Source organism: Thalassovita litoralis (assembly GCF_900182725.1).
GTDB classification, from domain to species: Bacteria; Pseudomonadota; Alphaproteobacteria; order Rhodobacterales; family Rhodobacteraceae; genus Thalassobius; species Thalassobius litoralis.
Window position 1 is genome coordinate 1 of record NZ_FXTO01000003.1, and the last position, 113,549, is coordinate 113,549.

Annotated in this window: 112 protein-coding genes, 1 tRNA gene and 1 riboswitch (1 of these 114 running past the window's edge); of the genes, 54 read left to right on the plus strand and 59 right to left on the minus strand. The window is 60.0% G+C overall.

Translation table 11 applies throughout. The features are described from left to right. The first annotated feature begins 167 nt into the window (after positions 1–167). A complete protein-coding gene (locus FN828_RS20960; protein ID WP_142492055.1) occupies positions 168–1,904 on the plus strand; it encodes a calcium-binding protein in 1,737 nt (578 codons plus the stop codon). 94 nt (positions 1,905–1,998) lie between these two features. Here FN828_RS20960 and argC read toward each other — a convergent pair whose 3' ends face one another. Then, positions 1,999–2,907, minus strand: a complete 909-nt coding sequence (argC, locus tag FN828_RS03715) for an N-acetyl-gamma-glutamyl-phosphate reductase (protein WP_142492056.1) — start codon at positions 2,905–2,907, stop codon at positions 1,999–2,001. 213 nt (positions 2,908–3,120) lie between these two features. Here argC and FN828_RS03720 point away from each other — a divergent pair, with 213 nt between their 5' ends. The 4 genes from FN828_RS03720 (at position 3,121) to FN828_RS03735 (ending at position 6,795) form a co-directional block, all read left to right on the plus strand. Beyond that, positions 3,121–3,528, plus strand: a complete 408-nt coding sequence (locus tag FN828_RS03720) for a c-type cytochrome (RefSeq protein ID WP_142492057.1) — start codon at positions 3,121–3,123, stop codon at positions 3,526–3,528. Positions 3,529–3,831: 303 nt separating this feature from the next. Beyond that, on the plus strand, positions 3,832–5,505 hold the full coding sequence (locus tag FN828_RS03725; protein WP_142492058.1) for a cytochrome c oxidase subunit I: 1,674 nt from the start codon (positions 3,832–3,834) through the stop codon (positions 5,503–5,505). 108 nt (positions 5,506–5,613) lie between these two features. After that, a complete protein-coding gene (locus FN828_RS03730) occupies positions 5,614–6,279 on the plus strand; it encodes a MarC family protein (RefSeq protein WP_142492059.1) in 666 nt (221 codons plus the stop codon). Between the two features lie 24 nt (positions 6,280–6,303). After that, on the plus strand, positions 6,304–6,795 hold the full coding sequence (locus FN828_RS03735) for a DUF2244 domain-containing protein (RefSeq protein WP_142492060.1): 492 nt from the start codon (positions 6,304–6,306) through the stop codon (positions 6,793–6,795). A gap of 67 nt (positions 6,796–6,862) precedes the next feature. Here the strand turns inward: FN828_RS03735 and FN828_RS03740 are convergent, their stop codons facing one another. Further along, positions 6,863–7,324, minus strand: a complete 462-nt coding sequence (locus FN828_RS03740; RefSeq protein WP_142492061.1) for a GatB/YqeY domain-containing protein — start codon at positions 7,322–7,324, stop codon at positions 6,863–6,865. Positions 7,325–7,525: 201 nt separating this feature from the next. Between FN828_RS03740 and carA the strand changes: the two genes are divergently transcribed. Continuing rightward, a complete protein-coding gene (gene carA, locus FN828_RS03745) occupies positions 7,526–8,683 on the plus strand; it encodes a glutamine-hydrolyzing carbamoyl-phosphate synthase small subunit (RefSeq protein WP_142492062.1) in 1,158 nt (385 codons plus the stop codon). Positions 8,684–8,761: 78 nt separating this feature from the next. Next, on the plus strand, positions 8,762–10,681 hold the full coding sequence (locus FN828_RS03750) for a glycosyltransferase (protein ID WP_235891390.1): 1,920 nt from the start codon (positions 8,762–8,764) through the stop codon (positions 10,679–10,681). Here FN828_RS03750 and FN828_RS03755 read toward each other — a convergent pair. Continuing rightward, complete coding sequence (locus FN828_RS03755) at positions 10,634–11,257, minus strand: GntR family transcriptional regulator (RefSeq protein WP_142492063.1); 624 nt, start codon at positions 11,255–11,257, stop codon at positions 10,634–10,636. The two genes, FN828_RS03750 and FN828_RS03755, sit on opposite strands and share 48 nt — an antisense overlap. A gap of 116 nt (positions 11,258–11,373) precedes the next feature. Here FN828_RS03755 and FN828_RS03760 point away from each other — a divergent pair, with 116 nt between their 5' ends. The 3 genes from FN828_RS03760 to FN828_RS03770 all read left to right on the plus strand — a co-directional run bounded on the left by FN828_RS03760 (position 11,374) and on the right by FN828_RS03770 (position 13,623). After that, positions 11,374–12,018, plus strand: coding sequence for a pyrimidine 5'-nucleotidase (locus FN828_RS03760; protein WP_142492064.1), 645 nt, complete (start codon positions 11,374–11,376; stop codon positions 12,016–12,018). Between the two features lie 133 nt (positions 12,019–12,151). Then, entirely contained in the window at positions 12,152–12,358 is a 207-nt protein-coding gene (locus FN828_RS03765; RefSeq protein WP_142492065.1) for a hypothetical protein, read from the plus strand. A gap of 62 nt (positions 12,359–12,420) precedes the next feature. Next, positions 12,421–13,623 (plus strand): UbiH/UbiF family hydroxylase, encoded by a 1,203-nt coding sequence (locus FN828_RS03770; RefSeq protein ID WP_142492066.1) that lies wholly within the window; start codon positions 12,421–12,423, stop codon positions 13,621–13,623. A gap of 122 nt (positions 13,624–13,745) precedes the next feature. Here FN828_RS03770 and FN828_RS03775 read toward each other — a convergent pair whose 3' ends face one another. The 3 genes from FN828_RS03775 to FN828_RS03785 form a co-directional block, all read right to left on the minus strand. Further along, entirely contained in the window at positions 13,746–14,873 is a 1,128-nt protein-coding gene (locus tag FN828_RS03775; protein ID WP_142492067.1) for an aminotransferase class V-fold PLP-dependent enzyme, read from the minus strand. Positions 14,874–14,946: 73 nt separating this feature from the next. Next, positions 14,947–15,402, minus strand: coding sequence for an Lrp/AsnC family transcriptional regulator (locus tag FN828_RS03780; RefSeq protein ID WP_142492068.1), 456 nt, complete (start codon positions 15,400–15,402; stop codon positions 14,947–14,949). Positions 15,403–15,528: 126 nt separating this feature from the next. Next, positions 15,529–15,984, minus strand: a complete 456-nt coding sequence (locus FN828_RS03785; RefSeq protein WP_142492069.1) for an Lrp/AsnC family transcriptional regulator — start codon at positions 15,982–15,984, stop codon at positions 15,529–15,531. Between the two features lie 134 nt (positions 15,985–16,118). Between FN828_RS03785 and ilvC the strand changes: the two genes are divergently transcribed. From ilvC to FN828_RS03800, 3 genes are all read left to right on the plus strand, one after another. After that, positions 16,119–17,141 (plus strand): ketol-acid reductoisomerase, encoded by a 1,023-nt coding sequence (gene ilvC / locus FN828_RS03790; RefSeq protein WP_142492070.1) that lies wholly within the window; start codon positions 16,119–16,121, stop codon positions 17,139–17,141. Positions 17,142–17,290: 149 nt separating this feature from the next. Continuing rightward, positions 17,291–17,857, plus strand: a complete 567-nt coding sequence (locus FN828_RS03795) for a hemerythrin domain-containing protein (protein WP_142492261.1) — start codon at positions 17,291–17,293, stop codon at positions 17,855–17,857. Positions 17,858–17,940: 83 nt separating this feature from the next. After that, complete coding sequence (locus FN828_RS03800; RefSeq protein WP_235891392.1) at positions 17,941–18,849, plus strand: DMT family transporter; 909 nt, start codon at positions 17,941–17,943, stop codon at positions 18,847–18,849. Here the strand turns inward: FN828_RS03800 and folP are convergent. The 7 genes from folP to FN828_RS03835 form a co-directional block, all read right to left on the minus strand. Next, on the minus strand, positions 18,839–19,852 hold the full coding sequence (folP, locus tag FN828_RS03805) for a dihydropteroate synthase (protein ID WP_142492071.1): 1,014 nt from the start codon (positions 19,850–19,852) through the stop codon (positions 18,839–18,841). The two genes, FN828_RS03800 and folP, sit on opposite strands and share 11 nt — an antisense overlap. Positions 19,853–19,880: 28 nt before the next feature. After that, the gene (locus FN828_RS03810) at positions 19,881–20,801 is read right to left on the minus strand and encodes a dihydroneopterin aldolase (RefSeq protein ID WP_142492072.1); all 921 of its coding nucleotides are present in this window, start codon (positions 20,799–20,801) and stop codon (positions 19,881–19,883) included. Positions 20,802–20,929: 128 nt separating this feature from the next. Beyond that, positions 20,930–21,547, minus strand: coding sequence for a cell wall hydrolase (locus FN828_RS03815; protein ID WP_142492073.1), 618 nt, complete (start codon positions 21,545–21,547; stop codon positions 20,930–20,932). A 172-nt stretch (positions 21,548–21,719) separates the two neighbouring features. Next, positions 21,720–24,287 (minus strand): pyruvate, phosphate dikinase, encoded by a 2,568-nt coding sequence (gene ppdK, locus FN828_RS03820; RefSeq protein ID WP_185958933.1) that lies wholly within the window; start codon positions 24,285–24,287, stop codon positions 21,720–21,722. 137 nt (positions 24,288–24,424) lie between these two features. Continuing rightward, positions 24,425–26,650, minus strand: a complete 2,226-nt coding sequence (gene glyS / locus FN828_RS03825) for a glycine--tRNA ligase subunit beta (protein ID WP_142492074.1) — start codon at positions 26,648–26,650, stop codon at positions 24,425–24,427. Position 26,651: 1 nt separating this feature from the next. After that, the gene (locus FN828_RS03830; protein ID WP_185958920.1) at positions 26,652–27,179 is read right to left on the minus strand and encodes a DUF6446 family protein; all 528 of its coding nucleotides are present in this window, start codon (positions 27,177–27,179) and stop codon (positions 26,652–26,654) included. Beyond that, on the minus strand, positions 27,176–28,108 hold the full coding sequence (locus FN828_RS03835; protein WP_142492075.1) for a glycine--tRNA ligase subunit alpha: 933 nt from the start codon (positions 28,106–28,108) through the stop codon (positions 27,176–27,178). The genes FN828_RS03830 and FN828_RS03835 overlap by 4 nt, the downstream gene beginning before the upstream one ends. A gap of 176 nt (positions 28,109–28,284) precedes the next feature. Here FN828_RS03835 and FN828_RS03840 point away from each other — a divergent pair, with 176 nt between their 5' ends. Further along, complete coding sequence (locus tag FN828_RS03840) at positions 28,285–30,060, plus strand: serine protease (protein ID WP_142492076.1); 1,776 nt, start codon at positions 28,285–28,287, stop codon at positions 30,058–30,060. Between the two features lie 103 nt (positions 30,061–30,163). Here FN828_RS03840 and FN828_RS03845 read toward each other — a convergent pair whose 3' ends face one another. The 5 genes from FN828_RS03845 to metZ all read right to left on the minus strand — a co-directional run bounded on the left by FN828_RS03845 (position 30,164) and on the right by metZ (position 35,078). After that, on the minus strand, positions 30,164–31,612 hold the full coding sequence (locus tag FN828_RS03845) for a TrkH family potassium uptake protein (RefSeq protein ID WP_142492077.1): 1,449 nt from the start codon (positions 31,610–31,612) through the stop codon (positions 30,164–30,166). Positions 31,613–31,739: 127 nt separating this feature from the next. Beyond that, the gene (locus tag FN828_RS03850) at positions 31,740–31,967 is read right to left on the minus strand and encodes a DUF1127 domain-containing protein (RefSeq protein ID WP_142492078.1); all 228 of its coding nucleotides are present in this window, start codon (positions 31,965–31,967) and stop codon (positions 31,740–31,742) included. A gap of 126 nt (positions 31,968–32,093) precedes the next feature. Continuing rightward, positions 32,094–32,435 carry a hypothetical protein gene (locus FN828_RS03855; protein ID WP_142492079.1) on the minus strand — a complete coding sequence of 114 codons (342 nt, stop codon included), beginning with the start codon at positions 32,433–32,435 and terminating at the stop codon, positions 32,094–32,096. Between the two features lie 217 nt (positions 32,436–32,652). Beyond that, positions 32,653–33,756 (minus strand): GTP cyclohydrolase FolE2, encoded by a 1,104-nt coding sequence (gene folE2 / locus FN828_RS03860; protein ID WP_142492080.1) that lies wholly within the window; start codon positions 33,754–33,756, stop codon positions 32,653–32,655. Positions 33,757–33,896: 140 nt separating this feature from the next. After that, the gene (metZ, locus tag FN828_RS03865) at positions 33,897–35,078 is read right to left on the minus strand and encodes an O-succinylhomoserine sulfhydrylase (RefSeq protein WP_142492081.1); all 1,182 of its coding nucleotides are present in this window, start codon (positions 35,076–35,078) and stop codon (positions 33,897–33,899) included. Between the two features lie 60 nt (positions 35,079–35,138). Beyond that, positions 35,139–35,215: riboswitch (SAM riboswitch) on the minus strand. 234 nt (positions 35,216–35,449) lie between these two features. Here metZ and FN828_RS03870 point away from each other — a divergent pair. Both FN828_RS03870 and FN828_RS03875 read left to right on the plus strand, forming a co-directional pair. Continuing rightward, on the plus strand, positions 35,450–36,265 hold the full coding sequence (locus FN828_RS03870) for a DUF726 domain-containing protein (protein ID WP_185958921.1): 816 nt from the start codon (positions 35,450–35,452) through the stop codon (positions 36,263–36,265). 27 nt (positions 36,266–36,292) lie between these two features. After that, positions 36,293–37,000, plus strand: a complete 708-nt coding sequence (locus tag FN828_RS03875) for a glutathione S-transferase family protein (RefSeq protein ID WP_142492083.1) — start codon at positions 36,293–36,295, stop codon at positions 36,998–37,000. 197 nt (positions 37,001–37,197) lie between these two features. Here the strand turns inward: FN828_RS03875 and FN828_RS03880 are convergent, their stop codons facing one another. From FN828_RS03880 to FN828_RS03890, 3 genes are read right to left on the minus strand one after another with little or no spacing between them, the layout of a single operon-like run. Then, on the minus strand, positions 37,198–37,806 hold the full coding sequence (locus FN828_RS03880; protein ID WP_142492084.1) for an inner membrane-spanning protein YciB: 609 nt from the start codon (positions 37,804–37,806) through the stop codon (positions 37,198–37,200). 11 nt (positions 37,807–37,817) lie between these two features. Continuing rightward, on the minus strand, positions 37,818–38,720 hold the full coding sequence (locus FN828_RS03885) for an EamA family transporter (protein WP_142492085.1): 903 nt from the start codon (positions 38,718–38,720) through the stop codon (positions 37,818–37,820). After that, the gene (locus FN828_RS03890; RefSeq protein ID WP_142492086.1) at positions 38,717–39,157 is read right to left on the minus strand and encodes a hypothetical protein; all 441 of its coding nucleotides are present in this window, start codon (positions 39,155–39,157) and stop codon (positions 38,717–38,719) included. The genes FN828_RS03885 and FN828_RS03890 overlap by 4 nt, the downstream gene beginning before the upstream one ends. A 322-nt stretch (positions 39,158–39,479) precedes the next feature. Between FN828_RS03890 and FN828_RS03895 the strand changes: the two genes are divergently transcribed. Continuing rightward, positions 39,480–39,902: a PACE efflux transporter gene (locus FN828_RS03895; RefSeq protein ID WP_142492087.1), complete on the plus strand. Its 423-nt coding sequence runs from the start codon at positions 39,480–39,482 to the stop codon at positions 39,900–39,902. On the opposite strand, the gene ftsY is transcribed toward FN828_RS03895, so the two are convergent. Further along, complete coding sequence (gene ftsY / locus FN828_RS03900; RefSeq protein ID WP_142492088.1) at positions 39,899–41,014, minus strand: signal recognition particle-docking protein FtsY; 1,116 nt, start codon at positions 41,012–41,014, stop codon at positions 39,899–39,901. The genes FN828_RS03895 and ftsY overlap by 4 nt on opposite strands. Positions 41,015–41,072: 58 nt before the next feature. Then, positions 41,073–41,705: a lysoplasmalogenase gene (locus FN828_RS03905; RefSeq protein ID WP_142492089.1), complete on the minus strand. Its 633-nt coding sequence runs from the start codon at positions 41,703–41,705 to the stop codon at positions 41,073–41,075. A 117-nt stretch (positions 41,706–41,822) separates the two neighbouring features. Between FN828_RS03905 and FN828_RS03910 the strand changes: the two genes are divergently transcribed. Further along, positions 41,823–42,215: a hypothetical protein gene (locus tag FN828_RS03910; RefSeq protein ID WP_142492090.1), complete on the plus strand. Its 393-nt coding sequence runs from the start codon at positions 41,823–41,825 to the stop codon at positions 42,213–42,215. 149 nt (positions 42,216–42,364) lie between these two features. Then, positions 42,365–43,426 carry an alkane 1-monooxygenase gene (locus FN828_RS03915; protein WP_142492091.1) on the plus strand — a complete coding sequence of 354 codons (1,062 nt, stop codon included), beginning with the start codon at positions 42,365–42,367 and terminating at the stop codon, positions 43,424–43,426. A 154-nt stretch (positions 43,427–43,580) separates the two neighbouring features. Here FN828_RS03915 and xseA read toward each other — a convergent pair whose 3' ends face one another. Continuing rightward, positions 43,581–45,146, minus strand: coding sequence for an exodeoxyribonuclease VII large subunit (gene xseA / locus FN828_RS03920; protein ID WP_142492092.1), 1,566 nt, complete (start codon positions 45,144–45,146; stop codon positions 43,581–43,583). A 73-nt stretch (positions 45,147–45,219) separates the two neighbouring features. Here xseA and purD point away from each other — a divergent pair, with 73 nt between their 5' ends. The 3 genes from purD to FN828_RS03935 all read left to right on the plus strand — a co-directional run bounded on the left by purD (position 45,220) and on the right by FN828_RS03935 (position 47,860). Then, on the plus strand, positions 45,220–46,482 hold the full coding sequence (gene purD / locus FN828_RS03925; RefSeq protein WP_142492093.1) for a phosphoribosylamine--glycine ligase: 1,263 nt from the start codon (positions 45,220–45,222) through the stop codon (positions 46,480–46,482). Between the two features lie 125 nt (positions 46,483–46,607). After that, the gene (locus FN828_RS03930) at positions 46,608–47,231 is read left to right on the plus strand and encodes a LuxR C-terminal-related transcriptional regulator (protein WP_142492094.1); all 624 of its coding nucleotides are present in this window, start codon (positions 46,608–46,610) and stop codon (positions 47,229–47,231) included. Beyond that, the gene (locus tag FN828_RS03935; protein WP_142492095.1) at positions 47,228–47,860 is read left to right on the plus strand and encodes a hypothetical protein; all 633 of its coding nucleotides are present in this window, start codon (positions 47,228–47,230) and stop codon (positions 47,858–47,860) included. Before FN828_RS03930 ends, FN828_RS03935 begins: the two co-directional genes overlap by 4 nt. Here FN828_RS03935 and FN828_RS03940 read toward each other — a convergent pair. Both FN828_RS03940 and FN828_RS03945 read right to left on the minus strand, forming a co-directional pair. Next, positions 47,793–48,503, minus strand: coding sequence for an FG-GAP repeat domain-containing protein (locus tag FN828_RS03940; RefSeq protein ID WP_142492096.1), 711 nt, complete (start codon positions 48,501–48,503; stop codon positions 47,793–47,795). The two genes, FN828_RS03935 and FN828_RS03940, sit on opposite strands and share 68 nt — an antisense overlap. A 2-nt stretch (positions 48,504–48,505) precedes the next feature. Beyond that, positions 48,506–48,829, minus strand: a complete 324-nt coding sequence (locus tag FN828_RS03945; protein ID WP_142492097.1) for a 2Fe-2S iron-sulfur cluster-binding protein — start codon at positions 48,827–48,829, stop codon at positions 48,506–48,508. Between the two features lie 181 nt (positions 48,830–49,010). On the opposite strand from FN828_RS03945, the gene FN828_RS03950 reads away from it, so the two are divergent. Continuing rightward, on the plus strand, positions 49,011–49,547 hold the full coding sequence (locus tag FN828_RS03950; protein ID WP_142492098.1) for a peptidoglycan-binding domain-containing protein: 537 nt from the start codon (positions 49,011–49,013) through the stop codon (positions 49,545–49,547). Between the two features lie 183 nt (positions 49,548–49,730). Here the strand turns inward: FN828_RS03950 and FN828_RS03955 are convergent, their stop codons facing one another. The 6 genes from FN828_RS03955 to rpiA all read right to left on the minus strand — a co-directional run bounded on the left by FN828_RS03955 (position 49,731) and on the right by rpiA (position 56,033). Beyond that, positions 49,731–51,143 (minus strand): Do family serine endopeptidase, encoded by a 1,413-nt coding sequence (locus tag FN828_RS03955; protein ID WP_408033794.1) that lies wholly within the window; start codon positions 51,141–51,143, stop codon positions 49,731–49,733. Positions 51,144–51,518: 375 nt separating this feature from the next. Further along, on the minus strand, positions 51,519–51,716 hold the full coding sequence (locus tag FN828_RS03960) for a DUF2065 family protein (RefSeq protein ID WP_185958922.1): 198 nt from the start codon (positions 51,714–51,716) through the stop codon (positions 51,519–51,521). Between the two features lie 8 nt (positions 51,717–51,724). Further along, entirely contained in the window at positions 51,725–52,603 is an 879-nt protein-coding gene (gene hflC, locus FN828_RS03965) for a protease modulator HflC (RefSeq protein ID WP_142492100.1), read from the minus strand. Between the two features lie 3 nt (positions 52,604–52,606). Beyond that, complete coding sequence (gene hflK, locus FN828_RS03970) at positions 52,607–53,755, minus strand: FtsH protease activity modulator HflK (protein WP_142492101.1); 1,149 nt, start codon at positions 53,753–53,755, stop codon at positions 52,607–52,609. A gap of 118 nt (positions 53,756–53,873) precedes the next feature. Continuing rightward, entirely contained in the window at positions 53,874–55,235 is a 1,362-nt protein-coding gene (gene gor, locus FN828_RS03975; protein ID WP_142492102.1) for a glutathione-disulfide reductase, read from the minus strand. Positions 55,236–55,244: 9 nt separating this feature from the next. Beyond that, the gene (rpiA, locus tag FN828_RS03980; RefSeq protein WP_142492103.1) at positions 55,245–56,033 is read right to left on the minus strand and encodes a ribose-5-phosphate isomerase RpiA; all 789 of its coding nucleotides are present in this window, start codon (positions 56,031–56,033) and stop codon (positions 55,245–55,247) included. A 191-nt stretch (positions 56,034–56,224) separates the two neighbouring features. On the opposite strand from rpiA, the gene FN828_RS03985 reads away from it, so the two are divergent. Both FN828_RS03985 and FN828_RS03990 read left to right on the plus strand, forming a co-directional pair. After that, positions 56,225–57,598: an L-serine ammonia-lyase gene (locus FN828_RS03985; RefSeq protein WP_142492104.1), complete on the plus strand. Its 1,374-nt coding sequence runs from the start codon at positions 56,225–56,227 to the stop codon at positions 57,596–57,598. Between the two features lie 149 nt (positions 57,599–57,747). After that, positions 57,748–58,686, plus strand: coding sequence for a DMT family transporter (locus tag FN828_RS03990; RefSeq protein WP_142492105.1), 939 nt, complete (start codon positions 57,748–57,750; stop codon positions 58,684–58,686). Here the strand turns inward: FN828_RS03990 and FN828_RS03995 are convergent. Further along, positions 58,613–59,293 (minus strand): thiamine diphosphokinase, encoded by a 681-nt coding sequence (locus FN828_RS03995; RefSeq protein WP_142492106.1) that lies wholly within the window; start codon positions 59,291–59,293, stop codon positions 58,613–58,615. The genes FN828_RS03990 and FN828_RS03995 overlap by 74 nt on opposite strands. 136 nt (positions 59,294–59,429) lie before the next feature. On the opposite strand from FN828_RS03995, the gene FN828_RS04000 reads away from it, so the two are divergent. Further along, positions 59,430–61,280 (plus strand): hypothetical protein, encoded by a 1,851-nt coding sequence (locus FN828_RS04000; protein ID WP_142492107.1) that lies wholly within the window; start codon positions 59,430–59,432, stop codon positions 61,278–61,280. 79 nt (positions 61,281–61,359) lie between these two features. Here FN828_RS04000 and FN828_RS04005 read toward each other — a convergent pair whose 3' ends face one another. The 4 genes from FN828_RS04005 to FN828_RS04020 form a co-directional block, all read right to left on the minus strand. Then, positions 61,360–62,331 carry a diguanylate cyclase domain-containing protein gene (locus FN828_RS04005; protein ID WP_142492108.1) on the minus strand — a complete coding sequence of 324 codons (972 nt, stop codon included), beginning with the start codon at positions 62,329–62,331 and terminating at the stop codon, positions 61,360–61,362. Between the two features lies 1 nt (position 62,332). Continuing rightward, positions 62,333–62,920: a heme NO-binding domain-containing protein gene (locus FN828_RS04010; protein ID WP_142492266.1), complete on the minus strand. Its 588-nt coding sequence runs from the start codon at positions 62,918–62,920 to the stop codon at positions 62,333–62,335. Between the two features lie 68 nt (positions 62,921–62,988). Next, the gene (locus FN828_RS04015) at positions 62,989–64,761 is read right to left on the minus strand and encodes a DUF4153 domain-containing protein (protein ID WP_142492109.1); all 1,773 of its coding nucleotides are present in this window, start codon (positions 64,759–64,761) and stop codon (positions 62,989–62,991) included. A gap of 39 nt (positions 64,762–64,800) precedes the next feature. Then, positions 64,801–65,499 (minus strand): HAD family hydrolase, encoded by a 699-nt coding sequence (locus tag FN828_RS04020; protein ID WP_142492110.1) that lies wholly within the window; start codon positions 65,497–65,499, stop codon positions 64,801–64,803. A 137-nt stretch (positions 65,500–65,636) separates the two neighbouring features. Here FN828_RS04020 and FN828_RS04025 point away from each other — a divergent pair, with 137 nt between their 5' ends. Then, on the plus strand, positions 65,637–66,092 hold the full coding sequence (locus FN828_RS04025) for a MarR family winged helix-turn-helix transcriptional regulator (protein ID WP_142492111.1): 456 nt from the start codon (positions 65,637–65,639) through the stop codon (positions 66,090–66,092). Positions 66,093–66,120: 28 nt separating this feature from the next. Here the strand turns inward: FN828_RS04025 and FN828_RS04030 are convergent, their stop codons facing one another. Next, entirely contained in the window at positions 66,121–66,405 is a 285-nt protein-coding gene (locus FN828_RS04030; protein ID WP_142492112.1) for a DUF3572 domain-containing protein, read from the minus strand. Between the two features lie 120 nt (positions 66,406–66,525). On the opposite strand from FN828_RS04030, the gene FN828_RS04035 reads away from it, so the two are divergent. Continuing rightward, positions 66,526–67,932 carry a diguanylate cyclase domain-containing protein gene (locus tag FN828_RS04035; RefSeq protein WP_142492113.1) on the plus strand — a complete coding sequence of 469 codons (1,407 nt, stop codon included), beginning with the start codon at positions 66,526–66,528 and terminating at the stop codon, positions 67,930–67,932. A 68-nt stretch (positions 67,933–68,000) separates the two neighbouring features. Here the strand turns inward: FN828_RS04035 and FN828_RS04040 are convergent, their stop codons facing one another. From FN828_RS04040 to FN828_RS04055, 4 genes are all read right to left on the minus strand, one after another. Continuing rightward, positions 68,001–68,525 (minus strand): periplasmic heavy metal sensor, encoded by a 525-nt coding sequence (locus FN828_RS04040; RefSeq protein ID WP_185958923.1) that lies wholly within the window; start codon positions 68,523–68,525, stop codon positions 68,001–68,003. A gap of 4 nt (positions 68,526–68,529) precedes the next feature. Continuing rightward, the gene (locus FN828_RS04045) at positions 68,530–68,904 is read right to left on the minus strand and encodes a dihydroorotate dehydrogenase (protein WP_235891393.1); all 375 of its coding nucleotides are present in this window, start codon (positions 68,902–68,904) and stop codon (positions 68,530–68,532) included. Then, on the minus strand, positions 68,897–69,481 hold the full coding sequence (locus FN828_RS04050; RefSeq protein WP_142492115.1) for an RNA polymerase sigma factor: 585 nt from the start codon (positions 69,479–69,481) through the stop codon (positions 68,897–68,899). The genes FN828_RS04045 and FN828_RS04050 overlap by 8 nt, the downstream gene beginning before the upstream one ends. Before the next feature lie 89 nt (positions 69,482–69,570). Continuing rightward, a complete protein-coding gene (locus FN828_RS04055) occupies positions 69,571–70,149 on the minus strand; it encodes an EF-hand domain-containing protein (RefSeq protein ID WP_142492116.1) in 579 nt (192 codons plus the stop codon). Positions 70,150–70,403: 254 nt separating this feature from the next. On the opposite strand from FN828_RS04055, the gene FN828_RS04060 reads away from it, so the two are divergent. Further along, on the plus strand, positions 70,404–70,793 hold the full coding sequence (locus tag FN828_RS04060; protein ID WP_142492117.1) for a DUF983 domain-containing protein: 390 nt from the start codon (positions 70,404–70,406) through the stop codon (positions 70,791–70,793). A gap of 21 nt (positions 70,794–70,814) precedes the next feature. Beyond that, positions 70,815–71,522 carry an NUDIX hydrolase gene (locus tag FN828_RS04065; RefSeq protein WP_142492118.1) on the plus strand — a complete coding sequence of 236 codons (708 nt, stop codon included), beginning with the start codon at positions 70,815–70,817 and terminating at the stop codon, positions 71,520–71,522. On the opposite strand, the gene FN828_RS04070 is transcribed toward FN828_RS04065, so the two are convergent. Together FN828_RS04070 and FN828_RS04075 are read right to left on the minus strand one after the other, a co-directional pair. Then, a complete protein-coding gene (locus FN828_RS04070; protein WP_142492119.1) occupies positions 71,485–72,384 on the minus strand; it encodes an EamA family transporter in 900 nt (299 codons plus the stop codon). The genes FN828_RS04065 and FN828_RS04070 overlap by 38 nt on opposite strands. A 256-nt stretch (positions 72,385–72,640) precedes the next feature. Next, a complete protein-coding gene (locus tag FN828_RS04075; protein WP_142492120.1) occupies positions 72,641–73,687 on the minus strand; it encodes an aldo/keto reductase in 1,047 nt (348 codons plus the stop codon). Between the two features lie 301 nt (positions 73,688–73,988). On the opposite strand from FN828_RS04075, the gene FN828_RS04080 reads away from it, so the two are divergent. The 3 genes from FN828_RS04080 to FN828_RS04090 all read left to right on the plus strand — a co-directional run bounded on the left by FN828_RS04080 (position 73,989) and on the right by FN828_RS04090 (position 78,582). Continuing rightward, positions 73,989–75,206 carry an MFS transporter gene (locus FN828_RS04080; protein WP_142492121.1) on the plus strand — a complete coding sequence of 406 codons (1,218 nt, stop codon included), beginning with the start codon at positions 73,989–73,991 and terminating at the stop codon, positions 75,204–75,206. Between the two features lie 65 nt (positions 75,207–75,271). Continuing rightward, positions 75,272–76,984 carry a methionine--tRNA ligase gene (gene metG / locus FN828_RS04085; RefSeq protein ID WP_142492122.1) on the plus strand — a complete coding sequence of 571 codons (1,713 nt, stop codon included), beginning with the start codon at positions 75,272–75,274 and terminating at the stop codon, positions 76,982–76,984. 62 nt (positions 76,985–77,046) lie between these two features. Beyond that, a complete protein-coding gene (locus tag FN828_RS04090) occupies positions 77,047–78,582 on the plus strand; it encodes an acetolactate synthase large subunit (protein ID WP_142492123.1) in 1,536 nt (511 codons plus the stop codon). 124 nt (positions 78,583–78,706) lie between these two features. On the opposite strand, the gene ribD is transcribed toward FN828_RS04090, so the two are convergent. From ribD to FN828_RS04125, 7 genes are all read right to left on the minus strand, one after another. Beyond that, positions 78,707–79,798, minus strand: a complete 1,092-nt coding sequence (gene ribD, locus FN828_RS04095; protein ID WP_268987196.1) for a bifunctional diaminohydroxyphosphoribosylaminopyrimidine deaminase/5-amino-6-(5-phosphoribosylamino)uracil reductase RibD — start codon at positions 79,796–79,798, stop codon at positions 78,707–78,709. Next, a complete protein-coding gene (gene nrdR / locus FN828_RS04100; RefSeq protein WP_142492124.1) occupies positions 79,795–80,262 on the minus strand; it encodes a transcriptional regulator NrdR in 468 nt (155 codons plus the stop codon). The genes ribD and nrdR overlap by 4 nt, the downstream gene beginning before the upstream one ends. 138 nt (positions 80,263–80,400) lie before the next feature. After that, complete coding sequence (locus tag FN828_RS04105; RefSeq protein ID WP_142492125.1) at positions 80,401–80,817, minus strand: secondary thiamine-phosphate synthase enzyme YjbQ; 417 nt, start codon at positions 80,815–80,817, stop codon at positions 80,401–80,403. Between the two features lie 88 nt (positions 80,818–80,905). Further along, on the minus strand, positions 80,906–81,325 hold the full coding sequence (locus tag FN828_RS04110; protein WP_142492126.1) for a hypothetical protein: 420 nt from the start codon (positions 81,323–81,325) through the stop codon (positions 80,906–80,908). Positions 81,326–81,449: 124 nt separating this feature from the next. Continuing rightward, positions 81,450–83,438 (minus strand): RNA polymerase sigma factor RpoD, encoded by a 1,989-nt coding sequence (gene rpoD, locus FN828_RS04115; protein WP_142492127.1) that lies wholly within the window; start codon positions 83,436–83,438, stop codon positions 81,450–81,452. Positions 83,439–83,575: 137 nt separating this feature from the next. Beyond that, positions 83,576–85,543 carry a DNA primase gene (dnaG, locus tag FN828_RS04120; RefSeq protein WP_142492128.1) on the minus strand — a complete coding sequence of 656 codons (1,968 nt, stop codon included), beginning with the start codon at positions 85,541–85,543 and terminating at the stop codon, positions 83,576–83,578. Between the two features lie 54 nt (positions 85,544–85,597). Beyond that, entirely contained in the window at positions 85,598–85,906 is a 309-nt protein-coding gene (locus tag FN828_RS04125; protein ID WP_142492129.1) for a hypothetical protein, read from the minus strand. 538 nt (positions 85,907–86,444) lie between these two features. Between FN828_RS04125 and FN828_RS04130 the strand changes: the two genes are divergently transcribed. The 3 genes from FN828_RS04130 to FN828_RS04140 are packed head-to-tail and all read left to right on the plus strand — an operon-like array spanning position 86,445 to position 89,130. Next, complete coding sequence (locus tag FN828_RS04130; protein WP_235891394.1) at positions 86,445–88,043, plus strand: TadE/TadG family type IV pilus assembly protein; 1,599 nt, start codon at positions 86,445–86,447, stop codon at positions 88,041–88,043. Next, a complete protein-coding gene (locus FN828_RS04135; protein ID WP_142492131.1) occupies positions 88,040–88,573 on the plus strand; it encodes a TadE/TadG family type IV pilus assembly protein in 534 nt (177 codons plus the stop codon). The genes FN828_RS04130 and FN828_RS04135 overlap by 4 nt, the downstream gene beginning before the upstream one ends. Further along, the gene (locus FN828_RS04140; protein ID WP_142492132.1) at positions 88,573–89,130 is read left to right on the plus strand and encodes a TadE/TadG family type IV pilus assembly protein; all 558 of its coding nucleotides are present in this window, start codon (positions 88,573–88,575) and stop codon (positions 89,128–89,130) included. The genes FN828_RS04135 and FN828_RS04140 overlap by 1 nt, the downstream gene beginning before the upstream one ends. 53 nt (positions 89,131–89,183) lie before the next feature. Here FN828_RS04140 and FN828_RS04145 read toward each other — a convergent pair whose 3' ends face one another. Together FN828_RS04145 and FN828_RS04150 are read right to left on the minus strand one after the other, a co-directional pair. After that, entirely contained in the window at positions 89,184–89,666 is a 483-nt protein-coding gene (locus tag FN828_RS04145; protein ID WP_142492133.1) for a hypothetical protein, read from the minus strand. Between the two features lie 74 nt (positions 89,667–89,740). Further along, positions 89,741–90,328, minus strand: coding sequence for a TetR/AcrR family transcriptional regulator (locus FN828_RS04150; RefSeq protein WP_142492134.1), 588 nt, complete (start codon positions 90,326–90,328; stop codon positions 89,741–89,743). A gap of 91 nt (positions 90,329–90,419) precedes the next feature. On the opposite strand from FN828_RS04150, the gene FN828_RS04155 reads away from it, so the two are divergent. The 5 genes from FN828_RS04155 to FN828_RS04175 all read left to right on the plus strand — a co-directional run bounded on the left by FN828_RS04155 (position 90,420) and on the right by FN828_RS04175 (position 94,723). Further along, entirely contained in the window at positions 90,420–91,010 is a 591-nt protein-coding gene (locus FN828_RS04155) for a LysE family translocator (RefSeq protein WP_142492135.1), read from the plus strand. Between the two features lie 70 nt (positions 91,011–91,080). Further along, positions 91,081–91,338: a hypothetical protein gene (locus FN828_RS04160; protein WP_142492136.1), complete on the plus strand. Its 258-nt coding sequence runs from the start codon at positions 91,081–91,083 to the stop codon at positions 91,336–91,338. 120 nt (positions 91,339–91,458) lie between these two features. Continuing rightward, positions 91,459–92,745, plus strand: coding sequence for a homoserine dehydrogenase (locus FN828_RS04165; RefSeq protein ID WP_142492137.1), 1,287 nt, complete (start codon positions 91,459–91,461; stop codon positions 92,743–92,745). Positions 92,746–92,815: 70 nt separating this feature from the next. Next, positions 92,816–94,564 (plus strand): single-stranded-DNA-specific exonuclease RecJ, encoded by a 1,749-nt coding sequence (gene recJ, locus FN828_RS04170; RefSeq protein WP_142492138.1) that lies wholly within the window; start codon positions 92,816–92,818, stop codon positions 94,562–94,564. A gap of 84 nt (positions 94,565–94,648) precedes the next feature. Then, a tRNA-Glu gene (locus tag FN828_RS04175) sits at positions 94,649–94,723 on the plus strand. Positions 94,724–94,880: 157 nt separating this feature from the next. Here the strand turns inward: FN828_RS04175 and pssA are convergent. The 3 genes from pssA to FN828_RS04190 all read right to left on the minus strand — a co-directional run bounded on the left by pssA (position 94,881) and on the right by FN828_RS04190 (position 97,785). Then, positions 94,881–95,648, minus strand: a complete 768-nt coding sequence (pssA, locus tag FN828_RS04180) for a CDP-diacylglycerol--serine O-phosphatidyltransferase (protein WP_142492139.1) — start codon at positions 95,646–95,648, stop codon at positions 94,881–94,883. After that, positions 95,645–96,343, minus strand: coding sequence for a phosphatidylserine decarboxylase (locus FN828_RS04185; RefSeq protein ID WP_142492140.1), 699 nt, complete (start codon positions 96,341–96,343; stop codon positions 95,645–95,647). The genes pssA and FN828_RS04185 overlap by 4 nt, the downstream gene beginning before the upstream one ends. A gap of 119 nt (positions 96,344–96,462) precedes the next feature. Beyond that, a complete protein-coding gene (locus FN828_RS04190; RefSeq protein WP_142492141.1) occupies positions 96,463–97,785 on the minus strand; it encodes a serine hydroxymethyltransferase in 1,323 nt (440 codons plus the stop codon). A 101-nt stretch (positions 97,786–97,886) separates the two neighbouring features. On the opposite strand from FN828_RS04190, the gene FN828_RS04195 reads away from it, so the two are divergent. After that, on the plus strand, positions 97,887–98,783 hold the full coding sequence (locus FN828_RS04195; RefSeq protein WP_142492142.1) for a LysR family transcriptional regulator: 897 nt from the start codon (positions 97,887–97,889) through the stop codon (positions 98,781–98,783). Here FN828_RS04195 and FN828_RS04200 read toward each other — a convergent pair. Together FN828_RS04200 and FN828_RS04205 are read right to left on the minus strand one after the other, a co-directional pair. Further along, on the minus strand, positions 98,754–99,344 hold the full coding sequence (locus FN828_RS04200; protein ID WP_142492143.1) for a DUF1190 domain-containing protein: 591 nt from the start codon (positions 99,342–99,344) through the stop codon (positions 98,754–98,756). The two genes, FN828_RS04195 and FN828_RS04200, sit on opposite strands and share 30 nt — an antisense overlap. A 19-nt stretch (positions 99,345–99,363) precedes the next feature. Then, a complete protein-coding gene (locus FN828_RS04205) occupies positions 99,364–100,590 on the minus strand; it encodes a glutathionylspermidine synthase family protein (RefSeq protein ID WP_142492144.1) in 1,227 nt (408 codons plus the stop codon). 309 nt (positions 100,591–100,899) lie between these two features. Between FN828_RS04205 and FN828_RS04210 the strand changes: the two genes are divergently transcribed. The 6 genes from FN828_RS04210 (at position 100,900) to FN828_RS04235 (ending at position 107,718) form a co-directional block, all read left to right on the plus strand. Continuing rightward, positions 100,900–101,823 (plus strand): LysR family transcriptional regulator, encoded by a 924-nt coding sequence (locus FN828_RS04210; protein ID WP_185958924.1) that lies wholly within the window; start codon positions 100,900–100,902, stop codon positions 101,821–101,823. A 146-nt stretch (positions 101,824–101,969) separates the two neighbouring features. Then, positions 101,970–102,785: a 5-formyltetrahydrofolate cyclo-ligase gene (locus tag FN828_RS04215; protein WP_235891395.1), complete on the plus strand. Its 816-nt coding sequence runs from the start codon at positions 101,970–101,972 to the stop codon at positions 102,783–102,785. A gap of 158 nt (positions 102,786–102,943) precedes the next feature. After that, positions 102,944–104,050, plus strand: coding sequence for a BMP family ABC transporter substrate-binding protein (locus tag FN828_RS04220; protein WP_142492146.1), 1,107 nt, complete (start codon positions 102,944–102,946; stop codon positions 104,048–104,050). 109 nt (positions 104,051–104,159) lie between these two features. Continuing rightward, positions 104,160–105,266: an ABC transporter permease gene (locus FN828_RS04225; protein ID WP_142492147.1), complete on the plus strand. Its 1,107-nt coding sequence runs from the start codon at positions 104,160–104,162 to the stop codon at positions 105,264–105,266. Beyond that, positions 105,263–106,180: an ABC transporter permease gene (locus FN828_RS04230; RefSeq protein ID WP_142492148.1), complete on the plus strand. Its 918-nt coding sequence runs from the start codon at positions 105,263–105,265 to the stop codon at positions 106,178–106,180. The genes FN828_RS04225 and FN828_RS04230 overlap by 4 nt, the downstream gene beginning before the upstream one ends. 53 nt (positions 106,181–106,233) lie before the next feature. Beyond that, positions 106,234–107,718 carry an ABC transporter ATP-binding protein gene (locus FN828_RS04235; RefSeq protein ID WP_142492149.1) on the plus strand — a complete coding sequence of 495 codons (1,485 nt, stop codon included), beginning with the start codon at positions 106,234–106,236 and terminating at the stop codon, positions 107,716–107,718. Positions 107,719–107,741: 23 nt separating this feature from the next. On the opposite strand, the gene FN828_RS04240 is transcribed toward FN828_RS04235, so the two are convergent. Beyond that, positions 107,742–108,521 (minus strand): IclR family transcriptional regulator, encoded by a 780-nt coding sequence (locus FN828_RS04240; RefSeq protein WP_142492150.1) that lies wholly within the window; start codon positions 108,519–108,521, stop codon positions 107,742–107,744. Between the two features lie 164 nt (positions 108,522–108,685). Here FN828_RS04240 and FN828_RS04245 point away from each other — a divergent pair, with 164 nt between their 5' ends. The 6 genes in view from FN828_RS04245 to FN828_RS04270 are tightly spaced (at most 13 nt apart) and all read left to right on the plus strand, a layout consistent with a single transcriptional unit that may run on beyond the window. Next, positions 108,686–109,888 carry a CaiB/BaiF CoA transferase family protein gene (locus FN828_RS04245; protein WP_142492151.1) on the plus strand — a complete coding sequence of 401 codons (1,203 nt, stop codon included), beginning with the start codon at positions 108,686–108,688 and terminating at the stop codon, positions 109,886–109,888. Between the two features lie 3 nt (positions 109,889–109,891). After that, the gene (locus FN828_RS04250) at positions 109,892–111,058 is read left to right on the plus strand and encodes an acyl-CoA dehydrogenase family protein (RefSeq protein WP_142492152.1); all 1,167 of its coding nucleotides are present in this window, start codon (positions 109,892–109,894) and stop codon (positions 111,056–111,058) included. Between the two features lie 11 nt (positions 111,059–111,069). Continuing rightward, positions 111,070–111,534 carry a MaoC family dehydratase gene (locus FN828_RS04255; protein WP_142492153.1) on the plus strand — a complete coding sequence of 155 codons (465 nt, stop codon included), beginning with the start codon at positions 111,070–111,072 and terminating at the stop codon, positions 111,532–111,534. After that, positions 111,534–112,388 (plus strand): HpcH/HpaI aldolase/citrate lyase family protein, encoded by an 855-nt coding sequence (locus FN828_RS04260; protein WP_142492270.1) that lies wholly within the window; start codon positions 111,534–111,536, stop codon positions 112,386–112,388. Before FN828_RS04255 ends, FN828_RS04260 begins: the two co-directional genes overlap by 1 nt. A gap of 13 nt (positions 112,389–112,401) precedes the next feature. Then, positions 112,402–112,989, plus strand: coding sequence for a TRAP transporter small permease (locus FN828_RS04265; RefSeq protein ID WP_185958925.1), 588 nt, complete (start codon positions 112,402–112,404; stop codon positions 112,987–112,989). Next, on the plus strand, positions 112,986–113,549 hold the beginning of the coding sequence (locus tag FN828_RS04270; protein ID WP_142492155.1) for a TRAP transporter large permease. 723 nt of this gene lie beyond the right edge of the window; the window shows 564 of its 1,287 coding nt (coding positions 1–564); it begins with the start codon at positions 112,986–112,988; its stop codon lies beyond the right edge, outside the window. Before FN828_RS04265 ends, FN828_RS04270 begins: the two co-directional genes overlap by 4 nt.

A 113,549-nucleotide genomic window follows, 5' to 3' on the forward strand; every position in this document is an offset into this window, starting at 1 on the left:
GGGAAAGAACGGTCGCAGCCGCGCCATCTGTTCGTCGGTCAGCCAAAATAGATTGCTCATGATACCCCCTGAAAGTTTGGGGATTTGAAGCATGCGACCAATGCGATCTCAAGCCGATTAATGGGTCCTGAGCCTAGCTGTCCAATATTTTGAACGGAGCCAATAACATGCTGATCACTTTTACCGGACCAGACAACATTCTGATTGATGCCGGGTTCTTTGGAAATGACGGGCTGAACGTCGAAAATATCAGTGACAGCGATACGCGAATTGTTATGCGCCAACCCGATACCGGAGTTGTGACGACAATTACAGGCACCGGACTGATGCTGGATGATGAAAGTAATCCGGTAGCTGGACGGATCAGCGGCTTTTCCTTTTCCCTAAATGGCGCGGTACAGACCACGATTACCGGGATCGACTGGGGTTTGGTAGAATTCGTCAGGGCGCTTTCCGAATTCAACGATGGCGGCTACCATGAGTATCTTGTCAATTTGATGTCGGAATCCCCCATCGTGATCGACGCCAGTGGGGCGACAGCGGGCCTCACGCTACTGAACGGACCAATCACATCCTTGATCCGGGCCAGTGTAACCGCCACAGGCACCAACTTTGCAGACCACCTGAGAGGAGGCGCCGGTGATGACCACCTGAGTGCCGGTTGGGGCACTGACCTTCTGGATGGTGGGAATGGAAATGACACATTCATTCTGCGGTATTTCGACAGTCAGAATGGGCACGATAGCATCTATGCGGGCGCCGGAAACGATCTGGTGACATCTGTTTACGAGGTCACCCGCAATCTGGCCGCAGCGACAAATCATATCATCTGGACCGGCGCAGGAGAGGACACAGTCTATGCCGGTATTGGGGCCGATCTGATTGGCGGCGGCGATGGTTTCGACCTGATATATGGCGACGATTCAACCGAAAGCGCACAAGATGGCAACGACACGATCTATGCAGGAAACGGCAGTGACACGGTTTACGGCATGGGCGGGGACGACGAAATCTGGGGCGGCTCCGATTATTCTGATGACAGTTTAAATGGCGGAACCGGCAATGACCTGATCGGCGGAGGGAATGGTGCTGACACACTTATCGGTGGCGATGGGAATGACACCCTTTATGGCGGCGCGGATGATGACACGCTGGATGGCGGTGCCGGAAATGATGAAATCTGGGGCGGCTCCGGCATCAGAAATTTGCTAAACGGTGGCGATGGTGACGACCTGATCGGCGGCGGCGATGGTTTCGATATCATCGAAGGCGGCGATGGGAATGACACGGTTTATGCCGGTGGCGAGTGGGACACCATTTGGGGTGGCGCTGGATCAGACGAACTTTGGGGCGGCGATGGATATGACACCCTTTATGGCGGCGACGGTAGCGACACTATGTCCGGTGGGTCTGGGCGGGACACGCTGGAAGGTGGAAACGGCCTCGATTTGTTGATGGGGGCGGACGGAGATGACCTCCTTTCAGGCGAAAATCACGATGATACGCTGTGGGGCGGCAACGGAGAGGACACTCTACTCGGCGGCGACGGGGACGATTTCCTGAATGGCGGGGCGGATGACGACTCGCTGACAGGGGGCGCAGGACATGACACGCTTTCGGGGGGGAGCGGGGCTGATACGTTCTTTTTCTCTATCAGAGAAGGCAACGATGTGATCCGCGATTTCAGCATATCCGAAGGCGATACTCTGGCACTGGATCTAAGTCTGTGGATCAACGAAGTCGATGGTGTATGGCGACACCCGCAAGACGTGGTGAACCTGTTTGGCGCATGGGGTGAAACCGGGATCGAGTTACGATTTGCTGACTTTTCGTCCGATGTGCTGGTGCTGGAAGGGGTCTGGGATTGGTTCGGGCTTGGCGAACATATTGTCACTTTCTTCTAATCAGCCATAGCAATGCAGGGAACCAGCCTTGCTTCCCCAAAACAAAAAACCCGCCCAATTGGGCGGGTTTTTCTATGTCTCGTCCCTACCGTAATCACGCGCTGATCATCAGGTCCAGGTTTTGCACGGCAGCGCCCGATGCGCCTTTGCCCAGGTTGTCCAGCACCGCGATCAGCACCGCGCGGCCGGTGGAGGCGTCGCCCCGGACCGAGATTTCAAGCCGGTTGGTGTCGTTCAGCGCCGTGGGGTCGATGCGGCTTCCCTGATCCTCGATCGGAAGGACAGATATATTGCCGCCCCCAGCGTAATGCGCCGACAGCGCGTCATGCAGCGATTGCATCGTGGCCCCGGTTCCCAGCGCCGACAGGTGCAGCGGGATTTGCACCGCCATGCCCTGTGCGAAGTTGCCGACCGATGGCACAAAAATCGGCGTGGCGGACAGGCCGGAATAGGCGACGATTTCGGGCAAGTGTTTATGTTTCTGCCCGGTCGCATAGATGAAAGCCGCCGGGGCGGTGCCTGCGTCATATTCCGCGATCAACGCCTTCCCACCGCCGGTATAGCCGCTGATGGCATTGATCGTCAGCGGGGCATCCGCCGGTATCAGGCCCGCGCCCACCAGCGGGGCCAGCAGGGCGATAGCGCCGGTGGAATAACAGCCCGGATTGGCGACATAGCGGGCGGCTTTGATCCGCGCGGCCTGTTCGGCAGACAGTTCAGGCAGGCCAAAGGCCCAGTCCGGGTTCACCCGATGGGCGGTGCTGGCGTCAATGATCCGGGTATCCAGATCAGCCGACAGCGCGACAGCGGCACGCGCAGCATCGTCCGGCAGGCACAGAATGGCCACATCCGCAGCGGCAAAAGCATCGTGCCGGGCGGCATCGTCCTTGCGCTTATCCGGGTCAATCTGAATCAGTTCAACATCGGCACGGTCGATCAGGCGGTCACGGATTTGCAGCCCCGTTGTCCCGGCTTCGCCGTCAATGAATACCTTGGTCGTCATGGCGTCCTCCTGATCGGTTTGATATTAGGACTGCCGAGTACAATGTCACAGCCAAAAGCAGAAGGCCCATCAGCGCAGATTTGCCCAAAAAGCGCAGTTTTAGCATCACTGCGACAATTCTGCCGGAAATTCCCCTGTTGCCAGCACCGTTTGGTGCAGTATCTATTCACCAACGCGCTACCCGTAACTCCTAATCTAAAGAGAGGCACGCACATGAAAAACGTCCTGATCGCATCCGCCGCGCTGTTCGCGCTGGCCGCACCGGCCTTTGCAGGCGACGCCGCCGATGGCGAAAAGAACTTCAAGAAATGCAAATCCTGCCACATGATCGAAAGCCCCGCAGGCGAATCCATCGTGAAAGGCGGCAAAACCGGCCCGAACCTGTACGGCGTGGTTGGTCGTGTGGCTGGCTCGGTTGAAGGGTTCAGCTATGGCGATGGTCTGGAAGACGCCCAAAAAGCTGGCTTTGTCTGGACCGAAGAAGCGCTTGCCGAATATGTGGTCGACGCGAAAAAATGGCTGGACGGTCACGGCTTCGCCAACAAAACCAAAATGACCTATAAGCTGAAGAAAGGTGGCGAAGATATTGCCGCCTATCTGGCAACCATGCCCGCTGAATAAGCGGCCCGTTACTGACGGATCAAGGCGCAGGGTTCCGGCCCTGCGCCTTTTCTTTTGCGCGAATCTGGGCGGGCCTTGGAATGGGGAAATCAGCCCGGCCAGCGACAACAGCAGCGTTATCGCCCAAAAGTTGCGGATTTAGCCCCGTTTCCCCCTCTGCATTCAAGAGGGTGCGACAAAATTATTTGATCTGCATCAAATTCGGCAATTGCCGCCAGTTGCGCGGCATTCTAAAACCGGAATTGGACCACGGGCGCAGAGTCTCTTTGCGCCCCTTTAACACACCAACAGGAGGCACAGAGCATGGCAGACGCAGCCATCCACGGCCACGGACACGAGGACCAGCGCGGTTTCTTCACCCGCTGGTTCATGTCCACCAACCATAAGGATATCGGTATCCTTTATCTGATCACATCGGCGCTTGTCGGTCTGATCTCTGTTTGTTTCACCGTCTACATGCGCCTCGAGCTGATGGAGCCGGGTGTGCAGTACATGTGCATGGAAGGCGCGCGCTTCACCGCTGCGGCTGCTGGCGAATGTACACCGAACGGCCATCTGTGGAACGTGATGATCACCTATCACGGCGTTCTGATGATGTTCTTCGTTGTGATTCCCGCCCTGTTCGGCGGTTTCGGCAACTATTTCATGCCGCTGCAAATCGGTGCGCCGGATATGGCGTTCCCGCGCATGAACAACCTGTCGTTCTGGCTGTATTTCGCCGGGACCGCGTTGGGTGTGGCGTCGCTGCTGTCGCCCGGTGGTAACGGCCAACTGGGGTCCGGCGTGGGCTGGGTTCTGTACCCGCCGCTGTCCGTGAACGAAGGCGGCATGTCGATGGATCTGGCAATCTTTGCCGTCCACGTTTCGGGTGCGTCGTCCATTCTGGGCGCGATCAACATGATCACCACCTTCCTGAACATGCGCACCCCCGGCATGACCCTGTTCAAGGTTCCGCTGTTTGCTTGGTCGATCTTCGTGACCTCGTGGCTGATCCTGCTGTCGCTGCCGGTTCTGGCGGGCGCAATCACCATGCTGCTGACCGACCGTAACTTTGGCACCACCTTCTTTGATCCGTCGGGTGGCGGTGACCCGATCCTGTACCAGCATATCCTGTGGTTCTTTGGGCACCCCGAAGTGTACATCGTGATCCTGCCGGGCTTTGGCCTTGTCAGCCACGTCTTCTCGACCTTCGCCCGTAAACCGATCTTTGGCTACCTGCCGATGGTTTGGGCGCTGATCGCGATTGGCGCACTGGGCTTCGTTGTGTGGGCACACCACATGTACACCGTGGGCATGTCGCTGACCCAGCAGTCCTACTTCATGCTGGCGACGATGGTTATCGCTGTGCCGACAGGCGTGAAAATCTTTAGCTGGATTGCAACACTGTGGGGCGGCTCGATCGAGTTCAAAACCCCGATGCTGTTCGCCTTCGGCTTCTTGATCCTGTTCACCATCGGCGGCGTGACCGGCATCGTTCTGTCGCAGGCTGGCGTGGACCGTGCTTATCACGACACCTACTATGTTGTGGCGCACTTCCACTACACCATGTCGATGGGGGCGGCGTTCACCATCTTTGCCGGGATTTACTTCTACTTCGGCAAAATGACCGGCCGTCAGTACCCCGAATTCTTCGGCAAGCTGCACTTCTGGATGTTCTTCATCGGTGTGAACCTGACCTTCTTCCCGCAGCACTTCCTGGGTCGTCAGGGTATGCCCCGTCGTTACATCGACTACCCCGAGGCATTCGCCTATTGGAACAAGATCTCGTCGACCGGCGCGTTCCTGTCCTTTGCCTCGTTCCTGCTGTTCTTCGGCATCGTCATCTACTCGCTGCTCAAGGGCAAGCGCGTGACCGAAAACAACTATTGGAACGAATACGCCGATACGCTGGAATGGACCCTGCCCTCGCCGCCGCCCGAACATACGTTCGAAACGCTGCCCAAGCAGGAAGACTGGGACAAAGGCCACGCCCACTAAGGTGTTGACCTGACCAAAAACTAAATGATGGCCCGGACAGAAATGTCCGGGCCGTTTCAATAAAAAGCTTTGAATATTCCCCCTGCCCCATTTTGACCGGAGAGCCACATGACATTTGACTGGAGCCTGATCCTGCGAGAGTTCATCACCCTGTTCGTGGTGATTGACCCAATAGGTTCAGTGCCGGTTTTCCTGTTTGCCGTGACCCAAGTCCCTGCCGCATTGCACCGCCGCTTTGCAATCCGGGCTGTGATTGTCGCCACAGGTGTGTTGCTGCTGTTCCTGATGGGCGGGCAGATATTGTTAGAAGCACTGGGGCTTCGGTTGGGGTCGTTCCAAATCGCAGGCGGAATCGTGCTGTTCCTGTTTGCCTTGACCATGATCTTTGGGGATTCGAAACCCAGCAGCGAAATTGAACAAGCCAATCGCAATCATCTGTCCGGTGCGGTGTTTCCGCTGGCGATGCCCTCTATCGCCTCGCCCGGTGCGATGTTGGCCATCGTGATCTTGACCGACAATAACCGCAATTCGATTCCCGATCAGGCCATAACCGCCGCGCTGCTGGTGGTGGTTCTGGCAATCACGCTGGGCCTGCTGCTGCTGGCAGTACAGGTGCAGCGGTTTATCGGGGAAACCGGGGCCAGCGTGATCAGCCGGGTGATGGGAATCATTCTGGCCACAGTGGCCGTGGACGCGGTGCTGGGCGGGTTCGACACATTGGGCGTGCTGAATCTGGATACCGCAGCCACATTGTCCGCCACGTCTTCGCACTAACCCCCGAACCGCCAAGGAACCGCGATGCCCTATCAGTGGACACACCCCGATCCCAAGACCCGCGTTTTGTCATTGTGGCCGCACAGATCGCTGCCGCGCCGGGGGTTTGCCGCGATGATCCTGATGGCCTTTGTGCTGGGAACTGTGCCGTTATACGGGCTGATCGGCACGGTATTTCTATGGGGATTGCTGCCCTTTATTCTGGCCGTGGTGGCGGCGCTGTGGTGGGGATTGGAAAAATCCTATCGGGATGGCGAAATTCTGGAAGAACTGACCCTGACCCCCCAAACCGCCCATCTGCGCCGGACAGATCGCAAGGGCAACACACAGGAATGGGACTGCAACAGCTATTGGGCGCGGACAGAAATACATCTGAGCCGCGGGCCGGTTCCCTTTTATGTGACGCTGACAGGCAATGGCCGCACGGTCGAGATTGGCAGCTTCCTGTCCGAGGACGAACGCAAAGCGCTGTATGACGAACTGGTCACGGCGCTGGATGACATGCGAAACGCCTGAGGACACCATAACGGAAAAAGGGGGCCGCGATGGCCCCCTTTGTGTATTTTCACGCATAGCGCACCGATCAGGCGGACAGGCGATCCTTGACCAAAGGGCCGACCGCGCCGAAATCCATCTGCCCGGTGTATTTCCCTTTCAGTTCGCCCATCACCTTGCCCATATCGCGGATCGAGCTGGCACCAGTTGCCGTAATCGCAGCGTCCAGTGCCGCCGCGATTTCGTCCTCGGACAATTGGCGGGGCAGGAATTCTTCGATCACCACGACCTCGGCGCTTTCGCGTTCGGCCAGATCCAGACGCCCGGCTTCTTCGTATGTCCGGGCGCTTTCCTGACGTTGCTTTACCATCTTGCCAAGAATGGCCAACACTTCGGCATTGCCGACGCCGTCTTCTTTGCCTTCGCCACGGGCGGCAATATCACGGTCCTTGATGGCCGCATTGATCAGACGCAGGGTGGACAGGCGCGCAGCAGCCTTGTCCTTCATGGCCTGTTTCAGGGCCGCGTTGATCCGTTCACGCAATTCCATGTGGTCCCATCCCCTTGGGTGTGCATCAAAGGCGCACCCTAGCCAATCTGGCGTCATGTATCAAGTTGCGCATACGTCACGTTACCCTGTCCTATATACGAATGAGAAAGCACCCGAATGCGGGGCTGTCCCCCTTGACCCCACCGGCCCCTGACCTTAGTTACGCATCAATTTGCCAACCCCCCGCCGGAGATTAGTGACATGGCCCAGACGCCCTCTTCCCGCCCGACTGCCTGCCTGGCCCTTGCCGATGGGTCCATCTTTTATGGGACAGGGTTCGGGGCCACTGGTGTGGCGCAGGCAGAACTGTGCTTCAACACCGCGATGACCGGCTATCAGGAAATCATGACAGACCCCAGCTATGCCGGGCAGATCGTGACCTTTACCTTTCCGCATATCGGCAATGTCGGCGTGAACCCCGATGACGACGAAACCGGCGATCCGGTCGCGGCAGGCATGGTGGTGAAATGGGACCCGACCGAACCCAGCAACTGGCGGGCCGCTGAACGGCTGACCGATTGGCTGGCGCGGCGCGGGCGGATTGCAATTGGTGGCGTCGATACCCGCCGCCTGACGCGGGCCATCCGGCAATCGGGTGCGCCGCATGTGGCGCTGGCGCATGACCCCGATGGGAATTTCGATATCGAAGCATTGGTCGCGCAGGCCCGTGCCTTCCCCGGTCTGGTGGGGCTGGATCTGGCCAAGGACGTGACCTGTGCGCAAAGCTATCGCTGGGATGAAATGCGGTGGGCCTGGCCCGATGGCTACACCCGTCAGGACGCCCCCAAGCACAAGGTTGTGGCAATTGATTACGGCGCAAAACGCAACATCCTGCGCTGTCTGGCCAGCGCCGGGTGCGATGTAACCGTGCTGCCCGCCACCGCCACTGCCGCCGACGTGCTGGCGCATAACCCCGATGGCGTCTTCCTGTCCAACGGCCCCGGCGATCCGGCGGCTACCGGGGAATATGCCGTGCCGATGATCAAGGGCGTGCTGGAAGCGGATTTGCCTGTGTTTGGCATCTGTCTGGGCCACCAAATGCTGGCGCTGGCGCTGGGTGCAAAAACGATCAAGATGAACCACGGCCACCACGGCGCCAACCATCCCGTAAAGGACATGACCACGGGCAAGGTGGAAATCACCAGCATGAACCACGGGTTCGCCGTGGATGCCCAAAGCCTGCCCGCCGGTGTGTCGGAAACCCATGTGTCGCTGTTTGACGGGTCCAACTGCGGCATCGCCGTCGAAGGCCGCCCGGTGTTCAGCGTACAACACCACCCCGAAGCCAGCCCCGGCCCGCAGGACAGCTTTTATCTGTTTGAACGGTTTGCCGAAAACATGGCGGCGCGTAAATCCTAAGCGATTTAAATACCTGTTAACGGCCCGTTAACCCGTGGCTGGCAAGGTCTTCTGAACAGTGTTCAGGAGACCTTTTTCGTGTCTGTGTTGCCCCTTGTCCCCGATCCACCACCACAGCAACGTGCCTTCGGGCAATATCTGATGGATCAGGGCGTGCTAAGCTCGGCGCAAATGCTGCGGGCGAATATGGAACTGGCCCGCAATGACACGAGCCTTGAAGAAGTTCTGATCGCGCAAGGACTGGCGACGCCGTATGAGTTGGCCGATCATTCCGCCGGTTGGTTCCAAGCGGCGCGCGTGTCTGCGCGGACGCTGACACCCGACCCCATGTTATTGGCGCAGGTCGGGGCACAGACCTGTCTGAAACTGGCGATTCTGCCCCTGTGGCATCACGATGGAATCACCGCTGTCGCGACGGCGCGACCGAACCACCTGCCCCGGATTGCGACAATGCTGCCAAAGGCATGGGGCCGTATACAGCCCGCCATCGCCACAGAGAGCGAAATTCAAACTGCCCTTGCCTTTTACGCACGCACCGAGCTGACATTGGACGCCTCTTCCCGTGTGCCACTGTCCGAAAGCTGCCGCAGTTGGGACCATCATTCGCATTTACGCCTGCCGCTGACCTTGTTGGGCATTCTGGGCCTGCTTGTGGTTGCCTTGGCCTATCCGGTCGGGCTGTTCAGCGTGCTGACAGGCTGGGCCGCCTTTACCATGCTGGTGGCCAGCGCGATGAAGCTGGCGGCATTCCTGACCTATCTGGGCGACCAACCGACCGACACCGATCCCCCCACCCTGCCCGTTTCGCTTTCCCGCCCCGAAGCGAAGCGCCCGCGCATTTCCATCCTTGTCCCATTGTTTCGCGAAACCGAGGTAGCGCGGCATTTGCTACAACGTCTGTCCCAACTGACCTATCCCAAATCGCTGTTGGATGTGGTGCTGGTACTGGAAGAAACTGACACGTTGACCCGCGCCGCGCTGGATCGGGCGATATTACCGCACTGGATGCGGGTGGTGGTGGTGCCAGACGGGCAACCGCGCACCAAACCACGGGCAATGAATTACGCACTGGATTTCTGTCGGGGTGATATCATCGGGATTTTCGACGCCGAGGACGCCCCCGACGCGGACCAACTGGACAAAGTCGCAGCCCGTTTCATGCAAGCCCCGGATGATCTGGTCTGCCTTCAGGGGGTTCTGGATTATTACAACTCACGGCAAAACTGGCTGGCGCGGTGTTTTACCATCGAATACGCATCATGGTTTCGGGTCGTGATGCCCGGCATGGCACGGCTGGGCTTTGCCATCCCCTTGGGCGGCACGACGCTGTATTTTCGCCGCGCCGCATTGGAACATCTGGGCGGGTGGGACGCGCATAATGTGACCGAAGATGCCGATCTGGGATTCCGTCTGGCGCGGCATGGCTACCGGACAGAAATGCTACACACCACCACGCGCGAGGAAGCGAATTGCCATGTCGTACCGTGGATCAAGCAGCGGTCCCGCTGGCTAAAGGGCTATATGGTGACATATCTGGTGCATATGCGCCGCCCTGCGCAACTCTATCGGCAATTGGGCGCATGGAAGTTTTTGGGCTTTCAGGCACATTTCGTCACGGCGCTGTCTCAATTCCTGCTGGCACCGCTGTTGTGGTCATTCTGGCTGATCCTGCTGGGTGTGCCACACCCGCTGGTGGGGCTGGTGCCGGACGATATGCTGCGGATGATGGGGGCAATGTTTTTCGCGGTGGAACTTTGCACCATGATGATCGGGCTGACCGCGGTATCCGGCCCCGGCCACCGGCACCTGATGGGATGGGTGCCGACGATCCATTTCTATTACCCGCTGGGGGTTCTGGCCGCTTATAAGGCGCTGTACGAACTGATCTTTGCCCCGTTTTACTGGGACAAAACCCAACATGGGTTATCGCTGGATGCGACAGAATCCCCTTCAGGTGGCGGCAGCGTCCAGTTTCAGCCGGGTCACGAAAGCCTTTGAAATGTGTTCTTTCAGCGCCAGATAGGCGCTTTCTTCGTCGTGCTTTTCGATGGCACTGACGATCGCACCATGTTCGGCCAAGGCCACCTCGCCCCGCCCTTCGGCAGCAAGCGACGTGGTCGCCATTAACGCCATCGACCGATGCACAAGATCAAGCTGCTGCACCAGATAACGGTTATGCGATGCCAGATGGATCTGTTTGTGAAAGCGACGATTGGCCCGTGACAGGGCCGTGGGATCATTCAGCAATTGCTTATCGTCCTCGACCATGTCTTTCAGAACGCGCACCTCCTCGGCGGTGGCGTGGCGGGCAGCCAGACGCGCGGCCAACCCTTCCAGTTCTGCGCGCACCACGTAAAGTTCGCTCAGCTGGTTATGATCCAGTGACGCAACAATCAGACTGCGCCCATCCCGCGCCAACAGGGATTGGGTTTCAAGCCGCTGCAACGCTTCGCGGATGGGGGTACGGGACACACCGAACCGATCGGCCAGTTCGCTTTCGACCAGACGATCACCGGGACGATACACCCCTGTATCAATCGCTTCCAATATCAGCGTGTAAGCATCTTTTTGCACCGGCGTTTCCTTTTTCCCTGCATCCTTCGCGCATTCAGGCACAGTAGCCGCGCAGTTCCGCCACGATCAACCCTAAGCATATTGCGCCTTTCGTCGCGGCAGATTAGCGTCCGCCCATGCCAAAGGAAAACTTCAGCCACGTTACGCATTGGGTGTTTGATCTGGACAATACCCTATACCCCCCACACGCCCGCCTGTTCGATCAAATCGAACGGTGCATGACCCGCTATGTCATGGCCACATTGGGCGTGGATGAAGCCCGTGCCAATCGTCTGCGCAAACACTATTGGCACAGCTATGGCACCACGCTGGCGGGGTTGATGCGCGAACACGATATTGATCCGCTGCCCTTTCTTGTGGATGTGCATGATATTTCGCTGGACCATCTGGAACCGGACAGTGCGCTCGCCGCGCATATCCGCGCCCTGCCGGGGCGCAAGATCGTCTACACCAATGGCAGTGCGCCCTATGCTGAACGGGTGTTGGCCGCGCGGGGGCTGGCAGGGCTGTTCGATGCGATTTACGGCGTGGAACATGCCGGTTTTCTGCCCAAACCCGACCCAGAAGCCTTCCGCCGGGTATTTGAAACGGATGGCGTGCAAACCGACCGCGCCGCCATGTTCGAAGACGACCCCCGCAATCTGGCCGCGCCGCACGCAATGGGAATGCGCACGGTCCATGTGGCCCCTGATCCCCATCATGCGGACCATATACACCACCATACAGCGGATTTGACCGACTTCTTATCCCGCCTGAGATGATACGCCTAACCATCGGGTATATAACACAAATGTGAGCGAGACACGCTGTCACACTGCGTCAATCCGAGGCCTTTCATTCACGAACATGAATGTTTAAACGAAAGGTCCCAACACCATTTCACAGGATGACGCTATGACTGCGACTGACGCGATGGCCACGACCCCGGCCAAAGAAGCCCCGAAAAAATCCCCTGACGGGATGATCCTTTTTATCACCCTGCTGGCGCTGGCCGCGTGGGGGGCTTCGGTGTTTTTCTTTGGCATTCCCGGCCTTTACATTCCGGCGCTGGCAATGGTGCCGGTGATGTATGTGATCCTGATCCTGATTTCACGGGGATGACAGGATGCCGCTTGGAAAGCCCCCCTGTTTGGCACTAGGGTGCGCCGCAGGAGGCATTCCAGATGGCCATAACCGAAGTTGATATTCTGGTCTCCGGCGGCGGTGTCGCCGGGCTGACCGCAGCCGCTGTTTTCGGCTCTGCCGGGTTTTCCGTGCTTTGCGTGGACCCCACCCCCCCCATCACAGACCGCGACGCCGCCGGGTCCGATTTGCGGACGACGGCGTTTTTGCAGCCCAGCCAGGCGCTGCTGGATCGCGCCGGGCTGTGGGATCGGCTGGCGCCCCATGCCGCGCCGTTGCAAATCATGCGGATCGTGGATGCAGGCGGCCCCGTGCCAGAGCCGCGAATCGTCAAGGATTTCAACGCGTCGGACATTTCCGAACGCCCCTTTGGCTGGAACCTACCCAATTGGCTGCTGCGCCGGGAAATGGTGGCGCGGCTGGCAGAGCTGCCAAACGTGACCTTCCGCCCCGGCACCGGCACCGCAAGCCTGTTCACCCGCGAGGCTGGCGCGCGCGTCACGCTGAGCGACGGGACACAGGTATCCTGCCGGTTGGTGATTGCCGCCGACGGGCGCAATTCCCCGATGCGGGACGCTTCGGGCGTAAAGGTGAAAACCACCCGCTACGGGCAAAAGGCGCTGGCCTTTGCCGTCACGCACCCGATTCCGCATGAAAATGTATCCACGGAAATTCACCGTTCCGGCGGGCCGTTCACGCTGGTGCCGCTGCCGGATTATAACGGGCTGCCGTCCTCGGCTATCGTCTGGATGGAACGCGGCCCCGAGGTGGTGCGGCTGGCCGCCCTGCCCGAATCTGAATTCGAGGCGGCGATGACAGAGCGATCCTGTGCGTTGTTCGGGCCGCTAACGCTGGCATCGCGCCGAACGGTCTGGCCGATCATCAGTCAGGTGGCGGAAAGAATGTATGCCGAACGCGTGGCGCTGGTGGCCGAGGCCGCGCATGTGGTGCCACCCATCGGGGCGCAAGGGCTAAACATGTCGCTGGGCGATATGCGAGTGCTGCTGGAACTGGCCGAAGCCGCGCCCGAACGGCTGGGCGACCGGCACATGCTGGAAACCTATCACCGCCGCCGCCATACCGAGGTGCGAGCACGTGTCACCGGGATCGACCTGCTGAACCGGGCGTCAATGATGGAAGCGCGACCGTTGCGGGATCTGCGGGCGGCGGGGCTGAATGCGATTTATTCGCTGGGTCCGGTACGCAAGACGATGATGCAATTGGGATTGGGAACGCGGGGGTAAGCTTCGCCTGCGGCGAGCGGGCAAAGGGGCGCTGCCCCTCTGCGCCTGCGGCGCATTCACCCCGGAGTATTTGAGATCAGAAAGAAGCAGGCCGCCCGGTGTTTGGGGCGGCCTGTTTCGTATTACAGAACCTGATCCAGAACCGTTTTCAGGCGGGTCAGTGTGGCAGGCACATCATAGAGTTTGTCTAGCCCAAACAGGCCCAGACGGAAGGTCATGAACCCATCGGGTTCATCGCAGGCCAGCGGCACACCGGCAGCGATTTGCATACCTTGGGCCGCGAATTTCTTGCAGTTTTGAATATCCGGGTCGGTGGTATAGCTGACTACCACGCCGGGCGCACCGAAACCATCGGCGGCAACGGATTTCACGCCTTTTTCGGCCAGCATGGCACGCACACCATTGCCCAGTTGCCATTGCGCGTCCCGCAGTTTTTCAAACCCGTAATCGCGGGTTTCCTGCATCGTGTCACGGAAAGCACGCAGCGCATCGGTGGGCATGGTGGCGTGATAGGCATGGCCGCCGTTTTCATAGGCCTGCATGATTGAATACCATTTTTTCAGGTCCAGCGCGAAACTGTCTGACGTGGTGGTTTCCAGCCGTTGAAGGGCGCGGTCAGACATCATCACCAGCCCCGCCGAAGGGGACGCGGACCAACCCTTTTGCGGGGCCGAGATCAGGACATCGACGCCGGTTTGCTTCATATCCACCCACGCGCAGCCCGAAGCGATGCAATCCAGCACCATCAGCGCCCCAACCTGATGCGCAGCCTCGGCCAGCGCGGCGATATAATCATCCGGTAGGATCAGCCCCGCGCTGGTTTCCACATGGGGGGCAAAAACCACATCAGGCTTGGCGTCAAGAATGGCTTGCGTCACGTCCTGAATCGGGGCGGGAGCGAAGGGGGATTGCGAACCGTTGCCGGTTTGGCGGGCTTTGAACACCGTGGTTTGGGCGGCGAAATCACCCGCCTCGAAAATCTGGCTCCAACGGTAGGAAAACCAGCCATTGCGCACGATCAGGGCATGGGCATCATGGCCGAACTGCCGGGCGACCGATTCCATTCCATAGCTGCCGCCACCGGGGACCAGCGCCACGCCATCGGCGTTATAAACCTGTTTCAGCATCCCGGAAATGTCGCGCATCACCTGCTGAAAGGTGGCGGACATGTGGTTTAGCGAACGATCGGTGAAAACCACCGAAAATTCCAGCAGCCCGTCGGGATCGACGGTATCAAGCAATGCAGCCATGTGAGTTCCCTTTTCTTTTGAAACAGGGGTAGCGTGGATTGGCGGGCTTGTCCAAGTCTATGGTCGCATACCGTTACAACGGACCGGGGCGGCGTTCTTCGGACAGCATCACATTCGCTTCGACATTGCCGACACCGGGCAGCGCCATGATACGGCGGCGCAGGACACGTTCAAAATCGGGAATATCGCGGGCGACGATTTTCAGGCGATAGTCATAGATGCCAAGGATATGCTCAACCGTCTGAACCTCGGGGATAGCGGATACGACGCGTTCAAAATCTTCAAGGCTGACGCGGCCCTTGGTGGCCAGTTTCACCCCCAGAAAGACGGTAACGCCAAAGCCCAGCTTTTCACGGTCCAGCACAAGGCGGCGGGATTTGATCGCGCCGCTTTCGTGCAGGCGCTTGATACGGCGCCATGTGGCCGGTTGCGACAGGTTCAGGCGGCGGCCAAGCGCCCCGGCGGACAGGGTGGCGTCCTGTACCAAAGCACGCAATATCTGGCGGTCGATGTCATCAAGATCAATCATGCTTGGCCCCGGTGGCAAATCGGAATCGCCTGCGGCGGGCGGGCAAAGGGGCGCAGCCCCTCTGCGCCTGCGGCGCATTCACCCCGGAGTATTTTGGATCAGAAAGAAGCAAGGATGCGGAAGGGATCATACTGGCAGCACCTCGTCTTCTTTGATGCGGGCGACATGCATCAGCGCATCCAGATCCGCGATATGCGGCAGGGTCAGGATGCGTGTGCGATAGATTTGTTGATAATGCGCCATGTCGCGGGCGATGACGCAAAGGCGGACATCGACCTGCCCCAGAAAGGTTTGGATTTCCAGTACCTCGGGGACGTCACGGGCGGCGGCAAGGAAATCATCAAAGGCGCGGGGGTTGGTTTTGTCCAGCGTGACGCGAAGGCTGACTTCGACCTCGTACCCAAGCGCCCGCCAGTCGATCACCGCCTGTTGACCCAGCAGAATACCCTGCGCCTGCATCCGTTCCAGCCGCCGCCAGCATGTGGCCTGCGTGATCCCGGCCTTTTCCGCCAGATCGGCGGTGGACAGGTCCGGGTCCGCCTGAAACTGGCGCAGAATGCGCCGATCCGTATCATCAAGCATGATTTATCCGACTATTGCAAAAATTAAGAATGATTTATTGCATGATTGGCGCATAAATTCAAATTTTGAAACCTAAATTCGGCAAAAACAGCCGATAGTGCGCCCAGAATAACACGATAGGAAGGAGCGCCCAAATGCGCGTTTATTATGATCGCGATTGCGACATCAACCTGATCAAAGACATGAAAGTGGCCATTCTGGGCTACGGTTCGCAAGGCCACGCCCATGCGCTGAACCTGCGCGATTCGGGTGCAAAGAATGTTGTTGTCGCTCTGCGCGAAGGCAGCCCCTCGGCCAAGAAAGCCGAAGGCGAAGGTCTGAAAGTCATGGGCATCGCGGAAGCGGCCGCATGGTGCGATCTGATCATGTTCACCATGCCCGACGAATTGCAGGCTGAAACCTACAAAAAATACGTCCACGATAACCTGCGCGAAGGTGCTGCAATTGCATTCGCCCACGGCCTGAATGTGCATTTCGGCCTGATCGAGCCGAAGCCCGGCGTTGACGTGATCATGATGGCCCCCAAAGGCCCCGGCCATACCGTGCGCGGCGAATACACCAAAGGCGGCGGCGTTCCCTGTCTGGTGGCTGTCAATAACGACGCATCGGGCAAGGCGCTGGAAATCGGCCTGTCCTATTGCTCGGCCATCGGTGGCGGCCGTTCGGGCATCATCGAAACCAACTTCCGCGAAGAATGCGAAACCGACCTGTTCGGCGAACAAGCCGTTCTGTGCGGCGGTCTGGTTGAACTGATCCGCATGGGCTTTGAAACGCTGGTCGAAGCTGGCTATGCGCCGGAAATGGCCTATTTCGAATGCCTGCACGAAGTAAAACTGATCGTCGACCTAATCTATGAAGGCGGCATCGCGAACATGAACTACTCGATCTCGAACACCGCTGAATATGGCGAATATGTTTCGGGGCCGCGCATTCTGCCCTACGACGAAACCAAAGCCCGCATGAAAGCGGTTCTGACCGACATTCAGACCGGCAAATTCGTGCGTGACTTCATGCTGGAAAACGCAGTTGGCCAGCCGTCGTTCAAAGCAACCCGCCGCATCAACGACGAACACGCCATCGAAGCCACCGGCGAAAAACTGCGCGGCATGATGCCGTGGATTTCGGCTGGCAAAATGGTCGACAAATCGAAAAACTAATCCGGCGCGGTGCGTAGCTGACACGCGCCCAACATGGATTTGGACAAGGAAGCCCCGGCATCGATGCCGGGGCTTTCGTGCGTTTGCGGCCCAGCCCCTGTGCAGCCATGTGGATTGCGCCATGCCCCCTGCACCGCCATCTGTGCGCCATGACCCAATACAGCATCCACACACGGCAGGGCTTGCCCGAAGTTTGGCAAACTCTGCTTCGGGACTATCCACGCGAGGCGTGGCCGGATCACCCGAATTTCACCCGCCCGATCCGCAAATGGATGGGCGCTCATGTCAATTTTCGTCAGATGGCCGGGCTACTGCGCGGCCAAAGCAAGGAAATGATGGACAAAACACTGGACCCGGCGCGGTTTCAGGCCAATCTGGGCCACTACGGCCATGCATTAGTGCAACATCTGCACGGCCACCACGCTTGGGAGGACCATCGGTTCTTTCCCGAACTGGCCGGGGCAGCGCCGCGGTTTATCCGGGGGCTGGATATGCTGGAAACCGATCACACCGAGATGGACGCGTTGCTGGAGCGGTTCAGCCGTGCGGGCAACCGTTACCTGCAACTGATGCAGATGTCCCCCGATGACGCGCCGCAGGAACTACCGGACCTGATGCAGCAGTCACAAGCGCTGGAGCAGTTTCTGAACCGCCATCTGACTGACGAAGAGGATCTGGTGGTGCCTATCCTGTTGCATCACAAAATGCGGGGATAACTCCGTGTCATGGACAAACCCATAGCTTGCGCCTAGTCAGAACGCCCGGCCCGATGGTCGGGCGTTTTGATCAGAGGACACAGATGGACACGCAGATCACACGGGCCAGTTGGCTGATGGTTGGCATTCTGGGGCTGACATGGGGCGGGACGTTTCTGTTGATCGAACTGGCCCTGCGGGGGATTACCCCGCTGTGGCTAGCCTCTGGGCGGATCGGGTTTGGCACGGTGTCGCTGTTGGCCGTCTGGGCGCTGCGGGGCGGCAAGCTGTGGCAAAGCGAAACGCGGGACTGGCCGGTGTTGATCATCATCGGTGGGCTGAGTTCGGCAATCCCATTCATGTTGCTAAGCTGGGGCCAGCAATTCGTGACCAGCGGCTTTGCCGGGGTCAGCATGGCCGCCGTGGCCCTGATCGTACTGCCACTGGCGCATTTTTTCGTCCCCGGAGAGCGGATGACCCTGCGCCGGACCCTGGGGTTTGTGATCGGATTTGCCGGGGTGGTGCTGCTGATCGGCGGACAAGCCTTCGCCAGCACCGGGGCGGCGTGGGAAATTCCGGGGCGGATCGCCTGTTTGGGGGCAGCCGCCTGTTATGCCAGCAGTTCGGTACTGATGCGCCGCCTGCCGCCGGTGGACCCGGTGGGGCTGGCCACGATCGTGATGGTGATCGGCTCGGCGCTGGTGATCCCAATGGCGCTGGTCGTCGAAGGGCCACCCCCGGCGGTGTCGCTGCAAACGCTGGGCATTCTGGCCTTTCTGGGATTGGTCCCCACAGCGGCGGCAAACCTGATCCGGGTGCTGGTGATCCGCAGCGCCGGGCCGGTGTTCATGAGCCTGACCAATTATCAGGTGCCGGTTTGGTCCGTGGTGTTGGGGTCCGTGGTATTGGCGGAACCCCTGCCCCCCAGCCTGATCTGGGCGCTGGCATTGATCCTAAGCGGTGTGGCGCTTAGCCAATATGGCGCGTTGCGGCGGCTGTTTTTCAGCCGCTGACACAGCCATCCGACACCGCCCGCCACAGGCTAAGCGCCGAGCGGGTTTCAGCCACGTCATGCACCCGCAGGATTTGCACGCCTTCCATTACCGCATGAAGCGCCACGGACACCGATCCCGCCGCGCGGTCGCGCGGGTCCGGCGCGTTGCCGATGGTGCCAATAAACCGCTTGCGCGATACCCCCAGAAGGATGCCGCAGCCCAAGGCGTGAAATAGCGAAATACGGTTCAGCAACAACAGGTTATGTTCCAGCGTTTTGCCAAATCCGATACCGGGATCAATCACGATCTGGTCACGCGTCAAGCCCAGACTTTCGGCATGGGCGACGCGTTCTTCCAGAAAATCATACACATCCAGCAGCACGTTATCATAGCGCGGGGCCAGATGCATGACCTGCGGTTCGCCCTGTGTGTGCATCAACATCACCGGGATATGGTGGCGGGCGCAATAATCGGCCAAGGCAGGATCAAAGGTGAAACCAGACACGTCATTGACGATATTCGCCCCCGCCGCGATGGCAGCCTGCGCCACCGGGGCCTTGCGCGTATCGACAGAGATCGGCACAGCCATTTCGCTGCGGATGCGGCGGATCACCGGGGCAATCCGGGCCTGTTCTTCCTCGACCGGAACCCATGCCGCACCGGGGCGGGTGGATTCCCCGCCCACATCAATCAGATCTGCCCCTTGTTCCACCATATGACGAGCGTGGTCCAAGGCCTGATCCGGGGCATCATGCGCCCCGCCGTCGGAAAAGCTGTCTGGGGTGACATTCAGGATTCCCATTACCGTAGGGCGATCCAGCGGCACACCGGCCATTGGGGCGCGGGGGGCGGTCAGACGATCCAGTATATCCTGCGGGGCATCCTGTGCTGAAATCAGACGGGTGCCGGTGCGGGTGATTTCCTCGATCCGGTCAAACCACGCCCAGCCCCCGGCCAACGTGAGCGCCCCATCGGGACGGCACGGATCAATCTGGGTGATCGGGCGATAATAGCGTTTCATGGCATTCTCCGGCAGGAATGCCCGATGGTTACAGCATCTTGACGTCAACCGCCACTGCCCGCAGCGGCAGGGTATCGTCCTTAGGCAGGTCTTCTCCGATGATCAGCACGTCAGCGGCCTGCATTTCGCGGGCAAACCACAGCACCACCCCCAGCGCCTGACGCGGGTGGGCCGAAGGCCCATCAACCGCATCCAGCACGATTTTGGACGGTGCCCAAACGCTGATCTGATCGTTTTTCATCGACCAATCCAGTTCCGTGCGGGTGTTCACCACCACACAACGCCTGTCGCGCCCCGCCAGCACCCATGCGTTTTGCTCAATCGCCAACAGGTCAATCCGCCGTTGCGCCATCGGGTTGCAGGCCTGCGGGGCCGCCTGATCGGGTGCCCCAACGCACAGGATGGTTGGGCGGTGTTCCTGTTCCAACTGGTCAATCCAATGCGACAGCAGCGGCGATTGCACCGCAGCATTGGACAGATACACGACCTGCGGATGCGGCTTATCTTCGGCGGGGGCATGGGGATGCACGTCTTTGCGAGCACGCACGATTTCCACCCCCAGCGCACCGGGACCACGATCCAGCTTTTCGATCCGCACGAAAACCCGCATGGCCTGCGGTTCGGCCAGAATACGTTCGGCAACCCGTTCAGCCAGCGTTTCCAACAGGTTCAGCCGTTCGGCGGCCAGTTCATGCGCGATGGCTTCGGTCACACGGTCATAAGACAGGATACGATCCACATCGTCATCGACGGGTCCGGTCAGGGGGCGCACCTCGACCACGATGTTGAACTGGATGCGTTGGGTTGTGCCGCGTTCCTTCTGGAAGGCACCGATTTCCACCTCGACCACATGATCGCGCAGGGAAATCCGATCCAGCGGCCCCTCGCCTGCCGTCCCTTCGGCCCGTTCAGACGGATGGGCAAAGGCCCATTTAAGTTCCTGTGACATTGGTCGCCCCTTCCGCGCCTGACGCCGGGCGCTGCGTATCCGTTTGCACCCAATTTAATGGGATTGGCAACCGGGCAACAGGCGCGATACGCCTGAATCCCGGCCAAAACCGGCATATGCGGCGGGCGTCAGTTTTGTGACAGCTCGGTTTGTGGCCGATAGAAGTGATGCACCCCGATCGTGGCTGTCCGCGAAAACTTGCGCGACCATTTCGGACGCACGGCCTTGGTGTGGTAATACGTGGCCCCATCGGTCAGGTTGCGCGGCGCGCCGGACAGGATCAGCTTGGCCACCTTGGCCACCCGCTCAAAGGCCCGAGGTTCGCCAATCACTTCGGCGTGACCATCACAGGTATAGGTGAACTGGCACTGATATTTCCGACCCGTCCCCTGATTGATCACACCACAAACAGTATCGGGAAACCGGGGGCTTTCGACGCGGTTCATGATCACTTCGGCCACGGCAAATTGGCCTTTGACGCTTTCACCACGGGCTTCGAAATACAGGGCTTCGGCCAGACAGCGCCATTCCTCGCCGCCCTTTGCCTTGGGAAGTCCCGCCAGCCATTCGCGCGAATAGCTGATTTGTTCAAGCTTGCCCGAGGGGCGTAGCAGTTTGCTTAACCGGGTGGCAGATTGCCCAAATAACCCGCGTTGTTCCTGCTTCAGCACTTGGTCCATCGGGGTGTCGGCAACAGCCGGGACCACCGTCGAAAGGGCCAGAATACAGGCCAGAAGGATACGCATTTTTTCAGTCTCCGAACCACGGAAGCGTCCAAAAACGCTGCCACAGCACCCGGCGCATAGAGAAAAAATCGCGTTTCGTCCACCCAAGGCGGGAAAAATCGGCCAGTTTGCGCCAGTTCGGGGCGGGTTAACGCCCCCAGAAAACTGGAACAAACCGTTTTATTTCAATGCGCTAACCCGAAATATAGCCCAACTTATCCCGAACAGCCAATTGCGCTGCCGCCAACCGTGCAACCGGCACCCGGAAGGGCGAACAGGACACATAACTGAACCCGGCCTCGCGGCAAAAAGCGATTGATTCGGGGTTCCCGCCGTGTTCGCCACAGATAGACAAAGTCAAGTTCGGATGCGCTTCGCGACCACGTGCGGCACCGATGCTCAGCAACTCGCCCACGCCTTCGGTGTCCAGCATGTGAAACGGGTCTTCAGGGTAAACGCCCTGCTGCACATAGGCCGACATGAACCGCCCCGCATCATCGCGCGACAAGCCATAGGTCATCTGCGTTAGATCGTTCGTTCCGAAAGACAGGAATTCGCAATGGGTGGCAATTTCCCCCGCCCGCAAGGCCGCACGCGGCGTTTCCACCATGACCCCCAGACGATAGGCGAACTTCACCCCGGTTTCATTGCGCACCGCCACGGCCACGGCATCAACGCGGGTTTTCACCAGTTCCACCTCGCGCTTGGCCGATACCAGCGGGATCATGATTTCCGGCACCACCGGATCACCATCGCGGCTGGCTTCGATCGTAGCCTCGAAAATCGCGCGGGCCTGCATTTCATAGATTTCCGGCACGGTGATCCCCAGCCGCACGCCGCGCATCCCCAACATGGGGTTATATTCGCTCAGCGCCTCGACCCGGCGGGTCACGTCGGACAGGGGCAGATCCAGCGCCTCGGCCAGTTCGCGGTGTCCGGCGCGGTCGCTGGGCAGGAATTCGTGCAAGGGCGGATCAAACAGGCGGATACAAACGGGTTGCCCCTGCATGATACGGAACAGTTCCGCGAAATCCGCCCGTTGCATCGGCAACAGACGGTCCAGCGCGGCACGACGGTCCTGACTGTCATCGGCAAAGATCATTTCCCGCATCACGGTCAGGCGATCCGCCTCGAAGAACATATGTTCGGTCCGGCACAGGCCAATCCCCTGCGCCCCGAAATTGCGGGCAGTGGTGGCATCCGCCGGGGTGTCGGCATTCGCCCGCACCCCGATATCGCGATATTCATCTGCCCAGCCCATCAAGGTCTGAAAGGCATCGTCCTGCGCGGCTTCCAGCATCGGGGCTTCGCCCGCCAACACTTCGCCATTGGTGCCGTCGATGGTGATCACATCCCCGGCGCGGAATTCGCGCCCGTCCGGGGTTTCCAGCGTCTTGCGCCGGGTGTGGAACGTCAAGGACGACGCCCCCACCACACAGGGCAACCCCATGCCGCGCCCGATCACGGCGGCGTGGCTGGTCATACCGCCCCGTTCCGTCAACACCGCCACGGCGGCGTGCATCCCGCGAATGTCTTCGGGGCTGGTTTCCCGGCGCACCAGAACGCAGGCTTCGCCCCGTGCGGCGCTGGCCTGTGCTTCGGCCGCCGAAAACACGATCCGCCCCGAGGCCGCCCCCGGACTGGCCGCAATCCCCCGCGCCAGCCGGTCGCGCCGGGCGTCCGGGTCCACCTGACGGTGTAGCAATTCGTTCATGGCCCGCGGTTCAATGCGCAGCAACGCCTCTTCCTTGGGGATGATCCCATCCTCGGCCAGGCTGATCGCAATACGCACCGCAGCGCGGGCGGTACGGGCCACGCGCACACCGTCCAGAATATGCACCCGCCCGTTTTCAATGGTAAATTCGGCCTGCATTTCCTCGCGCAGGCGTTGGCGCATCATTCCTGTATGGCGGATCAGGTCATCGAACGCATCAGGGGCCAGTTCCTGCAAGGACGGCCCGCGCGGATCGCGTTCCAAAAACAACGCCCCTGCCCCCACAGACAGCGCATCGCGCCCCTGTGATTGCGACAGATACCGCCCGGTGATTTGCGGCTCTCCGGTTTTGGAGTGCACAAGCTGGATCACGCCCGAACCGCATTCCCCCTGCCCCATTCCCAGCGCCATTTCCTGCACCACCAGCCCCAGCCCGGCATCCGCAGGCGCGCCCTTGGCCTGCCGCAGCAGCCGCGCCGTGGTGCCTTCCCATGCGCGGGCCATAGATCGCAACACCTCGGCCAGTTGCACGGCAGGGTCTTGGGGGAATTCCTCTTCGGTTTCATCTTCGTAGGCGCGTAATACCTCGGACAGCCCTTCGGGACCATCCAGCGCCACATCGTCGAACATATCCGGGTCCAGCCGCGCCACATGGATGGCATAGGCCTGCACGAACCGCAGATACATGGCCGCCGCAGCCTCGGCCCCCAGTTGGTCGCACAGATCAACATACATCGCATCGTTCATGCCGATATTCAGCACCGCCCCCGGCCCGCCCCAATCCGGGTCTTCCGAGGACGGGCGCACGCATAAAAGCGGTGCATCGCCAAAGGGTTCCAACAACGCAGGGATATTCGGCATGTCCCCCGCAGCAATCCGATGTACCGCGTCAAAGCTAAGCGCCACAGTTTTCGGCACCGGCAAATCCAGCCGCACCAGACGTTGCAGGCATTTCGCCCGCCCGCCATGCGTGGACGCCGTCATCGGGGCCGAAGGGGTAATCAGGGTGATGTGTGGATCGTTTTGCTGCACTGCGGCACCTTTCATCAATGGCCGCAGAATACGCCCCATCCGGGACAAGGCAAGCCCGCGCCGGGAAATTTCCGCACGCGGGCTTTCATCTTGCAAAAAATACTCTGGGGTTTTCGGGCAAGGAGACAACGCCCCCTGCCCTTTCCCCGGTCTTAGCCTTCGATCCGGTTCAGATCGGCCACCGACAGGCAAATCACGCGGATGCGCGACAGCAGGTTCAGACGGTTGCGCCGCACCACCTGATTGTCGGAATTGACCTGCACCGCCGTAAAGAACGCATCAATCGGGGCACGCAGCGATGCCATCGCAGACATGGCGGCCTCGAAATCTTCGGCCTGCATGGCAGGGGCAATCTGCGCTTCCGCGCTGTCCAGCGCGGCGAACAGGGCTTTTTCCTCGTCCGTTTCCGCGAATTTGACATCCGCGCCAAAGGAATATTCCACCCCATCCTTTTCTTCGGCCTGCGTCAGGATGTTGTTGGCGCGTTTGAACCCTTGCAACAGGTTTTCACCGTCATCGGTGGTCAGGAACCCGCCCAAGGCACGGGCACGTTTGACCAGCAGGGTCAGATCGTCATTGCCGGGCATGGACAGGCACGCGTCAATCACGTCATGGCGCATCCCCTGATCCCGCAGGTAAACTTTGAGCCGGTCGTGGAAGAAAGCCAGCAAATCGGCGCTGATGTCCGGCACGGGGGCGGCCACCTCTTGCACCTTCGCCTGTGCATCGGGGGCCAGCTTGGCCAGCACGGTTTCCAGCGCCGCACCGAACACACCATGATCGGCGATTTCATCCAGCATGTCGTTCAGGGCAGCCAAATCCGCGCCATCGGCATCGGATTGGGTGATGTGGTGCTTCAACAACTGGCTGTCGATGAAACGATCCAGATTGACGCGCATATCCCCGGTCAGAACGATACGGATCACCCCCAGCGCAGCACGGCGCAGGGCGAACGGGTCTTTGGACCCGGTGGGTTTTTCATCAATCGCCCAGAATCCGGTCAGCGTATCCAGCTTATCCGCCAGTGCCACGATAGAGGACACGTCCTCGGACGGGACATCGTCAGACGGCCCCAACGGTGCGTAATGCTGCTGACAGGCATTTGCCACAGCCTGCGGCAGGCCCGCCGCTTCGGCGTAATAGCGCCCCATCAAGCCCTGCAATTCAGGGAATTCATACACCATTTCAGACGACAAATCAGCCTTGGCCACCTGTGCCGCCTGCTGCGCCAGATCAGGGTCCACCGACAGCACCGGCGCGATTTCACGCGACAACGCCGCAATGCGGGCAATCCGCGCCGCCTGTGTTCCCAGCTTATTGTGGAAGGTCACGTTCGACAGGCGTTCGGTCCATTCCGACATCCCGGCCTTGGCCACCCGCAGATCGTTTTCCCAGAAGAATTTCGCATCCGACAGACGCGCCGACAGCACCTTTTGGTTGCCCGCCAGAATGGTTTTGCCGTGATCCACGGTTTCGCGGTTCGCCACGGTGATAAACCGTTCGATGCGTCCGGTTTTCGGGTTTTTCACGCTGAAAAACTTCTGGTGTTCCTTCATCGAGGTTTGCAGCACCTCGGGCGGAAGGGACAGGAAATCAGCGCCAATTTCGCCCATCAGCACAACAGGCCATTCCACCAGACCGGCCACTTCGGCCAGCAGGCCGCGATCTTCGACGACCTCCAGACCGCTGGCAAAGGCCATGTTGGTCGCGTCCTGCCAGATGGCATTGGCGCGTTCTTCGGCGGACAGGATCACATGGTCGCGCTTCAGCTTGGCCGCGTAATCATCAAAGCCCGAAACCGCAAACCGCCCCGACCCCATGAAACGGTGGCCCTGCGTGGTGTTGCCGGATGTGATCCCGTCCACATCCATCGGCACCACTTCGGCCCCGGCTTCGTCGCTCAGGATGCACAGGATCGAATGCAGCGGACGCACCCAGCGCAGACTGCCCGCGCCCCAGCGCATAGATTTGGGCCACGGGAAATTGCGAATGGCATCTTCCAGCACCTCGGCCACGATCTCGGCGGCGGGGCGGCCCGGCTTTTCGATCACGGCAAAGAAAACGCGGCCTTTCTTTTCGTCGCGTTCTTCCAACTGGTCACGGGTCAGCCCCGCACCGCGCAGGAAGCCTTCGATGGCTTTTTCCGGCGCATCCACACGCGGGCCTTTGCGTTCTTCGCGCAAAGTGGGGCTTTCGGCCAGCAGCCCTTCGATGGTCAGCGCCAGACGACGGGGCGTGGAAAAGGCCGCCGCCCCCGCATAGGTCAGCCCGGCATTCACCAGACCATCGGTCACACGTTTTTTCAGGTCGTCCGCCGCACGCGCCTGCATACGGGCCGGGATTTCCTCGGAGAAGAGTTCAATCAGCAAATCGGGCATATCAGTAGCCTTTCGGCGGAGTTGGGCAATCGGCAGGGGCAGGTTCACCGTTGAACACGACCTCTCCGCAATGGTTGATCTGGTTCCAGACATAGCCGCGTCCGTCGTCCATCACAGCGACGATGCGATCAATGCCATAGTGAAAATTGGCCTGCCCAAGGAAAGCCAGCGCCGTACCGTTTTCCAGTGCGCGGCCCAGTTCCTTGGCGTCGAAACAATCGAACCAGCCCGGCGCAACCAGCGGGTCGGCCTTGGCATAGGATTGGAAGGTTTCGGTCAACATGGCCTGACTGTGGTTCGTGGTGAAACAGGCCCGATACCGGATGGGCGAGCTGTCAGAATCAATGGCCTGAAAATTATCATAGATAATCGGCTCGGGCTGGCCCGACGCCAGCGATGTCATCTGGACATCATCCGTACCGTTGGCCACCACTTCATCATAATAGGCGTAAACCTGAAGCCAATACATTGCCGCACCTGCGGCCAAGGCAGTAAACACGATAAAACCCGCCAGTATTTTCCCAATCATTCCGCTGCCCAGCCCCCGGCTTCGGTCTGCACAAAGGCGTCAGCGCATTTTTTCGCCAAGGCCCGCACACGACCGATATACGCCTGTCGTTCCGTGACCGAGATCACCCCCCGCGCATCCAGCAGGTTGAACAGGTGGGACGCCTTGATGCACTGATCATAGGCCGGGTGCGCCATCACGATACGCTTGCCGGTTTTGGGATCGTCGTAATCCTGCGACAGGATTGCTTCGCATTCGGCCTCGGCCTCCTCGAAATGCTTTAGAAGCATGTCGGTATTGGCCACATCGAAATTCCAACGCGAATATTCCTGTTCGGTCTGGCGGAACACATCGCCATATTTCAGCGCAATCGGCGCATCCGGGTTGTTGAACGGCATATCCATCACATGATCAACACCCAGCACATACATCGCCAGACGTTCCAGACCATAGGTCAGTTCCCCCGAAACCGGGTGGCAATCATGCCCGCCGACCTGTTGGAAATAGGTGAATTGCGACACTTCCATGCCATCGCACCAGACTTCCCAGCCCAGCCCCCACGCGCCCAGCGTGGGCGATTCCCAATCGTCCTCGACAAACCGAATGTCGTGCAGGTCCATGTCGATGCCAATCGCCTGAAGCGAACCAAGATACAGGTCTTGCAGGTTCGGCGGCGATGGTTTGATCAGCACCTGATACTGGTAATAATGCTGCAAACGGTTCGGGTTTTCGCCATAGCGCCCATCGGTCGGGCGGCGCGACGGTTGCACATAGGCCGCCGCCCACGGGCGCGATCCCAAAGACCGCAGCGTTGTGGCCGGGTGAAAGGTGCCTGCGCCCACTTCCATGTCATAGGGTTGCATCACGGCGCAGCCCTTTTCGGCCCAGTAATTCTGAAGTCTCAGGATGATTTCCTGAAAGCTGCGCGGTTTGGTGGTCGTCTGTGCCATCAGTCCTGCCCCTGTTGGCCTTTTCAGGCCCAAGAAAAAGTCCCGCCTTACCTACGTCCAAGGGCCAGCAGGGTCAATTGCGCCTTAGCGCATTATTTGGGTGCGTCTAACGTGCGATTTGATAAAACCGTTGAACAAAGAGGAAGAACAGAACAGGGCAAGGACCTTTTGACATTATGCTGAGATTAGTGACCGCCGCTCTATTTTTCGTGGTGATGGCCACCAAAAGTCTTTTTGCGCAAGACGATACCGTTTGGGTGCAGATCGAAGCCCAACCCACGCTGGCACAAGCGCTGGACCGGGCGCGCGACTATTCCGGGGATTTACAGGACGTGAACGGCTTTTCCGTGCGCGGTGGCTGGTACGCCATCGTGTTGGGGCCGTATCTGCGTGATGACGCCGAACAGGTGTTGCGCGTCTACCGCGCCGAGGGACGCATCCCCCGCGATAGCTTCATCGCCTATAGCGCCAATTTCGACAGCCAGTATTGGCCCGTCGGCAGCGCCGGGCTGACCGATCCGGCCACCGCTCCCGCCGATACCGTCGCGGGCGACGCAACCACCGACACCGCAACACCCCAGCCGGAACAGCAGCCCGAAGCGGTGGCCGAACCGGACATCCGCCAGCCGGACGAAACCCTGCGCGAAGCCCGCGCCAGCGAAGCCGCCCTGACCCGCGAGGAACGGATGGACCTGCAACGCCTGCTGCAATGGGCGGGGTTTTATAACGCGTCCATTGATGGTGCATTCGGGCGCGGAACGCGTGCATCTATGGCGGCATGGCAGGACGCCAACAACCACGAACCCACAGGCGTTCTGACCACCGGGCAGCGGGCCGAATTGTTGGCGCAGTATAATGCCATTCTGAACGGTCTGGACCTGCGCCGGGTCACGGATTCCCGTAGCGGGATTGACATGAAACTGCCGATGGGTGCCGTGAAATTCGACAGCTACGAAGCCCCCTTTGCGCATTACGCCGCCACTGGCAGCGTGCCGCACGCGCGGGTTTTGCTGATCTCGCAAGAGGGCGACCGCAACACGTTGTATGGCCTGTATGACATCATGCAAACGCTGGAAATCGTGCCGTTGAACGGGCCGCGCAAGCTGGATGGCGATTCCTTCACGCTGGTGGGTGAAAACGCGCAATTCGTTTCACATACCCAAGCCACGCTGAAAGACGGGCAAATCAAGGGCTTTACCCTGATCTGGCCAACTGGCGACGAAACCCGCCGCAGCCGCCTGCTGGGCGAAATGCAAGACAGCTTTGCCCGGATTGACGGGGTACTGGACCCCGCCGCAGGCAGCAATCTGGAACAGCGGGTCGATCTGGTATCGGGTCTGGACGTGCGGCAACCAAAACTGAACCGCTCGGGCTTTTATGTCGATGACAAAGGCACGGTCGTGACCACCGCCGATGCCGTGGCCGCCTGTTCGCGGATCACGCTGGATGGTGAAAACGACGCCCGCGTTCTGGGCAGCGATGCCGCGCTTGGCGTTGCAGTGCTGCGCCCGGTGCAGGCCTTGGCCCCGGCCACCGTGGCCCGGTTCCAGACCGCCGTGCCGCGCCTGCAATCGGAAATCGCGGTGGCGGGCTATTCCTTTGGCGGGGTGCTGGATGCACCGACGCTGACCTTTGGCACGCTGGCCGATTTACGCGGCTTGCAGGGACAGGAAAATCTGGACCGTCTGGCGCTGGCCGCAATGCCCGGTGATGCGGGCGGGCCGGTCTTTGATACCGGCGGCGAGGTGCTGGGCATGTTGCTGCCCCGCGTCGATGGCGCCCAGAAACTGCCCGAAGATGTCAGTTTTGCGCTGGATGGGACTGAAATTCGCAAGCTGCTGGCCAGCCTGAATATCACCCCCAGCGAAATCGGCCAGATCACCAACATGCCCCCCGAGGACATGACGATCCGCGCCGCGGGCATGACGGTTCTGGTAAGCTGCTGGGAATGATCGCCCCCGCCCCGGCGGGAACTGAAAAGCACGAAAGGCGCGGTTCGCTACCGCGCCTTTTTCTTTGTCCGCTTTCTTGGTCTGCGCCCTTGGCCCGACCAGATCAGGCCCGCCAGAAATTCACCGTCAGGATCGCGTAAACCACCAGCAATTCCAGCCGCCCGATCAGCATCCCCAGCGACAAAAGCCATTTGGCCGTATCATTCAGCCCGCTGAAATTCCCAGCCGGGCCAATCTGATCCCCCAGCCCCGGCCCGATATTCGCCAGCGCCGCCGCCGCGCCGGAAACCGCAGTGATGAAATCCAGCCCTGTCATTCCCAGCGCCACGGACAACACGCCCAGCGTCACGATAAAGAACACAAAAAACGACATGACAGAATTCAGAACATCATCGTCGATCTTACGGCCTTCGTAGCGGGGGACAAAAATCCCGTGCGGCGATTGCGTCTTGCGCAGTTGCGACCGGATCGACGCGAACAGGATTTGATAGCGAAAGATTTTCACCGAACAGGCCGTCGATCCCGCGCAGCCCCCAATCAGCCCGATAAAGAAAAACAGCGCCACCAGAAAATGCCCCCAAGCCATGTAATCCACGCTGGCATAACCCGTGCCTGAAATGATCGAGGTGATGTTAAACAACGCCTCTCGGACCGCCTGTTCCCAGTGGTGCGGAAAGATCGAGGTCAGCACGACACTGGTGATCACCACCAAAACCGTGATCGTGATCAGGAACCCGTGAACCTGCTTGTCGCGCCACAGCGCCGTGCGGTGCCCGTTCACCATCTGCACGTACCGCACAAAAGGCAGCGCCGCCAGGATCATGAACAGCGACGCCACATATTCCAACGGCCCGGAAAACGCACCGAAAGACGCGTCATAGGTGGAAAACCCGCCGGTGGAAATGGTGGTCAGGGCGTGAACCGTGGCCTCGAACGCCTCCATCCCCAGCGCCATGTAGGCCAGCAAGCACACCAGCGTCAGCGCCACATAGATGACCGAGATTTGCGAGGCAATTTCAGTGGCACGGGGCAGGATTTTTCCCAATGTGTCGAAACTTTCAGACCGGAAAATCTGCATCCCGCCGACCCGTAATTCCGGCAGAAACACCATCGCCACCACGATGATCCCGATGCCGCCCAGCCATTGTAGAATGCCACGCCACAGCAACAGCCCCTTGGGCAAATCGTCCAGCCCGGAAAACACCGTAGCCCCGGTGGTTGTCAGCCCCGACATGGATTCGAACACGGCATCGACCAGTCGCGCCTCGGTCGCGCCGAAAACAAAGGGCAAGGCGCCGAAAAGCGGCAGCGCCACCCAGACGCCCGTGGTCAGCAAAAATGTCTGCTGGATGGTCAGATGATCCTGATTGCCATTCTGGCACGCCAGTGCAATCAGCCCCCCGGTGACAAAGGTAATCACCGCGCTTTCCATGAAAACGACCCATTCGCCCCGCCCTTCGGCCAGATCCACCATCATGGGGGGGATCATGGTCAGCCCAAGACAGGCCAGCAACAGGCCAACGACATATCCAACAGGACGAAGATCAAACATCTGCCGAGGCTTGTCTGTCCCCGTGTGAACTGTCAAGTCATCCAATCAAAACGCAAAAAGAAACCCGCGCCGGATTGGAACGGCGCGGGTTTTCTGGACCACGGATCACGCAGCAGCGGCGCGACGATCAGACGTAGAACAGATCACGGAAAACGTAGCGCGGAATGTCGTCACGGGTCAGGCCCATCTTTGCCAGTTCCTCGTCCGATTTCGCATTCAGTGCGTGAACCTGATCAGCACGCGAGCGATATTCCGTATAGGCATTGATGCCCTGCCCGATGCTGGTAAAGAATGCGTCCACACGCGCGCGCAGACCTTTTTTCGCGAAGATGATGTTCGTTGCCGATGCAGCCATTTTGGAAACCTCTGGGCTTAGCGTTGGTTCCTTCCCTGCTTTTGAAAATAGGTCAGTCCCGTTGACTTTACCAATGCGGATTCGACATGCCCGACCTGCATTTGCTGCATTGCAGCATAAGCGCCCTTATTGGATCGGCTTCTGATCCGGCATCGTGGGGGGCGTCGCAGGTTCGCGGTAGCGTTTTTCCTCTGGCTCGGGCGGCGCAACATCTGCCTTGGCGGTCGTGGTTTTCGACACGGTCGCTTTTGCCGCCCGCGCCTTGGCCGATGTCGCTGCTGCGCGGGGCTTTGCTGCGGGTTTCGGGGTTTCCGCCTGTTGCGCAGCATCATGGGTCAGCGCCACAGGGTTTGCCGTTGCGGCCACATGGGTGAACAGCTTTAGCGCATTCATCTGCGTTTCCCATGTAAAGATGGCCATGCGAAACATCGAAATCGACAACTTATAGGGATTCAAGACGTGGATCATCTGGCATTCCTTTCGTTTGTATCCGCGCCCAGCCTGACGAAAGAACGTAACCATTCCACGACAGCAGACGCGGGAAACATCCTGCCACTGCCCCGCATATGTACCGAATCTTTCTGTAACGCCGCGGGCAGCGCCCCCTGCCCCCGCACGCAAAACAGGCACCCCTGACAAAATTCGCCGGTGGCCTGCATAATTTCGCGTCAAAATTGACCTATGGTCAGCCTACATGGAACAGCGTGGTAAACAGGCGCGGGTCGATGCTTTCGCTGGCAAACGTATCGCCTTCGACCAGAATACTGACAGCATCATGGCTGTGCAGGCTTTCCTGATGGCTGGCAACCACGCGGAAATCACCCACGCGCGGATCATTTTGCAACTGCGCACAAAACAGCCGCGCCGCATCTTCGACAAAGATCGGATTGGCCGCGTTCAATTCAGCGAACGCCTGTTCATCTTCGCGTTTGACCATCACCTGCGTTTCGGTCGGCACAGCCGCGCGAGCCATATCAATCACGTCTTCAAACCACAGACAGTCACCGCCCGGCGCTGACACCAGCGAAATCCGCGCAACGGATCGCTGCGAATGCGGCGTCGCCAATTGCCCCCGCGTCATCCGGGCGTGTTCGCTCAGTTCCAGCGAACAGGGGCAGGTTGACGAATAGACATAATCCAGATGCACGATCTTTTTACGCTGACCGGCGCTTTCCACCAGTTCCAGCGCAATGTCGTAATATTGATAGCCCATCAACCCAGACCGCAGGCTTTCCACCTTGGCCGGATAGGAAAACCGCATCTGAATCCGGGCGTCGAAACTTTCCAGATCGGATTTGTAATCCTCCAGCGCCGCCTCGATCACCTCGAAGCTAAAGGTCTTTTCGGCGTGTTTATAAAAGGACCGCATGATCCGGGACATGTTAATGCCCTTTTTTTCCGCCTCCAGACTGACGGTGCCGGTCACGCTGGTTTCCAGCGTTAAATCGCCATCATTGCGGGTATGGAACCGGACCGGCAGGCGGAAATTGGAAATCCCCACATGCTGAATTTGCCGTTTCGCGCCCTTGATCAGGCTGGCAGGCCCGTTTTGCAGATCGGGCAATCCGGCCTTATAGGCGGCATCGACAGTGAAATCCTGCGGATATTCGCGCGACAAATCGGGATAGTCAGGCGCATTGGTCCCGCGCAACAGCCGCGCCAGCGCCGGGTCCAGCGCCGCCAGTTCCTCGGACGAGGCCCCCCCCGCCCATTCGCGCAACCGCGCCAAGGCCTGCACGGCGTCATCACGACTATAGGCGCGGTCGATTTCCGGCGTATGAACAGTCATGGTGAACCTTTCTTAGCTGCGTCCTGAACCCATAACTTAGGGGCTGTTGTCCGCGTTTCCAATTCCGAATGAACAGAACAAGGAAACGACAGACAACCGATCAGCCCCCGGTTATTGCGGTCAGTTATTCCGGCAACGGCCTAGGCTTGTTCCAGCGCCGCCAAAAGATCCGCCACCAGATCGGCGGCATCCTCCAGCCCGACCGAAAAACGGATCAGCCCCGGCGTAATCCCCAGTTCCACTTTCTGCTCGGCAGGCAAGCGTTGGTGGGTCGTGGTGGCCGGATGGGTCGCAATGGATTTGGCATCGCCCAGATTGTTGGAAATCACCGCGATTTCCAGCGCATTCAGGAACCGGAACGCCGCCTCTTGCCCGCCTTTGATGTCAAAGGACACGACCGTGCCGCCCATCCCGGCCATGTCAGCCGCCAGCGCGTGCTGTGCATGGCTGGGGTGGCCCGGATAGATCACCCGCGCCAGTTTCGGATGGCCCTGCAACGCATCGGCAATCTTCAGCGCGCTTTCCGCCTGCGCCCGCACGCGCAAATCAATGGTTTCCAACCCCTTCAGCATAATCCACGCGGTAAAGGGGCTCATCGCGGCGCCGGTATGTTTCATATAGGGTTCAACAGTGCCGCGAATGAATTCCCGCGTCCCAAGGATCACACCGCCCAAGGCACGCCCCTGCCCGTCAATATGTTTGGTGGCTGAATAGATCACCACATCCACGCCCTGTTCAATCGCCTTGGAAAACACCGGGGTGGAAAACACATTATCCACCACCACCAACGCGCCAACGGCATGGGCGATTTCAGCGACTGCGGGGATATCAATAACCTCCAGCGTCGGGTTCGAGATCGATTCAAAGAACACCAGCTTGGTATCGGCCCGCACCGCCGCGCGCCACGCGTCCAGATCGACACCGTCCACCAACGTCACCTCGACCCCGAACCGGGCCAGAATGTCCTCAAGGATATACAGGCTTGACCCGAACAAGGACCGCGCGGCGACCACATGATCGCCCGCCTTCAGCATCGACACCAACGCCCCGTTGACCGCCGCCATACCGCTGGCCGTGGCAAAGGCATCTTCGGCCCCTTCCAACAGCGCAATGCGGTCTTCGAACATCGCCACGGTCGGATTGCCATAACGGGCATAGATAAATTCATCCGGGCCGGTTTTCAGAAACCGTGCCTCGGCCTGTTCGGCGGTGTCGTAAACGAACCCCTGCGTCAGGAAAATCGCTTCGCTCACCTCGTTATACTGCGAGCGGCGCACCCCGCCATGCACCAGCTTGGTCCGTTTGTTCCAGTCTTTGCTCATCTGTCATTCCTCCGGCCCTGACGGCCAATAAAAAAGCCCCGAACGCGGCCAAGCGAAAGGGGCTCTCTCATCCTGACCTTTTAGCGGGATGTTTAACGTGGCCCGCAATCCGGTAACAAATCGCCACGCCCGACCTCTACGCCCCTGCACTGCACAGGTCAACTGTCACGTAGCTGTAACAGCGTTTTCACGCCTGTTTTGCAGGCTTGCCCTACCACAAGGACAGAACGATGCAGAGGGTCAGGGGAATGACGCTGCTACGGATCAATGCAACAAAACACGGGCTGGAACGGCATAACAGCACGGCACCGCTGTTGCCCTGCCTGCGCCAACACTTGCAGCGGCAACCGCCAACGAGGCCTGTTGTAATCATGACCCACGGATTTCGTTTTGCGCCGGGGGCCGGGGCGGATTGCCCGCATAACCATATCCTGTCCCTGAATAAGCACCCCATTCACCCCAAGGCGCTTAGCTGGCCCTGTGCCTTGGGGCTGACCACAGATAGCGCTGCACCGGGGCTGGGCATTGCCTTTGGCTGGCCTGCACTGGGATCACTGTGGCAGGCCCATACACAGGCCAAACAGGCGGGGATGATGCTGGCCGCGCTTATCACGCAAATCCACGCGCTAACCCCGCAGCGGCCCATTCACCTGATGGGGCATTCTTTGGGCGCACGCGTGATCCTGACCGCCCTGCCCCATGCACCAACCGGCAGCGTTCACCGCCTGTTGTTACTGGCCCCGGCCGAATACCAAAGCACGACGCGCGCCGCACTGACCAGCCCCGCCGGGCGTCAGGCCGAAGCGTTCATGATCACCAGCGGGGAAAATGCCCTTTTTGATGTTGCGCTGGAACGGCTGATTGCCCCGCCTTGCGCCAAAGACCGGGTTATCGGGCTGTCGGCCCCGGACCTGCCGAACCTGACCACATTGCGACTGGATTGCCCCGCAACATTGGCAGCACTCGCCAAGTGCGACCTGCGGATCGCGCCGCGCCAGAAAGGGATCTGCCATTGGTCTGTCTACCTGCGTCCCGGCGTTTTCGACCTTTATCGCGCCCTGCTGTGGCATCCACAGCATCCCACATTGGCGGCGCTGCGGCTGCCCGTGAAATCCCACAGCCCCGCATTCCGGCCACGCGTCCCCGCATTCCAGCCCTTGTCTTTGTTCAGAAAAGCCCCATCATGACGCTCCCAACCCAAAGGGACGCGAGACATGACAAACCCCATCGACCTATATTACTGGCCCACGCCGAATGGCTGGAAAATCTCTATTGCGCTGGAAGAAATGGGCCTGCCCTACACCCTGCATCTGGTGAATATCGGGAAGGGCGAACAATTCGACCCCGAGTTTCTGAAACTATCCCCCAATAACCGTATGCCCGCGATCATGGACCCGGACGGGCCGGACGGCGCACCGATTTCCATCTTTGAATCCGGCGCGATCCTGCAATATCTGGCCCGCAAGACCGGCCAGTTCTATGGCGAAACCGAACGCGACCGAATTGCCGTGGACCAATGGCTGATGTGGCAAATGGGCGGCGTCGGCCCGATGGCCGGTCAGGCGCATCATTTCCTGAAATACGCCCCGGCGATGGAACCCCCGCAAGACCTGCCCTATGCCAAGGATCGTTATCGCAACGAAGTGTCCCGCCTGTATCGCGTGATGGATACGCAATTGGGCAAAACCCGCTATATCGCGGGCGACTTCTACTCGATCGCCGATATGGCGCTGTGGGGTTGGGTGTCTTTGTGGGAAGGCCAGCAACAAACGCTGGACGACAAGCCCAACCTGAAACGCTGGCTGGATGAACTCTCGGCCCGTCCCGCAGTACAAAAAGGCCGTGCGCTATCTGCCGACCAGCGCACACAGGGCGGGCAGGATAAAGAAGCCCAAAAGGTTCTGTTCGGTCAAAAAGGCTGATTGAACCGTCACGCGCCTCCGAAACGGTCAGGCGCGTGACACCGTTGTAAATGAGTATTTTTGGCAAGATGAAAGCAGTCGTTGCGCCCCAATAGCACGGAGGTGCCGCGCATTAACGTCAACGGCGGCGCGCAACGCTATGGCTCTTTCTTGGTAAAAATATCCAATTCCGACCCATCCGCCGAGCGCGCCACTGATCAGGTTTCAGGCGTATCTTCCCCGGTTCCGTATTTTTTGAACACCGACCCTTGGGTCAGGAAAAACAGGAAAATTGCCGCCGTCAGCCCGAAGGTTTTGAAATAGACCCAGGTTTCCGTGCTTTGCGTGCGCCAGATCGCTTCGTTCAAGACAGCCAGCCCAAAGAAGAACCCACACAGGCGGCGGGTCAGGATCATCCAACCGTCATGTGTCAGCGGCAAGGCCGCATCCATCACCGATTGCAGATAGCTTTCGCCGCGCAACAGGCCAAACCCCAGCGCCCCGCCGAACAGCACATAAATCAGCGTTGGTTTCATTTTAAAGAAACGGTCGTCGTTCAACCAGACCGACAAGCCGCCGAAAACCACCACCAGCACCAGTGTCACGACCTGCATCTTTGACAGATGGCCCGTCAGTTTCCACAACAGCCCGGTGGAAATCAGCATCAGCGGAATGAACCCGGCCGTGACCAGAATGAAGCCTTCGTAGTCGGCCCCGCCAATGGTGAACACCCGGTCCTTCAGCCAGACATAGGCGGCAAAGAACACCACCACCGGCCCCAGTTCCAGCGCCGTTTTCAGCATCGGGTTGATTTTCTGCTCTGCCATTTGGTTGCCTTTCAGCCTCCCATTTCCACAATCACCGCGCCCGCCGCGATCAGTGCCATCAGCACCAGACGGCGTGGCCCGACGGTTTCCTTCAGGAACACCCACCCGATCACCGCCGCGAACACGGTCGAGGTTTCCCGCAACACCGCCGCTTCGCCCACTTTGTCCAGCCGCGTTGCCATCATCACCGACCCGAAGCTGAAAAACGCGATCACCGCGCCCACAAAGCCCCGCATCAGCAGCGGCGGCAATTCGGGTCGGTCCCGCATGGACCGCCAGCGCAGCGCCGCCACAACCGGCATAGCAATTCCATCGAATAGAAAGAACCACGCCAAAAAGGTAAATGGGTCCGCCGTGGCCCGGATACCATAGGCGTCATAGGTCGTATAGAGCGCGGCAAAGCTGCCGGTGATCACCGCCAACCCCAGCGCAACCCCTAAAACTCCGCGATTTCCCTCTAGTTTCAGGTAGTTATACAGCGCCAACCCGAAAATCCCGCTGAGCAGCACGCCGACACCCAGCCATTGAATCAGGGTAAAGACCTCTCCGAACAGCAGATATGCGCCGATTACGGTGAAAAACGGCCCGGTGCCGCGTACCACTGGATAGACCACCGTATAAGACCCGCGCGAATAGGCCATCGCCTGCAACACTTTGTAGATCGTATGAACCACAAAGGCCCCGGCAAAGATCGGCCACATATGCGGTTCGGGAAATGGCACCACAAAGAATGCAAAGGGCGCGGCCATTGCACCATAAAAGAAATCAATCGCCCCGCGCGACATCCACGGATCATGCCGCCCTTTTTGGATCGCCCCAAAAATCGCGTGCAAAAAGGCCGCCAGCAGGGCCAGGCTTAACGCCAGTTGATGACCGGCCTCTGTGCCTTCCAGCCCAACCAGCCAGGCGCTCATATCATGCGCGGGTCCGCCATCCCCATCATGCTGGACAGATGCGCCCGCGCCCGTTCGGCCAGATCCACATCCCGCCCTTTCAGGGTACGCACACGTTCCCCGCCCACAGGGTTCATCGCGTAGGATTCGATCAATTCGGTTTCCAGACTGTCGATGACAAAGCTGTTGCGATACCCCGGACTGACACAAACATGCGCGACCTGCGGCACCGCATCTTCGACATGCGAATCCCAGATGATCCGCGCCAAGCCCACAACATCGGCCCCATCCGCCACGATACATTCAGCGCACAACACGCGTCCCTCGGGCCAATCGCGGAAATGGTTTTGCCCGTCAAAGTCGATCCGGGCACTTTCCAGCAGATCGTCCATCGCTTCGAACAGGGCATTATTGTCCCATTCGCTGCATGAATTCAGTGTCTCATGGATTTCCAGCATCCTGCCCGTCCGCGTCTTTCTTGTTGTGTGCCATCTGCGAATCCCCTGTGAAACAAGGGAAATTTCCGAATGGTCGGAAATTTGTGACTCGGGCGCGGTGGATTCACAAGCCGACTCTTGGGGATAAACGGGGGATAAGCACGGGGATAAACGGGGGAAATCCTGTGAGTCCCCAAAATGACCCGCAAAGCCAGTTATTCGCATTCTTGACCTTCCCCAGCCGCCCCCTATTTTAGCGCCAAGCGAGGACGACCTCCCCCGTGGCGATACAGACGCGGGCCACATGCGCGGGACGACCCGTAAATCACAAACGGGGTATCCGATGCGCAACACAGCGGACCGCATTCGTCATGCAATTTCATTTGAACTGATTGGGCTGGCCTTGGTCACGCCATTGGGCGCGTGGGTGTTTGACACGCCGATGCAGGATATTGGCATTGTGTCGCTGCTGAGCGCCATTGCTGCAACGCTGTGGAATTACATCTATAATCTGGGCTTTGACCGGGTTTTAATGCGCGTGCGGGGGGATGTCCGCAAAACGGTCCCCCTGCGCATTGCCCACGCGGTTTTATTCGAGGCCGGGCTGCTGCTGGTGCTGCTGCCGTTGTTCGCGTGGTATCTGGGAATTACCCTGCTACAGGCATTTCTGATGGATATGTCTTTTGCAGGGTTTTATCTGGTCTATGCCTTTGTCTTTAATTGGGCATATGACGTGATTTTTCCAATCCCGGTGAACGCCGGTTAATCCGCCCCCGTCAGCGCCCTTGCAAACTCTTCCGGGTCGAACGGGGCCAGATCGTCGATCTGTTCGCCTACCCCGATTGCATGGATCGGCAGCCCGAATTTATCCGCCAGTGCCACCAGAACGCCGCCCTTGGCGGTGCCGTCCAGCTTGGTCATCACCAGCCCGGACACATCCGCCAGCTTTTGAAAGGTTTCCACCTGCGACAGCGCATTTTGCCCCGTCGTGGCATCCAGCACTAACAGCGTGTTATGTGGCGCGGTTTCGTCCTTTTTGCGGATCACCCGGACGATTTTGGCCAGTTCTTCCATCAAATCCTTGCGGTTTTGCAAGCGGCCCGCCGTGTCGATCATCAGCAGATCGGCGCCGTCCGCCTCGGCCCGCACCATCGCGTCGTATGCCAAACTGGCAGGATCGGACCCTTCGGGAGCGGTCAGCACCGGCACACCCGCACGATCCCCCCAAACCTGAAGCTGCTCAACCGCCGCCGCGCGGAACGTATCCCCCGCCGCGATGACCACTGATTTTCCAGCGGCCTTGAACTGGCTGGCCAGCTTGCCGATGGTCGTGGTCTTGCCCGATCCATTGACCCCAACCACCAGCACCACCTGCGGTTTTTTGGGATAGATCGGCATCGGCTTTGCCACCGACCCCATGATCCGGGCGATTTCTGCGGCTAACAGATCCTTGATTTCCTCGGTCGACAGTTTTTTACCGAACCGCCCTTCGGCGATATTGGCCGTCACCCGCAGCGCCGTATCCACCCCCATATCCGAGGCAATCAGCAGTTCTTCCAACTGCTCCAGCATGTCGTCGTCCAATGTACGACGCACGACAGCTTTGGTTTCACGGCCCAGTAACCGCCCCAATAAACCGGGTTTCGCCGGGGCATCCGGGGACTCAACCGGGGGGGGCGTCGGTGTCGATACGGGCGCTTCCGCCGCCTGTGGTACGGAGGCAGGCGCAACCACCGGATCAGCCGCAGGCGCAACAGGCTCGGGCGCGGTGGTCGCCGCGTCTTCCTGACCACCATCTTCCACGATGGCATCCAGCCCTTCCTCCAATTTGGACGAAGACCGGGTCAAACGTTGTTTCAGCTTGCCGAAAAAAGACATGCAGCCCTCCGCAGGTGTTTCACACCACCTAGCCATTCTGGCCCCGCAATGGAAGCCCTTAGCCCGCAATCCCGTGCAACAGCCCCCACAGGATCAGCCCTTGCGCGGCATAATACAGCCCCCAAACCGCAAAGGCCGCCAGACGCCCGCCCTTGCCCAGAAATAATATCGTCGACAGGATCAGGTCCGACGCAATGAAACACAATGCCCCGCCCAACAAAAACAGGCGCGGCCCACCGGACAGCGCGGCACTGACCCCCATCGCCAGAATCAACACAACATACCCCCGCACCGCCCCGCGCAAAGCGCCGGTCCGGGGGGATAGCCAAACCTCGGTCGACAGGCCCAGGCAGATCAGACCAGCCAGCACGGCCCAGAACACCCCATCCGTCCCGCGCATCGGAAACAGCGTCAGGAAACTGACCACATAGAACACATGCCCCAAGGCAAAAGCCCCGATCCCCGCCTTCAGCATCACCGGACCGGGACGGGATAGCAGGTAATCGCCCGCGATACAGGCCCACAGCCCGACCACCGCCAGCAACGGTAGGCCCGCCATGCTGACCGCCAGCGCAGGCAACACCATTGCCCCGGTCTTGATCCCCGTGCGTAGCCAGCTTTCGCCACGCCAGCAAAAGCCCACGCCATAGATCAGCGCCAACATCCCGCCCAGACCGATCAATCCCGCCATATGTTCCCCTCGGATTTAGCGCGTATCATAAGGGCGGCACCGGCATCGCACCACCGATTTCCCCCACCCGCGCAAATGTGACTTGGCAGCACGCCCACCCCACGGCACAGTTCCGGCATGAGATACACAGCCCTTTTCACCCTGTTCATGGCCGCGCCGTTAACCGCCGAAACCGCCCTGACGGCCGATCAGTTCGATGCCTATACGCGCGGCAAAACCTTTTACTATGCCGAGGCAGGCACCCCCTATGGCGGCGAAGAATATCTGGAAAACCGCCGCGTCCGCTGGTCCTTTTTGGATGGCCGTTGCAAGGACGGGCATTGGTACGAAGACGCCGGTCAGATTTGTTTCGTCTACGAGGACATGCCCGATCCCCAATGCTGGGCGTTCTTTGATACTCCGGGCGGGCTGATGGCGCGGTTTGAAAACGACAGCGCGGCAACCACCCTGTATGAAACCCAAAAAACGGACAAACCGATGCAGTGCATGGGGCCAGATGTGGGTGTATAACCTGCACAAAGCGAACCTTTCAGACGAATCTTTTGACGTAAAACCCCGCCATTCGATAGAATTTACAACTTTCGCCACATTTCCGCTTTTCTGTGACCCCGACCGCCGCCTAAGCTGCCGACAGGGATAATACAGGACAAAACGGCGGCATGATCCTTTTCGCATTGGCTACGTTGCTACCGGCGGTTTTGCTGTGCCTTGGGGCCATCTGGGGCGGGGTCTGGATTTGGGCCGGGGTCAGCGCAATCACTGTGCTGTGCTTTACCATCGACCGCCTGATCGCGGGCGAAGCCGCCCGCCGCAATGCCGATACCGAATTTCCCGCCGGTGACGTGCTATCGGTCACGCTGGCCTTACTGCACCTGCCCATGCTGCTACTGGCTGTCACAGCCATAGGGGCGGGCAATGCTGTCCTGCCATTAACCCCGTGGGACCGCATCGGGGTGCTGATCGGCTTTGGCCTGTTTTTCGGCCAGATCGGTCATCCCAATGCACATGAGCTGATCCACCGCTCCGGCAGGGTGCTGCGTGATCTGGGGGTTATGATCTATGCCACGCTGCTGATGGGGCATCATGCTTCGGCACATAGGTTAGTGCATCATGTCCATGTCGCCACCGGGGCTGATCCCAATTCGGCTCCAAAGGGGTTGGGGTTCTGGCGCTTCGCCCCCCGCGCATGGCTGGGATCGTTCCGGGCTGGGCTAAGGGCCGAAACCGCCCTGCGCAGCCGATCCAGCCGCATGGGGCACCCAATTCATCCATATTTTATTTATACAGGGTGGTCGCTTATCATCATTAGCTCAAGTACCGCCTTAGCTGGATGGGCAGGCCTACTGGCCTGTCTTGGGTTGGCCGGTTACGCACAGGTTCAAATCCTGCTGGCCGATTATGTGCAGCATTACGGCCTGCGCCGGTCCCTGCGCGACAACGGGAAACCCGAACCCGTCAACGCCGCCCATTCGTGGAACAGCCCGCATTTGTTTTCATCCGCCATGATGCTGAACGCGCCCCGCCATTCGGATCACCACATACACCCATCGCGCCCCTATCCGGCACTGCGGCTGACGCCAGATATGCCCCGCCTGCCGCATTCGCTGCCTGTGATGGCAGTGATTGCCCTGATCCCGCCGCTGTGGCGCCGGGTCATGGATCACAGGCTAAACGCCCTGTCCCCCACAAACGTCACGCCTGCCGCCCCCGCATCGGATTGAGTATTTTTGGCAAGATGAAACCAGCGCCCCGCGCCTGATCCTCCGCCCGGCACGCATTAACCTTACCGCGCGGTTGATAGGACACGCCGCGCCCGTTCTTTCTTGGTACAAATATCCGCGCCGCAGGCATCCATCCACGCGGCCCGTGCGTCGCTTAGAACAGGCTGCCCTGTTCCGGCGGCTTGCGTTTCGGTTTTGGTGCCGCATCGGATTTTTCCGGGGCTTTAGCCTTGTCCCCCAGCGCGAACCGCCCATCCGCAAATTCGATTTCCAACGCGGTCGCTTTGCCTGCTGCGGCGCTGGTTGTCACCACCGCCCCATCGCCGCGCACCACCGCATAGCCGCGTTTCAGCGTGGCCTTGTAGCCCAGAGTTTCACGCAACCGATCCAACCGTGCAACATCGCGCTGCCAGCCGTCGATTTGCCGTTGCCCTGCTTCGGACAGCCGCAGCGACAACCGCGCCAAATCAGTAGATTTTCGTTTTAGATCAGCTTGTAATGGCGCGATATTCAAGCGATCCGCCCGCCGCGCCAACGCCTCTTTGCGGGTATCCACCACGCGCGTCAGCCCCCCCGCCAGACGTGGCGACAGGCCAGACAGGTGGCGTCGTTCGGATTCAATCCGGCGGCGCAGCGCGGCAGGCCGCAACCCGCCCGCCGTTTCCGACAGCCCCACCCGGCGCATCTGTACCGACCGGATCAACGCCTGTGGCAACCGATCTGCCCAGATGTCCAGCCGTTGACGCGGGCCGTCCAGCAACGTGTCCACACGCGGCAAGGCGCGCGACAGATCCCGCAACCGTTGCCCGCGCTGCGCCACGCCTTGCGTCAGCGCCCGGCTAAGCCGCGCGTTCTGCTGGTCCAGCCAGCTAAGCAATTCCATCCGCACAGGCACCGCCAGTTCCGCCGCCGCCGTTGGGGTGGGCGCACGCATATCCGACACGAAATCAATCAGCGTGGTATCGGTTTCATGCCCCACCGCCGAAATCAGCGGAATATCGGATGCCGCCGCCGCTCGGGCGACGATTTCTTCGTTAAAGCCCCACAGATCCTCGATCGAGCCGCCACCCCGCGCGACAATAATCAGATCGGGACGCGGCAGCGCCCCGCCCGGTGTCAGCGCGTTAAAGCCCCGGATCGCATTTGCCACTTCGGGCGCACAGGCCGCCCCCTGTACCGCCACCGGCCAGATCAGCACCTTGCGCGGGAACCGATCCCGCAGACGGTGCAGAATATCGCGGATCACCGCCCCCGAGGGCGATGTCACAACCCCGATCACCTCGGGCAGGTAGGGCAATTGTTTCTTGCGGGCGGGATCGAACAGCCCTTCGGCGGCCAGCGCCTGTTTGCGCTTTTCCAGCATCGCCATCAACGCGCCCATCCCGGCAGGTTTGATGTCTTCGATCACCATCTGGTATTTCGACTGCCCCGGAAAGGTGGTCAGACGGCCCGTGGCAACCACTTCCATGCCTTCTTCGGGGCGGGTGGTCATGCGGGTGAACACGCCCTTCCAGATTACTGCCGCAATCACTGCGCGGTCGTCTTTCAGGTCCAGATAGACATGGCCGGAGCGCGGCATGGAAACGCGCCCCACCTCGCCGCGGATGCGGATATGGGAAAACTCGCCCTCGATCATGCGTTTGACCGCCCCGGACAATTCCGAAACGCTAAATTCCGGGGCATTCAGCCCGTCAGAGGGTTCATCGAACAATTCGGACATTACGCACCTGTCTTGTATCCGGGGTCGGCGCACCTTAGAACGCCACCAACAGAAGGCCAAGCGGAGACACGGCATGAATATCCTGATCCTGGGCAGCGGCGGGCGCGAACATGCGCTGGCATGGGCGGTCATGCAAAACCCCAAATGCGATAAGCTGATCGTGGCACCGGGCAACGCCGGGATCGCGGCGATTGCAGATTGCGCCAGTCTGGACATTGAAAACGGCGCGGCGGTGATCGGCTTTGCCGAGGAAAACGCGATTGATTTCGTGATCGTCGGTCCCGAGGCCCCGCTGGCGGCTGGTGTCGCGGACGATTTGCGCAATGCGGGGTTCAGCGTCTTTGGCCCCTCGAAAGAGGCGGCGCGGCTGGAAGCCTCGAAATCCTTCACCAAGGAAATATGCGACGCGGCCAACGCCCCCACCGCAGGTTATGGCCATTTCACCGATGCCGAGGCCGCCAAGGCCCATATCCGCGAACAGGGCGCGCCCATCGTGGTCAAGGCTGACGGTCTGGCCGCTGGCAAGGGCGTGATCGTGGCAATGGACGAACAAACCGCACTGGACGCCATCGACGACATGTTCGGCGGTGAATTTGGCGCGGCCGGTGCCGAGGTGGTGATCGAAGAATTCATGGAGGGCGAGGAAGCCTCGTACTTCATTCTGGTGGATGGCGAAACCTGCCTGCCCATCGGCACCGCGCAGGACCACAAGCGCGTGGGCGAAGGCGACACCGGCCTGAACACCGGCGGCATGGGCGCCTATTCCCCCGCGCCGGTTCTGTCGGATGAAATCGCACAAAAGGTGATGGATGAAATCATCCGCCCCACGATGAAGGCAATGGCAGATCGCGGCACCCCCTATCAGGGCGTTCTATATGCCGGGTTGATGATCAAGGACGGCCAGCCGCGTCTGGTGGAATATAACGTGCGCTTTGGCGATCCGGAATGTCAGGTTCTGATGCTGCGTCTTGGTGCGCAGGCGTTGGACCTGATGCAGGCCTGCGCCGAGGGCCGCCTAGCCGATGCCACCGTGAACTGGGCCGATGACCATGCCATGACCGTTGTTATGGCCGCGCAGGGCTATCCGGGTGCCTATGAAAAGGGAAGCGTTATCAAAGGGCTGGACGCCCTTCCTGAAACAGCCTTTGAAATGTGTTTCCATGCCGGGACCGCCGAAAAAGATGGTCAGATCATCGCCACCGGCGGGCGGGTGCTGAACATTACCGCACGCGGCACCACCCTGCGCGAAGCGGCGGATCGCGCCTATGCGATGGTGGATCGGATCGACTGGCCCGAAGGGTTCTGCCGCCGTGACATCGGCTGGCGGGCGCTGTAATTTTGAAAAACGGTGGCGTGCAGGTTGCGCGCCACCACCGCCACAACGGCACCGTGGCGCAGCAGTTTGCCTCCTTCACGATGCCCGCGTAAGATGGCAAAAGACTTACAGGGAACGACCACCCCATGACGGACCTCGTTGATCAGGCTTACGCCTCTGGCGACTTCATGGAACTGATGTTCAGCCACGCCCCTGTGGGTCTGGTCGTCACGCAAAACCGCGTCATCCGCGACTGTAACCCCACCTTCGCCACCATGTTCGGCTATGATCGCGCCGAACTGCGGGATCGGCTGTTCAACATCCTGTACCCATCCGAGGCAGAATTCGCCAATATCCGCAATCGCGGCATCAAGGATTTGCAGGAAAACACCGGCTATTGGGATGAGCGCGTGATGATGCGCAAAACCGGGGAAAATTTCTGGGTCCGGGTGCGCGGCCATACCTTTACCCCGCAAGAGCCATTGCAACGCGCTGTCTGGAGCTTTGCCGACCTGTCCCGTTCCCGCCCCTATCAGCCCCTGACCCGCCGCGAACGCGAGGTGTTTTCCCTGATGGGCGAAGGTAAAACCAGCAAGGAAATTGCCCAGATCCTTGGTATGTCCTATCGCACGGTCGAGGTGCATCGCGGGCGTCTGCTGAAAAAATTCCGCGCGTCCAATACGGCAGGGCTGTTTCAATCACTGGGTCAAATCAGCGGGCCGCATGTGGTGAAATCCGATGAAGACGCCGCCACCGGCACCCGCCCGTGACGGTTCGCTACGGCTTCAAACCCGCACTGCTGCGGGCAAGACGCACCTGCATTCTGGATGGCACGACGTTGACCCTGCAAACCCCAGCGGGCAACCCGGATTGGGTGCTGGACCTGACCACCGTGACCGGGCTGGCCTATAGCGATCAAACCATTGGCTATACCCGTATTCGGCGGCTGGAACTGGACACGCCCACAGGCCGCAAACTATTGGGCCAATCATTAGGCACCCCCGGAAATGGCCCCGCAGCACAGGAATTTTTCGCCCTTGTGTTGGCCATTTTGCAAGCGGTCCACCCCCATACCCCCGACATCGAAATCCTGTACGGCCAACGCGGCAGCGCGCGTTGGGGCATGTTCCTTACCGGGGCATTTTCGTTTTGCGTTGGGCTGGCCCTGCCCATTGTCGCTTTGGCGACCAGTCCGCGCAGCGATGTTCTGACGCAAATCGCGCTGCCCTGCCTAGTCCTGATCCTTCTGGGTGTCGTTTTTGGCTGGCGCAACCGCCCGTGGACGCCCACGCCACGCCTGCCGCTGTCTGCGCTGATCGACCTGCTTCAGGTCAACGACAGGTCAAAGCCTCTGACAGGCTCTGATCCCCGCGATACGGCCCCACCGCCACAGAGCTAAGCCGCCCATCCGCCAGCGTTGTCGCCATGACCTGCGTCCAGTCGCCATTGGCCGTGATGATCACCGGAGGCTGCCCCGCACAGGCGCGAATGCCGCCCGGAATATGATCCCAACCGATCCGGTGATTGGTCAGAAACGGCTGGTCCGCGACAGGCACCAATTGCCCATCGACAAACCGCCAAACCCGCAGCAGTTTAGCCAGATGGGGACGGTCGACATAGGCGATTTCTACCGCCCCGTCGCCATCCAGATCCGCCACACCGACCGGGGCCAGCCAGCGACGCGCCTGCCCGATAAACGGCGTCGCCGCAATCAGCCCGGTTTCGTCCCAGACGCTGAACCGCGCCCCAAGCCGCAGATCGGTCTGCACCGCCATCACCTCGGGGGCGCCGTCACCATCCAGATCGGCCAGACGTGGGGCAATATCTTCAAAAATCTGGCTGTCCGGCAGGGTGATCGTCACCTCTTTGCCGTGGTCCAGCCGCAACCGCATCGCCCCCCATTCCGGCGTATGGCCCAGAATGTCATGGTGATAGCGGGATACCGGGCGCAGATACTCTGCGCCCAGAATGTCTTCCGCAACAGCGCCCCCGCTCCACAGCGCCACACACAGCGCCAACAGCGAACCACGCCAGCCGCACATGATCAGATCTGTTTTTCCGGCATATGAACCACCAGACCGTCCAGCGCATCCGTGACCTTGATCTGGCAGGTCAGACGCGACCGCGCGGGATCGGGTTCATAGGCGAAATCCAGCATATCCTCTTCCATGTCATCCTTGGCGGGCAGCTTTTCCACCCATGCCGGATCAACATAGACATGGCAGGTTGAACAGGCACAGGCCCCGCCGCAATCCGCCTCGATCCCCGGAATATTATTATCCCGCGCACCTTCCATCACGGTCAGCCCGTTGGCCACATCCACGACATGCTCGGTGCCGTTATGCTCGATATAGGTGATTTTCGCCATGTCGGCGGCCTCCTGCATCTTCGTTTGTCACAGTCAGCCATCTTCCTAGCCAAGCTGGCCCCGCTGCACCAGTCCCTTTTGCGTGACCTGCGCGGAATTGCCAACACCTGCCGCTTCTACTTCCCCCATTGCGTGAAAACCGCTACACTTGGGCAAACAAGCCGCAAGAGGCGCCGAGCAGATGACCCGTTTTCCCGTTCAGGCCGTAATCGCCCTGTCCGTCGCCAGCGCGGCCCTGTCCGCCTGCAACACGGCCCTGCCGGAGCTGACCCGCGAACCCGAAGTCACCCGCACTTACGAAGAAGCCCCCCCCGGTGCCGCCCCCGGCACCTGCTGGGGCAAGCACACCAGCCCCGCGCTGATCGAAACCGTCACCGAACATATCATGCTGCAACCGGCCGAAGTGCGCACCGATGGCACGGTCGAAGCCCCGGCGATCTACAAAACCGAAACCCATCAGCGCATCGTTCGGGAACGCAAGGACACATGGTTTGAAGCCCCCTGCCCCGAAGCCCAAACCGTTGAATTCGTGTCTTCGGTTCAGCGGGCGTTGTCCGTGCGCGGGCTGTATCGCGGTCCCATCACTGGCCAGATGGACAGCCCCACCCGCGCCGCCATTCGGAAATTCCAGAAACCACAAGGGCTGGATTCCGGCATCCTGTCCACGGCGGCCGCCCGCAAACTGGGCCTGATCGCAATGGAACGCCCCAAGGACTGATCCACCAGCGCCCCCCGGATGCCCCGCTTACCGCCCTGTTGCGCCGTGCGTATTTTGGGCAAGATTCTTTCTTGGTGCAAATATCCGCGCCGCAGGCATCCCGCACCATCCCCATGCGCGACATCAGCGGGCAAAAGAAAAGGGCCGCCCAACGGACGGCCCCTTCTCGATGACCCGAACGGATCACTCGTCAATCGACAGTGCCACGAACCGCGGCTCGCCCGCGCGACGGATCAGCAGCAGCAAGGATTTGCGCCCGGCCTCTTTCGCCTCGTCCACGCGGTCTTTCAGATCCGCCACGGTTTCCAGCTTTTGCTGCCCCGCTTCGGTGATCAGATCGCCCGCTCGCAACCCTTTCTCGTAAGCCTCGGTGGTTTCGTCCACATCCATCACCACCAACCCCGAGGCATTGGCCTTCAGTTGCAACTCCTTGCGCAACTCTTCGGTCACCGGGCTGAGCGTCAGGCCCAGCATCTCGCGCGGTTCGGCCGCATCAGGTTTGGTTGCTGCGGCAGGAACCGCTTCGGCTTCCTCGCGGCGGCCCAGCGTCACTTTCAACGTCTGGGTCTTGCCGTCCCGGAAGACCACCACGCGAACCGCTTTGCCCACATCCGTGTTCCCGACTTGACGCACCAGCGCCCGCGTGTCGCTGACATCGGCCCCGTCAAAGCTCAGGATCACATCGCCCTGCACCATGCCCGCTTCCTTGGCCGGACCTTCCGGCACGTCCGTCACCAGCACGCCTGCGGTCTTTTCCAGCCCCATCGCCTCGGCCACGTCATCGGTCACATCCTGAATGCGCACACCCAGCCAGCCGCGCCGCGTTTCACCGAATTCTTTCAGTTGCGCCACCACCTTGCTGACCACATTCGACGCCATCGAAAAGCCAATCCCGATGGACCCGCCATTGGGCGACAGGATCGCGGTGTTCACACCGATCACATTCCCGTCCATATTGAACAGTGGCCCGCCCGAGTTCCCCCGGTTAATCGCTGCATCGGTCTGAATGTAGTCATCATAGCTACCCGAAAGCGCCCGGTTGCGCGCCGACACGATCCCGGCAGAAACCGAAAAACCCTGACCCAGCGGGTTGCCCATCGCCAGCACCCAATCGCCCACACGAGCGGCATCGCTGTCACCGAAGCTGACAAAAGGCAGCGGCTTGTCTGCCGTGACCTTCAACAGCGCGATATCGGTATTCGGATCGGTGCCAATCACCTTGGCTTCCAGCTCTTCACCGCCGAAAAACTCGATCACGATCTCGTCCGCGCTTTCGATCACATGGTTATTGGTGACGATATAGCCGTCTTCGGAAATCACGAACCCTGACCCAAGCGCCGAAGACCGCCGCGGGCGATCACCATTGCCGCGATTGCGGTCTTGAAACTCTTTGAAAAAATCCTCGAACGGGCTGCCCTCGGGGACGATCGGGTTCGGCCCCGCATTCCCCGCCACCACAGTCGAGGTGGTGATATTCACAACCGACGGGCTGATCTTTTCCGCCAGATCGGCCAGACTGTCGGGCCGGGCCGATGCCGTCATCGTCTGCGCCAACACCAGCGCCATCGCCACAATCCCCAGCCACAAAGCCCGCATCGGGGCGGTTCCACGCCGGGGAACAGAAATTGCCAGACTGCTCACTCCCATCTCTCCTTTGATCCAGATATTCTACCAGTTTCCGAAACTGGACTGCTGCGGCCACCTTCCCCCACCAGCCGCCGCGACGCAACTCAATCCGCATCGCGCGCCCTCAACTGGCTGTGATACGCTGGTGATCCCCGCAAGCGGCCTGCCCGGCCTGACCGTCAGGATCGAGTATTTTTAATCAGAAAGAAGCAGCAGCCCGTACCATTTTTCTGATGGCTTCTTTCTGATCCGAAATACTCAGGGCGCGCGCCCTCAGCCCATAGCAGCGGGAGAGGTCGATGAGGCGCCATCATCAACACCGAATGCGGATAATCAAAAAACGGCTCAGGCCCCGATCTGCTTGGCCAACCAAACCAGAGCCACCCCCAGCGCCAACGCAGCCAGCCCCAGATTGCGCCGCGCGTCCATTGGCAATGTGCGTAGTGCTTCCAGCAAGCGTTCCAATAGCGAAGGGGCCAGCGCCCAGGCCAGCCCCTCTGTGATCAGCACCAGCCCAAGGGCCAGACATGCCGTTGCGATCATCGCGGCGATCATTCCGCCGCGCGATCGTTTTTCAGATAGTCGAAAAATTCGCTGTCCGGTGTCATCACCATAGACGAATTTCCGCCCTTCAGTGCAGTTTCATACGCCTGAAGCGACCGATAGAAGGCAAAGAACTCAGGGTCCACGCCAAAGGCTTCGGCAAAGACGGCGTTCCGTTTTGCATCCGCCTCACCGCGCGTCACCTGCGCTTCGCGTTCGGCTTCGGACAGGGTTTCCACCACGGTACGGTCTGCCAATGCACGCACCCGCTGCGCCGCTTCGTTACCGCGGGCGATTTCATCCGCCGCTTCACGTTCGCGTTCCGCCTTCATCCGGGCAAAGGTCGCATCAAGGTTTTGGCGCGGCAGGTTGGTTTGCTTCAGGCGCACATCCACCACTTCGACCCCAAGGCTACGGGCGCTGGCACGGGCCTGATCGCGAATCCGGGTCATCAACCCGCGCCGGTTTTCCGACAGGATCGTATCCGATGTCACCTGATCGGCACCCAACACTTCGCGGATCTGCGCGTTCAGGATGGATTGCAGCCGGTCTTCGGCCACGCGAATACCGCCCACGCCCACGGCCTGACGGAACTGCACCACGTCCGAGATACGGTAGCGGGCAAAAGCATCCACCACCAAACGCCGGTCATCCGAAGGCGTCACTTCGATCGTGTCGGTGTCCAGCGACAGGATACGGTCATCGTATTTCACCACTTCCTGAATCAGCGGGATTTTGAAGCTCAGTCCGGGCTGTTCCTTCACGGCCTTGATCTGACCGAATTGCAGCACCAGCGCCTTTTCGCGTTCATCCACCACAAAAACCGAGGACAGCACGCCAACAACAGCGATCACCAGAACCGGCAGGATATAAGTCGTCTTCTTCATGGCTTATTTCCCTTCCTTGCTGCGGTTCAGTTCGTTCAGCGGCAGATAAGGCACCACACCAGACCCACCCTGACCGATCAGCGACTGATCCAGAATGGTCTTGTCCACGTCACCCAGCACCTTTTCCATGGTTTCCAGATACAGACGCTTGCGGGTCACTTCGGGGGCTTTCTGGTATTCTTCCAGAACGGCGGTAAAGCGGCTGGCGTCCCCCAGCGCATCGTTCACGACCTGCGCCCGGTATGCTTCGGCTTCTTCCAGTTTTTGCGCAGCTTCACCGCGGGCTTCGGCCAGAACGCGGTTGGCATAGGCATCGGCCTGCCGTTGCAGGCGGTCGCGTTCCTGCTCAGCGGCCTGCACCGCGCGGAAGCTGTCGATCACCTCGGCGGGTGGGTCAGCCTTTTCAAGGTTCACCCGCACGATGTTGATCCCGCTTTCATAATCGTCCAGCGATGCCTGAATGTTTTCTTTCACCCGGTCGGCAATCAAACCACGATCCCGGTTCAGGATCGGGGCCAGATTGCTGGCGGCGATGATTTCACGCATCACGGATTCGGAAACCGCCTGCACCGTCAGACGCGGATCACGGATGTTGAACAACAGCTTGGCAGGATCGTTGATGTTCCACACCACCTGAAAATCAATATCCACGATATTGGCATCGGTGGTCAGCATCAGCCCGGTATCGGTTGAACCGCGGGCCACACCAATGTTTTCCGTCCGTTCCGATGTCACATTCACCACTTCGGCCGTCACAAACGGCCACGGCGCAAAGTTCAGACCGGGATTTCCGGTGGCGTTATATTTGCCCAACAGCAGTTCCACAGACTGTTCTTCGGGCTTCACGGTATAGAAACTACCAAACGCCCACAGACCGATCGCCACCAGAACACCCAGCCCCAGCGTACCCTTGGTGAATTTCGGGCCACCGCCGCCGGTGCTGCCACGGGTCGGCCCGTTGCCGCCCCCGCCGCCGCCCAGATAAACGCGCAGGCGTTCCTGACCTTTTTTCATCAACTCGTCGATTTCCGGGATTTGCGGGCCATCATCGCCCGGACGCCGCCCGCCACCGCCATTGTTCGGGCGGTGATCGTCGCCGCCACCGCCCCTGTTTCCGCCGCCGCCCCAAGGGCCGCCAGAATTCCCAGCCATTAACTGTCTTTCCTTATGTTATCTCTCTCAACGGGCTGTCCTTAACCTGTGCAGCCCATCACAAAATTCAAGCGTTTCCGCCCTGATAAGACACCGCAGACCTGCGGCAAATCCTGCTTTAGGCCCGGCGTACCGGCGTTTTCATCGTCACGATTTCCTCGGACATGGTGGGATGCACCGCGACGGTCCGGTCGAAATCTTCCTTGGTCGCGCCCATTTTCACGGCAATGCCCGCCAGTTGGATCATTTCCCCCGCGCCCGGCGCCACGATATGACAGCCCAACACCCGGCGCGTATCCGCGCAGACCACCAGCTTCATCAACACCCGGTCCGAGCGCCCGGCAAAGGACGACTGCATCGGTTTGAACGAGGTCGCGTAAACCTCAATCGGGCCTTGGTCCCGCGCGGCTTCCTCGCTTAGACCCACAGTTCCCATTTCGGGTTGTGTGAAAATCGCGGTCGGGATCAGGTCGTGATCGGGTTTGGTGGGGTTGCCCTTGAACACCGTTTCCACAAAAGCCATACCTTCGCGGATCGCCACCGGGGTCAGGTTCACCCGGTCGGTCACATCGCCCACGGCATAGATCGACGGCACCGCCGTCTGGCCATAGTCGTCCACGATGACCTGCCCGCCCCTGCCCACTTTCACGCCGACCTGTTCCAGCCCCATATCGTCGGTGTTGGGGGCGCGGCCTGTGGCGAACATGACCTGATCGAACAGGGTTTCGTCACCATTGGTAGCCACAACGCGGATTTTCCCATCCGCCGCGCGTTCCATGCTTTCGATATTAGTGCCAAGGTGCAGCTTCACGCCGCGCTGGATCATTTCCTCGGCCACCAGTCCGCGCGCTTCGTCATCGAAACCGCGCAGGATTTGCGCACCACGGTAATATTGCGTCACTTCCACGCCCAGACCGTTCAGGATGCCCGCAAATTCACAGGCGATATAGCCGCCACCCAAAATCAGGATATTGCCCGGCAATTCCGGCAGGTGGAAAATGTCGTTCGAGGTAATCGCCAGCTCCGCCCCCGGCATATCCGGCTTTACCGGGCGTCCGCCCATCGCCAGCAGGATATGTTTCGCGGTTTTGCGGGAACCGTCCGACAATTCCACCGTATGCGCATCCACGACCCGCGCCCGCGCGTCAAAGCTATCCACCCCGGACCCGGCCAATAAGCGGCGATAGACACCTTCCAGCCGGTCCAGTTCAGCCTCTAGCTTAGATTTGAAACTGTCCCAGTTGAATGCGCCCAGCGACACATCCCAGCCATAGGCCGCCGCGTCGCTGGCCATTTCGGCGTATTCGCTGGCGAACACCATCAGTTTTTTCGGCACACAGCCCCGGATAACGCAGGTGCCGCCGTAGCGGTCTTCCTCGGCCAGCGCCACCTTGGCGCCCGTTTCACCAGCCGCCACCCGCGCGGCCCGAACGCCACCCGAGCCACCACCGATCACGAACAGGTCATAGTCAAAGCTCATCAATCTTCCTCAATCCGACAGGTCCGTAAACAGGTTGTCCGCCTCGACAAAATCCAGACGGTCGTTTTGAACGGTGCCTTCGTTGATATCCCGTGTTTCGACCCGGCCATCGCCATAGCCGATCACCACTGTGTCACAAATATCAATGAACAGGCCATTTTCAACCACACCGGGGATCTGGTTCAGCGCCATCGACAATTGCCGCGCATTGCCGATCCGGTTCAGGTGCAAATCAATGATGTGATTGCCCTCGTCGGAAATGAACGGCACATCGCCATTCATCCGCAGCGTGGTTTCCCGTCCCATGACATCCATGGAAATCAACAATTCCTCGACCAGCGCCTTGCTGGTCTGCCAACCAAACGGGATCACCTCGATCGGCAGCGGGAACGCGCCCAGCGTTTCCACCTCTTTGCTGGCATCGGTGATCACAATCATCCGGTCGCTGGCGGTGGCCACGATTTTTTCCTGCAAATGCGCCCCACCGCCGCCTTTGATCAGATTGAACGCACCATCGAATTCGTCCGCGCCATCAATCGTCACGTCCAGCCATTTGGCTTCGTCCAGGCTGATGACGCTGATCCCCACATCCCGCGCCAGAACCGCCGTCCGCGCCGATGTCGGAACTCCCTTAATCCGCAGCCTTTCGTTGCGCACCCGTTCGCCCAGACAGCGCACCATCCACGCGGCGGTTGATCCGGTTCCCAACCCCACTTTCATTCCATCTTCGATAAATTCGACAGACCGCTTCGCGGCGGCGAATTTGGCTTTGTCGATTGGCGACAATTCTCCGGTCATGGCAGCGCCTCTGTTGATTTCACAACGCTTATAGAAGCGATGACGACCGGGGGCGAGGGTCAATCGCCCATCTGTGCCGCATCGGGCAGTTTGCAATCTATTGCGCTTTTCCTGCCTATCATGTCGCAATTCATCCGCCCCCAAACACCGCAATCCATGCTAGACACCCAGAAAACAACAGGGAATCCGCGATGTTTCTGTCGGTCTTTGACATGTTCAAGGTGGGCGTCGGCCCGTCATCCTCGCATACGATGGGACCAATGGTTGCCGGTGCGCAATTCCTTGACTTGCTTAGAAATTCCCCTTTCGAGGCGCATGGGTTGCGCGCCTCTTTACATGGGTCGCTGGCCTTCACCGGGATCGGCCATGCCACGGATCGCGCCACGATTCTGGGGTTGGCGGGGTTTACGCCTGACAGTTACGATCACGCCCGCGCTGAAACCGTTCTGGCCCAAATCCGCGACACGGAAACCGTTTTGAACGACGGCCTCAACCCTCTGCAATTCAATATAAAATCTGATCTTATTTTCGATTATGACCACCCCTTGCCCGGTCACGCCAACGGTATGATCCTGATGGCCACCGACGCCCAAGGCGACGTAATCTTGCAGGAAACCTACTATTCCATCGGTGGCGGTTTTGTGATGACCGAAGCGGAACTTGCCGCAGGCAAAGACACAGACGAAGGCGCCCCGGTTCCGTTTCCGTTCAAATCCGCAGCCGAAATGCTGGACATGGCGGCGAAATCCGGAAAATCTATCGCCCAGATGAAGCAGGCGAATGAAATTTCCCGAAACGGGGCCAACGGGCTGAAACCCGGCCTGACCCGCCTATGGGATGTGATGAACGACTGTATCAATCGCGGCCTGACCACCGACGGCACCCTGCCCGGCGGGCTAAGTGTTAAGCGCCGCGCCAAGGCCATTCATGACGCGCTACAGGCCGAACGCGGACTGAACATATCTGCGCCGCATGTGATCAATGACTGGATGTCGACCTATGCGATGGCCGTGAACGAAGAAAATGCCGCCGGTGGGCAGGTCGTCACCGCCCCGACCAATGGCGCCGCGGGAGTGCTGCCCGCAGTCATTCGGTATTGGCTGGATCATGTTCCGGGCGCAACTACATCAAAAATAGACGAATTTTTACTGACAGCCGCCGCCATCGGTGGGCTGATCAAATATAACGCCTCTATTTCCGGTGCCGAAGCAGGCTGTCAGGCCGAGGTGGGCAGCGCCGCCGCAATGGCCGCCGCCGGATTATGCGCCGTAATGGGTGGCACACCGGAACAGATTGAAAACGCCGCCGAAATCGCGCTGGAACATCACCTTGGCATGACCTGCGACCCGGTCAAGGGGCTGGTGCAGGTGCCCTGTATCGAACGCAACGGGCTGGGCGCGATCAAGGCGGTTTCCGCCGCTTCTTTGGCGTTACGCGGGGACGGGCAGCATTTCGTCCCGCTGGATGCCGCGATTGAAACCATGCGCCAGACCGGCCGGGACATGCACGAACACTACAAGGAAACCTCGCTTGGAGGTCTGGCCGTCAACGTACCCAACTGCTGAGCGCGCCTTTTGATGTTGGGCGCGCTGCCTGCATTCATCTTGCCAAAAATACTCATTTCCCACCCCATCCACCGCCGCACCGTCCCATCCGCCAGATACCGTACCCACACGGCATTGCCCGCCCCCGGTTTCGGCCATAGCCTGCCCGGATGACCCAAGACCGCCCCCTTCTTGGCATCTTGCTGATGCTTGGCTTTTGCACGCTGGCCCCGCTGGGCGATGCGCTGGCAAAACTTGCCGGGGCGGCGCTGCCTGTGGCGATGATCCTTGTCACCCGTTTCATTGCGCAGGCCGTGTTCCTGTGGCCGCTGGTGCTGATGACCGGGCGGCCCTGGCGGTTGCGCGGGCGATTGCTGCGCCTGACGATCTGGCGCACCCTGCTGCATATTGTGGGCATCGGCATGATGTTCACCGGGCTGCAATATCTGCCGCTGGCCGATGCGATTGCCATTGCCTTTGTCATGCCGTTCATCATGCTGTTGCTGGGTAAGGTCGTCCTGAACGAGGAGGTCGGCCCACGCCGTCTGATCGCCTGCACTGTCGGTTTCATTGGCACTTTGCTGGTGATCCAGCCCAGCTTTGCCGCCGTTGGCGCGCCTGCGCTTGTGCCACTGGGCGTTGCCGTTGGGTTTTCGCTGTTCATGCTGATCACCCGCCAGATCGCCAAAGACACCGACCCGGTCGCGCTACAGGCCGTCAGCGGAACAATGGCCACGCTGGTTCTGGCCCCTGTCCTTATTCTTGGCACAGTGATGGGGCTTCCGGCCCTGTCGATCACCATGCCGGACATGGGGCAGTCCGTGCTGCTGCTGTTGATCGGGCTGGTTGGCACATTGGCGCATCTGCTGATGACATGGTCACTGCGCTTTGCCCCGTCGGCCACGCTGGCCCCGATGCAATATCTGGAAATCCCCATCGCCACCGTGATCGGCTGGGCGTTGTTTCACGATCTGCCGAATGGGCTGTCTGCCGTGGGGATTTGCATCACCATCGGGTCTGGTCTGTATGTCGTGTTCAGGGAACAGGCCATCCATCGCAGGCCCGCAAGCCCCGCACCGCCGCCGCCAGCGCCGCCAGCGGCAGAATAAGCAGCATCGCAGGGGCGTGCATATCCAGCCGCACCGGACCCAGCGCCCGGTTTGACGTGCCAACCCGCCCTTCCGGCGCGAATGGCAGCCCGTCAATCGGCCATTCCAGCCCCGATGACCGCCCCGTTACCTGCCCCATTGGAAACAATGACACCAAAGATCCCGGCGGCAAATCCAGATCAATCGCAGGCGGACACAATAGGATTATTTGATGTTCGGTTAACAGGATGCAGCGTTTCCAAGGCCGCCGCGTCAGCACGTTAAAACACGCCAGCATATGATCCAGCCGGTCGCCATTGAACCCGACCCCGATCATCATGGGGGCCTGCACCGTGCGCAGCGCCTTATCAAAATCGGTGCTGTCCTGTTCTGAAATCCGGGTCAGCCGCGCAGGACCAACAGCCCGCCGGGCCTGTGCCGAAAGGGAATCCAGATCGCCAATCACCCGTTCGGGCATAACATCATGCCCCAGCGCCACATCGGCCCCGCCATCCACCGCCACAACACGCGGCGCAAATTCACGCGCCAAGGCCAGCACATCCGCAGATGCGCCCCCTGCCCCAATCAGTGTGACGGGATCATCAAAACGAAAAACCGGCTTTTCCATAGGGTGTTTAGTGCCTGTTAACCAACGGGATCACAATATTGCCATGAAATGATACTGTAAAAACCCAAGATTCGTTCCGAATTGGTCTGGTTCCTCATGGTAAACATGAGACCAAATAACCAGGAAGCGAGTAGTCATGGTAAACACGAGTAAAATTCTGACGGTCTCCTACGGCACCTTCTCTTGTACGTTGGAAGGGTTCGACGACTCGTTCGATATGATGAAAGCCATCGCGGAATATTTCCGCGATCTGGCGCAGGATGACCGCTATTTCGGGGCAGAACCGCCCACACCGGACGCCGAAATGCTGGCGCGGATTGCCGAACGCGAAGTTTCCCGCCGGGTCGAGGCGCGGCAGGAACGCGGTGCGATTGTACTCCGCCCGTCGCCCGAGGCACCGGAACCCGTTGCCGAAGCCCCCGTGCCCACACCGGCGCCTGAACCGGAAGCGATTGAAAAAGCGCCGGAAATTACGGCTGCCCCGGTTGTGGACACCCACCAGCCCGAACCGGAGATGATCGCGTCGGAAACAGTTACCCCTGACGAGCCCGAAGCATCCCCCGCACCCAGCTTTGACGAGGATAGCATCGCCGCGAAACTGTCTCGGATTCGTGCCGTGGTGTCCCGCTCTGCCGACGCGCAGCCATCCGAAACACCAACCTATTCCGAGGATCAGCACGCCGAGGACTTCGACGACAGCTCTGCCGCGTCAATCGCTGCCGCCCTGCACAGCGACACCGCCGCGCCCGAGCCATTCGATGCCGAAGAAGAAGACGACCTGATCGGGGATTTCGCCGTAGCGGCCCCCGCCGAATCGGAACAAGACGCCCAAGCAGATACAGAATCCGATTGGGACGAACCGCAGGATCAAAGCGCACTTTATCCGGGCGAAGACCCCCAACTGGCCGAAGATATTGCAGCCGCCGAAGCCACGAATGAGGGTGACGAACCGGCAGACGATCTGGCGGACACCCCGATCGAGGCCAGCGAACCAGCCCCGCAACCGCTGCGCGCCCGTGTGATCCGTATGAAGCGCAAGGATTTCGAGGCCGCAGTTGCCGATGGCGCACTCACCGCAGAGGATGAGGCGGACAATCAAAGCCTGTCGCCCGAAGCCGAAGCCGAATTGCTGAAAGAACTGGCCGCAGTCGAAGCCGAGCTGAATCTGGATCTGGACATCGACGATCAGAACGCAGACGAAACCGGCTCGATCTTTGCCGATGATGTCGAAGAAGAAGCGCCCGCAGCACCGCAGCAACCACGCCCACAGCGCCCCGCCGGAGCCGAAGCCACAACCGATGTATCGCGCCTGATGGACAAGGCAGAAGAGGAAATGGAACGCCCCGACGGCGCCCATCGCCGCAGTGCAATCGCCCATCTGCGCGCCGCAGTTCAGGCCACCCGCGCGGAAACCGAAGCAGGCGGCGGGCTGAATCGCGGCGATGACAGTCTGGATGCCTATCGCGACGATCTGAACAGCGTGGTGCGCCCCCGCCGCCCACGCCCCGCAACCGCGTCGGATCAAGGGGAAACCCCGCGCCGCCCCGCACAGAAACCCGCACCGTTGAAGCTGGTGGCAGAACAGCGCGTAGATACGGTGGCACCTGCGCCCGCCCCACAACAGGTCGTGCGTCCCCGCCGTGTGATGCTGACCGATGTTCAGGACGATCCGGCACCGCATCCGCTGACCGAAGGGGCCGCCAGCTTTACCGAATTCGCGGAACAGGCCGGGGTGAAAAACCTGTCAGACCTGATGGAAGCCGCAGCGGCCTATATGTCTTATGTCGAAGGTCGGCAAAAATTCTCGCGCCCGCAACTGATGAACAAGGCCCGTCAGGTCGAAGAGTATCAGTTCAGCCGCGAAGACGGATTGCGGTCTTTCGGGCAATTGCTGCGTCAGGGCAAAATCGAAAAGCTGAAAGGCGGGCGCTTTACAGTCGCCGACGATTTGATCGGGTTCAAACCGGCCAACCGTGCCGCAGGCTGACAGCGGCTTGGTTCAAAACCCGATCCGACGCCCACAGAACACCCCGGCCCAACGCCGGGGTTTTCCATATTCCACCATATTATTCTACATGGAAACTATGCCGCGCCCGCCCCTGCCGCTTCGAGGAATACAGCGCCTCATCCGCATCCTCTAACATATCGCGGGCAACTGGCGGATCGTAATCCACCGACAGCACAATCCCCAGACTTGCGGAAACCCGACAATCCTGCCCGCCATAATGAATGGGTTTTTCCAGACGTGCGATCAGGCGGCTGGCAATGCGCGACAGGGTTTCACGTTTCTGAATACCCGTCAGGATCAAGACAAATTCATCCCCCCCGACCCGCGCCACTGTGTCATCCTTGCGCACCTCCTCGACCATGATCCGGGCAACCCGTTGCAGCACATGGTCCCCCGCAGCATGGCCCATTGTATCATTCACCGCCTTGAAGAAATCCAAATCCAGATGCATCAGCGCAAAGGCCTGTCCCGCCCCGATCAGCCGCGCCAATATGTGATCCATCGCGCGACGGTTCTTCAGCCCGGTCAGCGTGTCGGTAAATGCCTGTTCTTCTGCGGCAATCTTAGCCCCCTGCAACCGCATATTCAGCTTGCGGCTGGCTTCCATCGCGGCGGATTTCGCTTCGATCAGATACAGCATTTCAATCATCATATCGGTCGCTGCAAAATCTGCATTGGTCAGATCGTAGTCCCGGATGCTATCCAGCACTGAAATCCCAAATGACAGGTTCAGGATCGTCACCGGGCCGCATGGCATCAACACCCCCTTTAGCGCGGTTTTCGGATCATCGGCAAATTGCAGATGCAGCTTTTCACCCGGACATTCGACAAGCTGGCTGAACCGGGACAGGCGGGGGCGGGTCAGGTCGAACACATCCAACAGCGGTAGCCCCGCCAGCCTGCGCTGTGGCCGCAATTTGCACAGCGTCGGCCCGGCGTGGCGGATCACCCCATTGGCATCCAGCATCGCATACATGGGACACAGCACATCCATTAGGCCACGGATTGCGGCTTCGCTGACCTGTTCCATGTCAGCCCTTCCCCGCGCTGAGGGTGAAACTTCGCCCTTCTGCAAAAGCGGTTTCCACCAGCGCAATATAGATTACATCGTCCCCCGGCCCACGATGGCGCAGGTCCAGAAACACCAACGCGCCGTAATCATCCGCCATCGTCCGCAGTACCCCCAGCATCACGGGACCAAACCCATCACGATCCGACCGCACATGCAGGTGCAAACAACTGTCCCGGTCATCATGCAGTTCCAGCCTTGGCAATTCCAGATCGGACACAGCCATCCGCGCCCTATCCGGCAAATCATCCAAAGAATGCAGAAATTCCATGAAATCGACGCCGCCAAAGCGTAACAAACGGCGCAAGGCTTCTGCATTGGGATGGGACACCAGATAGGTTCCGATGTCTTCTAACACCTCATCACGCGGCTTATTCAGCAACGATACGATCCCGCCCAAAACCTGATCCGTCAACGCGTCGTCATAAAATAGCATCGCCTCGAACCCCGAGGCATCCAACGCAACGCCGCGCGCCACGTCCATCCAGATTTCTTCGCCATATGTATCGCGCACAAAACACTGTATTGCGCGGTTGATCAGCCCGTGCATACCGCCCACCATTCCTCTGTTCGTGGGTCGAGTGTGGCGGTGCTTTCCTTAACAAGCCCTCAACATATTCAATTGTCAGGAAATAGTATCAGATCACCGATATGCAGGGCGTTCACCTGCGCAGGGGCGATGGCATACGCGCCATCCAGCACCCGTTTGATGACCAGCGCCTTCAAATTCACCCAACGCCCGTCCGGCAGGTTACGCAAATCACCGTCACGTTCCAGCATGTCGCCATTCAGCCGAACCGCCAGTGCTTCGGCCCTGTTATTCGCTGTCCGAAACAAAATGACGCCCTGCTGCATCTGAAGGTCCGGTCGGAACGCCACCTCCAGATAGACGCAACCGGGGCTGCCATCCTCGAAGGTCATGCTGCATCCCTGACGGATTTGAGCGATCAGGTATTCGGGCAGTTTGCCAAACGCCCCACCCGGCAACCCAACCCCTTCGGGGCGCAGGGGGATCAGTTCCGCCAATTGTCCGGCCTGTTCTGCCGGTGTCGCTTGTCGCTGATCGTCGTTATACTCGTATCGGCTTGCCTTGGCGTTCGCCTTGGCCGCCAATTCCAAAACCCGGTCCCGCTGCGGTAAATCCGACACATCCGAAAGCTGCGCCAATGCCGCCCTGCCCGGTAATCCCCAGCGATGCGCCATTTCCCACAATGCCGCGTTTTCCGGCGCGACCCGCCCCGCCGCAATCCGCGCCAATTGCGACTGCGCCGACAACCGTTCTGCATTCAGGATCGGGGTCAGCCACAACACCGCCAAGACCAGAGACAACAAGGCCATGCCGATATTCACGCCGCGCACCCGTGCGCCCCAATCGCCGGGCCACAGAACCAGCGGCGCATAGGCCAGCCCGTACAGCATCACCATACCCACGCTTAGCGCCGCCAATACCCGCTCGGGCGTCCAGCCATAGGTCAGAACCCGGACACCGATGCCCCACACGGCCAGCACCGCCAGCGGCACCACCATCACCGCCAGCGCCTTTACCCCCCAGCGCATCGGCCACGCAAAGACCTGATGAAAACCATCACGATCCACGGACACCGTGATCAGGGTAATACAACCAATCGCAACAGCGGTCAGCGTCGCGGTTTCCGACGTGAAATTCAGTACCTCGTCCAACCCTGTCACAAATACCGCCAGCAGAAACAGCGCCAGAACGGGGACGACCATCGGCACCAATAAGCGCAGCAGACGCAGCAGCAAATGCGGGGATACATAGTCTTTCCATTCATGTGCCACGGCCAACGCCAGCCCCAGCACCGTCCCGGTCAGCACGAATGGCACCGCATCCACGCGGATCATCCGTTCAATCGCATCAATCCCCACCAAGGACAGCAGCGCATCGCTCAGATACAGCACGCCCCAGAACACGCCTGTGAACAGACCCGCAGCAGCAAAGCGCACCAAAATTCCCCACGCGGTCTGAAACAGCGCGGCATAGTCCCGCCACGCCCCCCGGCCATATTCCAGCATCACCGATAGAAACGGCGTTCCCACCAGATAGATCATCGCCAAGGCAACCATTGGATGCCCCGCTTCGATAAAATCGGCAGCCGAGGGAAAGCGCAGGCTTCCCCAAATCGTCAGCCCGGCAATCATCACCGCTACCCCCGCCGCCGGGGCCAGCGCCCGCGACAGTTGGATGGGGCCAGTCAGTGCCATAACGTGAACGAAAAAGCTTAGAATCGCCAGCGTCAGGAACATTTCCATCCGATCATGGCCCAACAAGGACGGCAGTTCTGCAGTCAACCACCACAGTGAAAAGCCCCCCGCCGCCCCCACAAGCGCCATCAGCAGCCGGGTCCGTGTCCAATCCTCGGTCTGTTCCATATTGCGTTTCCTTTTCGGGGCGTCAGGACGACGAACAGGCTAGCCCGTCAGCGAATCCAGCCAAACCGGGATATGACCAATATCGGGCAGAACCGCATCGGCCAGCGGGGCCAACTCCCCGGCCAGTGCGGTGCCGGTCAGAACGCCCAGCGTCCGCATCCCGGCACGACGCCCCGCCAGCAGATCATGGGTACTGTCCCCCACCATCACCACGGTTTCCGGCTCCAGTCCGACATGATCGGCGAATGCCAGCAAAGGCCGGGGCGATGGTTTGGCCCCAAATCCGCTGTCGAATCCGGCGATGAATTGAAACTGCGCCTCGACGCCTGCTTCGGACAAATGTGCGCGGGCTGCATACTCAGAATCGTTGGTCATCACGCCCAGCATCAGCCCCCGACCAGCCAGTTCGGCCAAAAATGGCGACAGCTCCACCGCCGGGGCCAGTGTAGCTTCGGTCGCGCGAATGCTAAGCAACGCTTCCAGTTCGTCAGGTTCGTATTGCGGCAATACTGCTGCCAAAGCCAGCGCCACCTGATCGTTGGACCCGGCAATGAACGGGCTATCCGGCAAAAAACCGCCATCTTGCAGATCGTAACACACCACGCGGGCAACGGTTGCCATCAGCGCCGGATCGTTCCCGGCAAGCTCTGCAATCATCCGCCCGGCCCAGCCATCCCACGTCTGGCGAAAGTCAAACAATGTGCCGTCCTTGTCGAACAGAAGCCCTGCAATCCGCATATTCCCGCCTCGTTGTTCCGCGCGATTGTATCTGGTGTCAAACTGCCCGCACACCGAACAATTGGCAAGCCGCATCCCGCCCGGTTTCCATCGGGGATCGCTTGACTTTCGCCCCCGGTTCGGGTCGCTTGTGCGGCATGAAAACACTGCCCCCCTATCGTTTGCACACTTCGCTTGGTTATCACCTTTCTATTGCCGCCCGGCTTCAGGAACGGCGGCTGGATGAACAGTTGAAAACGCTGGGACTGACCCGCACGACATGGTGTATTCTGCTGGCTGTCGGGAACGAGGATTTATGCCAACCTTCGGATATTGCCGAATTCGTGGGCATCGACCGCACCGCCACGTCCCGCGCCCTGCGGCATATGGAAGATGACGGCCTGTTGGCCCGCTCCTCGGGAACCGAAGATCGCCGCACCCGACGCGTTGAACTCACCCCCAAGGGGCAGCAGGCCATCGCCACAGCCACGCCGTTTGCCCGTGAAAATGCCGATCTGATGTCAGACCTTTTGTCCCCCGGAGAAGAGGCCGAACTAAAACGGTTGCTGACCAAATTGCGCCAGACAGGCGATTTACGGCTGAAAACGCTGTAACTCTCCGCCCGGTGCCAGCAGCGACCGCTCAGGTCCAGTGCATGACCTCGCCCCCCGGCAAGGCAGCCCGCGCCTGCATCAGGCGCTCATAGGGCATTGCCTGCGCATCGCAAAAGGCGATAACCCACTGGTCGTCCATCAGCAGAAAATCCAGCACGGACCCCAAAAACGCCGGATCGCCTGCGCCGGTTTTCAGCTCTTCGATGCCTGCGCCGGTTGACCCCATAAAGATGGGCAGCAATTCATCATTTCCGATCAGCCATTCCAGCGCCCGAAGCGCCAGTGTTTCGGCGAAATCCTGCGTCACAGCCATCTGCGTCCGGTCTCTTTAACATTTGGTTACTCTTTCTTAACCAATCCCACGAAATAAAGGAGCATTCAAGCTGACCCCTCCTGCACCCCAAGGGTGCGCTGATATCAACCAAGGCCCCTCATGACTGGCAAAATTCTGATTATTGACGGGATTACCACCAACCGGATCAGTCTACGCGTCCGGCTGTGCGCCGCATATTACGAGGTGGCGCAGGCCGCCACGGGGGCCGAAGGGCTGGCAATGCTGGACACCGCCCGGCCCGATCTGGTGCTGATTTCATCAACCTTGCCGGATATGAAACCGTGCGACCTGTGCCGTAGTTTGCGGCAAAACCCTGCGCAGGGCGATCTGCCGGTGATTGTTCTGGATACCGCCCCCACACGCGAACGCCGTCATGCCGCGTTGGCCGCAGGGGCGGACGATACGCTGGACCGCCATACCGAACCCCGCCTGTTGCTGGCCCGTCTGCGCAGCCTGTTGCGCGGCGGGACCAGCCGCGAAGACCGGAACCTGCATTCCCATGCCCGTGCCTCGGTCGGGTTTGCAGAACCGACGACTGCCTTTACCCAAAAGCCCCATGTGGCGCTGATTTCCGAAGATACCGGGCGCACGCTGACCTGGGTCAAACGGCTGGAACGGCTGCGCCCGTGGCGGTTTTCACTGCATTCGCCGCGTGCGCTGTCACTGGATTTCGGGCAGGATGGCGTGCCGGATGTGATCGTAATCGCGGGCGGCTCTGGGGATGAACCCGATCTGGGGGCGGCCCTACTGGCGACATTAGGGGCGCAGCCCGGCTTTCGGCGCTGCAAGTTTTTGGTTGCCTTGCCCGACACCCGCCCCGATCCCGCCGCCCAAATGCTGGACCTTGGTGCGCATGATCTGATGACCGGCCCCTTTGACGCGGACGAGGCTGTCTTGCGTCTGGATCAGCTTTTGCGACGCAAAGCGCGGTCCGATCAACTGCATGAAACCCTTCAAAACGGTCTGCGGGCGGCCTTGATCGACCCGCTGACAGGGCTGCATAATCGCCGCTATGCCCTGCCGGAATTGGGGCGTCTGGTCGAAGAGTCAGCCAGAAACAACACCGGACTGGCCGTTATGCTGGCCGATCTGGACCATTTCAAACGGTTGAATGACAGCTATGGCCATGCCGCAGGCGACGCCGTTCTGGCCGAGGTATCCCGCCGCCTGCGCGGCGCGATGCGCCCCGGCGACCTGCTGGCCCGCTACGGTGGCGAAGAATTCCTGATCGCCTTACCTCAGCTTAGCCCATCGGAAGCCAGACAAGCCGCAGATCGGCTGTGCCGGGCGGTGGGGGATTTGCCCCTGACGATCCCCGGCCACGCGCAACCATTGCCCGTTACCATCAGCATCGGGCTGGCCGTCATGGCCCCCCAGCCTGCAGAAATGAATACCTGCGCTCAAACCCGCATTACCGGGCTGCTATCCCGCGCGGACCGGACACTATACGGTGCCAAAGCAGACGGGCGCAATCAGGTCACGATGCTGGACCGCCCCGCAGCCTGATCCGCCAAATACAGAAAACGGCCCACATCGGGGCCGTTTCGCACGCCTTCAACCACCGCAAAACGGGCTTAGTCGCGGTCTTTTTTCCAATCCTTCTTATGATCGTCGCGGTGCTTCTTCAGCCCCTCTTCCAGCCGATCCGCGAAACCAGCCCGTTCGCTGTCACTCATTGCGGCCAAGCGATCAATCAGCATCCGCTGCCCCAATTCCTGCCGTTCCATCCCGCCCTGCAACTGGTTCATCAAGATCGTTTCGACCTTGGCCGCGTCATAGGGCGTGGCGCGCAATGCTGCCAAAACATTGGCAAACTCGGCGCGGATTTCCTCGCGCGAGGGGCGCTGACTGCGATAGGCTTCGCGCATCTGTTTACCAATGGCGCGGCGATCTTCGCGGCTCAGCGCGTGGGTGTATGGTCCCACCACCATATCCAACCGGGGCGGATGACGTCCGTCCTTGCCGGGCGCGAATTTCCACGCCGCCCCCGCAATGATCCCAACCACAGCCAGATTCATCGCCAACGAAGCGAATAAAACACCTTTTAGCCAAGGGCGCATTCCCGTGCGGGTCGTTTTGGTTTCCTGCGTCTGGGTCATGTCTTTACCCCTCTGCCATCGCAAATTCATAACTGGGCATCAGATCAACCAGATATTGATCCGTCACAGTCGTTCCTAAAAAGCTTTCCGCCGTGGTCATAATGGATGCAGGCGGGTTCACCCCGATCCACAGCCCCGCCACACCAGCAGTTGCCAACCCAGCCACCGCAGGCCAGCCGCCAATCGCCGCCAATAGCTGCCGCAACCGTGACGGCGGTCGGGGGGCCACAGTCACCGGCGCAGCCGCCGCCTGCGCGTCCAGCGCATCCGCCAGCACCCGCGCCATGAAATCGGGCGCAGGCACGACATCTTGCGTGCGCATATCGGCGAACATAGCGTCCAGATCGAAATCTTCGGTCTTTTTGTCCATCTCAGCCATCTGTATACCCCAATTCCTCGCGTCGACCGGCCAGAATGGCCGCCAGCGCCCGTTTGCCCCGTGCAGTCAGACTTTCGACCGCTTCGGTGCTGATCTCCATAATCTCGGCAATCTCGGGATTGCCCAAGCCTTCGATGTGCCGCAGCACCACCGCCTGACGCTGCCTGTCCGGCAGTTCCGCCAAGGCATCGCGCAGTGCCGCCATCCGCGCCGCATTCTGCATATCGCCTTCGACCCCGTCGCGGTCGTCTTCGGGTTCCGGAACCGAATCGATATCGACATTGCGCTGCTTCCGCAGCCGGTCCGTGCAAAGGTTGGCAACCACACGATACAGCCAGGTTGTCACCTTCGCCTCGCCCCGCCGCCAGTCGGGGGCGATTTTCCACAGCCGCAACATGGCGTCCTGCGCCACATCCTCGGCCTCGGCCCGGTCGCCCAGCATCCGCATCGCCTGCCCGAAGGCACGCGGCGTCAATCGTATGTTCAGCGCACGCGCAGCATCCGGGTCGCCATTGGCATATAACACCAAAAGCGCATCGTCCGACACATCCGCAAAGGCATCAAAGGGCATCTTCATTGTCCTTTTGCCGTATCCTTTCGGCAGGTCCGGGGCAATGCCCCGAAGGACCGGGGCGACCTGCGCCGCCCCCGCCCAACAGTCACCGATTACTGGCCGCGCTGACGCTGGCAATCGCCTTTGCCTTCACCTTTGCCCCAGCCGTGGCCATCACCACCGTGGCGCATCATGCGATCCCCATGCCCCATGCGGTCATCTTTTCCGCCCATGCGCTTTTGCATTTTATTCTGCATCTGGGCCATTTCCTCGGCCGAGATTGCCCCGTCCTTGTCAGCATCCAGACGGTCGAACATTTTCCCCTGCTGCTTGGGCTGCATTTCCTCAAGGCTCAGCTTGCCATCGTCATTCGCATCGCGATCCACGATCATGTGCTTGGCCTGACGGGCCATACGATCCGCCATTTGCTGTTGACGCTGGGCCACGATTTCTTCGGCGCTCAGGGTGCCGTCCTTGTCAGTATCCGCCGCATCGAAGCGGGCTTTGAAATGGGCAGCGATTTCTTCTTTGGTGATCTTGCCATCGGCGTTGGCATCCATTTCTTCAAAGTTGAACATTTCACCACGCGGGCCACCGAAATGGCCGCCCATGCGGTCCTTGCCAAATGCCAGCGCCGCGCCCCCGGTCAGGGTCAGTGCCGCAACGGTCGAGATCAGAATTGCACGTTTCATTTGCGTTCTCCGCTTTTCAGTTTGCTTTTGAAACCGGCCATTCAGCCCGTTTTCTGATCACTAAACGGGCCTGTCGTGCAGTTCCGTCGCGCCTCATCGAAAAAAATGCGCCCCATCACGCAGCCGTGACAGTGCTGTGATCGCCCCCCCTTGCATCCCGGTTTTGCGACATCGGGACGCAAGGACAATGCGCGGGCTTTTTATTCTTGATCTCCTGACGCAATTTCCCCGGTCTATGGAAACGCGAGGAAACCATGTCTGACAACGCCGTTCACGTTCACGAACGCCCCACCTGGCCGGCCATCATGACCGGATGGAAGCGCAAATGCCCCAATTGCGGCAATGGCCCTATGCTCAAGGGCTATCTGGGTGTGCGCAAATCCTGCCCCGTCTGCAAAGAAGAATTTCACCATCACCGCGCCGACGATGGCCCGGCATATTTGACGATTTTGATCGTTGGTCACTTGATGGCCCCGCTGCTTTTGCTGGTATTTGAAACATGGCGCCCGGAACCTTTGGTTCTGTTTACCATCTTCGCTATTGGCACCGTCGCCCTGTCGCTTTACCTTCTCCCTCGGTTGAAGGGGGCAATGATCGGGTATCAGTGGGCGCATCGGATGTATGGGTTCGGCAAAGCCGATTAAGCCTCCTGCGAGGGAGGAAACATGACGCAAGACAAAACCGCTATCCGAAACGCAGCTACGGTCATCGTGCTGCGCGATCGTTTGAATGATCCGCATGTGCTGATGGGCCAGCGCGGCGCGACCGCTGCTTTCATGCCCAATAAGTTCGTCTTTCCCGGCGGCGCGGTGGACAAAGAGGACGCCGCAATTCCGCTGGCCACACAGTTGCAACCGATCTGCCGTGATCGGTTGCTGGAAGATGTCGAACAGGATCTGACCCATGCGCTGTCCGTGGCCGCGATCCGCGAATTATGGGAAGAAACTGGCCTGATCCTTGGGCAAAAAGGCGAATGGGACATGACCCCGCCCGCCGATTGGGAAAGCTTCGCCGCCACGGGCCACGTTCCGGCAGCGCATCCGCTGCAATTCGTGTTCCGCGCCATCACCCCGCCGGGCCGCCCCCGCCGGTTTGATGCCCGGTTTTTCATGATCGACGCCGATGAAATCGCCAGCGATCTGGATGATTTCGATGCCGCCTGTGACGAGCTTTCGCACCTGCAATGGATTCCCCTGCCCAAGGTGCGCGAATTCGATCTGCCGTTTATCACCGAGGTCGTTTTGGCGGAAATCGCCAAACGCGCCCACGATCTGACGCCACCGGATTCGGTTCCGTTCTTCAAGAACAACGAAGAACAGAACCTGTTCCTGCGCCTTAAAGGAGTAGGACCAATGACAGGACGCTCGCACTGATCAACGCGATCCCGGCGCTTTCGCGCCGGGTCAGCCGCTCTTTGAAGACCAGAACCGACGCGGCTATGGAAAAAATTACCTCGACCTGCCCCACGGCAAAAACATAGGCCGCATTCATCAGGGCAAAGGCCGTAAACCAGCCCAGCGACCCGCCCATGCTGGCAATCCCCATCCAGATAGATTTGCGCCACGATCCCAGAACCTTGGCCATCTGTCCGGGTTCTTTCCAGATCACCCACAGGCTTAGCCCCAGCGCCTGCGATGATGTCACCACCACCATCGAAGCAAGCGACCGCATCAGCGTATCGTCGCTAACCACCTCCAGCGTGGCCCCCCGATAGCCCACGGCCGACACCGCAAACAAAGCCCCGGACAGCAGACCCAGCCCTGCGCCCTTGTTCATGAACCGCCGCCAGCCACGGCCACCGACGTTTTTCATGTCGGACAGCACCAGCACGCCGACCAGACCCAGCAGGATCGCCACCAACCCGCCCAGCGAAATCCGATCCCCCAGCACCACGAATCCGGCAAGGGCCGTTTGCACCACCTCGGTTTTCTTGAAGGTGATCCCGACCGCGAAATTGCGTTCAGCAAATAGGGCCACCACGCACCACGTTGCCAGAATTTGCGCCAGCGCACCGCTTAGCGCATAGGGCAGAAACAACGCCCCGACATCAGGATAGCCCTGCCCGTTCCACCAAATATAGCCCGTCGCCAGCACAACGACAAAAGGCGCCGAATACAGAAAGCGGGCCAAGGTGGCACCGCCCGCAGACAGCGTTCCCATCGCCAACATTTTTTGCAACATAAACCGCAACGTCTGAAACGCCGCTGCGACAACCGAAATCAACACCCAAGTCATTCACGCCTCCGCCTGACCGTCTTGCGCCAGCCGGTCCGCAGCGTGCTGCCGCCGGTCGTGTGTTTGCGCCCCTCGTCGGCAATAGGCCCGATTTCTACTTTGACCTCAACGCCTAACTACTGCCACTCGCCCGGCACGAAACCAAAGGCACGGGTTTTGAAGACCCGCCCCCGATCAGGCATAACCTGAACATACGAGAATCACCGCCCCCCGCCATACCAAGTGGGGGGCGCAATCGCTTGGCACTTGTGACGGTTCAGAACGGCATCGGATGGGCGCGATGCACCTCGTTCAATTCGGCCAAAACCTCCTCTGACAGCGTCAAATCCGCCGCCCCCAAAGCGCGCTCCAACTGCTCCAGCGTGGAGGCCCCGAAAATCACCGACGTCATAAATGGCCGCCCCGCACACCAAGCCAGCGCCATATGCACCGGGTCCAGCCCGTGCCGCGCCGCCACCGCCAGATAGGCATCAACCGCCGGAAACACCCGTTCCGTCCGGCGTCCCCCCAATTCAGGCACCAAGGACATCCGCGACCCGTCTGGGACTGCCCCATGCTGATACTTCCCCGTCAGCAACCCGGCGGCCAAAGGCGAAAATGCCAACAGGCCAATGTCTTCATTCACGGCCATCTCGGCCATATCCGTATCGAACAGACGGCACAGCAGTGAATATTCATTCTGAACCGACGCCACACGCGGCCCGCCCATGCGCTCTGCCGTCATCGCCCACATGGCGCATCCCCACGCACTTTCGTTGGACAGGCCAAAATGGCGGATATTGCCTTTGTCCACCTGTTGCTGAAGCGCCCCCAACGCGTCTTCCATATGGCCCAGTGTTGCCCCCCGGTCCTGCCCCGTCGGATCATAAGCCCAATTCTTGCGGAACATATAACTGCCCCGGTTGGGCCAATGGAACTGATACAGGTCGATGTAATCAGTCTTCAGCCGCCGCAAAGACCCCTCGATCGCCTCAGGAATCGTCGCCGAGGATATAGGCGCCCCATTCCGCGCATGTTTCATGCCTTCGCCCGAATGCTTGGTCGCCAGAATATAATCGCCGCGCCGCGCAGGGTGGGCGGCGTTCCAATTGCCGATGATCTCTTCGGTTCGTCCAATCGTTTCAGCCGCAACCGGGTTCACGGGATACATCTCTGCCGTGTCGACAAAATTGATCCCGCGCGCCAACGCCATGCTCAATTGCGCATGGGCCACGGTTTCCGAGGTCTGCGTCCCAAAAGTCATGGTGCCCAGGCACAACTCTGTCACATCCAGCCCGGTACGTCCCAGCGGTTTCGTTTTCATGCGTCCTATCCCCATTGAAATGTCATGCAATCTGTCGCGCAACATACCCGGACAAAAGGAAAAAACCAGCAATGAACCCTATTGTGCGCCTGACGGCGCTCATGTTCCTGCATCGTCGGCCTCCGGCCTCCTCGTCAGGTCTTGGGGCGTGGCCCCAAACCCCAGAGTATTTTTCATCAGAAAGAAACCAAATTGCTTCTTTCTGATCTGAAATACTCTGGGGGTAAGGGCGCAGCCCGAGGGGGCAAAGCCCCCTTTTGAAAGCGCTTGCCTTGTACGCAGATTACGGCAGGTTGGGATCATGCGCATGATCATCTCTTTTGCCGCCCTGTTTCTGTCCGTGATTCTGCTTCAGCTCTCGTCTGGTGGGGTTGGGCCGCTGGATGCCTTATCGGGGGCGCAGCTTGGGTTTTCCACCGGGCAGATCGGCCTGTTGGGGTCGGCGCATTTCATGGGGTTTTTCGTAGGGTGCTGGTGGGCACCGCGCCTGATGGGAACGGTTGGACATTCCCGCGCTTTCGCGGCCTTTACCGCTGCCGGCACCATTGGGTTGATGTCTCATATGATGCTGGTTGGTCCGTTGACATGGGCCGTGATGCGGATGGGGACCGGGCTGTGTGTGGCCGGGTGTTACACGATCATCGAAGCATGGTTGCAGGCCAAGGTGACAAACGAAACACGGGGCCGCGCGATGGGGGTTTACCGCGTGGTGGATATGGGGGGATCGCTGGTGTCGCAAATGCTGATCTCTGTTTTGGCCCCGGCCAGCTATGTTTCTTATAATCTGCTGGCCATTCTGTGTTGCGCCGCCTTGGTTCCGCTGGTGCTGACCCGCGCGGAACAGCCCGAAACCCCCGATGCCCCCCGTTTGCGCCCGATGCTGCCGGTTCGTCGCTCCCCTTTGGCGGCTGCCGGGGTGATCGTGGCGGCGCTTTCCAGTGCGTCCTTTCGGATGGTTGGCCCGGTGTATGGACAAAAAGTGGGCCTGCCCGCCGATCAGATTGCGTATTTTCTGGCCGCATTCGTGGCCGGTGGGGCGATTGCGCAATATCCGATAGGTTGGCTGGCAGATAAATTCGACCGGCGTTGGGTGCTGATCTGGCTGTCTGTTGCGGCAATTATCTCTTGTACCGTGACGGCGCTGACCCATGACCTGTCTACCGCAGGCATTCTGCTGACGGCTGGTTTTTTCGGCCTGACCACATTCCCCATTTATTCGGTTGCCGCCGCCCATGCCCATGATTTCGCCGAAAGCCATGAACGGGTCGAACTGTCTGCGGCCTTGATGTTCTATTTCGCGCTGGGGGCCATTGCCGCCCCGCTTTTGGCGTCGTGGCTGATCGAGGCTTTTGGTCCCCCCGCCATGTTTGTGTTGATCGCGGCGGGTCATGCGGTGCTGATTGTGTTCGGCCTGATCCGGATGCGCGCCCGTCCGGCCCCACGCCGTACCCGCTATGTCTGGAGCCCCCGCACCTCGTTCCTGATTGGTCGCCTGATCGGCCGCAGCCGTGACGATTAAGGGTGCTGGCACACCCGGCCCCCATGCGCTAAAGGGGTCGGGAAACGGACGAAGGGTACGCGTATATGGCACGGCATCTGATCACATCGGCAATCCCCTATATCAACGGGATCAAGCATCTGGGCAACCTTGTGGGCAGCCAATTGCCCGCCGACCTGTTCGCCCGCTACCAACGCGCCCGCGGAAACGAGGTGCTGTTCCTGTGTTCCACCGATGAACACGGCACCCCGGCAGAGCTGGCCGCCGCGAAAGCAGGGCAGCCCGTTGCCGAATATTGCGCGGAAATGCATCAGGTTCAGGCCCGCATCGCCGAAGGTTTCCGCCTGTCCTTTGATCATTTCGGTCGTTCCTCCAGCCCGGAAAACCACCGGCTGACGCAGCACTTGGCGGGCAAGCTGGCCGAAAACGGGCTGATCCGCGAAGTCAGCGAAAAACAGATGTATTCCAAGGCCGATGGCCGTTTCCTGCCGGACCGCTATATCGAAGGCACCTGCCCGAACTGCGGCTTCGACAGCGCCCGTGGCGACCAGTGCGACAACTGCACGAAACAGTTGGACCCGGTGGACCTGATCAACCCGCATTCCACGATCAGCGGCTCGACCGATCTGGAAATGCGCGAAACCAAGCACCTGTACCTGTGCCAGTCCAAGATGAAAGACCAGCTTGAGGCATGGATCGACAGCAAAACCGACTGGCCGGTACTGACGACATCCATCGCTAAGAAATGGCTGAACGATGGCGATGGCTTGCAGGATCGTGGCATCACCCGTGATCTGGATTGGGGCATTCCGGTGAAAAAGGGCGAACAGGACTGGCCCGGCATGGAAGGCAAGGTGTTCTATGTGTGGTTCGACGCCCCCATCGAATATATTGCCTGCGCACAGGAATGGGTGGACGCTGGCAAGGGCGACAACTGGGAACGCTGGTGGCGCACCGACAAGGGCGCCGATGACGTGACCTATACGCAGTTCATGGGTAAAGATAACGTGCCGTTTCACACGCTGGGGTTCCCCACAACCATGCTGGGTTCGGGCGAGCCGTGGAAGCTGGTGGATTACATCAAATCCTTCAACTACCTGAATTATGACGGCGGTCAGTTCAGCACCTCGCGCGGGCGTGGAGTGTTCATGGATCAGGCCTTGGAAATCCTGCCCGCCGATTACTGGCGCTGGTGGCTGCTGTCGCACGCGCCGGAATCTTCGGACGCTGAATTCACCTGGGAAAATTTCCAGGCGTCTGTGAACAAGGATCTGGCCGATGTGCTGGGCAATTTCGTGTCGCGCATCACCAAGTTCTGCCGCTCCAAATTCGGCGAAGTCGTCCCCGAAGGCGGCAGCTATGGTGACGCCGAACAAACCCTGATTGCTGATCTGACCGCGAAAATCGCCGCCTATCAGCAGTTCATGGAAGAAAAAGAAGTCCGCAAGGCTGCACAGGAATTGCGGGCGATCTGGGTGGCGGGCAACGAATACCTGCAAGCTGCCGCGCCGTGGTCCACCTTTAAGACCGACCCGGAACAAGCCGCCGCACAGGTGCGTCTGGGCCTGAACCTGATCCGGTTGTATGCGGTTCTGTCCTCGCCCTTTATCCCTGATGCCAGCGCCACGATGCTGGCCGCGATGCAGACCGAAAATGGCGATTGGCCCGATGACGTGCCCGCCGCGCTGACCGCGCTGGCCCCCGGCCATGCCTTCACCGTGCCGGATGTGCTGTTCGGCAAAATCACCGATGAACAGCGCGAGGATTGGCAGCAGCGTTTTGCGGGCATCCGCAGCTAACACTCTTGGCCTAGGCCCAAAAACATGCAAACTCCCTTTCGGAAGCGAGAGGGAGTTTTTTCATGAACGGCGCAGAAAGCCTTGTCCAAAGCCTGTTGAATGCAGGGATTGATACTTGTTTTGCCAATCCCGGCACCAGCGAAATGCACTTTGTATCCGCGTTGGATCGACATGCGGGTATGCGTTGCGTGCTGGGCCTGTTCGAAGGCGTGGTGACAGGTGCCGCCGATGGCTATGGCCGGATGATGGACAAACCAGCCATTACCCTGATGCACTGCGGCCCCGGCCTGACCAATGGCATGGCCAATCTGCATAACGCGCGGCGCGCCAATACGCCCGTGCTGAACCTGATCGGGGATCAGGCCGACACGATCGTTCATCTGGACCCGCCCCTGACCGCCGACACCACGGCGCTGGCGCGTACCCTGTCCGTCTGGACCCGCCGCAGCAACAGCGCCGCCCGTGTGGCCGCCGACGCGATGGAAGGCATCCGCGCCAGTCTGGAAGGCCCCGGCGTTGCCAGCCTGATCCTGCCGTCCGATGCGGCATGGACCGAAGGCGGCGAACTGGCCGCCTATCTGCCCCCCGCCGCCCCAACCGGCCCCACCGGGTTGGCTGTGGACCGCGCTGCGGCAATGCTAACCAACGGCAAGAAAACCGTGTTGCTGCTGTCCAACCGTGCCCTGCGCGAAGCCCCGTTGGAAATCGCGGGCCGCATCGCCCATAAAACCGGCGCTCGGCTGATGACCCTGTCGCAAATCCCGCGCCTACAGGCCGGGTTGGGCCGCGTTCCGGTGGAACGTATCCCCTATAACGTGGACCTGTCGATCAAGGCACTGGCCGGGGTGGAACAGATCATCCAGATCGGTTCGCGCGAGCCGGTGAATTTCTTTGCCTATCCAAACAAGCCCAACACCCCCATGCCCGAAGGCTGCGAATGCCTGATGGTCACGCGCCCCGAGCAGGATCACATGGCCGCGCTGGACGCCATCGCGCAAGCGGTACAGGCCAAGGACGCCGCCCCGCTGTCCGCCGCCCCGGATCACGGCACCCTAAGCGGCGCACCGACACCCGAATTGCTGGGTGCGGCGATCAACCAGAACCTGCCCGAAAATGCGATTATCGTGGATGAAAGCGTCAGCTATGGCCGCGCCCTGCTGCCCGCCTTCAGCACCGCCAAGCCACATGATTACCTGCACCTGAACGGCGGCGCGATTGGCTTGGGCATTCCGATGGCCACCGGGGCGGCTGTGGCCTGCCCGGGTCGTCGCGTGGTGGCATTACAGGCAGACGGATCGGCGCTGTACACCGTACAAGGGCTGTGGACACAGGCCCGCGAGGGGCTGAACGTCACCACCGTGATCCTGTCCAACCGCCGCTATGCGATCCTACAGGGCGAAATGACCGCCGTGGGTGCCAACCTTGGCCCCGCCGCGCAGGAATTGTTTGAACTGGATCGTCCAGCAACGGATTGGCAGGCCATCGCCAAAGGGTTCGGTGTTCCGGCCACGCAGGCTACTGATATGGAAAGCTTTGTGGATCAGTTGAACCGCGCCAACGCCACCCCCGGCCCCAGCCTGATCGAGCTGATGATCTGATACGGGAAAGGGGGCGATGCCCCCGCCCATCCAATAACAATCAGGCCGCCAATATGCGGTCATACCATGTGCCGACGTGGGCGGCGCATGGGGTACTATCCAGCCACCACCGGGGGCTTTCTTTCTATATTCGGGTCCAGCGGTGGAACACATCCGGGCCAATGGCGCGGGTTTCAACCAGTTGAAAGCGCGGTGCCTCGGCCAGACGGTCCAGACCCAAAGCCCCCAGCGCGGGCCGTCCTTCGGCCCCAAGCGCCACACCGGCGGTAAACCCGATCAGTTCATCCACCAATCCGGCGCTTAGCAAAGACGCCGCCAACATGCCCCCACCTTCGCAGAAGACACGGGTCAGCCCCTGTTCCCCCAATCGGCGCAACACCGAAGCCGGGCAAATCTGTCGGCTTTGCAGATCGCATTCCAGCAGGGTCGCGCCCAACCCTTCCCACGTGTCGCGCAACATCGGGTCAGGGTTAGGGCCATGACAGATCCAAACCGGAATTTCGCGCGCCGTGCGGGCCAGATTGCCCATCAGCGGCAAATCCAGATGACGGGATACGACCACACGTACCGGCTGCCGCACCGGGGGAAAATCGCGTACCGTCAGCGATGGATCATCGGCCCGCGCTGTTCCTGCGCCCACCATCACCGCATCATGCCGCGCCCGCTGCGCCTGTACCAGATGGCGGGCGGGCGGTGCAGTGATCCATTGGCTTTCGCCCGATGCGGTGGCAATGCGCCCGTCAAAGCTGCTGGCCAGTTTCAGCGTCAGCCACGGGCGGCTTTCTTCGGTCTTCAGGAAAAATCCAGCCAGATCATTTGCCGCTTCTTCGGCTAATAGGCCCGTTTGCACCACGATCCCGGCATCGCGCAGCATCGCCAGACCACGGCCTGAAACACGCGGATCGCTATCGCCCGCAGCCACCACCACACGGGCCACACCCGCCGCAATCAACGCATCGGCGCAGGGTGGGGTTTGTCCGTGGTGGGAACATGGCTCCAACGTCACATAGGCCGTTGCCCCCCGTGCTGCGGCCCCGGCCTGCGCCAAGGCCTGCGGTTCAGCATGAGGGCGTCCGCCCGGCGCAGTCCAGCCCCGCCCCACGATGCGCCCCTCCTTCACGATGACGCATCCCACGGCGGGGTTGGGCCAGGTATTCCCCTGCCCCCGGCGGCCCAATGACAGGGCCAGCCGCATGTAACGCAGATCGTCGCTCACTCTTCTGGCGCAACGTGAGGGCGCAATTCCGATACGAATTTATCGAAATCACCCGCCGCTTGGAAATTCTTGTAAACGCTGGCAAACCGCACATAGGCCACGGTGTCGATCCGGGCCAAGGCCTCCATCACGATTTCCCCGATGGTTTTGCTGGGAATGTCGGTTTCCCCCATGCTTTCCAGCCGCCGGACAATACCGCTGATCATCTGATCAATCCGTTCCGGTTCCACCGGGCGTTTCTGCATGGAAATCCGGATCGAGCGTTCCAGCTTATCCCGATCGAAATCTTCGCGCCGACCGTTGGATTTTATCACCACCAGATCACGCAGTTGCACCCGCTCATAGGTCGTGAACCGGCCACCACAAGCCGGGCAGAACCGACGCCGCCGGATCGAAACGTGATCCTCGGCCGGTCGTGAATCTTTTACCTGAGTGTCGATATTTCCGCAAAACGGGCAACGCATTGCCGATCCCTCTCTTTCATCACCGCCTCTTTGGTGTTGGGTTTGGCCCCAACTTATCCACAGCCACTATAGGGGGGCCGCTAGAGTTTGGGTAGAGGGGAAATGAAACCGCAAAACCAAGGGTCTATTGCGCGATTTTCACACCAAATGCGCGACGACCTGTCGGCTATGCGGGCGGTTGCGGTGTTCAAACAGATAAATACCCTGCCATGTCCCCAAAACAGGCCGCCCCTGTGCGACCGGGATCGACAGGGACACAGGCATCATCGCGGCCTTGATATGGGCGGGCATATCATCCGGCCCCTCATAGGTATGGGTCAGATAGGACATGGACGGATCCGTTGTGGGCGGCACCAAGCGATGAAAAAACGCCCGCAAATCCGTTTGCACCTCGGGGTCGGCATTTTCCTGTATCAGCAAACTGCATGACGTATGGCGCACGAACAGGGTGAGCAGCCCATGCTGTCCTCCCGTCCCCGCGCACCAGCGGGTCACATCGCGGGTAAATTCATAAAGCCCCTGCCCCTGCGTGGCGATTTCAAATGTGGTTTGCACTGGCCTTCTCCTGCCGCAAAGGGCCGGGTGCGGTCCCCTCCCCCTTGAACCGCGCATTGTTTTTGAAACGCCGAAATTCGGGGCTGGATCAGGGAATGATATCCGGCCCGTCAAAACAATACTGACGGGCGGAATCCACAGACAGGGCGTATCCCTTCTTGGACAATGACAAGACCAAATCACCCCGTCCCCCATCCGGCAACTGTGCAACAACCGGATGCGTCGGATCGGTGGTAAACGTCACAGCCGTCCACCCCGAACGCGTCACGGACGGGGCGCGGCCTTGTACCAGATACACCCGCTTGTTTGGGCCAAGCCCCAGTTCGTGAAAGGCATAGGCGCCCGCAGCGCACCAAAACATTGCAGGCCCAGCCCCCGGATGGTTCAACACCTCGAACTCCTGCCGTTCGCCCGACAGGGTATTCACCGTCATCAAATCTTCCATATTGCGGGCATCCGCCGCCATCGGCAGGGCCACCAACGCCGCCATAAGCACAACAGATTTCATAACATTCCCCCGTCGACTGAACCGATCACACAGCAATATAATACAAAACCCCGGTGATCATAGTACCAGCACAGTCACAGATATGTGCGATACTAAAAACGCCCCCGAACCGGGGGCGCTTTTCTTATTGATCCAGAAAGCTGCGCAGCTTGCGCGACCGACTGGGGTGTTTTAGTTTCCGCAAGGCCTTGGCCTCGATCTGGCGGATACGTTCGCGGGTCACGCTGAACTGCTGACCCACTTCTTCCAGCGTGTGATCGGTGTTCATGCCGATGCCGAAACGCATCCGCAAAACACGTTCCTCGCGCGGGGTCAGGCTGGCCAGAACGCGGGTGGTGGTTTCCTTCAGGTTTTCCTGAATGGCGCTGTCCAGCGGCAGAACCGCGTTCTTATCCTCGATGAAATCGCCCAGTTGGCTGTCTTCTTCATCGCCAATCGGGGTTTCCAGCGAGATCGGTTCCTTGGCGATTTTCATCACCTTGCGGACCTTTTCCAGCGGCATTTGCAGCTTTTCGGCCAGTTCCTCGGGCGTGGGTTCGCGGCCGATTTCATGCAACATCTGGCGGCCAGTACGCACCAGTTTGTTGATGGTTTCGATCATGTGAACCGGAATACGGATCGTGCGGGCCTGATCCGCGATGGACCGCGTAATCGCCTGACGGATCCACCATGTCGCGTAGGTGCTGAACTTGTACCCCCGGCGATATTCGAACTTATCCACCGCCTTCATCAGGCCGATGTTACCTTCCTGAATAAGATCAAGGAATTGCAGGCCGCGGTTGGTGTATTTCTTGGCGATGGAAATCACCAGACGCAGGTTGGCCTCGACCATTTCCTTCTTGGCCTGACGCGCCTCTTTTTCGCCCTTCTGGACCTGAGACACGATGCGGCGGAATTCGCTGATATCCAGACCAACATACTGACCGACCTGTGCCATATCGTTGCGCAATTCTTCGATCTTGTCGGTCGACCGTTCCATCAGCATTTGCCAGCCGCGCCCCGTTTTCTGGGACATGTCATCCAGCCAGTTCGGGTCCAGTTCGCGGCCACGGTATTCGTCAACGAATTCACGGCGGTTGATACGGGCCTGATCGGCCAGTTTCACCATCGCCCCGTCGATTTGCATCACGCGCTTGTTGATGCCGTACAACTGGTCAATCAGCGCCTCGATCCGGTTGTTATGCAGGTGCAGTTCATTCACCAGAAGCACGATTTCAGACCGCAGCTTCTGATACATTGCCTCGTCCTGATCGCTGAACGATCCGTCTTCGTTCAGCGTGGCCGAGATCCGGCTGTCCTGCATTTCCGACAGGGTTTCAAAATCATAGGCAATGCGGTTCAGCGTTTCCAGAACCTTGGGCTTCAGCGCCGCTTCCATCGCGGCCAGCGACATGTTGGCCTGTTCGTCATCGTCGTCGTCGTCGTCGGAACGGATCGGATTGCCATCGGCGTCCAGCTCTTGCTGGTCCCCGGCTTCTTTCTTCGGCGCAGCGGATACATTGGCGGCTTCCCCAACAACGGGGGCGTCATCGTCATCACCGTCCATCTGGTTGCCAAACGTGGCCTCCAGATCAATCACATCGCGCAGCAGAATATCCTCGGACAGAAGTTCATCGCGCCAGATGGTAATCGCCTGAAAGGTCAGCGGGCTTTCGCACAGGCCCGCGATCATGGTGTTGCGCCCGGCCTCGATCCGCTTGGCGATAGCAATTTCGCCTTCGCGGCTCAGCAGTTCAACGCTGCCCATTTCGCGCAGGTACATCCGCACCGGATCGTCGGTCCGGTCCAGCTTTTCGGTCCCACCCGAAGACAGGGCCACTTCGCCCTTGTTCGAGGACACATCGACAACAGCGGTCGATTTGGCCTCTTCTTCCTCGACCTCGTCATCTTCGATCACGTTGATGCCCATTTCGGACAGCATCGACATCACGTCTTCGATTTGTTCCGAAGACACCTGATCGGGCGGCAGCACTTGGTTGAGCTGGTCATAGGTGATGTAGCCGCGCTCGCGTGCCTCTGCGATCATCTTTTTGACCGCAGCTTGGCTCATATCCAAAGAAACCTCGGTTTCCTGATCGTCCGATTTTACGTCTTCGTTTTCTTTTGCGGCCATGTAAGTCTCCTGCACGGTGCGAATTCTTGCAGTTAATTCAGGTCGTCGGGTGATTCGCTAAAACGAATCAATAGCGTGTCTGTCCGATTCGGCCACCCGTCTAACCCGTTTTATTGCTCATTTCCTGCCCGAAACGTCTATCCCTTACCTTTCGAGAAGGAAATTTTACCCAATAGCGCGTCCAGCGCTGCGCGTTCATCCCGATTGATTCGCGCGCCGTTCGTACCAACATCGTATTCCGCCCTGTCCTCGTTTTCGCTGCGCAGGGCGCGGTTTCGGGTTTCAGCGGCCTGATGCAAGCGCCACGTCACCGCCTCGTCGGCAACACCGGACAGCTCTTCTTCGGCCTCTGCGATTTCTGCGCTCAGCCCCCTATACGCGCGCAGCTTCGCCAATTCTTCGGTCACGGTCATCCGCGCCGCCTCCAGATCGCCCGCCCGGCGGATCGAGGGGGCAATGGCGACATGGGGCAGCGCGAACAAGCTTTCAAGCCCCCCCGGTCCCAAATCCATTGAAATCCGTTCTTCCAGATCGTCCAGCGCCCCCAGATGGGCGTTCCCCAGCACCAGATCGCGGATCAGCGCATGATCGGGGTCGATACAGTGCATCGCCTCGACCTCGGCCTCGAATTCCAGCGCCAGTTCAGGGGACCGGATCAATGTCGCCAGAATGACCGCCTCGCGCACGCGTTCCTGTACATCATCCCCGGCCGCCACCAGCATGGACTGGCGCGTACTGGACACTGGCACAGGTTCCGGCTTGAACCCCGGTCGCCATTCGCGCCGCGCGGCACTGCCCTGCCCCGGATTTTTCCGGCGCGATTGGCTGAACAAATCCCAGCGCAAATCCTTGATCGCCAGCCCGTAATGCGCCCGGATGGACGGGTCGCGGATCAGCTTGATCTTTTCGCGCAGCGCCTTGTCCAGCGCGGCCCGGCGTTCGGGGCTGTCGAATATCCGCCCTTCGGTTTCGCGCCGCCACAGCAGGTTCACCATCGGGATCGCATCATCCAGCACTTGCTGTACCGCCCCCGCGCCCTTTTGGCGGATCAGATCATCGGGGTCCATGCCTTCGGGCATCAATGCAAACCGCAGCGATTTACCAGCCTCCAGCAGCGGCAGCGCCAGATCAATCACCCGCATTGCCGCCCGCAGGCCCGCAGTATCCCCATCCAGCGCAATCATCGGTTCATCCGATATACGCCACAACATCTGTAGCTGGCTTTCGGTGATTGCAGTCCCCAAGGGCGCGACTGTCGCGCCAAACCCGGCCTCGGACAGGGCGATGACATCCATATACCCTTCGGCCACCAAAAGCGGCTTGCCCTTTCCGGCGGCTTCGCGTGCGGGACCGTGATTATACAGGCTGTGGCCCTTGTCGAACAATTCCGTTTCGGGCGAGTTCAGATATTTCGCATTGTCATTCGGGTCCATCGCCCGCCCGCCAAAAGCAATACACCGCCCGCGCGGGTCGCGGATCGGGAACATGATCCGGTTGCGAAACACGTCATAAGGGCGTTTGCCCTTGTTCGACGGCTTCGCCAGTCCGGCCCCAAGAATCAAATCCTCGGCCACACCCTTGCCGGTCAGATGATCCCACAGCGCCTGCCAGCCATCCGGCGCAAACCCGATCTCGAACCTGTCCTGCGTTGCCACGCTTAGCCCGCGCCGATCCAGATAGGCCCGCGCGTCCTCGGCCACGGCGCGTTTCAGTTGCAGGCGGAAGAACTGCACCGCCTGTTCCATCACTTCAGCCAGTTGCGCCCGGCGGTCGGCTTTTTGCTGGGCGCGAGGATCGGCCTTGGGCAGGGTCATCCCGGCTTCGCGGGCCAAAATCTCGATTGCTTCCATGAAGCCGACATTTTCGGTTTCCTGCACAAAGGAAATCGCATCCCCTTTGGCATGGCAGCCGAAGCAGTAATAAAACCCCTTGCGGTCATCCACATGGAAGGACGCGGATTTTTCCTGATGGAACGGGCATGGCGCCCACATGTCGCCCTTGCCCTGATTGGATTTGCGCGTGTCCCACATGACTTTGCGCCCCACCACCTGAGTCAGGCTGGTGCGGCTGCGCAGTTCATCCAAAAATCCGGGTGGCAGACTCATGGCCCGACTATACGCCCCAAACGCGCAGGTGCAAACGGCGCTGCATCAACGAGATCACTGATAATCCAGACAGGCCGTTTCAAACGTGCTGACGGTTTCAGGCACCAGCTGCGCGTCCGGCAGGGAATAAATCCACGCCACCAGCACATCGACATTCGCTTCGTATTTGCTGCCTTTGATCGGGTCCGACTTCAGGATTTTCTTGGTTGCCCGGTTCTGATTGCGCCCCTCAGTACGGTGCGAAATCGCCGCTTCGACAATCCCGGCCTGAATGGCACAGCGATCCGCTTTCTGCTCCTTGGTTTCGGCCAAGGCAGGCACGGCGAAAACAGACAAGACGGTCAGTATCAAAGCACGAAACATAGGCACCCCCGGATAGCAGATCAGACCCCGCCTAGATGACAGCCCGCCCCGTTTTTCGCAAGGGTCGGCTGCGCATTCTGACCTCCCCGCCCCGACCGGGGTCATCTTGGTCAGCGTTGCGGGTCAGATGATTCGGGCAGCGCCCCTTGCGCGATCCCATAGGGTGAGCAGCCCAGAACAATTCCCCTCTTAGGGTGCGGGGCATCAAAACCAGCGCCCGGCCCCACGGATTGATACCCCATTCAAAACCAATAACAACAGCCGACAATACATTGAATTAAATACCAAAGACACCTGCCACGGAATGCCCGCTTCACGCCTTATTTCAGCCATCATACCCCGCCAAACATAATCCCGATGGATTCTGAGTCGTCAGTTCCCTGCGTCCAATGCGCAGACAGAAAGTATGTGGGACCTAGTCATGTGTTCGAAGAAAAATACCCCGTCCGCCCCTTCGCCGCGCCCCGTGCGGGTCAGAAGGATTGGTCAGCAGATCACCAACCATCTGCACCGCTTCCGAAAAGAAGAGGATGGGGTCATGATCGCCTTCGCCATGCTGATGTTGATCACCATGCTGATGATTGGCGGGATCGGCATTGACGTCATGCGATTTGAAATGGATCGGTCCCGATTGCAAAACACATTGGACCGTGCCGTTCTGGCTGCCGCCGACCTGGATCAGCAACTTGGCGCCGAAGAGGTCGTAAGCGACTACTTCTCCAAGGCGGGCATGGCCCAGTATCTGACCGGCGTGAATGTAGAAAGCGGGCTTGGCTCCAAACGCGTGAATGCGACTGCGGAAACGACCTTCAACACGTTTTTCCTGAAACTGATGGGGGTCAAAACTCTGACGGCCAAGGCCCAAGGCACCGCAATGGAAAGCATCGACGGGCTGGAAATTTCGCTGGTTCTGGACGTGTCGGGATCAATGAACAGCAACTCGCGCCTGTCACGCCTGAAACCTGCGGCCAAGGAATTCGTGGAAACCATCCTGAATTCGGCGGAAACCGGAAACGTATCCATCTCGGTCATTCCCTATGCCACGCAGGTCAGCGCCGGTCCCGACATCATGCAACACCTGAACGTGTCGTCAGAACACAGCTATTCCGATTGCGTCAACTTCATCGCCGATGAATTCAGCAAACCCGGCCTGCATGACGAAGGTTTGCTGGAACGCACCGCGCATTTTGACCCTTTCACCTATAGCGAAGACCCGATTGACCACCCCGTTTGCCCCGTCGAGACGTCGCGGGACATCCTGCCCCTGTCGAACGACTTGACGGAATTGCAGACCTATATCGACAACCTGATCGCCAAGGGGAACACGTCGATCGATATCGGGATGAAATGGGGTACTATGATGCTGGACCCCAGCTTTAACCGCGTGGTCAATGATCTGGTATCCGATGGCGTCGTGGATAGCGTATTCACGGCACGCCCCGTCGCCTATACCAGCAGCATGATGAAAATCATCGTTCTGATGACAGACGGCCAAAACACCACGCAGTATTTGCTGAATCCGTCGCTGCGGACGGGTCTGTCCCCGGTCTACTACAACGTATTGGAAGACAAATATTCGGTCTACCAGTCGTCGGGAACCTCAAACTCCTCTAATTCCGATACAAGCTATTACTGGCCGCATACGGATGACTGGCACGATCACCCCTATGGGAACGGCACCTACGAAGAATGCTCCACCAGCTATGGCCAGAAAAGCCGGGATAAGAATAACTGGTGGTGGGGTGGCGGCAGCACGACCACCTGTGAAGACGTCGAAGAACCCGGTACGGCCATTCGCCTGACCTTTCAGGAATTGTGGGACCGCGTTTCGCTGGCCTGGAATGCCACCTACAACTATGCCGACATGAGCAACGCATGGGCCACTTGGTACACTGCCGCCTTCAGCACTGTGAACGGCACAGTCAAGGACCAGCGCACCAAACATATCTGCGACGCCGCCAAGGACGAAGGCATCATCGTCTACACCATCGGATTTGAAGCGCCCCGCAATGGCCAGAAAGTGCTGGCAGACTGCGCGTCCTCCGACGGTCACTATTTCGACGTGAACGGGTTGGAAATCGAAGATGCCTTTTCCTCGATCGCCGCGTCGATCCGTAAACTGAGGCTGGTTCAATGAGAAAATTGTTTACCCTTCCCCACCATCTTCTGCGCGAAGAAACTGGCACAGCCACCGTTGAATTCGTGATCGTCTTTCCGTTCTTTCTGGGGCTTATGCTGTCCATGTTTGAACTGTCGCTAATCACCATGCGGGAAACCATGCTGGAACGGGCGCTGGATCTGACGGTTCGGGAAATCCGTCTGGAAACCGGGGCAGCCCCCCAACACGACGAAATCAAGACCCGCGTCTGCGAACGCGCGCCCGTCATTCCGGATTGTGAAAAAAACCTGCGGCTGGAAATGGTACAGGTCGACCCACGTGCATGGACACTGCCGGACGCGGAATTTGACTGCGTTGACCGTTCCCAAGACGTGCAGCCCGTTCGTAACTTTGTGAACGGTATGGAAAACGATCTGATGCTGTTGCGGGCCTGTGCCAAATTTTCCCCGGTCTTTCCGGGGGCCGGTCTGGGGAAAAAACTTAGCAAGGATGGCGCAGGTATGGCCGCTCTGATCGCAACCTCCGCCTTTGTTCAGGAGCCGATGTGATGTCAGTCAAATCTATTCTTTCCCGCCAGTTGCGCCGTTTCCGCGACGACACGCGCGGCACTGTTGCCATCGAAGCCGTGATTGCCTTGCCTGTGCTGTTTTGGGTCTTTCTGGCGTCTTTCGTGTTCTTTGACGCCTACCGTCAGCACAGTATCAACGTGAAAGCCGCCTATATGGTTGGGGATATGCTGTCGCGCGAAACCAATGCCGTGGACACCGAATATCTGGACGGTATGAAATCGCTGTTCGACTACCTGACCAAAGCCTCGACCCAGTCCCGCATTCGCGTCACCGTGCTGCAATGGGATGAAGAAGACGAAGCCTATACCCGCGACTGGTCCGAGGTCCGGGGCGGCGGCATCGCGGAACTGACAAATGCCGATTTACAGTCGCTTAGCTCGAAACTGCCGGTCATGTCGGATAATGAGCGTCTGATCTTGGTCGAAACATGGGCGCATTACACACCGCCGTTCAAAGTAGGTCTGGCCGAACGGGACATGTATAATTTTGTCTTTACCAGCCCCCGTTTTGCACCATTGCTACGCTGGCAAAGCTGACCGACCCCACATACAAAAAACCGCACGTTTTCATAACGTGCGGTTTTTTTGATCTAATCGCGTTCCGCCAGCATGGCCTGCAACATTTCCGCCATGAATTTGGTTTGTCCACCGGGCATCACCCCGCCAATCCCAACCTTACGTCCCATCCGCCACCAAATCCCCGGCTTCCAGCGGCGCGGCTGCGGCGTGGTCAATTGCACTGTGAACCCGTGCGATGGCTTGAACGCAAACGTGCCGCGTTCGATCCGGGCGATCTGTTCCAGGGGGGCGATCACCTCGCCCGCGCTGTCATGCAGCCCCGCGTCAGTTAGGTAAATTGATAGCTCGGTCGCGCGGCGCATCTTTTCCGCCAGCCCCAGCGACGCCAGCCCCAGCACGATCAGGAACACCTGCCACAGCATGTTATCCGGCGGCGTCGACAGCGCCACATACAGCAGCAGGCCGCCCAGAACTGCCAACATACCCACACCCATCCAGCGGCGCGGAACCGAGGCAGCGGCGCTGGCCAGATACGGGGTTTTTGCGTTTTGCATGATGTCTCCTCTGCGCGTTTCGCCCGGATGTAGCGCCAAACGCCCCGCTTGACGAGAGGGCGAAATCGCAAAGCTCAGGCGGAAACCCCCTTGCGCACCATCTGCCAGTAGATTTCCTGTACCTCGTCCACGGTCAGGCGTCCTGCCGTGCGATACCAAGTCGTCACCCCCGTCACCATCGCGATCACCGCCATTGTGGCCACCTTTGGGTCCGGCACATCGAAATCCCCCGACTGCGCCCCATCCCGCAAAATCGCCTCGAGCTGGTCTTCGTAGCGGCGGCGCAAGGCTTCGATCACGCTGAAATTATCCGGGGTCAGGTTGCGCAGTTCCATATAGGACACGAACACCTCGTCCGGGCGTTCAAGGTGATAGCGGATGTGAAACCGGGTAAACCGTTCCAGCCGCGCAGGGGCGGTATCCGCCCCGGCCTCGTCCTGCCAGGCGGACAGCAATTCTTCCATGTGGGTGCGCATCAGATCAAACAGCAGGGTCTGCTTGTCCGGGATATAGTTATATAACGCCCCCGCCTGCACCCCCACCTGCGCCGCGATCTGGCGCATGGACACAGCCGCAAACCCATGCCGCGCAAAAAGCTGCAACGCAGCTTTCAGGACGCGTGGGCCTGTGATATCGGAATGAGAGCCAGCGGTTCGTGCCATTGGCCAAGCATAACTGAACACACGTTCAAATCAATCACAAACCCCAACCTCGTGCGTTGACAGTTCCCGCCCCCGCTGCAAAGGCTGTGGCATGGATGCGGTATTCTCTTTCGTGATCTCTGCCTTTGCCCTGACGGGCAGCCCCGGCCCTAACACGCTCAGCCTTGCGGCGGTGGGGGCATCCTTTGGCCGCGCGCGCGGCATGGCCTATCTGGCGGGACTGACTCTGGGGGTAATGCTGGTGGTTGTGCTGGTCGGATCGGGCCTGTCCGGGCTTGTGCTGGCCCTGCCCGGTGTGCGCCCGGTCGTTTCCGTATTGGCTGCGGTTTATTTTCTGTACCTTGCATGGAAAATCGCCACCGCCCCGCCGCTGGGCGCACCTTCAGCCACCGCCGCAGCCCCCCGCTGGTATGCGGGCGTATTTCAATCCCTGTCCAACCCCAAGGCCTATGCCGCGATGGCCGCATTATTTTCCGGCCATATGCTGTATCCCGACCTGCCGCTTCAGGACGCCCTGAGCAAAGCCGCGCTGGTGGCTTCGGTCATTCTGGTGGTGAATCTGGCATGGCTGACCATCGGCGCAGCCCTGACCCATGTGCTACGTGCGCCCCGCGCGGCGCGTGCCGTCAATATCGCCTTTGCGCTGTTGCTGCTTATCTCGGTCGCGCTATCCGTGATGTGACCGTTGCGCCGCTTGCGCCCCACCCCGGTTTCAGGGCAAAACAGACCCACCCCTGACAAAGGTCTTTGATATGCGCCCTGCCCTGCCTGCTGTTTTGCTGCTGAACGCCCTGCTGATAGCGGCGGGCTGCGCACAGGTGCCGGAACTGGACGATCACGTTACCCCCGCCGCCAAGGCCGCGCCATATCCGGCGCTGGTTCCACTGGACCCGCTGCTGAACAGCACCGCCGAAACCCGCATCACCGACCAGACAGACCCGCAACTGCAAGCCCGCGCCGCAGCCTTGCGCGCCCGTGCGCAGCGTATGCGGCAGGCGACCAATCCCTGATCGACCATAAAATCCATCGCATCTGTGCAATGGGGGGACAAATCGTGATTTGCCGCGTTGCATGGTCCCCGCTTAGGCGATACATCCCGCCTGAATTAAAACAAGAGTCAGGAGGCTTCGATGAGCCAACCCTTGCGTCTGGGCATTGCCGGGCTGGGCACCGTGGGCGTCGGTGTCGTGAAAATCATTCAGCAGCAAGCCGACCTTCTGACCATGCGCACCGGGCGCACTGTCACGATCACCGCGATTTCCGCCCGGTCCCGCAACAAAGATCGCGGTGTCGATCTGTCCGCCTATGGATGGGAAGATGACCCTGTCGCGCTGGCGAAACGCGACGATGTGGATGTCTATGTCGAACTGATGGGCGGATCGAACGGTCCGGCCAAGGCCTCTATCACTGCTGCGCTGGATGCGGGCAAGGATGTCGTGACCGCCAACAAGGCGCTGCTGGCCCTGCACGGGCAAATGCTGGCCGAAAAAGCCGAAGCCGCGGGCCGCGTGATCCGGTACGAGGCCGCCGTGGCCGGGGGCATCCCCGTCATCAAGGCACTGGCCGAAGGGTTGGCAGGCAACCGCATCACCCGCGTGATGGGCGTGATGAACGGCACCTGCAACTATATCCTGACCCGGATGGAAGCCACCGGCCAAGGATATGAGGCGCTGTTCGACGAAGCCAACAAACTGGGCTATCTGGAAGCAGACCCCAATCTGGACGTGGGCGGCATTGACGCCGGTCACAAACTGTCGCTGTTGTCCTCCCTGGCCTTTGGTACGCAGGTGGATTTCGATGGCGTAGAACTGGAAGGCATCCAGCGCATCGCCCTGCAAGACATCCGCCACGCCGCCGATATGGGATACCGGATCAAATTGCTGGGCGTGGCCCAGATGACCGGGCGCGGGCTGGAACAGCGCATGTCGCCCTGCCTTGTCCCCGCCGACAGCCCGCTGGGGCAGTTGGAAGGTGGCACAAACATGGTGGTGATCGAAGGCGACAGCGTTGGCCAAATCGTGCTGCGCGGCGCAGGCGCGGGCGAAGGCCCCACCGCCAGCGCAGTGCTGGGCGACATCTGCGACATCGCGCGGGGCTACCGCTACCCGGTCTTTGGGCAACCTGCTGGCACGCTGACCGCCGCACCACGGGCGCAATCGGCCCTGCCCGCCCCCTATTACCTGCGCATGTCGCTGCGGGATAAACCGGGGGCGCTGGCCAAAATCGCCTCGATCCTTGGCGAAGCAGGCGTTTCAATCCACCGGATGCGTCAGTACGATCATGTTGACGATATCGCCCCGGTGTTGCTGGTCACGCATAAAACCACCAAGGCCGATCTGGACGCCGCCCTGGCCGCAATCGAAAAAACCGATGTGGTGACAGAAGCGCCCGTGGCCTTGCGGATCGAAACCGTCTGAGGACAGCGCCGGGGGCCAAAGACAAGAGCCTTCGGCCAGAGTATTTGTAGCAAAATGAACAGGGGGCGGCATGGCCTTTCTGGACGTGGAAACTTCGGCAAGCGGACGGCGCTGGATCGGCCTTGATCCAGCGGTGGCGCGGCTGGCCGAGGCAATGGCCCAGCAAACCGGCCTGCCCGCGCCCCTGTGCAATGTGCTGGCGCGGCGCGGGGTCGATCCAGCCGCAGCACAGGGCTTTCTGGAACCGCAACTGCGCGACCTGCTGCCCGACCCTCGTAGCCTGAAAGACATGGAAGCCGCCGCCGCCCGGTTTTTGCAGGCCGTGAAGCACCGCGAAAAAATCGCGGTTTTTGCCGATTATGACGTGGATGGCGGATCGTCCGCCGCGCTGCTGCTGGACTGGTTGAACCGTATGGGGCGACAGGCCACGCTATATGTGCCCGACCGCATCGACGAAGGCTATGGTCCCAACGAACCCGCTATGGCCGCGCTGGCCCGCGATCACGACCTGATCATCTGCGTCGATTGCGGTACGCTTTCACATGGCCCAATCGCCGCCGCCAAGGGCGCGGATGTCGTGGTGCTGGATCACCACCTTGGCGGTGAAACCCTGCCCGATTGCGTGGCCGTGGTGAACCCCAACCGACAGGACGAAACCGGCGATCTGGCCCATCTGTGCGCCGCCGCCGTGGTGTTCCTGATGCTGGTCGAAGCCAACCGCCAAATGCGCAGCGACGGGGCGCAAGGCCCCGATCTGATGACGCTGCTGGATCTGGTCGCGCTGGCCACGGTGGCCGATGTCGCGCCCCTGATCGGCGTCAACCGCGCGCTGGTCCGTCAGGGGCTAAAGGTCATGGCTCGCCGCGACCGCCCCGGTCTGGTGGCGCTGGCCGATGTGTCGCGGATGGATCAGGCCCCGAACACCTATCACCTTGGGTTTCTGCTGGGGCCGCGCATCAACGCAGGTGGGCGGATCGGTCAAGCCGATCTGGGCGCGCGCCTGCTGGCCTGTCAGCACCCGCTTGAAGCGCAGGCCATGGCCGAACGGTTGGACCACCTGAACAGCGAACGCCGCGAGATTGAGAATCAAGTCCGCGCCGCCGCGGTGGCCCAAGCCGAAGACCGTGGGCTGGACGCGCCGCTGGTCTGGGCGGCAGGCGAAGGCTGGCACCCCGGCGTTGTCGGTATCGTCGCCTCTCGTCTGAAAGAAGCCACCAACCGCCCCGCCGTGGTGATCGGGCTGGATGGCGACGAAGGCAAGGGATCGGGCCGTTCCGTGACAGGGGTGGACCTTGGGGCGTCGATACAACGACTGGCGTCCGAAGGTCTGCTGATCAAGGGCGGTGGTCATAAAATGGCGGCAGGGCTGACCGTGGCCCGCGACCAGTTGGACGCCGCAATGGCCCGCCTGTCCGAATTACTGGCCAAACAAGGCGCGGGCGCAAGCGGCCCAGCCGATTTGAAACTGGACGGCATCCTGATGCCCGGCGCGGCCACGGTCGATCTGATCGAAGACATTGAAAAGGCAGGCCCATTCGGGGCGGGTGCCCCTGCCCCGCGCTTTGCCTTTCCAGATGTGGCGATCCAGTTCACCAAACGGATCGGCGAATCCCATCTGAAGCTGACCTTTGGCGACGGGCTGGGCGCACGGGTCGAAGCGATTTGTTTCGGGGCCTATGACAGCCCGCTTGGCGCCTTGCTGGAAGGCCACAATGGTGCCCGCTTCCATCTGGCCGGGCGGCTGGAAATCAACACATGGGGCGGTCGGCAAACCCCACAATTACGGATCGAAGATGCCGCCCCTGCCAGCCCGGCCTAGATGATGAAGATTTCGTAAAATTCCGCGCATTTTCCTCTTGCGGAACTGCGCAGCTTTCCCTAGAAGACGCCTCACGCCAAGCGCGGCCCGTTCGTCTATCGGTTAGGACGCCAGGTTTTCAACCTGGAAAGAGGGGTTCGATTCCCCTACGGGCTGCCATTTTTTCAGCCATTCAGTCATACGAAATCACCTTTGGGACTTTCCCTTGGGACGTTTCAGACAATGATCGCGCACATCATCCAAACCATCATATGCGGCAAATCAGGGCAACCGCAAACGATTGCCCTATCCGGGTTCTATCCGGATTCTGTACGTTTCAGGAAAACAGCCGACCGCGTACCTTGATCACCCCAATCAGCAGCGGCACCAGATACAGCAGGTCAATGATCACCAGTAACAGCCAGGGGCGGGTGAAAATCAGGCCGATTCCGATCACCAGCGAAAACATGATGATCGCCACCAGTCCACGCGGTACATTCAGTCCCTTAGGTGAAAACGTCCGCAGGCTGGACACCATCAGCAAGCCGACCAAACCCAACCAAAGCGCGGTCCAGATCGACGGCAGATCAAAGCTGATCAGCCCGGCTTGTGTGGCGAACACAGGCAACAGGCACAGTAACGCCCCCGCAGGCGCAGGCACCCCTACGAAATAGGGCTTTTCCTTTTCTTTATCCGCGTCTTCCTGCGTGCTGGGACCATCGCCGCGCATCACGTTGAACCGCGCCAGCCGCAAACAGGTGGACGCCGCGAAGATCAGCACGAAAATCCACCCCAGCGACCCCAGGGTGGACAGGTGATACTGATACACCAAAATCCCCGGAGCCACCCCAAAGCACAGGAAATCCGACAGCGAATCCAGCTCGGCCCCGAAATTCGAGGTCGCGCTGAGCCGCCGCGCCAACAGCCCGTCCAACCCATCCATCAGCACGGACAACAGGATCAGCAGCACGGCAAAGCCGAACCGTTCATCCATCGCATACTGGATCGAGGTCAACCCCAGACACATCCCCGTCAACGTCACCATATTGGGCAGCAATTGCAGGAACGGCACGCGGTCTTTGTCCGGGCGGGGCAGCAGTTTCATTCGTCAGCCCCGGCCATAACCCCGGTCGTCGCGGTCAGGTCCGCCAGCACGGTTTCCCCGGCAATCATCGTCTGGCCGATGGATACCAGCGGCTGCACCCCTTCGGGCAGATAGATGTCCAGCCGCGATCCGAACCGGATTAGCCCGAACCGTTCCCCCCGGCCCAACGTCTGCCCCTCTTGCGACCAGCACAGGATACGCCGCGCCACCAGACCGGCAATCTGCACCACGCCATATTGACGGCCATCCGCGATTTGCACGGTCAGCCCGTTGCGTTCGTTATCCTCGGACGCCTTATCCAGGGACGCGTTCAGGAACTTGCCCGGACGATAGGCCACGGTGGTAATCGTGCCTTCGTGCGGCAGGCGGTTCACATGGCAGTTGAACACAGACATGAACACCGACACGCGGGTCATCGGCTGATCGCCCAAGCCCAGTTCAGCAGGCGGCACCGCCGGTTCCAGCAGCGAAATCACCCCATCCGCAGGCGAAACCATCAGGCCGGGGCGGTTCGGCGTCACCCGTTCGGGATCGCGGAAGAAATAGTAAACCCAGATCGTCAGGCCCGCCCCGATCCAGCCCAGCGGTTCCCACAGCCAGAACAGCGCCAGCGTGATCGCGGCGGCAATCGCCACAAATTTGCGCCCTTCCGGGTGCATCGGCTTCACGAATGTGGACAGCATCGAGACTGACATGGACCCTCCGTCCGTTACAATTTGGTCATGATCGTTGGAGCGGTGCATAGATCAATCCCGCGCCTTTGCAAATGACCGATCTGCCGCAGCACGGGGATTGGGGGCCAAAGCCCCCCTTGTTATCCGTGAATATAATGTAGCGTGTCAAAGCTGCGTCGCCAGTCTGCCACCTCGGCGGCCAATGCTTCGGGGGCGTTGGACCGCAGCGCCGCCGCAATCAGCCCCGCCAGACGCGGCATATCGGCGGGCGTCATGCCCCAGCGCACCAATTCGGGCGTTCCCAATCGCAACCCGTTCACATCCCCCGGCACCTCGGGCAGGGGCAAGCCAATACCACAGGCCAGAATCCCCGCCCGCCGCAGGGTTTTCGATGCGGCCTGACCACCGCCCAATCCCGCCGCTTCGATCGCAAATTGATGCGACCCGGTGAACCCGCGCCCAGCGGCAAAAATCGGCAAGCCCTGTTCGGCCAGCGCCCCGGCCAGCGCCTTGGACGTGTCCACCATCTGCTGCGCATAGGCCGCGCCAAAATCGCGCCAGTCCAGCAACCCCACCGCCAGCGCCGCCGACTTCGCCACATCGAAATTGGCCGTCAGCCCCGGAAAGGCAATGGCGTCCAGCTTTTGCGCCAGATCGGGTTCGTTGGTCAGGATCAGCCCGCCCGCCGGACCGCCCAGCGATTTATAAGTGCTCATCGTCATCAGATGCGCGCCTTCGGCCAGCGGATCAGGGAATGTGCCGCCCGCAATCATCCCGCATTGATGCGCCGCATCGAACAGCAGCTTTGCGCCCACCTCGTCTGCAATATCGCGCAGGGCGGCTACCGGATGCGCAAACAAGTTCAGGCTTTGGCCGATGGTGATCAGCTTGGGCCGCACCTGACGCGCCATATCGCGCAGCCCGTCCAGATCCACGGTATAGCCATCGGCATCCACCGGGGCGCGGTGGATTTGCAGCCCATACAGCCCCGCGCATCCTGCCTCGTGATGGGTGACATGCCCGGCAACCGAAGCAGGCGGCGCAATGATGGCATCCCCCGGTTTCGTCGTCGCCATGAACGCGTACAGATTTGCCAATGCGCCAGACCCAACCCGGATTTCCGCGTATTTGGCGTTGAACACCTCGCACGCCAGCGCGGCGGCGATCACTTCGATCTGTTCGATTGCTTCCAGACCCATTTCGTATTTATCGCCCGGATAGCCCAGCGACGGACGCGACCCCATGCCGGAACACAACAGCGCCTCGGCGCGGGGGTTCATGACGTTGGTGGCAGGGTTCAGGTTGAAACAATCCTGTTCGTGAATCTGGCGGTTTTCCGCAGCCAGTGCTTCGATCCGCGCGGTCAGGGTGGCGGCATCCGCACCGGGCAGCCCGGCCTGAATCTGATCTATCCGTGCCACTGCAACCGGCGGCAACCAAGGGTGGGTCTGTGCAACGCTCATGTCAAAGCTCCATACTGTTCCCCATCACGATGCGGCTGAAAAAGCTGGCACACAAATCAGATTTCAGAAATATTAGGGTCAGAAATTCTAAGGCTAACCCCATGCCCGTTGCACCGCCCTTTCCCCGTCTGCCATCGCTGAATGCCCTGCGCGCATTCGAGGCCGCCGCGCGTTTGGGGGGCTTTGCCCAAGCCGCGCAGGAATTACAGGTCACGCCCGGCGCCATTTCCGCGCAGGTCAAACTGCTGGAGGACGATCTGGGCGCCCCACTGTTTGAACGATCCGCGCGGGGGGTCCGGCTGACATCGCTGGGAGCGCGGGCCTTACCGGGGTTCATTGCGGCCTTTGATGGTATGTCCGAAGCCATGCGTCACTTGCGGCAAGAGGCAACACCGGGGCGCGTTCATATCGCCACCCTGCCCGCGTTGGCACAGCTATGGCTGGCCCCACGCCTGCCGGGGTTGCGGGCGGCCCTGCCCGATATGGAAATCTCCATCACCGCGCTGGAAACCCCGCCGAACCTGAAACGGGTGCCGTTCGATCTGTGCCTGTTTTACGCTAACCACAACGGGGCAACGCCGCTGTGTGATGATCACATCCTGCCGGTTTGCACCCCGGAACTGGCCCACCACCTGCACCACCCGCGCGATCTGGCGACGGCGACCTGCCTGACCGATGCCACATGGGCCGGGGATTGGGAAATTTGGGCCGAACGCGCCCTGCCCGATCACGCCTTTACCCCGCGCGGCCCGGTGTTTTCGCTCTATGCGCTTGCGGTCCAAGAGGCGCTGGCCGGTGCGGGTGTGTTGATCGCGCGGCGGGCGCTTGTGGCCCCGCATCTGGACAGCGGTGCCTTGGTCGCGCCTTTTGCCACCTCTGCCCCGGCACCCGCGCCCATCGCCGCATGGTCATTGCCGGGCAGCATCAGCAGCCCAACCGCCATTGCCCTTGATCGCGCGTTGCGCAGATCAGCCGCCGAACCCACCAAATCCACCTGACGCGCGGGTATTACTGTTTCCAAACCCTCCGCGCGAAAACGCCGTGGTCTTTGTCATCGGCGGTTTCCCGACCGTCGTAGGGGCTTTGCTGAAGGCCGACGATCCCAGTTTCGCCTTGCCGGTATTGTTGGAATATGTGGCGTTTCCGGCGGGGTTGGTGAAGCGCCCGTCCGGGGTTTTATACAACGGCTGTGCCGCCACCCCACGCCCACCGCCCAGCATGTTGCCGATCAAATATCCAGCCAGCAACGGCATGAAAATACTACCGGACCCGCCCGTGGTTGCCTGCGCTTCGGACCCGCAATTACCTTCGCCATATTGCTGTTCGCACACTTCCAAACTGTCGTATCGCGGCGCGGTTTCCACATTCAGCGCCTGCGCTTCGGCAAAGGCGGTGCGGCAATCCTCGCCGGAAAACAGGCTACCAGCGCCAGAGGCATCCAGACAGCTTTGCAGATCGGGGAACGCCTGCGCGTCAACCGCTTCGTCGCGGCATCCGGCCAGTGTGAACGACGCAGCCCCAACAATCACAAGCGCGGCGGTTTTAGAACGTTTTCTCATGGAACTCTCCGGGGAATGATCAATCACGGATGAAATGGGGTTTAAAGCGGGACAGGTCTTGTGTGATACGCGCCCGATCCTCGCGGATACCGATCCCTGCACAGGCATCGCCCACGATCCAGGCCCCGATCACCGGGCGGAACCCATCAAAGACAGGCAAGGGCGCATACCCCTGCACGATCCGCGGATGTGCCGCGTAAGCGTCATTGGTTGCAACCTCGGTCAGCCGCCCATCCTCGAAAATCGAAATAGACGCACCTTCGCGGGAAAAAATCGGTTTGCGCACATACCCCTGCGCCAAGGCAGGCCGCGCGCGTTCAAAGCTGGCGGCGATGGCATCCACTGGCCCACCCTGCCCGTCAAACGCCCCGGCCACATCGGCCTCGAAGAAGGCAGGCAGCAAATTCGGGTGTCCCTCGAACATGTCCCACAGAACCGGCAAGATACCCTTGTTCGACAAGATCGCCTTCCACGGCGGTTCGATCATCAGACATTGCGCCGTGGCCAGATGGGCGGCGTAATCGTCCCGCAGCAAATCCTCCCACGGGTATAGTTTGAACAGGATGCCGATCACCCGGTCCTGATCGTCCACGAACTGCCCATCGGGGCTAAGGCCGATCTTTTCCAGATCGGTATAATGCGCCCCCAATCCGGCTTCGCGGGCGGCCCAACCCAGCCCTTCGACCGTGGCGTAATCTTCGGGATTGCCACCAACGGCAGTAAAATGCAGGTCCGTTTCCGGCGCGAACAGGCTGCGCAGACGGTCCACAACAGCCTCGTGAATGCCGTTGAACTGATCGTCCCCCGCATTCAGTACGCCAGCGGCAATCTGATCTTCCAGCCATTGCCACTGAAACGCCGCGCTTTCGTACAGCGATGTCGGCGTATCCGCGTTATATTCCAACAGCTTGGCCGGACCTGTCCCATCATAAACCAAATCGAACCGACCATAGAGCGACGGTTCGCGGTTTTTCCAGCTTTCGGCAATATAATCACGATGCGCCGCCGGGATTGCCAGCTTGTCCAGCAATTCCTCGCTTTGCAGAACACGGTCTACCGCCTCCAGACACATGGCATGTAGCTCGGTCGCGGGGTCTTCGATCTGGTTTTCGATCTCGCTCAGGGAAAAGCAATAGGCCGATGTTTCATCCCAATAGGGTTCGCCATGCATGTCGACAAAGGTAAAACCCTGCGCTTCGGCCTTTTCGCGCAAATCCGGGCGCTCCGGCAGTTCGATCTTCTTCACGTCAGGGATACCCTTTTTCCTACATCAAGCGTTCTGCCTGTTGGTCATAGCAGTCGCGCCCCGGCCTATATGGGGGTTGGTCGCCGCATTGTGAACCATCAAAACCCGAACAATCCCGATCCACGTCGCCCCCCGCGGCCAAGGTATTTGCTCAATAATCGGGCAAAACCCTTTGATACCGCCCAAAATCCTTTCGCTTCCATATCAGCCCATCAGAATGTGTAATATGGAGCGACCATCGGCATCAGCGGGCCATTTTAGCCATTCCGTATGCCGCACAGCCATTGGGAAAGGCGGGGGATCGAACACATGAAAGGCGCCAAGCCGATCAATACGCGCGAATTACGGGTGCTGTTGCACCTGCTGGAAGAACGCAGCGTCACCCGCACAGCCGAGGCGCTGGACATGACACAGCCTTTTGTCAGCCTTGTGTTGCGCCGTTTTCGGGACATGACAGGCGATCCCATCCTTGTGCGCAGCGGGGCGAAACTGGTGCTGACGGTACGGGGCCAAGAAATGATCGAACCCTTGCGCAGCGCCCTGTCCGGGATTGATCAGGCCGTGGGGCAACCCGCCGCCTTCGATCCCCAAAACGCCAAAGGAGAATTCCGCATCGCCTCCGCCGACTGTATGGAGGCGATTATTCTGCCAAACCTGATTGCCCGTCTGCAAGACGCCGCGCCGGGGGTGCGTGTGCTGGTTCGGGCGGTAGATCAGGCCTATGACTATGCCGGGGCGCTGGAACGTGATGAACTGGACGTGGTCATTAGCAACTGGCCCGGCGCGCCCCAACACCTGAAAACGGCCCGCCTGCTGACCGAAGATGTCGTATGCCTGTTCGGTGCCAATCATCCATTTGCCAATCAGGAAAGCATATCCCTACAGGATTATCTGGCCGCCGATCATCTGGCCCCGGTCGCACGGTCCAAATCCGACCCCGGCCCGATTGACAGTCATTTGGCCGCCGCAGGGTTGAAACGGGACATTCGGGTGATGCTGCCGGAATTTAACCTGATCCCCCACATGTTATTGAATGGGCAGTTGGTTTTCACCAGCAGCGCCAACTTTGCGCGGTATCAGTGTTCAATCCTGCCGCTGGCCAATCTTCCCGCGCCTGCTGAGTGCGGCTCGCTGGATTTTTATCTGCTTTGGCATGAACGCGCACAGGCGGACGCCCGCAACACATGGCTGCGCCAGCAAATCATTGCCGTGGCCCGCAGCCTGAAATCCTGATGACAATAAACCCCACTATATCGAAAACAGTATAAACTTTTTACCGGATCACAGACTCCCCCCGGTTGACCCACCCGCCTAAGCTTTCTGCAAGAGCGAAGAAACCAGAGGTATCCATCACGATACCGGGCCGAACGGGAAACAGAATGACACACTCGACGATGCAATCGACGCTGGTCGCTACAGAAAGTGAAAAATCCGGTCGTTGGGCCGGGCGCAACGCCGACAAGGACCGCCTGCGCCAGGAAATCTGGCAGGGCTTGGAAGACAGCCGTATGAATGTCGGCCCGGTCTGGAGCCGGATTTCCAACTGGGTCGGTGCGGATATGGCGGCAAAGCTGTTGTCGGAACTGGACATCTGGAAACAGGCGCAGGTTGTGAAATGCAATCCCGATCCGCCACAAATCCCAGTCCGCCTGCGTGCCTTGTATGACGGTAAAATCGTGCTGATGCCGGTTCCTGAATTCGGCACTGGCGACTTACCTTGGGTCTTGCTGGCCCCCAAGGAACTGGAACGTCAGGGCGTGCAATTTGAACTGGCCGCGACATCGGTCGGCGCGGTGCAGGTCGGGCGCAAACTGTCTTTCGAGGATTTACCGAAAATTGATCTGGCGGTCTGCGGCTGCGTGGCTGTCACCCGTGCGGGCGGACGTACCGGCAAGGGCGGCGGGTTCGCTGATCTGGAACTGGGCCTGTTTCGTGATCTGGAAAAAATCGACGCGACAACCCCGATTGTAACCACGGTTCATTCCAGCATGGTCGTCGATGATGCCCGCCTGCCCGTGATGGCGCATGACTCTTTGCTCAACTGGATCGTGACGGAAAGCGACGTGATCGAAACCACCCCCAGCGGCCCGCAACCCGGCGGCGTGAACTGGGATCTCGTGCTGCCAGACCAGCTAGAGGACATCTGGTTCCTGAAAGACCTGAAAGACAAGATTCTCGCCCGAAAGGCGGGTTAGGTCGGTTTCCCGACCGTCATGGGAGGAGAAAAACCGGCTGTCGCGGCCCTTCGCGGCGGTCACACCAGCAGACAGGGTGCCATCGCGCCCCCTGCGCATGAACAGACATAAAACCAATAAACTGCCGGACACCGGCACCCAACAGACGGAGTGAACCCATGACAATGACCTCTTTTTCCCGCCGGGGCTTTTTGAAAAGCGGTGCGGCACTGGCGGCGGCCTCGGTCCTGCCGATGGGCGGCGCCCATGCTGCAAGCAATATCACCATTGGCGCGATCTATGTCGGGCCACGTGACGATTTCGGCTGGAACCAATCCCACGCTGCCGCAATGGACATCCTGCGCAATGTCCCCGGCGTGACAGTCATCGAAGAAGAAAATGTTCCCGAAACCGATGCCGTGGCCCGGTCGATGGAATCCATGATCAATCTGGACGGGGCGAACCTGATCCTTGCCACCTCCTTTGGCTATTACAACCCGTTCGTGCTGGAAACTGCCGCCAAATATCCCGATGTCCAACTGCGCCACTGCGCCCCGTTGTGGAACCCGGACACTGATCCGAAAAACGCAGGCAGTTATTTCAGCTATCTGAATCAGGCGCATTTCGTGAACGGTGTGGCGGCGGGGCTGTCCAGCCCTACCGGGAAACTGGGGTTCGTCGCGGCCAAGCCCGTGCAAACGGTGCTGTCCAACTGCAACTCTTTCCTGCTGGGGGCGCGCAGCGTGAACCCGAATGCCACGGTGCAGGTGATCTTTACCGGCGAATGGTCGATGCCCGTCCGCGAAGCCGAAGCCACAAACGCCCTGATTGATGCGGGTTGTGACGTGGTGTCCTGCCATGTGGACAGCCCCAAGGTGGTGATCGAAACCGCCGAAGCGCGGGGTGTGAAAACCTGTGGCCACAATGCCGATCAGCGCCAGCTTGCCCCCAACGGCTTTATCACTGGTGCAGAAAGCAAATGGTCCACCACCTACAAAATCTACGCCAATGCACTGATGAATGGCGAAGAGGTGCCAAATCTGATCGCAGGCGGCTATCATAATGACATGGTGATGAACACGCCCTTCGGTGCAGGTGCTACACCCGAAGCCATCGCAGCGGCCAACGCTGCAATCGACGGATTGAAAGCGGGCAAACCGATCTATGTCGGCCCGCTGAAGGACAACAAGGGCAATCTGGTGATTCAGGGCGAAATGGACAATTACGCCCCCGAGCTGGAAAAGATGAACTATCTTCTGGACGGGGTCATGGGGTCCACCACCTGATCCGATGAAACCGGGCGTCAGGAAACTGGCGCCCATTTTTGCTCTGTCCAACATGCGCTGCCAATGCATGATGGTGCCATACCCCAGCACCGGAGAACGTCATCCTTCCATGTCCGTCATATCCCCTACGATGCGCCGCCGTTTCCGGCCAGACGCACGCATTGCCACAATAGCAGAGGCAATCCTGATCCCTGTCGGGGCCTTGATCGTCGCGGCCCTTGTTTTTTCCGTCTTCTTGCTGGTTCTGGGCAAAGACCCGGTGCGCTTCTTTGGTCTGGTCTGGACCGGCGGGGCAGCTTCGGCGTTTTCGCTTCAGAACACGTTGCAGCGTGCCGCCCCTTTGATCCTGACCGGGCTTGCCTTTGCCGTACCCGCGCGCATTGGTCTGACGCTGCTGGGGGCCGAAGGGGCGCTGGTGCTGGGCGGGTTCACCGCCGCCGTGACTGCCATCCCGATGATACAGGCCGGATGGTCGCCGTGGATCGGATTGCCGCTTGTGGCCGGGATCGCCATGTCGGTCGGGGGTGTCTGGGTCGGATTGGCAGGATGGTTGCGACACTATCGCGGGGTGAATGAAACGATTTCGTCTTTGCTGCTGACGTATATCGCCATCGCAATCATGAACTTTCTGGTCGAGGGCGTGTTTCGCGATCCCGGATCGACCAACAAAGCGTCAACCATGCCGCTAAGCGCGGACTGGCGGATCGGTGACATCCCCGGCACGTCTGTGCATTGGGGGCTGGTCGCGGGCCTGATTCTTGCTGCGCTGCTGTGGATTTTGATGGAGCGCACCACCTTTGGGTTTTCTGCTCGTATCGCAGGCGGCAACCTGCGCGCGGCACAGGCACAGGGGTTGCCCGTCGGACGGCTGGCCATCGCAAGCTGCGCCATCGCCGGAGCCTGCGCCGGATTGGCAGGATTCTTTGAAGTGGTCGCCGTCCACGGACAGGCAAATGCCTCGCTTGCGGCCAAATACGGATTTACCGGCATTCTGGTGGCGTTTCTGGCCCGTCAAAACACGCTGGCGGTGGTGCCAGTGGCCTGCCTGTTTGGCGCGCTGGCGGCGTCTGGCGGCTTGGTGCAACGCCGCATGGATATGCCAGACGCCACGATGCTGGTGCTTCAGGGGATCATCTTTGTCACCCTTCTGGTCAGTGAAACATTCTATGGGCGCTTGCCGTTTTTCCGCACTTCGCAAAGCGGGGACCGGACATGAGCGATGCAGTATTTAGTGTCCTGATGGCGATGATTGGCGGCGCGATCCGGGTTTCCACCCCGTTTCTGTTTGTCGCCTTGGGCGAAACCCTGACGGAAAAATCGGGTCGCATCAATCTGGGACTAGAAGGGAATCTGGTGCTGGGCGCGATGGTCGCCTATGCCACGTCCTATTCCACCGGAAACCCCTGGCTTGGCGTACTGGCCGCAGGCGCGGCGGGCATGGTGCTAAGCGCCGGGCATGGCTGGATTTGCAAGCTTCCCAAGGTCAATGACATTGCCGTGGGCATTGCGTTTATGAACCTTGGCACCGGGCTGGCGTTTTTCTTTGGTAAACCCTTCATTCAGCCCACCGCCCCCCGGCTGGACGCGGTGGCATTGGGGAACTGGTCCGCAACCCCGCAGGTTCGGCAGGCGCTGCTGGTCAATCCCCTGTTTTTTGTCGGGCTGGCGCTGGCTGTGATCCTGTGGTGGATGCTGAAAAGCACCCGCTGGGGGCTGACCATTCGCATGACCGGCGACAGCGCCGCGTCGGCGCGGGCAATGGGCGTATCCGTGGATCGGGTCCGCCTGCTGACCACAGCTTCGGGCGGATTTCTGGCCGGGATCGGTGGCGCGTTCCTGTCGCTGTATTACCCCGGTAGCTGGAACGAAAGCCTGTCGTCTGGACAAGGACTGATGGCCGTCGCACTGGTGATTTTTGCCCGCTGGAACCCCTTGCGTTGTGTCTGGGCGGCCCTGCTGTTCGGGGCAACCGGCGCCTTGGGGCCAGCGCTGCAATCCATCGGCATCAGTCAGGGCTACTATTTCTTCAATGCCGCCCCCTACATCCTGACATTGGTCATCATGATCATCTCGGCGCGGTCCGAAGCCGCCTCGCGGGCGGCCCCAAGCGAATTGTCAATTGTGAAATGACGGGAACAAAGCAGATGACAGCGACACAAGCCCCTTCGCTTCGTACATTTCACATGAGCAAAGCCTTCGGTCAGCTACAGGCGCTGGACGATATATCGCTTGATGTGGCAGCCGGGTCGTTTCACGCATTGCTGGGGGAAAATGGCGCCGGGAAATCCACCTTGGTGAAATGTATCATGGGCTTTTATCAGGCCGATGCCGGGCAGGTTATGTTTAACGGCCACGAAGCAAAAGTGCGCAGCCCCCGCGACGCACATGCCTTGGGCATTGGCATGGTCTATCAGCACTTTACGCTGGTTCCTTGTCTGACGGCGGCCGAAAATCTGGTGATTGCGCGGGCGGATACGCCGATGGTCATCAACTGGAAAACGGAACGGAAGCGGCTGGACGCGTTCATGGAAACCATGCCGTTTCAGGTGCGTCTGGATGCCTTGGTTTCCACGCTTTCCGCCGGGGAAAAGCAAAAGCTGGAAATCCTGAAGCTTTTGTATCTGAACCAGCGCTTCCTGATTTTGGACGAACCCACATCGGTCCTGACACCATCCGAAGCAGACGAAGTTCTGGGCGTCCTGCGGGATATGGCCCACCGGAATGACGTCACGGTTCTGATGATTTCCCACAAATTCCGAGAGGTCAAAACCTTCTGCGACAGTTTCACGGTCCTGCGGCGCGGAAAATGCGCTGGAACCGGGGACGCCAGAACCGCCAGCATCGCAGAGCTAAGCCATATGATGATCGGGGACGCGGGGCTGCGTCCGCCAGCCACCCGAACCGCCGCCCCCAAATCCGCCCCCGCGCTGCACCTGAACAATCTGTCAGCCCGCGATGTCGAAGGCCGTCATGTCGTATCGAATGTCACACTGACCGTTCCAGCCGGGCAAATCGTTGGCATTGCCGGGGTATCCGGCAACGGCCAAAGCGCCCTGATCGAGGTGCTGTCCGGGCAGCGCGCGCTGGAAAGTGGCCACATCACCGTAGGCGACGCCGCCTTTTCGCCGACACGCCGGAATTTTGACCGTTTCAAGGTTTTCGGCCTGCCCGAAGAACCCTTGCGCAATGCCGTGGTCCCCCGCATGACCGTGGCGGAAAACATTGCCTTTCGCAGCTTTGACAAATCGCCGCTGGCCAATCGGCTGGGGATACTGTCCCCCGCCCGCATCCGCAAACGGGGCGCAGAGCTGATCAACAAATTCAACGTCCACACCAGTTCCCCGGATGCACCGATTGAAACGCTTTCGGGCGGGAATGTGCAGCGCGCAGTTCTGGCGCGGGAATTGTCCGGGGCAGTGGATGTGCTGATCGTTGCGAACCCTTGCTTCGGTCTGGATTTTGCATCGGTTGCGGACATCCGGGGAAAAATCATGGAAAGCCGCAACAAAGGCGCGGCAGTTCTGCTGGTCAGCGAAGATCTGGACGAAATCTTTGAACTGGCGGATCAAATCGCGGTCATGTCCGAGGGGCAAATCACCTATCTTGCCGCAACAGCAGACACCGATACCATGCAGGTCGGGCAACATATCGCGGGGCACGGCAAATAAAGCGCCCCGGTCGTTCTGTTGTTTCACTCGACCGCAGGAAGATCGAAATTCTTCAGCGTGCGGCGACTGTGATCCGCGCCGTAGATGCGGGCAATCGTTTCGTGAATGCACCGGGCATGGTCTGCCGCTTTATCTCGCACCCGATATAGCGGCCCAGCCACGGTGATCCCGTAAATTCGATACCCATCCACCACCGGCACCGCCACCCCGCCCAGATCGGGCGAATAGTTCGACGCCGACTGAAACCAGCCCCGGCGACGGCCCTGCTCCATCTGCGCCAGCACTTCGGACAGGCTCATCGGGGTGTTTTCCCCATAGCGTTCATAACTGACCTTGCGCAACAAAACCCCCAGATCGTTTTCCGAAAGCTGCGACAGCAACGCCTGACCTGATGCCGTGGCGTGGATCGGCACACGATTGCCCTGCGCGGCGGCATAACGGACGCCGGATTGGGACTCGACCACATCGACGAATACCGCGAACAACCCGCTGGGGGCCGAAATCCACACGGTTTCCCCGGTTTCTGCGGCCAGTTCCCGCATCACCTGTATCAGCCGTTCGGGAATCGGTTCACCTTCGGCGATGGCCTTGGACAGCAACAGCCAACGCGGGGTTGGATAAAACCCGGCCCGCGCCTTGGGTTCATACAGATAGCCGCGTTCTACCAGTGTGGACAGGATATTGAACGCGCTGGATCGCGGCCAGCCGAAATGGGCCACCACCTCGGACAGGGTGGCCGGGCTTTTCCGATCCGCGAAAAATTCCAGCAATCCCAGTAGGTTTTCAACCTGTTTAACGGTCAAAGGCTTTCTCCTGTTCCGGGGGTATTTCCCGCCCCTGTTCCCGGTTGTCCAGACACGCATTCGCGCAGGCCCAGAATCCAGTTGACAAGATAGTTCGCAGATTCATTAATAGTCCAAATACTGAATTATATGTTCATATATATGAACAAATCGGAGGGAAAGCAATGGGGCCATTGGCGGGGGTGCGTATCCTTGATCTGACCACGGTTCTGATGGGACCGTATGCCACGCAGATCCTTGGGGATTTCGGGGCTGACGTGATCAAGGTGGAATCGCCCGATGGCGACGTGGTGCGCCAGATTGGCCCGGCCCGACATCCCGACATGGGGCCGCTGTTTATGAACGTGAACCGTTCAAAACGCGACATCGCGCTGGACCTGAAACGCCCCGAAGCCCGCCCCGCCATCCTGAAACTGGTGGAACAGGCCGATGTGCTGGTGACGAATATCCGCCCCCGCGCGATGGCGCGTCTGGGCCTGTCATACGAGGAACTGGCCGAACTGAACCCGCGCCTGATCTATGCCGCTCTGGTGGGCTATGACCAAACCGGCCCCTATGCGGATCGTCCCGCCTATGATGATCTGATACAGGGCGGGTCTTGTATCGCGCATGGGTTTGTGCGGGCGGGCGGGCAGCCGTCCTATGTTCCGGCAGCGGTGGCGGATCGGATCGTCGGCATGGCCGGGGTCAATGCCATTCTGGCCGCCGTGATTGAACGGATGCGATCCGGTCAGGGACAAAAGATCGAAATCCCGATGTTCGAAACCATGGTATCCATGATCATGGGGGATCACATGGGCGGGCTGACCTTTGATCCGCCGCTGGATCAGGGCGGCTATGCCCGCCACCTGTCCCCGGACCGCCGCCCCTATCAAACGCAGGATGGTTATGTCTGCGCCCTGATTTACACAGACGGCCACTGGCAACGCTTCTTTGACGCCATCGGGCGCGGCGAAATGTTTACCACGGACGACCGTTTCAGCAGTTTCACCAACCGCATGGCCAATATCGACTTTGTCTATTCTGAACTGGGCAAAATCATCCGCACCAAAACCACCGCCGAATGGCTGGACATATTTGAACGCGCTGACGTGCCTGCCATGCCCATGCACAGCTATGAATCTGTGATGCAAGACCCGCATCTGGTGGCGACCGGGTTCTTTGACACTATCGAACACCCCAGCGAAGGCACCCTGCGCCAGATGGCCGTGCCTGTCAGCTTTTCCCGCACCCCGGTGAAACCATCCCGCCCCGCCCCGCGTCTGGGCGAACACGGGGCCGAGATTCTGGCCGAGGCCGGATTTTCAGACGATGACATTGCCCAAATGCAGCAAAACGGGGCGCTGTGCGCCATGAAGAAGGACTAAGACATGGATTTTGCCCTGACCGACGACCAAACCGCGATCCGCGATGCCGTGTCCCGTATCTGCGACCGTTTCGGCGCGGATTACTGGCTGACCCGCGACCGCGAAGGCGGCTTCCCGGTGGAATTTTATGACGCGCTGGCTACCGAAGGCTGGCTGGGCATTTGTACGGACGAAGCACAGGGCGGCGCCGGGCTGGGCATCACCGAAGCCGCAATCATGATGCGCACCATTTCGGAATCCGGGGCCGGGCTGTCGGGGGCGTCTGCGGTGCATATCAACATCTTCGGGCTGAACCCCGTGGCCGTGTTTGGCACCGAAGAACAAAAGGACCGCATGATCCGCCCAATGGCCGCCGGTCAGGAAAAAGCCTGTTTCGCCGTCACCGAACCCAACACGGGGCTGAACACCACGCAGTTGAAGCTGCGCGCCGAAAAGCAGGGCGATAAATATGTGGTGAACGGACAAAAGGTTTGGATTTCCACCGCGCAAGTGGCCGATAACCTGCTGGTTCTGGCCCGCACCACCCCACTGGATCAGGTTAAATCCCCCACGCACGGGCTATCACTGTTTTACACCCCGTTCGACCGCGACCGGATCAAGGTGAACGAGATCGAAAAAATGGGCCGCAAGGCCGTGGATTCGAACGAGCTGTTCTTTGAGAACTTTGAAATCCCCGAAAGCGACCGGATCGGCGAAGAAGGCCGCGGATTTGAATACATCCTGCACGGGCTGAACCCCGAACGTATCCTGATCGCCGCCGAGGCCGTGGGGCTGGGTTTTGCCGCGTTGAAACGCGCCACCGATTACGCCAAGGAACGCGAGGTCTTTAACCGGCCCATCGGTAAAAACCAGTCGATCCAGCACCCGCTGGCGATTTGTCATGCGGAACTGGAAGCCGCGTGGCTGATGATCATGAAAGCGGCGTGGGAATACGACAATGGCCTGCCCTGCGGCGCATCCGCCAACACCGCGAAATATCTGGCGGGCGAGGCCGGGTTCAACGCCTGCCAAACTGCGGTGATGACGCACGGCGGCTTTGGCTATGCCAAGGAATATCACGTTGAACGCTACCTGCGCGAAAGCCTGATCCCCCGTATCGCGCCCGTGTCCCCCCAGCTTGCCCTGTGCTTCATCGCCGAGAAGGTGCTGGGCCTTCCGAAATCCTACTGAAAGGACCGATTATGCCCGGATTGTATTTCGAAGACTTCGAGGTTGACCGCCAGTTTCGCCACGAACTGACCCGCACCGTGACCGAAGCCGACAATACCATGTTCAGCCTGATGTCGATGAACCCGCAACCCCTTCACATTGATGCGGATTTCGCCGCAGGCACCGAATGGGGGCAGCGGTTGTTCAATTCGCTGTTCACGCTGGCGATCATGATCGGGATGACGGTGCAGGACACCACGCTTGGCACCACGATCGGCAATCTGGGCATGTCCGATGTGCGCTTCCCAAACCCGGTGTTTCATGGCGATACGCTGCGGGCGGAAACCCGGATCGTATCGAAACGCGAAAGCAAATCGCGCCCGGATACGGGCTTGGTGGAATTTGAACATAGCTGTTTTAACCAGCACGGCACGCTGGTGGCGTCCTGCCGTCGGGTGGGGCTGATGCGCAAACGCCCAACCGAAGGGGCCGCATGATGCGCAGCTTTCTGTTCGTTCCCGGCGACAGCACCCGCAAATTCGCCAAGGCTCTGGGCGGCGAGGCGGACGCGCTGATCCTTGATCTGGAAGATTCCGTAGCAGCCCCCGCCAAGGATCAGGCCCGCGTCTGCGTGGCCGAGATGCTGGGCGCGGATCGGGGCGGCAAGGCGCTGTTCGTGCGGGTGAACGCGCTGGATACCGGGTTGACGCTGACCGATCTGGCCGCCGTGATGCCCCATGCACCCGATGGGATTGTGCTGCCAAAATGCGAAGGCCCGGACGATCTGCGGCAACTGGCGCATTATCTGGCCGCGTTCGAGGCCGCGCATGATCTGCGCCAAACCCGCATTCTGGCCATTGTCACCGAAACCGCCGGTTCCCTGTTCAGTCTGGGCCAATACCGCGAGGTTGACCCGCGCCTGTGGGGGATGATGTGGGGGGCCGAGGATTTGGCCGCCTCGCTTGGGGCGCGGCAGAATGCGGAAAATGGCGTTTATCACGAACCCTTCCGACTGGCCCGCAACCTGTGCCTTGCGGGTGCTGCGGCGGCGGGCGTCGTGGCGGTGGATACGATCTGTGCCACGCTGAACGATCTGGACGCGTTAGAGACAGAGGCCCGGATCGCCCGGCGCGACGGGTTCGGGGCAAAGGCGGTGATCCACCCCAACCACGTTGCCCCGGTGAACCGCGCGTTTCAGCCAACGGAACAGGAACTGGATTGGGCGCAAAAAGTGCTGGACGCCTTCGCCGCCAATCCCAATGCTGGTGTCGTCAATATCGACGGGCAGATGATCGACAAACCGCATGAACGCGCGGCGCGTAAAATTCTGGCCGCACGCGCCCCGACCTGAACAGGAGGACACGATGGGAGGAGTTATGGAGGAGAACCGGCCGGTCAATGCGCTATCGGCGCTGTTGGCACGGGTGGAAACCGTGCTGATCGGGGTGTCAGGCGCAGCTATGGCGGCCATCATGCTGATCGTCGTGCTGGATGTATGCCTGCGCTATGTCCTGTCGTCACCGCTGACGTGGTCTTACAGCCTGATCGGGCTGTATATGGTGGGAGCGGTGTTTTTTCTGGCGCTGTCCGATACGATGCACCACCACGGCCATATCGCGCTGGATGTGTTCGTGCCCTTCCTGCCCCGGCCCGTCCGGCATTTGGCACAGGCCGCGGGCTACGGCGTGTCGACCCTGTTTATCGGCGCAATGACATGGCTGGGCTATACGCAGGCCGTCAGCGCGTTTTTATCCGATGACCGCGTGGCCGAGGCCGTGGCTTGGCCCACCTGGATTGCCTATGCGCTGCTGACCGTGGGCATGGGGGCGCTGTGCCTGCGCTGCGGCTATCGGGCTGTATTTCATCTGGCCTCCATCTTTTCCGCCCGTGATCTGGTGGAACTGCCTGCGCCGCCCAATACCGAACTCAAAACCGGAGAACACGGCGAATGAGCGTTTCCATTGTTCTGATCCTTCTTGCTGTTCTGCTGATCACCGGCCTGCCTGTCGCACTGGCGATGGGGGTATCCGGCGCTGTGGGCCTGTATATGTTCGGCGGCTGGCCTATCCTTCAGGGCATCCTGAAAACCACCCCGCTGTCCACCGCCAACAGTTATGAAATCATCACCATCCCGATGTTTATCCTGATGGCAGAATTCGTGATCATTTCCGGCGTGGCAAACGATCTGTTCCGCGCGGCAACCGTGTGGGTTGGGCGGCTGCGCGGCGGCGTAGCGATGGCAACCGCATTGGCGGGCGCCGGGTTCGGTGCGATTTCCGGGTCATCCACGGCGGCGGCGGCAACGCTAGCGTCCACCTCGATCCCGGCCATGCTGAAAGAGGGGTACGATCCCAAACTGGCGGGCGGCGTCGTGGCGATTTCCGGCACCCTGTCGATGCTGATCCCACCGTCCATTGCGCTGATCCTGTACGGGATCATCGCGGATATTCCGGTTTCTGCCCTGCTGGTGGGTGGGGTTCTGCCCGGCATTCTGGTGACGGCCACGATCATG

Excerpts from the sequence above, each read along its gene's own strand:
- FN828_RS20960 (WP_142492055.1), top strand. The coding sequence starts at position 168 with ATGCTGATCACTTTTACCGGACCAGACAACATTCTGATTGATGCCGGG.
- argC (WP_142492056.1), bottom strand. The coding sequence starts at position 2,907 with ATGACGACCAAGGTATTCATTGACGGCGAAGCCGGGACAACGGGGCTG.
- FN828_RS03720 (WP_142492057.1), top strand. The coding sequence starts at position 3,121 with ATGAAAAACGTCCTGATCGCATCCGCCGCGCTGTTCGCGCTGGCCGCA.
- FN828_RS03725 (WP_142492058.1), top strand. The coding sequence starts at position 3,832 with ATGGCAGACGCAGCCATCCACGGCCACGGACACGAGGACCAGCGCGGT.
- FN828_RS03730 (WP_142492059.1), top strand. The coding sequence starts at position 5,614 with ATGACATTTGACTGGAGCCTGATCCTGCGAGAGTTCATCACCCTGTTC.
- FN828_RS03735 (WP_142492060.1), top strand. The coding sequence starts at position 6,304 with ATGCCCTATCAGTGGACACACCCCGATCCCAAGACCCGCGTTTTGTCA.
- FN828_RS03740 (WP_142492061.1), bottom strand. The coding sequence starts at position 7,324 with ATGGAATTGCGTGAACGGATCAACGCGGCCCTGAAACAGGCCATGAAG.
- carA (WP_142492062.1), top strand. The coding sequence starts at position 7,526 with ATGGCCCAGACGCCCTCTTCCCGCCCGACTGCCTGCCTGGCCCTTGCC.
- FN828_RS03760 (WP_142492064.1), top strand. The coding sequence starts at position 11,374 with ATGCCAAAGGAAAACTTCAGCCACGTTACGCATTGGGTGTTTGATCTG.
- FN828_RS03765 (WP_142492065.1), top strand. The coding sequence starts at position 12,152 with ATGACTGCGACTGACGCGATGGCCACGACCCCGGCCAAAGAAGCCCCG.
- FN828_RS03770 (WP_142492066.1), top strand. The coding sequence starts at position 12,421 with ATGGCCATAACCGAAGTTGATATTCTGGTCTCCGGCGGCGGTGTCGCC.
- FN828_RS03775 (WP_142492067.1), bottom strand. The coding sequence starts at position 14,873 with ATGGCTGCATTGCTTGATACCGTCGATCCCGACGGGCTGCTGGAATTT.
- FN828_RS03780 (WP_142492068.1), bottom strand. The coding sequence starts at position 15,402 with ATGATTGATCTTGATGACATCGACCGCCAGATATTGCGTGCTTTGGTA.
- FN828_RS03785 (WP_142492069.1), bottom strand. The coding sequence starts at position 15,984 with ATGCTTGATGATACGGATCGGCGCATTCTGCGCCAGTTTCAGGCGGAC.
- ilvC (WP_142492070.1), top strand. The coding sequence starts at position 16,119 with ATGCGCGTTTATTATGATCGCGATTGCGACATCAACCTGATCAAAGAC.
- FN828_RS03795 (WP_142492261.1), top strand. The coding sequence starts at position 17,291 with ATGACCCAATACAGCATCCACACACGGCAGGGCTTGCCCGAAGTTTGG.
- FN828_RS03800 (WP_235891392.1), top strand. The coding sequence starts at position 17,941 with ATGGACACGCAGATCACACGGGCCAGTTGGCTGATGGTTGGCATTCTG.
- folP (WP_142492071.1), bottom strand. The coding sequence starts at position 19,852 with ATGAAACGCTATTATCGCCCGATCACCCAGATTGATCCGTGCCGTCCC.
- FN828_RS03810 (WP_142492072.1), bottom strand. The coding sequence starts at position 20,801 with ATGTCACAGGAACTTAAATGGGCCTTTGCCCATCCGTCTGAACGGGCC.
- FN828_RS03815 (WP_142492073.1), bottom strand. The coding sequence starts at position 21,547 with ATGCGTATCCTTCTGGCCTGTATTCTGGCCCTTTCGACGGTGGTCCCG.
- ppdK (WP_185958933.1), bottom strand. The coding sequence starts at position 24,287 with ATGAAAGGTGCCGCAGTGCAGCAAAACGATCCACACATCACCCTGATT.
- glyS (WP_142492074.1), bottom strand. The coding sequence starts at position 26,650 with ATGCCCGATTTGCTGATTGAACTCTTCTCCGAGGAAATCCCGGCCCGT.
- FN828_RS03830 (WP_185958920.1), bottom strand. The coding sequence starts at position 27,179 with ATGATTGGGAAAATACTGGCGGGTTTTATCGTGTTTACTGCCTTGGCC.
- FN828_RS03835 (WP_142492075.1), bottom strand. The coding sequence starts at position 28,108 with ATGGCACAGACGACCACCAAACCGCGCAGCTTTCAGGAAATCATCCTG.
- FN828_RS03840 (WP_142492076.1), top strand. The coding sequence starts at position 28,285 with ATGCTGAGATTAGTGACCGCCGCTCTATTTTTCGTGGTGATGGCCACC.
- FN828_RS03845 (WP_142492077.1), bottom strand. The coding sequence starts at position 31,612 with ATGTTTGATCTTCGTCCTGTTGGATATGTCGTTGGCCTGTTGCTGGCC.
- FN828_RS03850 (WP_142492078.1), bottom strand. The coding sequence starts at position 31,967 with ATGGCTGCATCGGCAACGAACATCATCTTCGCGAAAAAAGGTCTGCGC.
- FN828_RS03855 (WP_142492079.1), bottom strand. The coding sequence starts at position 32,435 with ATGATCCACGTCTTGAATCCCTATAAGTTGTCGATTTCGATGTTTCGC.
- folE2 (WP_142492080.1), bottom strand. The coding sequence starts at position 33,756 with ATGACTGTTCATACGCCGGAAATCGACCGCGCCTATAGTCGTGATGAC.
- metZ (WP_142492081.1), bottom strand. The coding sequence starts at position 35,078 with ATGAGCAAAGACTGGAACAAACGGACCAAGCTGGTGCATGGCGGGGTG.
- FN828_RS03870 (WP_185958921.1), top strand. The coding sequence starts at position 35,450 with ATGACCCACGGATTTCGTTTTGCGCCGGGGGCCGGGGCGGATTGCCCG.
- FN828_RS03875 (WP_142492083.1), top strand. The coding sequence starts at position 36,293 with ATGACAAACCCCATCGACCTATATTACTGGCCCACGCCGAATGGCTGG.
- FN828_RS03880 (WP_142492084.1), bottom strand. The coding sequence starts at position 37,806 with ATGGCAGAGCAGAAAATCAACCCGATGCTGAAAACGGCGCTGGAACTG.
- FN828_RS03885 (WP_142492085.1), bottom strand. The coding sequence starts at position 38,720 with ATGAGCGCCTGGCTGGTTGGGCTGGAAGGCACAGAGGCCGGTCATCAA.
- FN828_RS03890 (WP_142492086.1), bottom strand. The coding sequence starts at position 39,157 with ATGCTGGAAATCCATGAGACACTGAATTCATGCAGCGAATGGGACAAT.
- FN828_RS03895 (WP_142492087.1), top strand. The coding sequence starts at position 39,480 with ATGCGCAACACAGCGGACCGCATTCGTCATGCAATTTCATTTGAACTG.
- ftsY (WP_142492088.1), bottom strand. The coding sequence starts at position 41,014 with ATGTCTTTTTTCGGCAAGCTGAAACAACGTTTGACCCGGTCTTCGTCC.
- FN828_RS03905 (WP_142492089.1), bottom strand. The coding sequence starts at position 41,705 with ATGGCGGGATTGATCGGTCTGGGCGGGATGTTGGCGCTGATCTATGGC.
- FN828_RS03910 (WP_142492090.1), top strand. The coding sequence starts at position 41,823 with ATGAGATACACAGCCCTTTTCACCCTGTTCATGGCCGCGCCGTTAACC.
- FN828_RS03915 (WP_142492091.1), top strand. The coding sequence starts at position 42,365 with ATGATCCTTTTCGCATTGGCTACGTTGCTACCGGCGGTTTTGCTGTGC.
- xseA (WP_142492092.1), bottom strand. The coding sequence starts at position 45,146 with ATGTCCGAATTGTTCGATGAACCCTCTGACGGGCTGAATGCCCCGGAA.
- purD (WP_142492093.1), top strand. The coding sequence starts at position 45,220 with ATGAATATCCTGATCCTGGGCAGCGGCGGGCGCGAACATGCGCTGGCA.
- FN828_RS03930 (WP_142492094.1), top strand. The coding sequence starts at position 46,608 with ATGACGGACCTCGTTGATCAGGCTTACGCCTCTGGCGACTTCATGGAA.
- FN828_RS03940 (WP_142492096.1), bottom strand. The coding sequence starts at position 48,503 with ATGTGCGGCTGGCGTGGTTCGCTGTTGGCGCTGTGTGTGGCGCTGTGG.
- FN828_RS03945 (WP_142492097.1), bottom strand. The coding sequence starts at position 48,829 with ATGGCGAAAATCACCTATATCGAGCATAACGGCACCGAGCATGTCGTG.
- FN828_RS03950 (WP_142492098.1), top strand. The coding sequence starts at position 49,011 with ATGACCCGTTTTCCCGTTCAGGCCGTAATCGCCCTGTCCGTCGCCAGC.
- FN828_RS03955 (WP_408033794.1), bottom strand. The coding sequence starts at position 51,143 with ATGCGGGCTTTGTGGCTGGGGATTGTGGCGATGGCGCTGGTGTTGGCG.
- FN828_RS03960 (WP_185958922.1), bottom strand. The coding sequence starts at position 51,716 with ATGATCGCAACGGCATGTCTGGCCCTTGGGCTGGTGCTGATCACAGAG.
- hflC (WP_142492100.1), bottom strand. The coding sequence starts at position 52,603 with ATGAAGAAGACGACTTATATCCTGCCGGTTCTGGTGATCGCTGTTGTT.
- hflK (WP_142492101.1), bottom strand. The coding sequence starts at position 53,755 with ATGGCTGGGAATTCTGGCGGCCCTTGGGGCGGCGGCGGAAACAGGGGC.
- gor (WP_142492102.1), bottom strand. The coding sequence starts at position 55,235 with ATGAGCTTTGACTATGACCTGTTCGTGATCGGTGGTGGCTCGGGTGGC.
- rpiA (WP_142492103.1), bottom strand. The coding sequence starts at position 56,033 with ATGACCGGAGAATTGTCGCCAATCGACAAAGCCAAATTCGCCGCCGCG.
- FN828_RS03985 (WP_142492104.1), top strand. The coding sequence starts at position 56,225 with ATGTTTCTGTCGGTCTTTGACATGTTCAAGGTGGGCGTCGGCCCGTCA.
- FN828_RS03990 (WP_142492105.1), top strand. The coding sequence starts at position 57,748 with ATGACCCAAGACCGCCCCCTTCTTGGCATCTTGCTGATGCTTGGCTTT.
- FN828_RS03995 (WP_142492106.1), bottom strand. The coding sequence starts at position 59,293 with ATGGAAAAGCCGGTTTTTCGTTTTGATGATCCCGTCACACTGATTGGG.
- FN828_RS04000 (WP_142492107.1), top strand. The coding sequence starts at position 59,430 with ATGGTAAACACGAGTAAAATTCTGACGGTCTCCTACGGCACCTTCTCT.
- FN828_RS04005 (WP_142492108.1), bottom strand. The coding sequence starts at position 62,331 with ATGGAACAGGTCAGCGAAGCCGCAATCCGTGGCCTAATGGATGTGCTG.
- FN828_RS04010 (WP_142492266.1), bottom strand. The coding sequence starts at position 62,920 with ATGCACGGGCTGATCAACCGCGCAATACAGTGTTTTGTGCGCGATACA.
- FN828_RS04015 (WP_142492109.1), bottom strand. The coding sequence starts at position 64,761 with ATGGAACAGACCGAGGATTGGACACGGACCCGGCTGCTGATGGCGCTT.
- FN828_RS04020 (WP_142492110.1), bottom strand. The coding sequence starts at position 65,499 with ATGCGGATTGCAGGGCTTCTGTTCGACAAGGACGGCACATTGTTTGAC.
- FN828_RS04025 (WP_142492111.1), top strand. The coding sequence starts at position 65,637 with ATGAAAACACTGCCCCCCTATCGTTTGCACACTTCGCTTGGTTATCAC.
- FN828_RS04030 (WP_142492112.1), bottom strand. The coding sequence starts at position 66,405 with ATGGCTGTGACGCAGGATTTCGCCGAAACACTGGCGCTTCGGGCGCTG.
- FN828_RS04035 (WP_142492113.1), top strand. The coding sequence starts at position 66,526 with ATGACTGGCAAAATTCTGATTATTGACGGGATTACCACCAACCGGATC.
- FN828_RS04040 (WP_185958923.1), bottom strand. The coding sequence starts at position 68,525 with ATGACCCAGACGCAGGAAACCAAAACGACCCGCACGGGAATGCGCCCT.
- FN828_RS04045 (WP_235891393.1), bottom strand. The coding sequence starts at position 68,904 with ATGGCTGAGATGGACAAAAAGACCGAAGATTTCGATCTGGACGCTATG.
- FN828_RS04050 (WP_142492115.1), bottom strand. The coding sequence starts at position 69,481 with ATGAAGATGCCCTTTGATGCCTTTGCGGATGTGTCGGACGATGCGCTT.
- FN828_RS04055 (WP_142492116.1), bottom strand. The coding sequence starts at position 70,149 with ATGAAACGTGCAATTCTGATCTCGACCGTTGCGGCACTGACCCTGACC.
- FN828_RS04060 (WP_142492117.1), top strand. The coding sequence starts at position 70,404 with ATGTCTGACAACGCCGTTCACGTTCACGAACGCCCCACCTGGCCGGCC.
- FN828_RS04065 (WP_142492118.1), top strand. The coding sequence starts at position 70,815 with ATGACGCAAGACAAAACCGCTATCCGAAACGCAGCTACGGTCATCGTG.
- FN828_RS04070 (WP_142492119.1), bottom strand. The coding sequence starts at position 72,384 with ATGACTTGGGTGTTGATTTCGGTTGTCGCAGCGGCGTTTCAGACGTTG.
- FN828_RS04075 (WP_142492120.1), bottom strand. The coding sequence starts at position 73,687 with ATGAAAACGAAACCGCTGGGACGTACCGGGCTGGATGTGACAGAGTTG.
- FN828_RS04080 (WP_142492121.1), top strand. The coding sequence starts at position 73,989 with ATGCGCATGATCATCTCTTTTGCCGCCCTGTTTCTGTCCGTGATTCTG.
- metG (WP_142492122.1), top strand. The coding sequence starts at position 75,272 with ATGGCACGGCATCTGATCACATCGGCAATCCCCTATATCAACGGGATC.
- FN828_RS04090 (WP_142492123.1), top strand. The coding sequence starts at position 77,047 with ATGAACGGCGCAGAAAGCCTTGTCCAAAGCCTGTTGAATGCAGGGATT.
- nrdR (WP_142492124.1), bottom strand. The coding sequence starts at position 80,262 with ATGCGTTGCCCGTTTTGCGGAAATATCGACACTCAGGTAAAAGATTCA.
- FN828_RS04110 (WP_142492126.1), bottom strand. The coding sequence starts at position 81,325 with ATGAAATCTGTTGTGCTTATGGCGGCGTTGGTGGCCCTGCCGATGGCG.
- rpoD (WP_142492127.1), bottom strand. The coding sequence starts at position 83,438 with ATGGCCGCAAAAGAAAACGAAGACGTAAAATCGGACGATCAGGAAACC.
- dnaG (WP_142492128.1), bottom strand. The coding sequence starts at position 85,543 with ATGAGTCTGCCACCCGGATTTTTGGATGAACTGCGCAGCCGCACCAGC.
- FN828_RS04125 (WP_142492129.1), bottom strand. The coding sequence starts at position 85,906 with ATGTTTCGTGCTTTGATACTGACCGTCTTGTCTGTTTTCGCCGTGCCT.
- FN828_RS04130 (WP_235891394.1), top strand. The coding sequence starts at position 86,445 with ATGATCGCCTTCGCCATGCTGATGTTGATCACCATGCTGATGATTGGC.
- FN828_RS04135 (WP_142492131.1), top strand. The coding sequence starts at position 88,040 with ATGAGAAAATTGTTTACCCTTCCCCACCATCTTCTGCGCGAAGAAACT.
- FN828_RS04140 (WP_142492132.1), top strand. The coding sequence starts at position 88,573 with ATGTCAGTCAAATCTATTCTTTCCCGCCAGTTGCGCCGTTTCCGCGAC.
- FN828_RS04145 (WP_142492133.1), bottom strand. The coding sequence starts at position 89,666 with ATGCAAAACGCAAAAACCCCGTATCTGGCCAGCGCCGCTGCCTCGGTT.
- FN828_RS04150 (WP_142492134.1), bottom strand. The coding sequence starts at position 90,328 with ATGGCACGAACCGCTGGCTCTCATTCCGATATCACAGGCCCACGCGTC.
- FN828_RS04155 (WP_142492135.1), top strand. The coding sequence starts at position 90,420 with ATGGATGCGGTATTCTCTTTCGTGATCTCTGCCTTTGCCCTGACGGGC.
- FN828_RS04160 (WP_142492136.1), top strand. The coding sequence starts at position 91,081 with ATGCGCCCTGCCCTGCCTGCTGTTTTGCTGCTGAACGCCCTGCTGATA.
- FN828_RS04165 (WP_142492137.1), top strand. The coding sequence starts at position 91,459 with ATGAGCCAACCCTTGCGTCTGGGCATTGCCGGGCTGGGCACCGTGGGC.
- recJ (WP_142492138.1), top strand. The coding sequence starts at position 92,816 with ATGGCCTTTCTGGACGTGGAAACTTCGGCAAGCGGACGGCGCTGGATC.
- pssA (WP_142492139.1), bottom strand. The coding sequence starts at position 95,648 with ATGAAACTGCTGCCCCGCCCGGACAAAGACCGCGTGCCGTTCCTGCAA.
- FN828_RS04185 (WP_142492140.1), bottom strand. The coding sequence starts at position 96,343 with ATGTCAGTCTCGATGCTGTCCACATTCGTGAAGCCGATGCACCCGGAA.
- FN828_RS04190 (WP_142492141.1), bottom strand. The coding sequence starts at position 97,785 with ATGAGCGTTGCACAGACCCACCCTTGGTTGCCGCCGGTTGCAGTGGCA.
- FN828_RS04195 (WP_142492142.1), top strand. The coding sequence starts at position 97,887 with ATGCCCGTTGCACCGCCCTTTCCCCGTCTGCCATCGCTGAATGCCCTG.
- FN828_RS04200 (WP_142492143.1), bottom strand. The coding sequence starts at position 99,344 with ATGAGAAAACGTTCTAAAACCGCCGCGCTTGTGATTGTTGGGGCTGCG.
- FN828_RS04210 (WP_185958924.1), top strand. The coding sequence starts at position 100,900 with ATGAAAGGCGCCAAGCCGATCAATACGCGCGAATTACGGGTGCTGTTG.
- FN828_RS04215 (WP_235891395.1), top strand. The coding sequence starts at position 101,970 with ATGACACACTCGACGATGCAATCGACGCTGGTCGCTACAGAAAGTGAA.
- FN828_RS04220 (WP_142492146.1), top strand. The coding sequence starts at position 102,944 with ATGACAATGACCTCTTTTTCCCGCCGGGGCTTTTTGAAAAGCGGTGCG.
- FN828_RS04225 (WP_142492147.1), top strand. The coding sequence starts at position 104,160 with ATGTCCGTCATATCCCCTACGATGCGCCGCCGTTTCCGGCCAGACGCA.
- FN828_RS04230 (WP_142492148.1), top strand. The coding sequence starts at position 105,263 with ATGAGCGATGCAGTATTTAGTGTCCTGATGGCGATGATTGGCGGCGCG.
- FN828_RS04235 (WP_142492149.1), top strand. The coding sequence starts at position 106,234 with ATGAGCAAAGCCTTCGGTCAGCTACAGGCGCTGGACGATATATCGCTT.
- FN828_RS04245 (WP_142492151.1), top strand. The coding sequence starts at position 108,686 with ATGGGGCCATTGGCGGGGGTGCGTATCCTTGATCTGACCACGGTTCTG.
- FN828_RS04250 (WP_142492152.1), top strand. The coding sequence starts at position 109,892 with ATGGATTTTGCCCTGACCGACGACCAAACCGCGATCCGCGATGCCGTG.
- FN828_RS04255 (WP_142492153.1), top strand. The coding sequence starts at position 111,070 with ATGCCCGGATTGTATTTCGAAGACTTCGAGGTTGACCGCCAGTTTCGC.
- FN828_RS04260 (WP_142492270.1), top strand. The coding sequence starts at position 111,534 with ATGCGCAGCTTTCTGTTCGTTCCCGGCGACAGCACCCGCAAATTCGCC.
- FN828_RS04265 (WP_185958925.1), top strand. The coding sequence starts at position 112,402 with ATGGGAGGAGTTATGGAGGAGAACCGGCCGGTCAATGCGCTATCGGCG.